General features: G+C 75.4%; 109 protein-coding genes and 1 tRNA gene (1 of these 110 running past the window's edge). 71 read left to right on the top strand and 39 right to left on the bottom strand.

The features are described from left to right. A protein-coding gene (locus tag ACIP60_RS15275) for an MFS transporter (protein ID WP_400683905.1) crosses the window boundary here: on the top strand, positions 1-361 show its 3' end. It extends 1,088 nt beyond the left edge of the window; the window shows 361 of its 1,449 coding nt (coding positions 1,089-1,449); its start codon lies beyond the left edge, outside the window; it ends in the stop codon at positions 359-361. A 61-nt stretch (positions 362-422) separates the two neighbouring features. Here ACIP60_RS15275 and ACIP60_RS15280 read toward each other — a convergent pair whose 3' ends face one another. From ACIP60_RS15280 to ACIP60_RS15290, 3 genes are all read right to left on the bottom strand, one after another. After that, positions 423-1,022 carry a superoxide dismutase gene (locus tag ACIP60_RS15280; protein ID WP_400683907.1) on the bottom strand — a complete coding sequence of 200 codons (600 nt, stop codon included), beginning with the start codon at positions 1,020-1,022 and terminating at the stop codon, positions 423-425. A 191-nt stretch (positions 1,023-1,213) separates the two neighbouring features. After that, on the bottom strand, positions 1,214-2,071 hold the full coding sequence (locus ACIP60_RS15285; RefSeq protein WP_400683910.1) for a siderophore-interacting protein: 858 nt from the start codon (positions 2,069-2,071) through the stop codon (positions 1,214-1,216). A gap of 11 nt (positions 2,072-2,082) precedes the next feature. Continuing rightward, the gene (locus ACIP60_RS15290) at positions 2,083-3,123 is read right to left on the bottom strand and encodes an ABC transporter substrate-binding protein (protein ID WP_400683912.1); all 1,041 of its coding nucleotides are present in this window, start codon (positions 3,121-3,123) and stop codon (positions 2,083-2,085) included. A gap of 178 nt (positions 3,124-3,301) precedes the next feature. Here ACIP60_RS15290 and ACIP60_RS15295 point away from each other — a divergent pair, with 178 nt between their 5' ends. From ACIP60_RS15295 to ACIP60_RS15310, 4 genes are all read left to right on the top strand, one after another. Then, positions 3,302-4,336, top strand: a complete 1,035-nt coding sequence (locus ACIP60_RS15295) for a FecCD family ABC transporter permease (protein ID WP_400683914.1) — start codon at positions 3,302-3,304, stop codon at positions 4,334-4,336. 91 nt (positions 4,337-4,427) lie between these two features. Beyond that, positions 4,428-5,453, top strand: coding sequence for a FecCD family ABC transporter permease (locus ACIP60_RS15300; RefSeq protein ID WP_400683916.1), 1,026 nt, complete (start codon positions 4,428-4,430; stop codon positions 5,451-5,453). An 88-nt stretch (positions 5,454-5,541) separates the two neighbouring features. Then, on the top strand, positions 5,542-6,354 hold the full coding sequence (locus ACIP60_RS15305) for an ABC transporter ATP-binding protein (RefSeq protein ID WP_100837570.1): 813 nt from the start codon (positions 5,542-5,544) through the stop codon (positions 6,352-6,354). Between the two features lie 151 nt (positions 6,355-6,505). After that, the gene (locus ACIP60_RS15310; RefSeq protein ID WP_400683919.1) at positions 6,506-6,733 is read left to right on the top strand and encodes a hypothetical protein; all 228 of its coding nucleotides are present in this window, start codon (positions 6,506-6,508) and stop codon (positions 6,731-6,733) included. A 76-nt stretch (positions 6,734-6,809) separates the two neighbouring features. On the opposite strand, the gene ACIP60_RS15315 is transcribed toward ACIP60_RS15310, so the two are convergent. Continuing rightward, entirely contained in the window at positions 6,810-9,326 is a 2,517-nt protein-coding gene (locus ACIP60_RS15315; RefSeq protein WP_400683922.1) for a YbhN family protein, read from the bottom strand. A gap of 124 nt (positions 9,327-9,450) precedes the next feature. Between ACIP60_RS15315 and ACIP60_RS15320 the strand changes: the two genes are divergently transcribed. Further along, positions 9,451-9,729, top strand: coding sequence for a hypothetical protein (locus tag ACIP60_RS15320; protein WP_400683924.1), 279 nt, complete (start codon positions 9,451-9,453; stop codon positions 9,727-9,729). Positions 9,730-9,802: 73 nt separating this feature from the next. Next, positions 9,803-10,297 carry an NUDIX hydrolase gene (locus tag ACIP60_RS15325; protein ID WP_111553811.1) on the top strand — a complete coding sequence of 165 codons (495 nt, stop codon included), beginning with the start codon at positions 9,803-9,805 and terminating at the stop codon, positions 10,295-10,297. A gap of 38 nt (positions 10,298-10,335) precedes the next feature. Here ACIP60_RS15325 and ACIP60_RS15330 read toward each other — a convergent pair whose 3' ends face one another. From ACIP60_RS15330 to ACIP60_RS15340, 3 genes are all read right to left on the bottom strand, one after another. Continuing rightward, entirely contained in the window at positions 10,336-11,037 is a 702-nt protein-coding gene (locus tag ACIP60_RS15330; RefSeq protein WP_400683927.1) for a class I SAM-dependent DNA methyltransferase, read from the bottom strand. A 69-nt stretch (positions 11,038-11,106) separates the two neighbouring features. Beyond that, positions 11,107-11,808 (bottom strand): tyrosine-protein phosphatase, encoded by a 702-nt coding sequence (locus tag ACIP60_RS15335; RefSeq protein WP_400683929.1) that lies wholly within the window; start codon positions 11,806-11,808, stop codon positions 11,107-11,109. A gap of 81 nt (positions 11,809-11,889) precedes the next feature. Further along, positions 11,890-12,588, bottom strand: coding sequence for a hypothetical protein (locus ACIP60_RS15340; protein WP_400683931.1), 699 nt, complete (start codon positions 12,586-12,588; stop codon positions 11,890-11,892). Between the two features lie 277 nt (positions 12,589-12,865). Between ACIP60_RS15340 and ACIP60_RS15345 the strand changes: the two genes are divergently transcribed. From ACIP60_RS15345 to ACIP60_RS15360, 4 genes are all read left to right on the top strand, one after another. Continuing rightward, a complete protein-coding gene (locus ACIP60_RS15345; protein WP_400684206.1) occupies positions 12,866-13,672 on the top strand; it encodes an RNA polymerase sigma factor in 807 nt (268 codons plus the stop codon). Then, entirely contained in the window at positions 13,669-14,568 is a 900-nt protein-coding gene (locus ACIP60_RS15350; protein WP_400683933.1) for a hypothetical protein, read from the top strand. The genes ACIP60_RS15345 and ACIP60_RS15350 overlap by 4 nt, the downstream gene beginning before the upstream one ends. A 225-nt stretch (positions 14,569-14,793) precedes the next feature. Next, the gene (locus ACIP60_RS15355; RefSeq protein WP_400683936.1) at positions 14,794-14,946 is read left to right on the top strand and encodes a hypothetical protein; all 153 of its coding nucleotides are present in this window, start codon (positions 14,794-14,796) and stop codon (positions 14,944-14,946) included. A 63-nt stretch (positions 14,947-15,009) separates the two neighbouring features. Then, complete coding sequence (locus tag ACIP60_RS15360) at positions 15,010-16,623, top strand: protein kinase (RefSeq protein ID WP_400683939.1); 1,614 nt, start codon at positions 15,010-15,012, stop codon at positions 16,621-16,623. A 6-nt stretch (positions 16,624-16,629) separates the two neighbouring features. Here the strand turns inward: ACIP60_RS15360 and ACIP60_RS15365 are convergent, their stop codons facing one another. The 6 genes from ACIP60_RS15365 to ACIP60_RS15390 form a co-directional block, all read right to left on the bottom strand. Beyond that, a complete protein-coding gene (locus tag ACIP60_RS15365; RefSeq protein ID WP_400683942.1) occupies positions 16,630-17,133 on the bottom strand; it encodes a potassium channel family protein in 504 nt (167 codons plus the stop codon). Further along, complete coding sequence (locus ACIP60_RS15370) at positions 17,130-18,506, bottom strand: hypothetical protein (protein ID WP_400683944.1); 1,377 nt, start codon at positions 18,504-18,506, stop codon at positions 17,130-17,132. The genes ACIP60_RS15365 and ACIP60_RS15370 overlap by 4 nt, the downstream gene beginning before the upstream one ends. Before the next feature lie 163 nt (positions 18,507-18,669). Continuing rightward, the gene (gene tatA / locus ACIP60_RS15375; RefSeq protein ID WP_400683947.1) at positions 18,670-18,945 is read right to left on the bottom strand and encodes a Sec-independent protein translocase subunit TatA; all 276 of its coding nucleotides are present in this window, start codon (positions 18,943-18,945) and stop codon (positions 18,670-18,672) included. Positions 18,946-19,136: 191 nt separating this feature from the next. Next, positions 19,137-19,460, bottom strand: a complete 324-nt coding sequence (locus ACIP60_RS15380) for a DUF202 domain-containing protein (RefSeq protein WP_400683950.1) — start codon at positions 19,458-19,460, stop codon at positions 19,137-19,139. Continuing rightward, entirely contained in the window at positions 19,457-19,822 is a 366-nt protein-coding gene (locus ACIP60_RS15385) for a YidH family protein (RefSeq protein WP_400683953.1), read from the bottom strand. The genes ACIP60_RS15380 and ACIP60_RS15385 overlap by 4 nt, the downstream gene beginning before the upstream one ends. 189 nt (positions 19,823-20,011) lie before the next feature. Then, positions 20,012-21,553, bottom strand: coding sequence for an MFS transporter (locus tag ACIP60_RS15390; protein WP_400683956.1), 1,542 nt, complete (start codon positions 21,551-21,553; stop codon positions 20,012-20,014). Positions 21,554-21,661: 108 nt separating this feature from the next. Here ACIP60_RS15390 and ACIP60_RS15395 point away from each other — a divergent pair, with 108 nt between their 5' ends. Further along, entirely contained in the window at positions 21,662-22,249 is a 588-nt protein-coding gene (locus ACIP60_RS15395) for a TetR/AcrR family transcriptional regulator (RefSeq protein ID WP_400683958.1), read from the top strand. Between the two features lie 89 nt (positions 22,250-22,338). Here ACIP60_RS15395 and ACIP60_RS15400 read toward each other — a convergent pair whose 3' ends face one another. After that, on the bottom strand, positions 22,339-22,674 hold the full coding sequence (locus tag ACIP60_RS15400; protein ID WP_111553824.1) for a cupin: 336 nt from the start codon (positions 22,672-22,674) through the stop codon (positions 22,339-22,341). Between the two features lie 164 nt (positions 22,675-22,838). On the opposite strand from ACIP60_RS15400, the gene ACIP60_RS15405 reads away from it, so the two are divergent. After that, positions 22,839-23,099: a hypothetical protein gene (locus tag ACIP60_RS15405; RefSeq protein ID WP_100837588.1), complete on the top strand. Its 261-nt coding sequence runs from the start codon at positions 22,839-22,841 to the stop codon at positions 23,097-23,099. Positions 23,100-23,181: 82 nt separating this feature from the next. Here the strand turns inward: ACIP60_RS15405 and ACIP60_RS15410 are convergent, their stop codons facing one another. Further along, positions 23,182-24,339, bottom strand: coding sequence for an acyl-CoA dehydrogenase family protein (locus tag ACIP60_RS15410; RefSeq protein ID WP_400683961.1), 1,158 nt, complete (start codon positions 24,337-24,339; stop codon positions 23,182-23,184). A gap of 180 nt (positions 24,340-24,519) precedes the next feature. Beyond that, positions 24,520-24,837 (bottom strand): hypothetical protein, encoded by a 318-nt coding sequence (locus ACIP60_RS15415; RefSeq protein WP_400683963.1) that lies wholly within the window; start codon positions 24,835-24,837, stop codon positions 24,520-24,522. Positions 24,838-25,175: 338 nt separating this feature from the next. On the opposite strand from ACIP60_RS15415, the gene ACIP60_RS15420 reads away from it, so the two are divergent. The 3 genes from ACIP60_RS15420 (at position 25,176) to ACIP60_RS15430 (ending at position 30,152) form a co-directional block, all read left to right on the top strand. Then, positions 25,176-27,146: an ATP-binding protein gene (locus ACIP60_RS15420; protein WP_400683965.1), complete on the top strand. Its 1,971-nt coding sequence runs from the start codon at positions 25,176-25,178 to the stop codon at positions 27,144-27,146. Further along, entirely contained in the window at positions 27,143-29,488 is a 2,346-nt protein-coding gene (locus tag ACIP60_RS15425) for a hypothetical protein (protein WP_400683967.1), read from the top strand. The genes ACIP60_RS15420 and ACIP60_RS15425 overlap by 4 nt, the downstream gene beginning before the upstream one ends. 109 nt (positions 29,489-29,597) lie before the next feature. Continuing rightward, positions 29,598-30,152: a Uma2 family endonuclease gene (locus ACIP60_RS15430; RefSeq protein ID WP_400683969.1), complete on the top strand. Its 555-nt coding sequence runs from the start codon at positions 29,598-29,600 to the stop codon at positions 30,150-30,152. A 3-nt stretch (positions 30,153-30,155) separates the two neighbouring features. Here the strand turns inward: ACIP60_RS15430 and ACIP60_RS15435 are convergent, their stop codons facing one another. Beyond that, positions 30,156-31,127, bottom strand: coding sequence for a cation diffusion facilitator family transporter (locus ACIP60_RS15435; RefSeq protein WP_400683972.1), 972 nt, complete (start codon positions 31,125-31,127; stop codon positions 30,156-30,158). 277 nt (positions 31,128-31,404) lie between these two features. On the opposite strand from ACIP60_RS15435, the gene ACIP60_RS15440 reads away from it, so the two are divergent. The 5 genes from ACIP60_RS15440 (at position 31,405) to ACIP60_RS15460 (ending at position 37,982) form a co-directional block, all read left to right on the top strand. After that, positions 31,405-33,126, top strand: coding sequence for a threonine/serine exporter family protein (locus ACIP60_RS15440; RefSeq protein WP_400683974.1), 1,722 nt, complete (start codon positions 31,405-31,407; stop codon positions 33,124-33,126). Positions 33,127-33,239: 113 nt separating this feature from the next. After that, a complete protein-coding gene (locus tag ACIP60_RS15445; protein ID WP_400683977.1) occupies positions 33,240-34,220 on the top strand; it encodes a hypothetical protein in 981 nt (326 codons plus the stop codon). Between the two features lie 248 nt (positions 34,221-34,468). Next, positions 34,469-35,791: an NlpC/P60 family protein gene (locus tag ACIP60_RS15450; protein WP_400683980.1), complete on the top strand. Its 1,323-nt coding sequence runs from the start codon at positions 34,469-34,471 to the stop codon at positions 35,789-35,791. A 98-nt stretch (positions 35,792-35,889) separates the two neighbouring features. Then, positions 35,890-37,182: a GNAT family N-acetyltransferase gene (locus tag ACIP60_RS15455; RefSeq protein WP_400683982.1), complete on the top strand. Its 1,293-nt coding sequence runs from the start codon at positions 35,890-35,892 to the stop codon at positions 37,180-37,182. Between the two features lie 341 nt (positions 37,183-37,523). Beyond that, the gene (locus tag ACIP60_RS15460; RefSeq protein WP_400683985.1) at positions 37,524-37,982 is read left to right on the top strand and encodes a hypothetical protein; all 459 of its coding nucleotides are present in this window, start codon (positions 37,524-37,526) and stop codon (positions 37,980-37,982) included. A 10-nt stretch (positions 37,983-37,992) separates the two neighbouring features. Here ACIP60_RS15460 and ACIP60_RS15465 read toward each other — a convergent pair whose 3' ends face one another. Continuing rightward, positions 37,993-38,760: a TetR family transcriptional regulator gene (locus ACIP60_RS15465; RefSeq protein ID WP_400683988.1), complete on the bottom strand. Its 768-nt coding sequence runs from the start codon at positions 38,758-38,760 to the stop codon at positions 37,993-37,995. A gap of 432 nt (positions 38,761-39,192) precedes the next feature. Here ACIP60_RS15465 and ACIP60_RS15470 point away from each other — a divergent pair, with 432 nt between their 5' ends. Further along, the gene (locus ACIP60_RS15470) at positions 39,193-39,720 is read left to right on the top strand and encodes a GNAT family N-acetyltransferase (RefSeq protein ID WP_400683990.1); all 528 of its coding nucleotides are present in this window, start codon (positions 39,193-39,195) and stop codon (positions 39,718-39,720) included. A 41-nt stretch (positions 39,721-39,761) separates the two neighbouring features. Here the strand turns inward: ACIP60_RS15470 and ACIP60_RS15475 are convergent, their stop codons facing one another. Next, on the bottom strand, positions 39,762-41,051 hold the full coding sequence (locus ACIP60_RS15475; RefSeq protein ID WP_400683993.1) for an MFS transporter: 1,290 nt from the start codon (positions 41,049-41,051) through the stop codon (positions 39,762-39,764). A gap of 110 nt (positions 41,052-41,161) precedes the next feature. On the opposite strand from ACIP60_RS15475, the gene ACIP60_RS15480 reads away from it, so the two are divergent. After that, complete coding sequence (locus tag ACIP60_RS15480; RefSeq protein WP_400683995.1) at positions 41,162-42,127, top strand: LysR family transcriptional regulator; 966 nt, start codon at positions 41,162-41,164, stop codon at positions 42,125-42,127. A 120-nt stretch (positions 42,128-42,247) separates the two neighbouring features. On the opposite strand, the gene ACIP60_RS15485 is transcribed toward ACIP60_RS15480, so the two are convergent. Then, positions 42,248-42,862, bottom strand: a complete 615-nt coding sequence (locus ACIP60_RS15485; protein WP_400683998.1) for a YceI family protein — start codon at positions 42,860-42,862, stop codon at positions 42,248-42,250. 201 nt (positions 42,863-43,063) lie between these two features. On the opposite strand from ACIP60_RS15485, the gene ACIP60_RS15490 reads away from it, so the two are divergent. The 4 genes from ACIP60_RS15490 to ACIP60_RS15505 all read left to right on the top strand — a co-directional run bounded on the left by ACIP60_RS15490 (position 43,064) and on the right by ACIP60_RS15505 (position 49,474). Beyond that, positions 43,064-44,128 (top strand): AAA family ATPase, encoded by a 1,065-nt coding sequence (locus ACIP60_RS15490; protein ID WP_400684000.1) that lies wholly within the window; start codon positions 43,064-43,066, stop codon positions 44,126-44,128. Continuing rightward, the gene (locus ACIP60_RS15495; protein ID WP_400684002.1) at positions 44,125-45,939 is read left to right on the top strand and encodes a hypothetical protein; all 1,815 of its coding nucleotides are present in this window, start codon (positions 44,125-44,127) and stop codon (positions 45,937-45,939) included. The genes ACIP60_RS15490 and ACIP60_RS15495 overlap by 4 nt, the downstream gene beginning before the upstream one ends. Positions 45,940-46,244: 305 nt before the next feature. After that, positions 46,245-49,304, top strand: coding sequence for an SNF2-related protein (locus tag ACIP60_RS15500; RefSeq protein ID WP_400684004.1), 3,060 nt, complete (start codon positions 46,245-46,247; stop codon positions 49,302-49,304). A 5-nt stretch (positions 49,305-49,309) separates the two neighbouring features. Next, the gene (locus ACIP60_RS15505) at positions 49,310-49,474 is read left to right on the top strand and encodes a hypothetical protein (RefSeq protein WP_400684006.1); all 165 of its coding nucleotides are present in this window, start codon (positions 49,310-49,312) and stop codon (positions 49,472-49,474) included. A gap of 24 nt (positions 49,475-49,498) precedes the next feature. Here the strand turns inward: ACIP60_RS15505 and ACIP60_RS15510 are convergent, their stop codons facing one another. Both ACIP60_RS15510 and ACIP60_RS15515 read right to left on the bottom strand, forming a co-directional pair. Beyond that, positions 49,499-50,329 (bottom strand): alpha/beta fold hydrolase, encoded by an 831-nt coding sequence (locus ACIP60_RS15510; RefSeq protein ID WP_400684008.1) that lies wholly within the window; start codon positions 50,327-50,329, stop codon positions 49,499-49,501. Between the two features lie 55 nt (positions 50,330-50,384). Next, positions 50,385-50,540, bottom strand: coding sequence for an HAD-IA family hydrolase (locus ACIP60_RS15515; protein ID WP_400684010.1), 156 nt, complete (start codon positions 50,538-50,540; stop codon positions 50,385-50,387). 68 nt (positions 50,541-50,608) lie between these two features. Here ACIP60_RS15515 and ACIP60_RS15520 point away from each other — a divergent pair, with 68 nt between their 5' ends. The 3 genes from ACIP60_RS15520 to ACIP60_RS15530 all read left to right on the top strand — a co-directional run bounded on the left by ACIP60_RS15520 (position 50,609) and on the right by ACIP60_RS15530 (position 52,054). Beyond that, positions 50,609-50,989 (top strand): helix-turn-helix domain-containing protein, encoded by a 381-nt coding sequence (locus tag ACIP60_RS15520; protein WP_400684012.1) that lies wholly within the window; start codon positions 50,609-50,611, stop codon positions 50,987-50,989. Between the two features lie 87 nt (positions 50,990-51,076). Continuing rightward, entirely contained in the window at positions 51,077-51,628 is a 552-nt protein-coding gene (locus ACIP60_RS15525; RefSeq protein ID WP_282206114.1) for a hypothetical protein, read from the top strand. 63 nt (positions 51,629-51,691) lie between these two features. After that, a complete protein-coding gene (locus ACIP60_RS15530) occupies positions 51,692-52,054 on the top strand; it encodes a DUF2516 family protein (RefSeq protein WP_100837617.1) in 363 nt (120 codons plus the stop codon). Positions 52,055-52,230: 176 nt separating this feature from the next. On the opposite strand, the gene ACIP60_RS15535 is transcribed toward ACIP60_RS15530, so the two are convergent. Beyond that, positions 52,231-53,856, bottom strand: a complete 1,626-nt coding sequence (locus ACIP60_RS15535) for a PP2C family protein-serine/threonine phosphatase (protein ID WP_400684016.1) — start codon at positions 53,854-53,856, stop codon at positions 52,231-52,233. A gap of 227 nt (positions 53,857-54,083) precedes the next feature. Between ACIP60_RS15535 and ACIP60_RS15540 the strand changes: the two genes are divergently transcribed. Continuing rightward, the gene (locus ACIP60_RS15540) at positions 54,084-54,611 is read left to right on the top strand and encodes an O-acetyl-ADP-ribose deacetylase (RefSeq protein WP_400684017.1); all 528 of its coding nucleotides are present in this window, start codon (positions 54,084-54,086) and stop codon (positions 54,609-54,611) included. A 327-nt stretch (positions 54,612-54,938) separates the two neighbouring features. Beyond that, positions 54,939-56,180, top strand: coding sequence for a Cys-Gln thioester bond-forming surface protein (locus tag ACIP60_RS15545; RefSeq protein ID WP_400684019.1), 1,242 nt, complete (start codon positions 54,939-54,941; stop codon positions 56,178-56,180). A gap of 145 nt (positions 56,181-56,325) precedes the next feature. Here the strand turns inward: ACIP60_RS15545 and ACIP60_RS15550 are convergent, their stop codons facing one another. Then, positions 56,326-57,150 carry a class I SAM-dependent methyltransferase gene (locus tag ACIP60_RS15550; protein ID WP_400684022.1) on the bottom strand — a complete coding sequence of 275 codons (825 nt, stop codon included), beginning with the start codon at positions 57,148-57,150 and terminating at the stop codon, positions 56,326-56,328. 200 nt (positions 57,151-57,350) lie between these two features. On the opposite strand from ACIP60_RS15550, the gene mshA reads away from it, so the two are divergent. From mshA to ACIP60_RS15565, 3 genes are all read left to right on the top strand, one after another. Then, positions 57,351-58,703: a D-inositol-3-phosphate glycosyltransferase gene (gene mshA / locus ACIP60_RS15555; protein WP_100837621.1), complete on the top strand. Its 1,353-nt coding sequence runs from the start codon at positions 57,351-57,353 to the stop codon at positions 58,701-58,703. 102 nt (positions 58,704-58,805) lie between these two features. Further along, positions 58,806-59,321 (top strand): YbjN domain-containing protein, encoded by a 516-nt coding sequence (locus ACIP60_RS15560; RefSeq protein ID WP_400684024.1) that lies wholly within the window; start codon positions 58,806-58,808, stop codon positions 59,319-59,321. A 31-nt stretch (positions 59,322-59,352) separates the two neighbouring features. Next, positions 59,353-59,850: an SLATT domain-containing protein gene (locus tag ACIP60_RS15565; protein WP_400684026.1), complete on the top strand. Its 498-nt coding sequence runs from the start codon at positions 59,353-59,355 to the stop codon at positions 59,848-59,850. Between the two features lie 18 nt (positions 59,851-59,868). Here the strand turns inward: ACIP60_RS15565 and ACIP60_RS15570 are convergent, their stop codons facing one another. Then, a complete protein-coding gene (locus tag ACIP60_RS15570) occupies positions 59,869-60,165 on the bottom strand; it encodes a hypothetical protein (RefSeq protein WP_400684028.1) in 297 nt (98 codons plus the stop codon). A gap of 85 nt (positions 60,166-60,250) precedes the next feature. After that, positions 60,251-60,742 (bottom strand): hypothetical protein, encoded by a 492-nt coding sequence (locus ACIP60_RS15575; protein WP_400684031.1) that lies wholly within the window; start codon positions 60,740-60,742, stop codon positions 60,251-60,253. Between the two features lie 110 nt (positions 60,743-60,852). On the opposite strand from ACIP60_RS15575, the gene ACIP60_RS15580 reads away from it, so the two are divergent. Together ACIP60_RS15580 and ACIP60_RS15585 are read left to right on the top strand one after the other, a co-directional pair. Continuing rightward, the gene (locus ACIP60_RS15580; protein WP_400684033.1) at positions 60,853-61,704 is read left to right on the top strand and encodes a Scr1 family TA system antitoxin-like transcriptional regulator; all 852 of its coding nucleotides are present in this window, start codon (positions 60,853-60,855) and stop codon (positions 61,702-61,704) included. Then, the gene (locus ACIP60_RS15585) at positions 61,685-61,900 is read left to right on the top strand and encodes a DUF397 domain-containing protein (protein WP_400684035.1); all 216 of its coding nucleotides are present in this window, start codon (positions 61,685-61,687) and stop codon (positions 61,898-61,900) included. The genes ACIP60_RS15580 and ACIP60_RS15585 overlap by 20 nt, the downstream gene beginning before the upstream one ends. An 85-nt stretch (positions 61,901-61,985) precedes the next feature. Here ACIP60_RS15585 and ACIP60_RS15590 read toward each other — a convergent pair whose 3' ends face one another. Beyond that, positions 61,986-63,251, bottom strand: a complete 1,266-nt coding sequence (locus ACIP60_RS15590) for an MDR family MFS transporter (RefSeq protein ID WP_400684037.1) — start codon at positions 63,249-63,251, stop codon at positions 61,986-61,988. 180 nt (positions 63,252-63,431) lie between these two features. Between ACIP60_RS15590 and ACIP60_RS15595 the strand changes: the two genes are divergently transcribed. Together ACIP60_RS15595 and ACIP60_RS15600 are read left to right on the top strand one after the other, a co-directional pair. Beyond that, entirely contained in the window at positions 63,432-64,190 is a 759-nt protein-coding gene (locus ACIP60_RS15595) for a phosphoglyceromutase (protein WP_100837632.1), read from the top strand. A gap of 320 nt (positions 64,191-64,510) precedes the next feature. Next, the gene (locus ACIP60_RS15600; RefSeq protein ID WP_400684040.1) at positions 64,511-65,101 is read left to right on the top strand and encodes a lytic polysaccharide monooxygenase; all 591 of its coding nucleotides are present in this window, start codon (positions 64,511-64,513) and stop codon (positions 65,099-65,101) included. 103 nt (positions 65,102-65,204) lie between these two features. On the opposite strand, the gene ACIP60_RS15605 is transcribed toward ACIP60_RS15600, so the two are convergent. After that, on the bottom strand, positions 65,205-65,384 hold the full coding sequence (locus tag ACIP60_RS15605; protein WP_111553857.1) for a hypothetical protein: 180 nt from the start codon (positions 65,382-65,384) through the stop codon (positions 65,205-65,207). Positions 65,385-65,534: 150 nt separating this feature from the next. Then, positions 65,535-66,209, bottom strand: a complete 675-nt coding sequence (phoU, locus tag ACIP60_RS15610) for a phosphate signaling complex protein PhoU (protein WP_100837635.1) — start codon at positions 66,207-66,209, stop codon at positions 65,535-65,537. A 288-nt stretch (positions 66,210-66,497) separates the two neighbouring features. Between phoU and ACIP60_RS15615 the strand changes: the two genes are divergently transcribed. Both ACIP60_RS15615 and ACIP60_RS15620 read left to right on the top strand, forming a co-directional pair. After that, positions 66,498-67,757 carry a sensor histidine kinase gene (locus tag ACIP60_RS15615; protein ID WP_400684044.1) on the top strand — a complete coding sequence of 420 codons (1,260 nt, stop codon included), beginning with the start codon at positions 66,498-66,500 and terminating at the stop codon, positions 67,755-67,757. Then, on the top strand, positions 67,754-68,446 hold the full coding sequence (locus ACIP60_RS15620; protein WP_033250991.1) for a response regulator transcription factor: 693 nt from the start codon (positions 67,754-67,756) through the stop codon (positions 68,444-68,446). The genes ACIP60_RS15615 and ACIP60_RS15620 overlap by 4 nt, the downstream gene beginning before the upstream one ends. 94 nt (positions 68,447-68,540) lie before the next feature. On the opposite strand, the gene ACIP60_RS15625 is transcribed toward ACIP60_RS15620, so the two are convergent. Further along, positions 68,541-69,218 (bottom strand): DUF461 domain-containing protein, encoded by a 678-nt coding sequence (locus ACIP60_RS15625; RefSeq protein WP_400684046.1) that lies wholly within the window; start codon positions 69,216-69,218, stop codon positions 68,541-68,543. A gap of 375 nt (positions 69,219-69,593) precedes the next feature. Here ACIP60_RS15625 and ACIP60_RS15630 point away from each other — a divergent pair, with 375 nt between their 5' ends. From ACIP60_RS15630 to ACIP60_RS15660, 7 genes are all read left to right on the top strand, one after another. Further along, the gene (locus ACIP60_RS15630) at positions 69,594-70,076 is read left to right on the top strand and encodes a CarD family transcriptional regulator (protein WP_014136563.1); all 483 of its coding nucleotides are present in this window, start codon (positions 69,594-69,596) and stop codon (positions 70,074-70,076) included. Between the two features lie 160 nt (positions 70,077-70,236). Beyond that, positions 70,237-70,998, top strand: a complete 762-nt coding sequence (gene ispD, locus ACIP60_RS15635; protein WP_400684208.1) for a 2-C-methyl-D-erythritol 4-phosphate cytidylyltransferase — start codon at positions 70,237-70,239, stop codon at positions 70,996-70,998. Further along, a complete protein-coding gene (gene ispF / locus ACIP60_RS15640; RefSeq protein ID WP_400684049.1) occupies positions 70,988-71,482 on the top strand; it encodes a 2-C-methyl-D-erythritol 2,4-cyclodiphosphate synthase in 495 nt (164 codons plus the stop codon). The genes ispD and ispF overlap by 11 nt, the downstream gene beginning before the upstream one ends. A gap of 44 nt (positions 71,483-71,526) precedes the next feature. Then, positions 71,527-71,922, top strand: coding sequence for a PPOX class F420-dependent oxidoreductase (locus ACIP60_RS15645; protein WP_400684051.1), 396 nt, complete (start codon positions 71,527-71,529; stop codon positions 71,920-71,922). A 66-nt stretch (positions 71,923-71,988) separates the two neighbouring features. Continuing rightward, the gene (gene cysS / locus ACIP60_RS15650) at positions 71,989-73,383 is read left to right on the top strand and encodes a cysteine--tRNA ligase (protein ID WP_282206097.1); all 1,395 of its coding nucleotides are present in this window, start codon (positions 71,989-71,991) and stop codon (positions 73,381-73,383) included. A gap of 121 nt (positions 73,384-73,504) precedes the next feature. Beyond that, positions 73,505-74,497, top strand: a complete 993-nt coding sequence (gene rlmB / locus ACIP60_RS15655) for a 23S rRNA (guanosine(2251)-2'-O)-methyltransferase RlmB (protein ID WP_400684053.1) — start codon at positions 73,505-73,507, stop codon at positions 74,495-74,497. 253 nt (positions 74,498-74,750) lie between these two features. Beyond that, positions 74,751-76,304: a DoxX family protein gene (locus ACIP60_RS15660; protein ID WP_400684055.1), complete on the top strand. Its 1,554-nt coding sequence runs from the start codon at positions 74,751-74,753 to the stop codon at positions 76,302-76,304. Positions 76,305-76,572: 268 nt separating this feature from the next. On the opposite strand, the gene ACIP60_RS15665 is transcribed toward ACIP60_RS15660, so the two are convergent. The 3 genes from ACIP60_RS15665 to ACIP60_RS15675 form a co-directional block, all read right to left on the bottom strand. Next, a complete protein-coding gene (locus ACIP60_RS15665) occupies positions 76,573-77,322 on the bottom strand; it encodes an NDP-sugar synthase (RefSeq protein WP_400684057.1) in 750 nt (249 codons plus the stop codon). A gap of 136 nt (positions 77,323-77,458) precedes the next feature. Next, positions 77,459-77,896: a hypothetical protein gene (locus ACIP60_RS15670; RefSeq protein ID WP_400684059.1), complete on the bottom strand. Its 438-nt coding sequence runs from the start codon at positions 77,894-77,896 to the stop codon at positions 77,459-77,461. A gap of 312 nt (positions 77,897-78,208) precedes the next feature. Beyond that, a complete protein-coding gene (locus ACIP60_RS15675) occupies positions 78,209-79,306 on the bottom strand; it encodes an ABC transporter ATP-binding protein (protein WP_100837645.1) in 1,098 nt (365 codons plus the stop codon). Between the two features lie 300 nt (positions 79,307-79,606). On the opposite strand from ACIP60_RS15675, the gene ACIP60_RS15680 reads away from it, so the two are divergent. After that, a tRNA-Thr gene (locus ACIP60_RS15680) sits at positions 79,607-79,680 on the top strand. A gap of 94 nt (positions 79,681-79,774) precedes the next feature. Here ACIP60_RS15680 and ACIP60_RS15685 read toward each other — a convergent pair. The 6 genes from ACIP60_RS15685 to ACIP60_RS15710 form a co-directional block, all read right to left on the bottom strand. Further along, on the bottom strand, positions 79,775-81,115 hold the full coding sequence (locus ACIP60_RS15685) for an MFS transporter (protein WP_400684062.1): 1,341 nt from the start codon (positions 81,113-81,115) through the stop codon (positions 79,775-79,777). After that, positions 81,112-81,987 carry a PIG-L deacetylase family protein gene (locus ACIP60_RS15690; protein ID WP_400684064.1) on the bottom strand — a complete coding sequence of 292 codons (876 nt, stop codon included), beginning with the start codon at positions 81,985-81,987 and terminating at the stop codon, positions 81,112-81,114. The genes ACIP60_RS15685 and ACIP60_RS15690 overlap by 4 nt, the downstream gene beginning before the upstream one ends. Next, positions 81,984-83,243 carry a hypothetical protein gene (locus ACIP60_RS15695; RefSeq protein ID WP_400684066.1) on the bottom strand — a complete coding sequence of 420 codons (1,260 nt, stop codon included), beginning with the start codon at positions 83,241-83,243 and terminating at the stop codon, positions 81,984-81,986. The genes ACIP60_RS15690 and ACIP60_RS15695 overlap by 4 nt, the downstream gene beginning before the upstream one ends. Positions 83,244-83,306: 63 nt before the next feature. Further along, positions 83,307-83,888, bottom strand: coding sequence for a GNAT family N-acetyltransferase (locus ACIP60_RS15700; protein WP_400684068.1), 582 nt, complete (start codon positions 83,886-83,888; stop codon positions 83,307-83,309). Between the two features lie 107 nt (positions 83,889-83,995). Next, the gene (locus tag ACIP60_RS15705; protein ID WP_400684070.1) at positions 83,996-85,138 is read right to left on the bottom strand and encodes a class I SAM-dependent methyltransferase; all 1,143 of its coding nucleotides are present in this window, start codon (positions 85,136-85,138) and stop codon (positions 83,996-83,998) included. A gap of 203 nt (positions 85,139-85,341) precedes the next feature. Continuing rightward, the gene (locus tag ACIP60_RS15710) at positions 85,342-86,007 is read right to left on the bottom strand and encodes a histidine phosphatase family protein (RefSeq protein ID WP_400684073.1); all 666 of its coding nucleotides are present in this window, start codon (positions 86,005-86,007) and stop codon (positions 85,342-85,344) included. A 361-nt stretch (positions 86,008-86,368) separates the two neighbouring features. On the opposite strand from ACIP60_RS15710, the gene ACIP60_RS15715 reads away from it, so the two are divergent. From ACIP60_RS15715 to ACIP60_RS15820, 22 genes are all read left to right on the top strand, one after another. After that, on the top strand, positions 86,369-86,536 hold the full coding sequence (locus ACIP60_RS15715) for a hypothetical protein (RefSeq protein ID WP_400684075.1): 168 nt from the start codon (positions 86,369-86,371) through the stop codon (positions 86,534-86,536). A 70-nt stretch (positions 86,537-86,606) separates the two neighbouring features. Beyond that, positions 86,607-87,290, top strand: coding sequence for a GTP cyclohydrolase II (gene ribA, locus ACIP60_RS15720; RefSeq protein ID WP_400684210.1), 684 nt, complete (start codon positions 86,607-86,609; stop codon positions 87,288-87,290). 42 nt (positions 87,291-87,332) lie between these two features. Then, the gene (locus tag ACIP60_RS15725; protein ID WP_400684078.1) at positions 87,333-87,851 is read left to right on the top strand and encodes an NADPH-dependent FMN reductase; all 519 of its coding nucleotides are present in this window, start codon (positions 87,333-87,335) and stop codon (positions 87,849-87,851) included. A 3-nt stretch (positions 87,852-87,854) separates the two neighbouring features. Continuing rightward, on the top strand, positions 87,855-88,964 hold the full coding sequence (gene ribD / locus ACIP60_RS15730) for a bifunctional diaminohydroxyphosphoribosylaminopyrimidine deaminase/5-amino-6-(5-phosphoribosylamino)uracil reductase RibD (RefSeq protein ID WP_400684081.1): 1,110 nt from the start codon (positions 87,855-87,857) through the stop codon (positions 88,962-88,964). Beyond that, entirely contained in the window at positions 88,961-89,854 is an 894-nt protein-coding gene (locus ACIP60_RS15735) for an LLM class flavin-dependent oxidoreductase (RefSeq protein ID WP_400684084.1), read from the top strand. The genes ribD and ACIP60_RS15735 overlap by 4 nt, the downstream gene beginning before the upstream one ends. Then, on the top strand, positions 89,851-91,020 hold the full coding sequence (locus tag ACIP60_RS15740) for a hypothetical protein (RefSeq protein ID WP_400684086.1): 1,170 nt from the start codon (positions 89,851-89,853) through the stop codon (positions 91,018-91,020). The genes ACIP60_RS15735 and ACIP60_RS15740 overlap by 4 nt, the downstream gene beginning before the upstream one ends. A 17-nt stretch (positions 91,021-91,037) precedes the next feature. Beyond that, positions 91,038-92,222: a glycosyltransferase family 2 protein gene (locus ACIP60_RS15745; protein ID WP_400684088.1), complete on the top strand. Its 1,185-nt coding sequence runs from the start codon at positions 91,038-91,040 to the stop codon at positions 92,220-92,222. Between the two features lie 157 nt (positions 92,223-92,379). After that, positions 92,380-93,363 carry a helix-turn-helix domain-containing protein gene (locus tag ACIP60_RS15750; RefSeq protein WP_400684091.1) on the top strand — a complete coding sequence of 328 codons (984 nt, stop codon included), beginning with the start codon at positions 92,380-92,382 and terminating at the stop codon, positions 93,361-93,363. Between the two features lie 102 nt (positions 93,364-93,465). Beyond that, a complete protein-coding gene (locus tag ACIP60_RS15755) occupies positions 93,466-94,266 on the top strand; it encodes an NUDIX domain-containing protein (protein WP_400684094.1) in 801 nt (266 codons plus the stop codon). A 141-nt stretch (positions 94,267-94,407) separates the two neighbouring features. Further along, positions 94,408-95,439 carry a LuxR C-terminal-related transcriptional regulator gene (locus ACIP60_RS15760; protein ID WP_400684097.1) on the top strand — a complete coding sequence of 344 codons (1,032 nt, stop codon included), beginning with the start codon at positions 94,408-94,410 and terminating at the stop codon, positions 95,437-95,439. A gap of 680 nt (positions 95,440-96,119) precedes the next feature. Next, on the top strand, positions 96,120-96,290 hold the full coding sequence (locus ACIP60_RS15765; protein ID WP_400684100.1) for a hypothetical protein: 171 nt from the start codon (positions 96,120-96,122) through the stop codon (positions 96,288-96,290). A gap of 65 nt (positions 96,291-96,355) precedes the next feature. Continuing rightward, positions 96,356-97,138, top strand: a complete 783-nt coding sequence (locus tag ACIP60_RS15770; protein WP_400684103.1) for a hypothetical protein — start codon at positions 96,356-96,358, stop codon at positions 97,136-97,138. Positions 97,139-97,322: 184 nt separating this feature from the next. Then, complete coding sequence (locus ACIP60_RS15775; RefSeq protein ID WP_400684106.1) at positions 97,323-98,519, top strand: hypothetical protein; 1,197 nt, start codon at positions 97,323-97,325, stop codon at positions 98,517-98,519. Positions 98,520-98,534: 15 nt separating this feature from the next. Next, complete coding sequence (locus tag ACIP60_RS15780; RefSeq protein ID WP_400684108.1) at positions 98,535-99,545, top strand: pyridoxal phosphate-dependent aminotransferase; 1,011 nt, start codon at positions 98,535-98,537, stop codon at positions 99,543-99,545. Further along, positions 99,542-101,506, top strand: coding sequence for an alpha/beta hydrolase family protein (locus tag ACIP60_RS15785; RefSeq protein ID WP_400684111.1), 1,965 nt, complete (start codon positions 99,542-99,544; stop codon positions 101,504-101,506). The genes ACIP60_RS15780 and ACIP60_RS15785 overlap by 4 nt, the downstream gene beginning before the upstream one ends. Then, positions 101,481-102,740, top strand: coding sequence for a hypothetical protein (locus tag ACIP60_RS15790; RefSeq protein ID WP_400684114.1), 1,260 nt, complete (start codon positions 101,481-101,483; stop codon positions 102,738-102,740). The genes ACIP60_RS15785 and ACIP60_RS15790 overlap by 26 nt, the downstream gene beginning before the upstream one ends. Before the next feature lie 74 nt (positions 102,741-102,814). Beyond that, entirely contained in the window at positions 102,815-103,687 is an 873-nt protein-coding gene (locus ACIP60_RS15795) for a TauD/TfdA family dioxygenase (RefSeq protein ID WP_400684116.1), read from the top strand. Positions 103,688-103,729: 42 nt separating this feature from the next. Then, positions 103,730-103,939, top strand: coding sequence for a hypothetical protein (locus ACIP60_RS15800; protein ID WP_111553886.1), 210 nt, complete (start codon positions 103,730-103,732; stop codon positions 103,937-103,939). Between the two features lie 116 nt (positions 103,940-104,055). Further along, positions 104,056-105,102: an aspartate carbamoyltransferase gene (pyrB, locus tag ACIP60_RS15805; protein ID WP_400684119.1), complete on the top strand. Its 1,047-nt coding sequence runs from the start codon at positions 104,056-104,058 to the stop codon at positions 105,100-105,102. Positions 105,103-105,212: 110 nt separating this feature from the next. After that, positions 105,213-106,475, top strand: coding sequence for an MFS transporter (locus ACIP60_RS15810; protein WP_400684121.1), 1,263 nt, complete (start codon positions 105,213-105,215; stop codon positions 106,473-106,475). Continuing rightward, positions 106,441-108,426: an inositol monophosphatase family protein gene (locus ACIP60_RS15815; protein ID WP_400684123.1), complete on the top strand. Its 1,986-nt coding sequence runs from the start codon at positions 106,441-106,443 to the stop codon at positions 108,424-108,426. Before ACIP60_RS15810 ends, ACIP60_RS15815 begins: the two co-directional genes overlap by 35 nt. 32 nt (positions 108,427-108,458) lie before the next feature. Further along, the coding region (locus ACIP60_RS15820; RefSeq protein ID WP_400684212.1) for an adenylyl-sulfate kinase at positions 108,459-108,540 on the top strand (82 nt) is incomplete at its 3' end.

The raw sequence follows: 108,540 nt of genomic DNA on the forward strand, positions 1-108,540 counted from the left end.
CGGGGCGCTGCTGCTGGGGTCGGCGGGGTTCCTGGGCTGGCTGGCGGTCGGGCCGCACACCCCGTACCCGGTGCTGCTGTTCGCCTTGGCGGCGACCGGTCTGGCGACGCCGCTGACCGTGGTGGCGGCGACCGTCGCGGTGCTGGAGGCGGCTCCGGCGGGGGTGGCGGGGACGGCCTCGGCGGTGTTCAACGTCGCCCGCCAGGCGGGTAGTTCGCTCGGCGTGGCGCTGTTCGGGACCCTGACGGGCACGCTGGGACCGGTGCGCGGACTGCACGCCGCGGCGCTGGTCGCGGCGGCGGCCTTCCTGGGCGCGGCCGCGCTGGCCGGGCGGGCCCCGCGGCGGCCGGGCCGGGCCTGAGGGTGGCCGGGCCTGAGGGTGGCCGGGCGGCGGGGGGAGCCGTCCGCCCGGCCGTCGGGGGTCAGCCCTGGGTGGCGGCGTAGCGGGCGCTGACGTCCTGCCAGTTGACGACGTCCCAGAGGCGGGTGACGTAGTCGGGGCGGACGTTCTTGTACTGGAGGTAGTAGGCGTGCTCCCAGGCGTCGAAGGCGAGCAGCGGGGTGGTGCCCTGGCCGACGTTGCCGTGGTGGTCGTAGACCTGCTCGACGATCAGGCGCCGGCCGAGCGGCTCCCAGGAGAGGATGCCCCAGCCGGAGCCCTGGACGCCGACGGTGGCGGTGGTGAGCTGCTTCCGGAACGCCTCGAAGGAGCCGAAGTGCTCGGTGATGGCGTCGGCCAGCGGACCCTCGGGGCGGTCGCCGCCCTCGGGGGAGAGGTTCTGCCAGAACAGCGAGTGCAGGACGTGGCCGGAGAGGTTGAAGGCCAGCGTCTTCTGGAGGCCGACCAGGCCGCCGAGCTGGTCCTTGTCGCGGGCCTCGGCGAGCTGTTCCAGCGTCGAGTTGGCGCCGTTGACGTACGCCTGGTGGTGCTTGGAGTGGTGCAGTTCCAGGATCTCGGCGGACATCGCGCGCTCGAGGGCGGAGTAGTCGTACGGGAGGTCAGGCAGCGTGTAGGCACCCATGGCTGAGCAGCCCTTCTCGGTCGACGGAGGGTCAGTTGCGAGTGCCACCTTATTGCAACTTGATTGCAAGAACACTGAGGGGGCATTAAGCCGCCGTGGCGGAACGCCGAAGGCCCGCCCGGGGGTGCCGGGCGGGCCTTCGGGGAGCAGCGGGTCGGGGCGGGCCGGACCGGCCCGCGGTGAGGAGCGGGTCAGGACGGCTCGGCGTACGCCTCCTCGCGCAGCCGGTCCTCGGAGGCGCCGCGCCGCCAGTAGCCGGAGAAGGTCACCGCGCGCTTGTCGACGCCGCGTTCGCGCACCAGGTGGCGGCGCAGCTCCTTGACGGTGCCGGACTCGCCGGCGATCCAGGCGTACGGGGCGCCGTCGGGCAGGTCGGCCGCGCGCAGGGCGTCGAGCAGCCCGGAGGGCGCGCCGGGCGGGCGCACCAGCCAGCTGATCTCCACGCCGTCCGGGGCGGGCAGGTCCTGGACGTCGGCGGCGTCCGGGACCTCGATCCAGACCAGGGCGCGGGTGCCGGCCGGCAGCCGGTCCAGGATGCCGCCGGCCGCGGGCAGCGCCGTCTCGTCGGCCAGCAGCAGCACGAAGCCGGTGCCCGCGGGCGGCCGGAAGGCCACCGAGCGGTTGTCGGCGACGGCCGGCCCGAGCAGCACCACCCGCGCGCCCGGCCCCGCCGTCGCGGCCCAGCCGGCGGCCGGCCCGGAGGGCGTCCCGCCCGCGCCGCCCCCGGTGCCGTGCAGGGCGAAGTCGACGTCCACCTCGGGCGGTTCGGTCCGCTGCGCGCGGACGGTGTACGAGCGCATCACGGCCCGCTCGTCCGCCGGGAGCGCCCGCCACGCCTGGAACCAGCCCTCGCCCTCCCGGTACGGGAGGAGGGGTTCGTCCTGGCCGGGCCGCGGCAGGAAGAGCGAGAAGGACTGGTCGCGTCCGCCGCTCGCGAAGCCGCGCAGCGCCCCGCCGCCGAAGGTGACCCGCAGCATGGTCGGGCCGAGCCGCCGGGTGCGCACCACGTGCGCCGGGAAGAAGTCGTACTCCTGGGCCTGGCCGGTCATCCGATGGTCCTTCAGCTCAGCTTGCGGGACTTCTGGACCGCGGCGGTCAGACGCTCGATCAGCGGGGCGAACCCGGCGTACGAGAACCGCGGCACCGCGTCCCACGGGGTGATCTGCCCGGCCTTGACGGCGGGCAGCTGGCCCCAGGAGGGCTTGGCGGTCAGGTCCTTGGGCTGGAGGGCGGTGGAGCGCTGGTCGAGCAGCAGCAGGTCGGCCGGGTACTTGCCGGCGTTCTCCCAGCTCAGGCCCTCGTAGTAGTCACCGCCGTCGGTCTTCTCCGGCTGGATGAACTCCACGCCCAGCTCGGCGAAGTAGATCAGGTCGCAGGAGACCTTCGGGTTGGAGACGTAGAACAGGTCGGCGCTGCCGGAGCAGGCCATCACCTTGACGCCGCCGGCCGCCTTGACCGCCTGCCGCAGCTCCTCGGACGCCTTCTCGAACCGGGCCTTGGCGTCCACGACCTGCTGCGCCCCGAGGTCCGCGCCCAGCGACTCGGCGAGCTTGGCGTAGTGCTCGATCGGCTGGGTGATGGTCACCCGGCCGGTGGAGATCAGCGCCTGCGGGGCGAGCGCCAGGATCTTGTCCTTGGACTCGTCCGGCACGTACCAGTACGCGCCCGGGTCGTACATGTGGGTCACCAGCAGCTCGGGGCGCAGCGCCGCGTACTTCTCGATCGAGAACTCGCCCCAGGCGTTGCCGATGATCTCGACCTTGTCCACGTCCAGGCTGCCGGCCTGCGGGTCGGCCTTGCCGTCGGCGGTCCTGGTCTCGCCGAAGACGCCGACCAGCTGCTTGTCCAGGCCGAAGTCGGCGAGCGCGGCGGCGGCGCCGGTGAAGGCCACCACCCGGCTCGGGACGGTCTTCGCGGTGACGGCCTGCGGGCGGTCGTCGGTGAAGGTCCACGGGCCGCCGGCCGCCGTCGAGCCGGACCCGGCCCCGCCGGACGCCTTCCCGTCGCCGGAGGAGCCGCAGGCGGCGAGCACCGCGCCCAGGGCGGTGGCTCCACCCGCGGCGAGCAGGCCGCGGCGGGTCAGGCGGGGGGAAGACGACATGGCGGTACCTCGGTTCGGGCGGTTCGGAGCAGGGCGGAGCGGCACGTCGGTGGGGGCGCCGAGGTGCGGGCACCCGGCGGCAGCCGCCGGACGTACGCAGGTTAACCTAACCTAAGTACCGGTACGGAGGGTCCCCCGGGGGTCCCGCCGGCCCGTCCCCGACCGATCCGGAGCACCCTTGAGCACCACCGGCTCCCTCCCGATACCCGGCGCCGCCACCCCCGCCCGCCGCGGCTCGCCCCGCGCGCTCGGCCTGGCCGCCGGGCTGCTCGTGCTGCTGGCCGTCCTGGTGCTCAGCCTCGGCCTCGGCGCCCGGCAGCTGAGCCCCGCCGGGGTCTGGCACGGCCTGCTCGACCCGAACGCCCCCGAGTACACCGTCGTCCACCGGATGCGCCTGCCCCGCACCCTGCTCGGGCTGCTCACCGGCACCGCGCTCGGCCTGGCCGGCGGCGTCATGCAGGCCCTCACCCGCAACCCGCTCGCCGACCCCGGCCTGCTCGGCATCAACGCCGGCGCCGCCGCCGCCGTCGCCACCGCCGCCGCCGTGCTCGGCGTCACCTCCTTCACCGGGTACGTCTGGTGGGCGCTGGCCGGGGCCGCCCTGGTCTCCGTCCTGGTGTACGCGGTCGGCGGCGGACGCGGGGCCACCCCCGCCCGGCTCGCGCTGGCCGGAGCCGCGCTCAACGCCACCCTGTACTCGTACGTCAGCGCCGTGATGCTGCTGGACACCGCCTCGCTCGACAAGATGCGCTTCTGGACGGTCGGCTCGCTGGCCAGCGCCCAGACCTCCACCGTGCTCGGCATCCTGCCGTTCGTCGCCCTCGGCGCGCTGCTCGCGCTCGGCCTGGCCCGCCCGCTCAACGCGCTCGCGCTCGGCGACGACGCGGCCCGGGCCCTCGGGGCCAGGCCGGCCGCGATCCGGGCCGCCGCGATCGTCGCCGTCACCCTGCTGTGCGGGGCGGCCACCGCCGCGTGCGGCCCGATCGTCTTCGTCGGCCTGATGGTCCCCCACCTGGTCCGCGCCCTCACCGGCCCCGACCTGCGCTGGCTGCTCCCCTACTGCGCCGTCCTGGCCCCCGTCCTGCTGCTCGGCGCGGACGTCCTCGGCCGCGTCCTGGGCCGCCCCGGCGAGCTCCAGGTCGGCATCGTCACGGCGGTCCTCGGCGGACCGTTCTTCCTGTACTTCGCACGACGGGGGAAGGCCCGCGCATGACACCCACTCGGATTCGGATTCGGACCCGGCGGCCGGCGGTCGGCGGCACCCGGGCGGCGGCTGTGCGTGCGCGGGGCGGGGAGGCCGGGGCGTGAGGACGTTGCGGGTCGGCGGGTGGTCGGTGCGGTACCGGCCGCGGGCGTTGGCGGTCTGCGCGGGGGCCGTGCTGGTGGCGCTGGTGGTGGGGGTGCTGGCGCTCGGGCGCGGGGACTACCCGATCGCGCCCGGCGAGGTGGTGCGGACGCTGTTCGGCGGCGGGAGCGTCGCCGAGGACTTCATCGTCAACCGGCTGCGGCTGCCCCGGGTGGCCACCGCGCTGCTGGTCGGCGCGGCGCTGGCGCTGGCCGGGGCGCTGTTCCAGACGCTGGTGCGCAACCCGCTGGGCAGCCCGGACATCCTCGGGTTCACCCAGGGCGCGGCCACCGGCGCGCTGCTGGTCGTGGTGGCGGGCGGCTCCAGTGCTGCGCTGGCCGGCGGCGCGGTGGCGGGCGGCCTGGTCACCGGCGTGCTGATCTACGCGCTGGCCTGGCGCGGCGGCGTGCAGGGCGCCCGGCTGGTGCTGGTCGGCATCGGGACGGCGGCGATCCTCACCGGCGTCAACGGCTACCTGCTGACCCGCACCCAGCTGATGGACGCTGCCCGCGCGGTGCTCTGGCTGACCGGCAGCCTGGACGGACGGGGCTGGGAGCAGGCCCGGCCGCTGGCGGTCGCGCTGGCCGTGCTCGTCCCGCTGGTGCTGCTGGTCTGCGGCCCCGCGCTGCGCGCCCTGGAGCTCGGCGACGACGCCGCGAGCGGGCTGGGCGTGCGCCCCGAGCGGCTGCGGATCGCGCTGCTGGGCGCCGCCGTGCTGCTCGCCTCGCTGGCCGCCGCGGCGGCCGGGCCGGTCAACTTCCTGGCCCTGACCGCCCCTCAGCTGGCCCGCCGGATCACCCGCTCGCCGGGCCCCAACCTGGCCGCCTCGATGTGCACCGGCGCCGCGCTGCTGGTCACCGCCGACTTCGCCGCGCAGCACCTGTTCGGCGACCGCCAGCTGCCGGTCGGCGTGGTCACCGGCGTGCTCGGCGGCGGCTACCTGGTCTGGCTGCTCGCCACCCAGCGCCGGGCCGGACGCCTGTGACCGACCGCCCGTCCCCGCCGGTCCCGGCCGCCCGAGTACCGTCCACCCCGTCGTCCCCGTCGTCCCGTCGTCCCGAACGGAGCCCTTGATGGCCCAGCCCGAGCCGCGCCTGGCCGGCCGCGACCTGACCCTCGCCTACGACAAGCGCACCATCGCCGAGGGCCTGACCGTCGACATCCCCGACCACTCCTTCACCGTGGTGGTCGGCCCGAACGCCTGCGGCAAGTCCACCCTGCTGCGCGCGCTGTCCCGCACGCTCAAGCCGGTCGCCGGGCAGGTGCTGCTGGACGGGCGGTCGATCGCCACGCTGCCCGCCAAGCAGGTCGCCCGGACCCTGGGCCTGCTGCCGCAGTCGTCCATCGCCCCGGACGGCATCACCGTCGCCGAGCTGGTCTCCCGCGGCCGCTACCCGCACCAGGGCGTGCTGCGCCAGTGGTCGACCGAGGACGAGCGGGTGGTGGCCGAGGCGATGGCCGACACCGGCGTCGCCGAACTCGCCGACCGGCCGGTGGACGAGCTCTCCGGCGGCCAGCGCCAGCGGGTCTGGATCGCGATGGCGCTGGCCCAGCAGACCCCGCTGCTGCTGCTCGACGAGCCCACCACCTACCTGGACATCGCGCACCAGATGGAGGTCCTCGACCTGTGCGCCCGCCTGCACCAGGAGCAGGGCCGCACCCTGGTCGCCGTCCTGCACGACCTCAACCAGGCCGCCCGCTACGCCACCCACCTGGTCGCCCTGCGCGACGGCCGGCTGGTGGCGGCCGGCCCGCCGCAGGAGGTGGTCACCGCCGAGCTGGTCGAGGAGGTCTTCCGGCTGCCCTGCCGGGTCATCCCCGACCCGGAGACCGGCACCCCGCTGGTCGTCCCGTCCGCCAAGCGCCGGGCCCCCGCCCAGTCCTGAGGCCGCTCCGCGCCGGGTCCTGAGCCCGCCCGTACGGGTTCCCGCACGGGCCCCCGGCCGGTCGGCGGCCCGGCGGCGGCCCCGGCGGCGGATTCGGGACCCGCCGCCGGAAAGGCTCGGGTTCCCCGGGGTTCGGCCGGATACTGGCGGTATGCGTGTCAATGCGGAGAACCCGGAGTATCCCGAGGACGAGCAGGACGAGCAGTCCCCGACCGTGCTGGAGGCCGCCGACCAGGAACGGGCGGCGGCCGAGCCGGAGGTGGACGACCTGGAGGTGTTGCGGCAGCGGCGCGAGCGGGGCGCGGAACCCGCGGACGAGGGCGACGCGGTGGAGCAGGTCCGCGAGGTCGCGCTGGAGGACGAGGACTACCGGGAGTAGCGGCCCGCCGCTGCCTTCGGCCCGCCGCTGCCTTCGGCCCGCCGTTCTCCTCGCCCCCGGTGCCGCCGGGCTCGGCTCAGATCGCCCGGCGGTGCTTGAGCCAGGCGAAGGCGGCCCAGCCCGGCAGCACCGGCAGCATGAAGGTGAGCAGCCGGAACAGCACGACGGAGGCCATCGCACCGGCGTGGTCGATGTGCCCGGTGAACGTCAGCATGGTGGGCATCAGGGCCTCGACCCCGCCCACGCCGCCCGGCGTCGGGATCACGTTGCCCGCCGCGTTCCCGGCCAGGAAGCTCACCGCGACGGCGTTGAAGGCCGGGTCCTGGCCGACCGCCCGGGTGCAGCAGTACAGGCACAGCACGAAGCACATCGACACCAGCAGCTGCCCGGCCACCCCGGTGGCCAGCCGTCCGGGCTGCTGGGCCAGGTCGAGCAGGCGCGGCAGCACCTCGGCGCGCAGCGGCCGCAGCAGGGTCTGGGCGCGCCGCCGCAGCGAGGGCACCGCGGCGACCGACACCGCGACCACCGCGCCGGCCGCCCCGGCCAGCCAGAGCACCCAGCCGCCGGCCGACGGGGCGGACTCGGCCCCGGGCGGGGCGCCGTCCACGCCGACCAGGGCGCTGAACACGGCGAGCTGGAGCATGTGCAGCACCAGGCCGAACAGCTGGCTGACGCCGATGCTGGACATCGCCTGCGCGGTGGGGATGCCCGCGCACTGCAGGTAGCGGGTGTTCAGGGCGAGGCCGCCGACGCCGCCGGGCGCGACCACCTTCACGAACGAGCCGGCCGTCTGGGCGGCCAGCGTGGCGCGGAACGACAGCTGCTCGGGGACGAAGCCGCTGAACGCGAAGGTCGCCACGGGGTAGCTGGCCGCCGCCCAGAGCGCCGCGCCGGCCAGCCACAGCGGGTCGGACTGGGCGACCAGGGCGATCGGGTTGCCGTCGCTGCCGAACAGGAACTGCAGCAGCGCGTACCCGACCGCGACGCAGGCGGCGACGGTGAGCAGGGTGCGCGGGCGCAGCCGCTCCAGCCGGACGGGCACGGCGGTGGCCTGCGGCATCCGGCGCTGCACCTCGGCGCGCAGGTCGGCGGTCAGGTTCCGGTGCCGGGCCAGCGCGGCCCGGGTGTCGCGGGCCAGCGCGATCGGTTGCAGCAGCGGCAGCGCGGTGCCGACCGGGCCGGGCCCGAGCACCTCGATCGCGGCCCGCACCGCCCGTTCCGGCCCGGCGTGCACGGCCAGCACGGCGAGCAGCCCGGCGACGTCCAGCCGCAGCAGCAGTTCGCTCGCGGCGATCTCGCCGCGGGCCAGCCCGACCAGGTGGACCCTGCCCTCGGCGTCCAGCAGCACGGTGGTCGGGGAGAGCGAGCGGTGGGCGATCCGGCGCCGCTGGAGCAGCGCCAACTGCTGCCAGGCGTCGCGTAGTTCGGCATCGGTGGGGCCGTCGGGGAGGTCGCCGTACGGGTCGTCGGCGGACGGGCCGCCGTCGGAGGGGCCGCCGTACCGGACACCGTCGGACGGGTCGTCGCCGGGCGCGGTCGGCTCGGCGAAGAGTTCGGCGAACGGCCGGGCGTCGATCCGCCGGTAGGCCACCAGGGCGGCGTCCGGGCCGAGTTCGACCACCGCGACGGGCAGCCGGGTGCGGGCCCCGGCGGCGGACGCGGCGTGGCCGAGCAGGGTCTGGTGCTCCAGCCCGGCGCGCAGCGGGCGCAGGCCGAGCGGGCGGGGCGCGGTGCGCAGCCGCAGCGCCAGCCACAGGTGGCCGAGCAGCCCGCTGGCCTGCGCGTACCGGTCGAGCAGGTGGACGTCCAGGTCGGGGCGGCCGTCGTGCTGGGTGACCAGGTAGCGGCCGGTCCCCAGGGTGAGCACGGTGTCCGGGCGGACGCCGGAGCCGGCCAGGGCGGTGGCGATCTGGCCCTCGGTGGGCGAGGCGACCGGCTCGCCGACGGCGTACCGGGCGGCGTGCGCGGTGGTCCAGCCCAGCAGCAGGGCCAGCGCCAGCGACAGCGGGGTGGCGTACCCGGTGATCAGCCCGGACAGCCCGGACAGGCCGAGCGTGACGCCCAGCGCGGTGCGCCAGCGCCGCCGCCCGGCGGTGCCCAGGGCGGTCATGAAGGCCAGCACCGGCGCGAGGTGCCCGTACACCGGGTCGGTGCGGCCGGGGCCGACGGGCAGCGGGTGGGTGAGGGTGGCGAGGTCGCCGACCAGCAGGTCCAGGCCGAGCGAGAGGCCGTAGGCGAGGACGGCGGCCAGCACGGCGTCGGCGACCCGGCGGCCGTCGGCGCGCAGCACCCGGTCGACGGCGAAGCCGAGCGGGACGGTGAGCAGCGCGGCGCCGCACAGCGCGGCGGTGAGCTTGGCGGGCGGCCAGGGCAGCAGGTCGAGGCCGCGGGCCACGTCGCTGTCCAGGCCGAAGACGGAGGACCGGGCGTAGCCGGCCAGCAGCAGCACCAGCAGGATCCAGCAGACCCCGGCGACCAGCCGGATCAGCGCGGCGGGGTGGCGGACGCGGTCCGCGCGCCCGGCCCGCGCCGGGGGCGGGGGCGGGGTCGTCCGGGACTCCTCGGATTCGTCGGCTTGTATCACCGTGGCCACGCGGCATGGTCCCACACCGCTCCGACCCGATCCGGCCGTTCCGCCAAGGGGACCGGTGCGCCCGGGTGTACACGCGTCGATAACGGGCATGTCGGACTGATGGGGGAATGAAGGGAGATCGACGATGACCGAGCGATCGACCGACCGGACGGCGATGCTCCGCCGGGGCGCCCGGGAACTGCTGGAGCAGCGCGGCATGGCCGCCGATCCGGCGCCCCTCGCCCCGCCGCCGCAGGCCGGTGGCGCCCTCGCCGCCCGCACCGGCCCCCACCACGGCGACGAGCCGTTCGGCCACGGCGGCCACCGGGTGCCCGCCGGGGTCGGCCCGGCCGACGGGCCCGCCCCCCACCCCGACCTGCCGGGCCACCGGCACCGCGGCGCGGAACGGCACTCGGCGCACTGAGACGCCCCGGCGGACACCCCGGCGGGGGTGGGAGAGTGGGGCCGCAGATTCACGCCCCCGCCGAAGGAGCGCCATGGCCGACACCCCCGAGTTCGCCTCCCGCGAGGAGTGGCTCGCCTCCCTGCACCGCGTCTACGCCGCCGCGGGCTGCCTGATCACCGACCCCGACGGCCGGGTCCTGATCGTCAAGCCGGGCTACCGCCCCGGCTGGCAGTTCGTCGGCGGCACCGTCGACCTCGGCGAGGACCCGCGGCAGTGCGCGACCCGCGAACTCCACGAGGAGACCGGGCTGCACCGCGAGGCCGGCGACCTGCTGACCGTCGCCTGGACCAACCCGAGCGGCGAACTCGACCACCCCGCCTGCCACTTCCTCTTCGACCTGGGCGTCTTCCCGGCCGACACCCCGATCACCCTCCCGCCGGGCGAACTCGACGCCTACCGCTGGGCCCCCGTCCCCGAGGCGCTCGCCCTGGTCGGCCCGGCCCGCGCCCTGCGCCTCGAAGCGGCCCTCGCCGCCCGGGCGGACGGCCGCACCCGGGTCGTGACCGCCCCGAACTCCGGCTGGTGACGGGCCGCGCGGCCGGGACGCCCCCGCCCGCGCTCCTGCTAGGGCTGCTCGCTCCGCCAGACGTACGCCGCCGAGACCGGCTGGCCGCGGTGCCGCTCCCACGTGGGCTTGAGGGCCGTCCACCGGTCGCCGACCACCTCCTCGCGCATCTCGGCGAGCCGCCAGCCCGCCGCCAGCCCGGCCGTGAGGTGGTCGCTGACCAGGTGGACGTGGGTGGTGATGGCGATCGGGCCGTCCGGGCCGTCGTAGTGGGTGGGCATGCCCGCGGCCATGATGAAGGCGGGGTGCAGGCCGACCAGCACGAACAGGCCGCCGGGACGGACCAGCCGGTGGGCCTCGCGGTAGAGCGGGCCGAGGTCGGGGAGGTGCTCGTCGACGAGGGAGCAGGCGGCCAGATCGTAGCCGCCGGCGGCCAGGCCGGTCGCGGCGAGGTCGCCCTCGACCAGCCGCCGGTGCGCGCCGCGCTCGCGGGCGCGGGCGAGCATCTCGGGGGTGAGGTCGACCCCGTCCACCGCGCCGACGCCGCGCCCGCGCAGCCAGGCGCCGGTGCGGCCGGTGCCGCAGCCGAGGTCGACGGCGGTGGCGGCGTCGGCCCAGCGCGGGACGGCGAGCGCCGCCAGTACGTCGAGGTCCATCGCGTCCGGCACGGTGCTCTCGTAGCTGTCGACCCACCCGGCGTAGCCGGTGCGGACGTCGACGGTGGGGTAGCCGCGGGTGTCGAACAGCGAGAAGTCCGTCATGCCGGGCAGTATCCTGCGCCGCCCGGCCGCGCCGCGAGCGATTAAGCCGCTGCCCGGCCGGTCCGGGGCTCAGCCCAGCAGCCGGGCCCGGACGGCGGCGACGTCCCCGGCGGGCAGCCACTGCTCGGCGTCGAACTCGGCGAGGACCTCGTGCAGCGCCCGCTCGGGGGTGGTGTCGGCGTCGGCGAGGACGCGGGCGATGCCGGCCTCCTCCTCGGGGCGGTCGAGGAGCGCCCACATCGGCCGCAGGTTGGCGGCGGAGAGCAGGTAGTCCTCGGCGATCGCGGCGGGCGTGGCCCCGGCCAGGGCGAGCAGGACCAGGGCGGCCAGGCCGGTGCGGTCGCGGCCGGCCCCGCAGTGCACCACGACGGCGCCGGGGCGGGCCCGGGCGACGGCGGCGACCAGCTCGGCGACGGCCGGCCGGCAGTGGTCGAGGTAGGGGCGGAACGAGAGCGGGGTGCCGTCCAGCGCGCCGAACCGGGCCCACCAGCCGGGCCCGGCCAGCGCGTCGAGCGGGACGCGGACCAGGTCGACGCCGTCGGGGGCGGGCAGCAGCGGCCGGTACTCGGCGGCGTCGCGCAGGTCGACGACGGTGCGCACGCCGTACTCGAGCAGTGCGTGCTGGCCCTCGGCGGTGAGCCGGTCGAGGTTGTCGGCGCGGACCACCGCGCCGGCGCGGGTGCGCCGCCCGTCCCGGGTGGGCAGCAGGCCGAGGTCGCGGACGTTCAGGCAGCCGTCCCAGTCGAGCCGCCGTTCCTCGTGCGCTGCCACCGTCGTCCCCGTCATGTCCGCCCCCCGCGGTTCGTCCCGTGCGCCGCACCGGTGCTCCGGCGCACCGCCACTGACAGGGACTCAGCTCGCACCGGGATGGTTCCCGTCCTCGGGGCGGCGGAACTCCCAGAGCGTCCGGCCGAGCGTGTCGAGCGCCCGGACGGTGTGGAAGCGGGCGTCCCGGACGGAGAGGAAGCCGCGGGCGGCGCCCGCCAGGACGGCCTGCGCGGCCGGGTCGTGCCGACTCCACGCGCCGTGCAACTCCAGCGCACCGCCGGTCAGTTCGGCGCGCTGGATGCGGGCCAGGTGGGCGGCGGCGAGGGCGCCGTTGACGCCGTCGAGCTCGGCCTGGCCCAGGTACCGCTCGCGGTCGTCGGCGGCCAGCCGGCGGCGCAGTTCGGGCAGCGCGTAGCCGCGGACGGCGGCCACCGAGTCCTCGACGGCGATCAGCCAGCGCGGCCCGGGCGCCACCTCCCACCAGACCTCGCCGCCGACCGGCAGCAGCTCGCCGATGTGCGAGTGCCAACGCTCCAGCCCGGTGGGGGAGTTGGCGTCGGGACGGATGCTGCGCCGATCCCAGGCGGCCTTGTCGGTGACGGACAGGTTGACGGTGTACCGGACCCGCCCGTCGCCGACCACCGCGTGCACGCCGAGCACCGCCCAGCGCTCGCGGTCGGGCAGCGAGAAGGAGTGCCGCCAGCCCTGGAAGCCGAGCCCGCGCAGGGCGGGCGCGAAGTGGTCGCGGATCCCCGTCGTGTACAGCTCCTGGGCGGTGCGCATGCCGGTTCCCGGCCTCCTCGTCCACGGGTGGAATCGGGGTGGATTGCCCCGTATTTGCACGGTATGGCGGGCGGGCGGGGGCGGACCGCGGGCGAAGGACAGCGGCCGGCGGGACGAAGGTCGGTCCGGTTCGGGCCCTGCGGCCCGGGACACGGGGCCGGGCTGACGGCCCGTCGGGCCGGTTCGGCCCCGCGCCGGGCGGGCCGGGTTCCGCCACCGGTCCGTCACCGGCCGGGCCGCGCCCCGGCGGTGGGAGCGTTCCCCCGGATGGCGCATGATGTGGCGGGTGCACAGAGCTGAACACCACGGGGCGGACGACGGGGAGCGGCTCGACCGCCCCTCCGGACCGGACCGTCCGCCCGCCCGGCGGGCCGACCTCGCCGCGGCCGTCCGCGCCGCCCAGGCGGGCGACGAGGAGGCGTTCCGGGTCCTGTTCCGGGCCGTCCAGCCGGGGCTGCTGCGCTACCTGCGGGTGCTGGTCGGCGGGCGGGCCGAGGACGCCGAGGACATCGCGTCCGAGGCGTGGCTGCAGATCGCCCGCGACCTGCCGGGCTTCCGCGGCGACGCGGACGGGTTCCGCGGCTGGGCCGCGACGGTGGCCCGCAACCGGGCGATGGACCACCTGCGCCGGGTGCGCCGCCGACCGGTCGCCGACCTGCCGGTGGAGTACCTGGCCGAACTGGCCGCCGCCGAGGACACCGCGGGCCAGGCGATGGCCACCGTCGCCACCTCCGACGCGCTCGCGCTGATCGCCTCGCTGCCGCCCGACCAGGCCGAGGCGGTGCTGCTGCGGGTGGTGCTCGGACTGGACGCGGAGAGCGCCGCGAAGGTGCTCGGCAAGCGCTCCGGCAGCGTCCGGATGGCCGCCCACCGCGGGCTCAAGCGGCTGGCCCGGGTGCTGGAGCAGAGCGGGGGAGCGGCGGCCGGGGTGCCCCGCCGGGCGGCCGGTGGAGCAGCGGGTGGAGTCGCAGGTGGGACGGCAGGTGGGACGACTGCCGGGACGGCCGGGGGAACGGCCGGGGAAAAAGTTTCCGCGCGGGGTGTGACACCGGCGCAGGTGCCGACGCTGAAGGACATGAGATGAGCACCAACCGATCCCGCCGGATCGATCGCGCCGCCGCCGAGCAACTGCTCGGCGGCGCCACGGTCGACCCGGAGGCCGGTCAGGACCCCTCCGCCGGACGGCGGTCCGCGCCCGGACGGCCGGAGCTCGCCGCCCTGCTCGCCGCCGCCGCGACGGGCGGGGCGGCCGGCGACGGCCCGCTGCCCGGCGAGGAGGAGGCCGTGGCCGCGTTCCGGCAGGCTCGTCACCAGTCGGCCCCGACGCAGTACCGGAGACGGAAGATGGCGGACACCGCGCTCGCACGGGCGCTCAGCGCGAAGGCCGTGGCCGTCGCGCTGGGGGTGACCGCCGTGGGCGGCGTCGCGGTCGCGGCCGGACACGGCCGGCTGCCGGAGGCCCTGGGCGGCCCCGCCCCGTCCCCGTCCCCGACGGCCACCGGCACCGCGCCCGCGCCCGCGCCGTCCACCCCCGCGCCCGCCACCGCGTCCGGGAGCCCCGGTGCCGAGCGCACCGGCCGGCCGCCGACGGGCGCCCCCCGCCCGGGCGGCAGCCCGACCCGGCCCCCCGCGCCGTCCGCCACCGGCCCGGCCGACCTGCCGGACCTGGTGCGGCTGTGCGAGGGCTTCGCCGGGCGGGTCGCGTCCGGCAGCCGGCCCCGGGAGGCGGCCGTCGTCCCGGAGCTGGCCGAGCTGCTGAAGGCGGCCGGCGCCCCGGAGAAGGTGGCCGGCTTCTGCGCGCTGCTCGCCGCGCACGGCTGGGACCAGCCGGGCGGGGAGGGTCGCGGCAGGCCCTCGACCGCCCCGGGCCGGTCGAGCGCCCCGGGCCCGTCCGCCCCGTCCTGGCCGTCGTTCCCGACCGGCCGGTGGGGGCGCACCGGATCCGACCGGCCGTCCGACGGGGGGAGCGGCCAGGACTGACACCGAGACTCCGGACGGACGACGGGCTCCCCCGGGCCCCGTCCGTCCGGGACAGCTCCGACCGGCCGAAGACTCCCCCGGGTCCGCCGCCGGTCGGGGAACCGCTCCGGACGGGCGGCCGGGCTCCCCCGGGTCCACCGTCCGTCCGGAGCCCGGCCCGCCCGTACCGCCCGAACACCCTGGAGCCACGGTGACCCACCGACCGCACCTCCGGGCGAGCTCGCGATGACCTTCCCCCGCACCTCGCCCGCCGCCGAACGCGCCGCCGCCCGCGCCGCCCGCCGCACCCTGGGCAGCGGCCCGCCGCGCGGGGCCCGCGCGCTGCTCGCCGCCGCCCTGGCCGCCCTGACCGCCGCCCTGCTCGTCCAGCGCCCCTGAACCGGCCCCGGCCGGGCCCGCTATGGTTCACGGGTTGCCGGACCGAGGTGGAGGGAACATCCGATGATCGGACGCGCACTGAACGGGCGCTACGAGCTCGGCGAGATCCTCGGCGTCGGGGGCATGGCCACGGTGTACCGCGCCCTGGACCACCAGCTGGGCCGCCCGGTGGCGGTCAAGGTGCTCAACGGCGGCCTGGCCGACGACCCGCGGTTCGCCGAGCGGTTCGCCCGCGAGGCCCGGTCGGCCGCGCTGCTGGCGCACCCGCGGATCGTCACGGTCTTCGACTCCGGCGTCGACCAGGGCTCCCCGTACCTGGTGATGGAGCTGGTGCACGGCGCGACCCTGGGCCGGGTGATCGCCGAGCAGGGCGTCCTGCCGGTGGAGCGCGCCGTGGGCACCGCCGCCGCGGTGCTGGACGCGCTGGCCGCCGCGCACGCCCAGGGCCTGGTGCACCGGGACATCAAGCCCGGCAACATCATGATCACCCGGGACGGCGGGGTGAAGGTCGTCGACTTCGGCATCGCCCGGGCCGGCTCCTCGGCCGGCCAGCAGCTCACCCAGACCGCCTCGGTGCTGGGCACCGCCGCCTACCTCTCCCCGGAACAGGCCACCGCCGGCCAGGTCGACGGCCGCGCCGACCTGTACGCGGTGGGCTGCGTGCTGTACGAGATGCTGGCCGGCGCCCCGCCGTTCACCGCCGACACCCCGGTCGCGGTGACCTTCAAGCACGTCACCGAGTACCCGCTCCCGGTCTCCGCGCACCGCCCCGACGTGCCGCCCGCGCTGGACGCCGCGATCCTCCGGCTGCTGGCCAAGCACCCGGACGAGCGCCCCGCCGACGCGCGGTCCGCCGCCGCCGAACTGCTGGCCGCCGTCCCGGCCGGGCCGGTCGACCGGGCCGCCGAGCTGCTCGGCGGCGCGACCCAGGTGCTGCCGCCCGTCCCCGCGACCGCCTTCCCCGCCGCCCCGCCGCCGTTCCCGGCCCCGCCGCAGCAGCCGTACCCGCCGCAGCCGCAGCCGCAGCAGCCGTGGGCCGAGCCGCAGCGCACCTCGGTGCTGCCGCCGGTGGCGGCCCCGCTGCTCTCCCCGTCCCGCTTCGCGGAGGAGGAGCCCGCGCCCCGGCACGGCCGCAACCCGCTGGTGTACGCGGGCGTCGGCGCGGCGGTGTTCGTCTGCGTGGCGGGCATCGTCGCGTTCTCGCTCAGCGGCGGCGGCGACCCGGCCCCGGCGGCCGCGTCCACCCCCGCGCCGACGGCCGCCGCCGCCACCACCGCGGCCCCGCCCCCGTCGCGGTCCCCGTCGCCGTCGGCCTCCCCGTCCCCGTCGACGTCCGCGTCCGGGAAGCCCAGCACCTCGCCCAAGCCCTCCACGTCGCCCAAGGGCGGCGCCCTGGTCGGCCAGCTCGCCCAGCTGCGGGCCGACGTGGCGCAGGCCGAGTTCAGCAGGGACCGGGACAAGCAGGACGACCTGACCGGGCTGCTGGACGAGGCGACCCGGGCCGTCAACGACCGGCACCCGTCCGACGCCGAGGACTCCCTCAAGGACGCCCAGAAGCTGGTCCGCGACCTCCAGCGCCACAAGGCCGCGGCGGCCCCGCTGCTGGCGGGCTGGCAGGTCCGGCTCGGCGCCCTGGTCGCCGCGGTGCACGCCCAGGCTTCCCAGCAGGACGACTGACCCGCGCTACTCCTCGTGCCGGGCCCGCCGTACCGCCCGGGTCTTCACCTGCCGGGTCAGCGCGGTCACCCCGGTGGTCAGGAAGACGAAGGTGTACAGCAGTTGGAGCATCACCACGATCCGGGCGGCCTGCCCGGACGGGTGGATGTCGCCGTACCCGACGGTCGCCATGGTGATCACCGTGAAGTACAGCGCGTCGACCTTGGTGATCAGCCCGTCCAGTTCGCCGGGTTGCCGGGACATCCCCAGGTAGGCGGCGGCGAACACCACCAGCGCGCCGCACAGCAGGGTCAGGATCCGCGGCGCCGGGTGCCGGGACCGCCCGAGCACCTGCATCCGCGCCTCGCGCAGCAGCCCGACGCCGAGCACGGCCAGCAGCGTGCCGAACACCGCCCAGCTGACCGCCGCGTGGTGCGGCCCGAACCAGCCCAGCGGCACCGTGAAGTAGGCCGTCAGCAGCAGCACCGGGCCGCCCAGCAGGGCGAGGTACGTCCGGGCCGCCTCCCTCACGCCGGTGCGGCCTTCTCGTCGGCGGGCGGACCGGCCGCCGGTCCGGGCGGTCCCGGCGGTCCGGCGGGCGGCCGGGCCGAGCCGTCGGCGGGGGCGTCGGCGGGTGCGTCCAGGAACTCCAGCACGGCCAGGAAGGCCAGCAGCACCAGCGCCATCCACAGCACCACGGCCGCGGTCGGGTAGCTCCAGGTCAGCAGCACGACGGCGGCGGCGACGACCGCGCCCCAGCCCAGCCAGGACTTCCAGCGGTGCGCGAACCGGCCGACCGGGCCCAGCCGCAGGCCGAGCCCCTCGGCGGCCTGCCGCACCGCGCCCAGGCCGGAGCCCCACAGCCGCCGCACCCGGCCGGCCCGCCGCCCGGGCCCGGTCAGCCAGGCGGCCAGCGCGATCACCACGCCCAGCGCCAGCACCATCCGGATGCCCGCCCGCAGGTAGCGCACCAGGGTGTCGTACACCGCCATCGCGGCGGCCTGGTCGACGTCGGCGGGCAGCTTGTCCAGGTAGACCGTCCGGAACACGCTCAGCCCGGCGCCCAGCAGCACCGCCCCGGCGGCCATCCCGAGCGCCGCCCCGACGGTGGCCGGGCGGGGCCGCACCGCGAGCAGGACCCCGCCGACCGCGCACAGCACCGCCAGCACCGGCACCCAGAACCCGGCCAGGTCGAGCACCCGCAGCCCGGTCTGCGCCTTCCGCACCGCGTCCGACTGCACCAGCGTGTAGTCGGTGTGCACCTCCGGGATCTTCGAGGCCAGCCCCAGCCCGTTGGCCACCAGCCGGTCCTTCACCGCGGCGATCACCGGCGCCAGGTCCAGGCTGACGGTGTCGCCCCGCACCTGCACCGCCCCGCCGCCCTGTCCGGTCAGCACCTTGTCGAACGCGGCGTGCGCGTTGCGCAGCACGCCGGTCCAGAGGGTGGCGAAGGCGTCGGACCGCACGAACCGCAGCACCTGGTCGTGGACGAACCCGGTCAGCCCGCTGGTCAGCGCGGGGCCCAGCCGGCCCAGCGCGGCGTCCAGCAGCGGCCGGTCGGCGGGGGCGACGTCGTTCAGCAGGTCGGTGATCGGCAGCTGCTGCATCACCGCGGTGGTCACCCGGTCGGTGAGCGCGTTCTGCACCGACGGGTCGGAGGCCAGCGGCGCCATCGTCGACACGAACCGGCCGGTGTCGGTCACCTGCGACTTGCTCCACGCGGCGACCACCCCGAGCGGGGTGAGCACCGCGGCCAGCACGATCAGCAGCACCGCGAAGAAGGACCGCACCCGGTGGTGCTCCCGCCGGGGCGGCCCCTGCTCCCGGTGCTCCCGGTGCTCCAGGACGGCGATCCGTTCGCGCAGCTCCGCGAGTTCCCGATCGCCCGACGGGTCCGCCGCCATCCGGTGCCTCCCAGGTGATCCGCCGTCAGGTGAATACCAGGAGATACCAGAACAAAACGGTCAGCCACCCGGGTGCGGCGACACGCCGGAGCCCCCGGTCCGTCGGGGCGACGGGCCGGGGGCTCCGGTACGGCGGGCGGGTCGGCCGGGGGCCGACGCGGCGTCAGGCCGTGGTCGACTTCGTGGTCGTCTCGGTCGTCTTGGTGACGACGACCGGCTCGACGGCCGGGCGGACCTGCTCGGCCTGCGAGGCGGCGGTGCCGTTCTGGGCCTCGACGGGGGCGTCGTCCTCGCGCAGGGCCTTGGTCTCGGCCTTCAGGATGCGCATCGACTTGCCGAGACCGCGGGCCATCTCGGGGAGCTTCTTCGAGCCGAACAGCAGGACCAGCACCACCAGGACGATGATGATGTGCCAGGGCTCAAGACCGTTACGGAACATCCCTGACCACCGGTCCTTTCATGGAAGTTCTCGCTGTGACGTCTGGGTCGGACGGAACGCCCGACTCGGCCAGTATGCCTGGCCTTGTCGGCGAACGTATACACCGGTCGGCAAACAGCCGCCGAAAAACAGGTGATCCGAGTCATGTGGTCTGCACCACCCGTCCGGCCCCGGAAACCGCCCCCGGGGCCTCATCTACCCGTGTTCACCAGCACCGACCAGGCGGTCCCGCCCGCCGCCAGCACCACCGTCGCGGTCAGCCCGCGCATCCACCACCGGCCCGCCGAAATGTGCGGATCGTGTTCCACCGCACCGCGCCGCCGCACCCCGTGCGCGTACAGCCCGGCCGCCGCCAGCGCCAACACCCCGCCCAGCGCCGCCAGTCCGGGCGACCCCCGGAGGTAGCCGGTCCGCAGCACCAGCAGCGCGTCCGCGGCCAGCACCAGCGCGGTGCGGCTCCAGGCCAGCAGCGTCCGCTCCGGCTGGAGGCCCGGATCGCGCGGGGCGGCGCTCACCGCGACCAGCCGACGATCAGCACCGAGAACACCGCCGCCGCGAGCGCCACGCACACCGTCAGCACCGGCATGATCCGGGTCGCCGGCAGCGGACCGCCCGCCCGCATCGCCCGTTCCACCCGCACCCACCGCCGGTAGGCCGCCACCCCCAGCCCGGCCCCGCCCACCGCCAGCAGCACCGAGAGCACCACCCGCACCGGCACCGGCGCCAGGTCCGGCGTCAACTGGTCCAGCCCCACCGCCCCCGCGAGCAGCGCCAGCGCCGTCCTGATCCAGGCCAGGAAGGTCCGCTCGTTGGCCAGGGTGAACCGGTAGTCCAGCTCCTCCGGCTGCTCCTCCGGCCCCGCGTCCTCCGCCGCCATACCGCGACCCTAGGCCGAGCGGGAGCGGCACGCACGGACGGACCGGAAGCGCGAGGGGCCGCGCGCGGCGGCGGGTGGACGCCGGTGAGGCCGCGGGAAGGGCAGTGGCCTGCCGTTCCGTCGCGGCCCCGCGGTCCGTTCGGGCCCGCTCGCGCGGTTCCCCGCGCCCGGTCGGGCGCGACCGCGCGCCTACGCGGCGAGCGCCTTCTCCGCCGGCTCCGCGTCCGCCGTGCCGGGCACCGGCAGGTGGCGCATCAGCAGGTGGGCGGCCAGCGCGGCGCCGAGCATCACCAGGACCCCGACCACCGCGGCGACGTGCATGCCGTCGGCGAAGGCGTCGCGGGCGGTGGTCAGCAGCCGGTCGGCGGCGTCGCCGGACAGCCGGGCGGCGCTGGTGACGGCCCCGCCGAGGGTGTCGCGGGCGGCGTCGGGGGCGGCGTCCGCCATCCGGGAGCGGTAGATCGCCGCGCCGACCGCGCCGAGGAGGGCGATGCCGAGCGAGCTGCCGAGCTCCTGGGCGGTCTCGGAGGTGGCGCCGGCCGCGCCGGCCCGGTCGGCGGGGGCGGCGGAGAGCACCATCTCGCCGGTGATGCTGATGGTGCCGACCGAGCCCGCCGCGATCACGCCGGCGGCGACCAGCGGGAGGGCGAGCGAGGAGCCGGGGCCGACCAGGGCCATCGCGACGAACCCGGCGGCGGCGGCCAGGAACCCGGCGACCAGCAGGACGGCCGGCCGCACCCGGCCGGCCAGCGCGCCGAACCCGCCGACGGCCGCGCCGACGCCGACGCTGGGCAGCAGCGCCCAGAGCGAGGCGGCGAGCGGGCTGTAGCCCTTGACCAACTGGAGGTACTGGGAGGTGAAGAGGGTGAAGCCCATCATGGCGAACATCGCGATGGTGTTGACGGTGATCGCGCCGGTGTAGGTGCGGATCCGGAACAGGGTGACGTCGATCAGCGGGTCCGCGGCCGTCCGCAGCCGGACCACCAGGGCGGCGCCGACCAGCAGCCCGAGGGCCAGCACCAGCGCGGGCCGCGGGCTCCAGCCGTCCACCGCGAGCGTCTTGATCCCGTAGACGACGGGCAGCACGGCGGCCATCGAGAGGGCCGCGCCGAGCAGGTCGAAGCGGCCCCGCCGCGGGGCGCGGTACTCGGGGAGCAGCACCGGGGCCAGGACCATCACCAGCAGCATCGCGGGCACCGCGATCAGGAAGGCCGAGCCCCACCAGAAGTGGTCGAGCAGCAGTCCGCCGATCACCGGCCCCAGGGTGGCGCCGGCCATCATCACGCCGCTCCAGGCGCCGATCGCGGCCTGCCGCTGCTTGGGGTCGGGGAACATGTTGCGGATCAGGGCCAGCGTGGAGGGCCCGAAGACCGCCCCCGCGATGCCGAGCAGCGCCCGGGCGGCGATCAGCCGGCCCGCCCCGTCCGACCAGGCGGCGACCAGCGAGGCGGCCGCGAAGGCGGCGGTGCCGCCGATCAGCAGCCTGCGCCGGCCGATCCGGTCGCCCAGCGCGCCCATCGGGATCAGCAGCCCGGCGAGCAGGAACGAGTACATGTCCATGATCCACAGCTGCTGGGTGCCGCTGGGGTGCAGGTCGGTGGCGATGAAGGGGACGGCGAAGAACAGCACGCCCATGTCCATGGCGAGGACCAGGGTCGGGAGCAGCAGGAGGGCCAGGCCCAGCCAGGCGCGGCGGCCGGCGCGGTGGGTGGTGCGGTCGTCGGTGGTCATGACGGCGACTGTACGGACGTCTTGCACGCCTGTCTAGTACAAGCGTCTAATTCAATCGTTTCAGACGTGCGCGCAAGACATCCGTCTTGGACGGGCTAGCATCGGGGCATGGGAAATCGTGAGGACCTGCTGGCCAGCGCCGCCCGCTGCCTGCAAGAGAAGGGCTACGGGCGCACCACCGCCCGGGACATCGCCACCGGCGCGGGCGTCAGCCTGGCCGCGATCGGCTACCACTACGGCTCCAAGGACGCCCTGCTGATCGAGGCGCTGATCGGCGCGATGGAGACGTGGGGCGATTCGATCGGCGCGGCCCTGACCACCGCCGCGGAGGTCGACGACCCGCAGGAGCGCTTCGTCCGGGCCTGGAACGCGGTGCGCGACAGCTTCGCCGAGCACCGCGGGCTGTGGACGGTGCAGTTCGAGCTGCTCGGGCAGCTCGACCACCTGCCGGGGCTGCCCGAGCGGCTGGCCGCGGCGCAGAAGGACGGCCGGCTCGGCCTGGCCGCGCTGTTCCAGGGCCGGAGCGAGGTGGCGGACACCCCGGAGGAGCTGGCCCGGGGCGTCTTCTACCAGTCGCTGCTGCTCGGGCAGGCCGCCCAGTGGATGATCGGCCCCGAACTGGCGCCGAGCGGCGAGGACTACCTGCGCGGCCTCTCCCTGGTCTCCGGCGACGTGCTGGGCCGGGCCGGGGGCTGACGGGGGCCGGAGAGCGGACGGGGCCGGAGGCGGGCGCGGCTCGAAGGCGGACGGGACCGGAGGCGGGCGGGGGCGAGGGGCGCCGGGCGTCAGGCGGTGACGGCGGTGAGCAGCACCACCGCGTCGGTGTGGGCGACCAGGCCGTGCCGCTCCTGCGGGACGGTGTGCAGCTCGCCCGGACCGGCCTCCTGGCGGCGGCCCGCCACCGTCAGCGCGACCCGGCCGCGCAGCACCTGCAGGCTGGCGGCGACCGGGGCGTTGTGCTCGTCCAGGACCGCGCCCGCCCGCAGCGCGATCACGGTCTGCCGCAGCACGCCGTCGTGCAGCAGCAGGTGGGCGCTGCGGCCGTGCGGGCTGGCGGCGGCCTTGGCGGCGTGCTCCTCGGCCAGGGCGTTCAGGTCGATCCGGGTCGGCTGCTCGGTCATCGCGTTCTCCTCCGTCGGGCCCCCGCACCACCGGGCCCGCCGACCGGGCCCCGCGGCCGACCCTAGGCGGGGGCCCGCGCGTGTCGCGCGCTGGATCACGCGCAGGGGTTAAGGGACGGCCCGCTCGGCGTGCGGGGCCGGGGGAGCGGGCCGATGGTGGCCCTATGGCGACCAAACAGAAATTCACCGTCGGCGGTTTCCAGGTGAACCGCGGCATGCTCACCGTCGGCGCGGGCCTCACCGGGATCGGCGCCGTCGTCGCACTGGCCGGGACGGCGCTGGTCTGCGCCGCCCTGGTGAGCGCGGGCCGGGGCTGGGTGCGGACCCTGGAGACCCACCCCGCCGAGATGGCGCAGCGCACCTTCCACCAGGCGAGGGCCGCCTCGGCGGCCGGACGGGAGGCCTGGCGCAGCAGCGTCAACTGACGTCGACCGACCGACCGAGCGGGTGGTGGAACGGCCCGGAGGCGGGCACCCGGCCGGGTGCCCGCCTCCGCCGTGCCCGCGGTTACAGGCCGAGCGACTTGGCGATGATCGTCCGCATGACCTCGCTGGTGCCGCCGTAGATCCGGAACACCCGGTTGTCGGTGTAGAGCCGGGCGATCGGGTACTCCAGGATGTAGCCGTAGCCGCCGTGCAGCTGGAGGCACCTGTCGATCACCTCGGAGGCCGACTCGGTGCAGAACAGCTTGGCCGCGGCGGCGTCCGCCACCGTCAGCTCGCCGTTCTGGTAGAGCTCCAGCGCCTGGTCGACCATCGCCTGCTGGGCGAGCACCTGGGCCTGGCAGTCGGCCAGCGAGAACTTGGTGTTCTGGAACTCGGCGACGGCCTTGCCGAACACCTTGCGCTCCTTGACGTACTTCACCGCGAACTGCACCGCGGCCGCCGCGGAGGCGTACGCGCCGACGGCGATCGCCAGGCGCTCCTGCACCAGGTTGTGGGTCAGGTAGGAGAACGCCCGGCCCTCCTCGCCGAGCAGGTTCTCCACCGGGACCTTGACGTCGGAGAAGGACAGCTCCGCGGTGTCCGAGGTGCGCAGGCCGATCTTCTGCAGCTTGCGGCCGACCGCGTAGCCCTCGGACGCGGTGTCCACGCACAGGATGGACAGGCCGGCGCGGCGGTCCGCCGGGTCGTACGGGGCGGTGCGGCAGACCACCAGCACCAGGTCGGCCAGCACGCCGCCGGTGATGAAGGTCTTCGCGCCGTTGAGGACGTAGTGGGTGCCGTCCGCGGACAGCTTCGCCGTGGTGGCGATGCCCGCCAGGTCGGAGCCCGCGCCCGGCTCGGTCATCGCGATCGCGGTCATGATCTCGCCCGAGACGAAGCCCGGCAGCCAGCGCCGCTTCTGCTCCTCGGAGGCGTACTCCATCAGGTACGGCAGCACCAGGCCGGTGTGCACGCCCGAGGAGCCGAAGGTGACGCCCGCGCGGGCGGTCTCCTCGTAGATCACCGCCTGGTACTTGAAGCCGGTCTCGCCCGCGCCGCCGTACTCCTCCGGGACCTCGATGCCGTACACGCCGAGCTCGCCGAGCTTGCGGTAGAAGTCGCGCGGCGGGTGGCCGGCCTCCTCCCAGCTCTCGTAGACCGGGACGACCTCGTTGGCGATGAAGTCCCGGATGGTCTCCCGGAACGCTTCGTGGTCCTCGTTGTACACGGTGCGGCGCACGGTGCGCTCCCTTCGGCGGCGGCTGGTCGCGCAGCCAAGTTAATCGCCGGTAGCTTCCGGTGTCCATGGCTGCCGGGACCGGGCGCGAGCAGGCCGGGCGGCCGCGCGGCCGCCCCGGGCGCGGTGCCCGGGGCGGCCGTGGGAGCGCTGTCGCGGTCGGCAGGATCCGAAAAGGGGGGCCTAGTAGAGGACGAACGGGTAGTACACGGTGTGCGCCAGGTTGGCGTTGGACTGGAGGGCGCCGACGCCGCCGGCGTTGTCGGTCACGCCGAGGGTGTTGTTCTGGTTGCTCGCGCCGGAGCCGGTCGCGGTCTGCTGGGTGGCGTTGGCGTTGCCGTGGACGGGGCCGACGATGTTGCCGGAACCGATGGTGCTGACCACGCCGCTGTTGGAGGCGTGGTCGGCGCCGGCGCCGTTGTCGGCGGCGGCGGTGCCGACGCCCGCGAGGAGGAACGCCCCGAGGGCGGTGACGACGGCGGCTGCGCGAATACGGGACACGGTGGTCTCCCTGCTAACTGGTGCGAATGTGACGCTGCGGGGTGGCCGCCCCGTTCGCGTCGGTTCCTGGCGTCGCGTCATCAGGATTGCCCACTGGGCCGTTCGGGTTCCAGTGCGGGCACGCGGGTTCGCTCGAAGGTGTCACTCCCGGGGAATAGTCCGGGAACCCGCGGTGACCGGCCGGATGCGTGGAACACCGTCCTGACAAGGGAGTTCACCGTCCGGCGCGGGCTGTCGGCGAGTTCCGCGCGTCAACGGCGAGTTGACCGAGGATCGACAGGAACCGGACATCGGAAAACAGTGGTCGCCCGATTGTCGTACTGGCACACTGTGGCCTCATGTCTGATGGCCTTCCCCCCGCTTCCGGTGCCGACGGAAGTGGCGCCGAATTCCCCGCCGCCGAGAACTCGGCGAATCTCCGCACCACCGAGGTCGACCTCGGCGGCCTGGTCGGCGTGCTCGCCACCCACCTCTACTCCACCCCGCTGGTGGCGCTGCGCGAACTGGTGCAGAACGCCCACGACTCGCACACCCGGCGGAAGCTGGAGGACCCGGAGGGGGAGTACCGCCCGCTGATCCGGGTCAGCGGGGACACCGCGGCGCGGACGGTGGCGATCGAGGACAACGGGGCGGGGCTGACCGAGCCGGAGATCCACGCGTACCTGGCGACCGTCGGCACCGGCTACACCCGGATGCTGCGCGACCTGACCGGCAACCAGGAGCTGATCGGCGCCTTCGGCCTGGGCTTCCTCTCGGCGTTCTCGGTCGCCGAGGAGGTGGCCGTCACCACCGCCTCGCACCGCGAGCCGTCGGCCGCGCACACCTACCGCAGCCGGGGCGGCGAGCAGTACAGCGTGGAGCCGGCCCCGGCGCGGTCCGGGCCGGGGACGGTGGTCCGGCTGCGGCTGAAGGCCGAGCACGCGCACCTCGCGGACGAGCAGGCGCTGCGGGAGGTGCTGGCCCGGTACTGCGTGCTGCTGCCGATCCCGGTCCACGTCGGGACGGACGAGGAGCCGGTCAACGACGTGGTGGTGCCCTGGCGGCAGGACGTGCCGGGCTCGCCGCACCTGCACCGGATGCGGTTCGCCGCCGCGTTCTCCCGCAGCTTCGAGCCGCTGACCGCCTTCCCGGTGGCGCCCGTCGAGGGCCGCACCGACGCGGTCGGGCTGCTCTGGGTGCAGGACGGCGGCACCTACGGGTCCAGCGACAACCGGGACCTCGCGGTCTACCTGCGCGGCATGCTGCTCGCCGACGACGCCCGCGACCTGCTGCCCAGCTGGGCCGGGTTCATCGGCGGCGTGGTCGAGTCGACCCGGCTCACCCCCACCGCCAGCCGCGAGGACCTCCAGCGCGACGAGCACTACCGGGCGCTCCAGCAGGCGCTCGCCGACGCCATCGTGGACGGCCTGTACGAGACCGCCCGGCTGCACCCGGCCGCCTGGCGGCGCATCCTGGCCCGGCACGGCCAGGACCTGCTGGGCGCCGCGCTCTGCGACGACCGGCTGTTCACCCTGCTCGCCGACGACGTCCCGGTCCCGACCTCGCAGGGCGAGCTGACCGCCGGCGCGCTGCGGGCCGCCGGCTCCGGCGCGGTGCACGTGGCGCTGGGCAGCGGCGGCGGCTTCGAGGAGATGCTCTACCGGGCGATGCAGGTGCCGATCGCCCGCGGCGACCGGTACGCGGTGCTGCCGTTCCTGCGCCGCTACGCCCGGCTGCGGGACTGCCGGATCGTCGAGCTGGGCAGCGAGAGCGGCAACCGGGAGCTGTTCCGGGCCCCGGACGTGCCGCTGCCCGCCGAGCAGCAGGCGTGGCTGACCGCCGCGCTGACCGAGGACGGCGAGCAGCTGGTGCCCGCCAGGTTCGACCCGCCCGGCCTGCCGCTGGTGCTGGTGCCGGACCGCGAGGCCGAGCTCAAGGCGCGGATCGAGGACGACCGGGCGGACGCCCGGATCCCGTCCGCCGCCCTCCAGTTGGCGCGGGCGTTCACCGCCCGCACCGATGGCGCGGTCAGGGCCCGGCTCTACCTGAACCTGGCCTCGCCCGCCGTCCGCGACCTGCTGGCCGCCTACCGGGACGGGCACACCGGGGCGGCCACCGCCGCCGCGCTGCTGCGCTCGCTGAAGGTCATCATGGCGGCGGCCTCCGGCTCCGCGGCCGGCGACCTGGGGGCCGCGCTGTCCGGGATCTCCACCGCGGTGGCCGCGCTCACCGCCGCCGTCCCGGCCGCCGGCCTGTCGGCGGTGCCCGACACCATCTCCACCGACATCGCGGACACCGCAGACCTTCCGCAGGGGGACGAGGAACGATGACCACCGACATCTGGTCCTGGGTGCACGACACCCACCGGCAGCTCGCCGAGTCCGGCCAGCACCGGCTGGCCGACGCGATCGCCGAGATCGTCGGGCACGCGGTGGACGGCCGCAACGAGCAGCTGGACGCGGTGTTCCCGGAGGCGCTGGCCTCCGCGCGGGCGCTGGGACTGCCCTGGGTGGAGGTGTTCCTGCGGCACTGGCGGCTGCAGAACCTGCTCAACAAGCGCCACCAGGGCGAGGCCGCGATGTCCGAGGCGGTGTCGCTGCTGGAGTTCGCGCACCGCGAGGAGACCGCGTCCTGCCCGCAGTCGGTCTGCGCCGTCCAGGACTTCACCATCTGCCACGCCAACATCGACGGCCCCGGCTACGTCCCGGAGCGGCTCGCCGTGCTGGAGGAGGCGCTCCAGCGGGTCGAACCGGCCCGGGCCTGCTTCGACTGCCTGTCCCGCGAGTACGCCGACACCCTGGAGGACGACGGCCGCCCCGCGGACGCGCTGACCCACCTCGACCGGGCCGAGACCCGGATCACGGCGGCCGGCGAGCGGATCTCGCTCTCCTTCGTGCACAGCCGCGCCTCCGCGCTGCACCGGCTCGGCCGCCACCAGGACGCGCTGGACGCCTACGACACCGCCGAGCGCGCCCACGTCGCCGCCGGGAACCGGCTGGACGACGACGACCGGCGCAAGCTCGCCTCCGGCCGGGCCCTCCAGCTCGCCGCGCTCGGCCGCACCGGCCCCGCGCGGGAGCTGCTGCCGGACGCCGAGGAGGCCGACCGCTACCCCGACATCCGGCACCGCTGGTCCGCCGCCGTCGAACTGCTGGCCGACGCAGGGGAGTTCGACAACGACGCCGCGCTCGGCGCCCGACTCGCCTCCTGGGCGGGCGAACTGGACGCGGCCGGCTCGCACCGCCCCTGCCTCGACCTGGTGCTGCGGGCCGGCCGGCTGGCCCTCGCCCGGGGCGCCCGCGAGGTCGCCCTGACGCTGGCCGGCACCGGCGCGCGCAAGCTCGGACAGCTCCGCAGCACCGCGGGCGTCGCCGAGCAGGTGGCCGCGCTGCGGGCCGCCGCCGAGGCCCTGCCCCGACCCGAACTACCGGTCCCGGTCGAGGAGTTGCCGCAGTGGCTGGCCGAGCACCGGCCCGACCCGGAGACCGGCGCCGACCTGCTGGCCGCCGCGCTGGCCCGCGGCGAGCGGCCCGACACCGTCCTGGTGGTCAACCTGGCCGGCGCCCTCGGCGCGCTCGGCCACACCCGGGCCGTCACCGAACTCGCCTGGGCCCAACTGGAGCTGGACCCCGGCCACGAGTACCTCACCGGCATGCTCGGCCAGTTGCTGATCGACGCCGAGGACGGCGAGGGCGTCGACCGGCTGGCCACCCGGCTGGCCGCCGCCGGCGAACCGGCCGACGGACACTGGCTGCGGGCCCGCTGGGCCGCCGCCCAGGGCCGCTGGGCCGAGGTCGGCGAACAGTGCGCCGCCGTCCTCGTCCACTCGCCCGAGGCGCTCAACACCCGCCGGCTCGCCGCCACCGCCGCCACCCGGCGCGGCGACCACGCCGAGGCCCAGCGGCTGTACGAGGACCTGCTCGCGCACGCCCTCGACCCGGCCGAGGCCGGCGAGGACCAGGCGCACCGCACCGTCCAGGAACCCGACCTGTGGCACCTGGCCACCGCCGCCACCGCCAACCGCGACTGGGCGGCCGTCCGCGCCGCCGGAGCCCGGATCGGCATCGAGTTCGACACCGACAGCGGCCCCGTCGACGAGGAGTGGCAGCTGATCGAACTGCGCGTCCCCCGCGCCAACGGCACCACCACCGACCTGCCCGCCCTGCGCACCGGCCCGGCCACCGCCCGGGTGCTGCCGGTGCTCGGCGAGGACCTCGACCTCAACCACGGCGACGTCGCGGTCTTCTCCCCGGCCGTCCTCAACGACCGCCCGGAGCCCGGCTCCCCGGACGCCGCGGACTGGCACCCGGTCTTCGAGTTCCTCACCCTGCTCGACCCGGCCGGCTACACCACCTACTGGATCGACGGCGGCCGCCCCGCGGACGAGGACTGGTACGCCCTGCGCGACGCCCTCCGGGCCGCCGGGTACGCGGTCTGGGTCTACAGCGGCGACCAGTACCGGATCGCCGACCCGGCCGGCGACGAGAACGGCCTCCCCGGCATCTACGCCGCCCTCGGCGTCCCGCCCACCGGCACCGCCGCCCGGGCCGACACCCTCCTCACCGAACTCACCGCCCACCTGCCCCACCCCCTGGCCTGGCCCGCCCTCGCCGAAGCGGCGGGCGCCGATCCGGCCCGCCACCGGGAGATCGCCGAGACCTACCAGCTCTGACCCCGGGGCACCCACCCGGTCCGGACGGCGGATGCCGCTGCTCCGGACCGGGTACGGTGGGAGGCGGGGCGTCCGTGGTGGGGACCGCACGCGAGCGAGGGAGCCGGCCATGACTGCGCAGCCGATCGCTTACGGCGACGTGGACCACGAGGCGGCGCTGAAGTACGCCGTGCAGCTCATCGACCACCGGTGGGCCCAGGTCGTCGAAGGGCGGATCGTCCTGGTGTCACCGATGTGGGACCACGAGCGCGTCGTCGCGCGGATCCGGCGGCAACTCGACGCGCGGATCGACGAACTCGGCTGCGTCAGCGGCTCCGGCAACCTCGACCTGCCCGGCTCCCCGAACTGGTACCTGGCCGACATCGCCGTCGTCCCCGACGACCTCGCGCTCGGCGCCGCCGCCCTCACCCCCGACCAGACCCTGCTGGTCGTCGAGGTCACCTCCGAGTCCAGCGGCGACACCGACCGCGTCACCAAGCGCAAGCGCTACGCCCAGTACGGCGCGCCGCTCCACCTGCTCGTCGACCGGCAGGCCCGTGAGTGCACCCTGTTCTCCGAACCGCACGACCTCGGCTACGCCGCGGTGGACGGCCCGCACCCGTTCGGCGCGGAGATCCGGCTCCCGGAGCCGTTCGGCCTCGTCCTGGACACCGCCGCCCTCTGAGCGTCAGCCGCGGGGCGGGGTGGGGTCGAGGTAGACCCGGGTGACGGACGGGACGGCCCGGCGGACGGCGCGTTCGGCGCGGTCGCAGGCGGTCTCGATGTCGGTGGCGGTGGCGAGGTCGGCGAAGTCGACCTTGGCGGCGACCAGGACGTCGTCGGGGCCGTGCACGCTGGTGACCAGGTCGAGGACCCGGACGACCTGGGGCTGGGCGGTCAGGGCCTCGGTGATGGCGCGTTCGTAGCGTTCGGGGAGCGAGCGGCCGATCAGCAGGGAGGCGTTGTCCCGGGCCAGGACGTAGGCCACCCAGGCGAGCAGGGCGCCGATCAGGACGGAGGCCAGGCCGTCCCACAGGGCGTCGCCGGTGAGCTGGGCGCCGAGCAGGCCGCCGAAGGCGAACAGCAGGCCGACCAGGGCGGCGCAGTCCTCCAGGAAGACGGCCTTCACGGCGGTGTCGGAGGTGTGCCGCAGGTAGCGGTAGCCGCCGACGTCGAGCCGCCGGGTCTCGTCGCGCAGCTGACGCACCGTCCGGGAGAGCGAGACGGACTCCAGGACGAAGGCGACGGCCAGGATCAGGTAGGAGAGGGCCGGGCTGCCCAGCTCCTCGCCGTACTGGAAGGTGTGGATGCCGTCGTGGATCGAGAACACCGCGCCGCCGACGAAGGTGGCGAAGGAGGCGAGCAGCGCCCACAGGTAGCGCTCGCGGCCGTAGCCGAGCGGGTGCTTGTCGTCGGCGGGGCGGGTGCTGCGCTTGAGGGAGAGGAAGAGCAGCACCTCGGTGACGGTGTCGGCGAAGGAGTGCGCGGCCTCGGAGAGCATCGCGCTGGAGCCGCTGATCGCGCCCGCCACGGCCTTGGCCAGGGCGATGCCGAGGTTGCACAGGCCCGCGACGACCACCGTGGTGACGCTCTCGCCGCCGCCCTCCCCGGGGTCCTCGGTCGCCGTCGGGCCGTCGGCCGCCGTCCGCTGCTCGCTCATAACCGGTCATTGTGTCCGGTTCGCGGGTTTTCATCCCGGAAGGGGGCGAGGCATGTCCCCGGGCGGTCGCCGACCGGCGCGACGGCGGCGGGGAGGCGGTGCGGCGGGGCCGGGACGGCGGTGCGGCGGCCCGGCCGGGGTGGCGGGGCGGGGCGGCCCGGCCGGGGTGGCGGGTCCCACGCGGCCGGTTGTTCGCACCGTCGCCGCTGATCGGGCAAGGTGGAGGCCAGGAGGCGGCCCCGACCGGGCGGGCGGCCGGGGTGGTGGAGGAAGCGCCGTGTCCGATCGCGAGCCGGAGGGCGTGCCGGCACCGGAAGCGCCGCCCACCGAGGGGCTGCTCGGGCCGGACGCGCCGCCGATCGAACGGACCGTCAGCGTGCCGCACGCGCCGGAGCCGGTGCAGACCGAGGGCCTGCTCGGGCGCCAGTCGGCGCCCGAGGCCGCGGAGCCGGTCCGGGCCCGCCGCAACCCGCTCCTCCAGGACACCCTGACGCCCGAGGAGTGGAACGCGGCCGGCTACACCCCGTCGCACGGCCTCGACCTGGCCGAGCTGCACAAGGGCGCCCCCGGCGACGCCCCCTGGCCGGACCGGATGCGCACCCTGCTGCGGACGCCGATGGCCGAGCGCCCGGCGTTCGAGCGCACCCCCCGCGAACTCCACCCCGCCGCCGGGGCGCAGGCCCAGCGCAACGTGCCGCGGGTGCTCGACCTGTCGCTGCGGATCGGCGAACTGCTGCTCGCCAGCGGCGAGGCGGCCGAGGACGTGGAGGCCGCGATGCTCGGCATCGCGCACGCGTACCGGCTCGACCACTGCGAACCGCAGGTCACCTTCACGCTGATCTCGATCTCCCACCAGCCCTCGCTGATCGACCCGCCGGTCACCGCGGACCGGGTGGTGCGCCGCCGCACCTCCGACTACACCCGGCTGGCCGCCGTGTACGAGCTGGTCGCCGACATCACCGCCGAGCAGGTCACCGTCAACGACGCGTACCGGCGGCTGGCCGGCATCCGCCGCAACCGGCACCCGTACCCGGGGTGGCTGATGGCGGTGGCCACCGGGCTGCTGGCCGGGGCGGCGTCCTTCCTGGTCGGCGGGCAGATCGACTCCACGGCCTGGCTGGTGTTCGTCTCCGCGTTCACCACCGCCGTGGTCGGCGACCGGCTGGCCTCCGCGATCGCCCGCCGCGGGCTGCCGGAGTTCTACCAGTTCGTGATCGCGGCGATGCCCGCCGCGCTCTGCGGCATCCTGCTGTCCTTCAACGAACTGCACCTGCGCGGCTCGGTGGTGATCACCGGCGGGCTGTTCGCGCTGCTGCCCGGCCGGGCCATGGTCGCCGCCGTCCAGGACGGCCTGACCGGCTTCTACATCACCGCCGCCGCCCGGCTGCTGGAGGTGATGTACCTGATCGCGGGCATCGTCATCGGCGTGATGCTGGTGCTGTACGTCGGCGTCAACTACAACGCCCGGCTCAAGCCGGACGAGAGCCTGGGCGGCACCGCCAACCCGCCGGTCCAGCTGGTCGCCGCGGTGGTGCTGGCGCTGGCCTTCGCGATGCTGCTGCAGACCGACCGGCGCGCGCTGCCGATGGTGGTGACGAACGCCGCGATCGGCTGGACCACGTACGGCGTGCTCACCCGCAACGCGGGCGTCTCGGCGATCGTCGCCACCGGCCTGGCGGCGGGCCTGGTCGGCCTGTTCGGCCAGCTGCTGGCCCGCTACCGGTCGGCCTCCGCGCTGCCGTACGTGACCGCCGCGATAGGACCGCTGATGCCCGGTTCGGCGCTCTACCTCGGCATGCTGGCGTTCGCCCAGGGCCACGCCGGGACGGGGCTGGTCTCCGCCTCCCGGGCGGTCGCGCTGGCGCTGGCGCTGGCCATCGGCGTCAACCTCGGCGGCGAGGTGGCCCGGCTGTTCCTGAAGAACCCCGGCGCGAGCGACCGGGACACCCCGCACGTGCTGCTCCCGCGCCGGGCGGCGAAGCGCACCCGCGGCTTCTGACCCCGCGCCCCGCCCGCGCCGCCCCCCCGCGCCCCGCCCCCGCGCCGACCCCCCCGCGCCCCGCTCCCGCGTCGACCCGCGCGCCGACCCCCCGCCGGAAGAGGCACCACCCGATGATCAGTGCACTGCTGGACGGCTACCGCCACCACATCGTGGACGCCCACAAGCAGCCGCTGTTCCTGCTGCTGGTCGGGTTCATCACCTCGTTCGCGTTCATCCGGTTCAGCACCCGGATGATCCGCGCCCAGGTCCGCTGGTGGCCCGGCAACATCACCCCCGGCGGGCTGCACATCCACCACATGGTGTTCGGCCTCGGCTTCCTGCTGCTCGGCGGCACCGGCACCTTCGCCACCGACGGCGGGCACCCCTGGATCGACTGGTTCGGCCTCTCCTTCGGCATCGGCTGCGGGCTGGTGCTGGACGAGTTCGCGCTGATCCTGCACCTGGACGACGTGTACTGGAGCGAGCAGGGCCGCAAGTCGGTGGACGCGGTGATCCTCGGCATCCTGCTCACCGCGCTGCTGCTCACCGGCTACGTGCCGCTCGGCGTCGTCCCCGGGCAGGACACCCGCTGGGGGCTGGTCGCGGTGATCGGGGTCAACGCGCTGGTCTGCCTGGCCGCGCTGCTCAAGGGCAAGGTCTGGACCGGGCTGCTCGGCATCATGGTGCCCGGCCTGTCCTGGATCGGCGCGATCCGGCTGGCCCGCCCCTCCAGCCCCTGGGCGCGCTGGCGGTACGCCGGGCGCCCCCGCCGGATGGCCCGCGCGGTCCGGCGCGAACGGCGGCTGCACGCCCGGACGGACCGGGCCCGCACCTGGCTGTTCGACCTGATCGCCGGGGCGCCCGACAAGGTCCCGGCCGGGCACCCGAAGGCGCAGGCGGTGGCCGAGCGGATGGCCGCCCGGGCGCTCGCCCACCGGCGCCGCCCGGGCCGGGGCGTCCCGGGCGGCGGACACCCGGACGGCGCGGCGGCGCTCGGCGGCGACCCGGCGCGGCGGGCCCGGGCCCAGCGCCGCCGCCGCACCGTCCGGGCCGGGCGGGTGCGGACCACCGCGACCGGGCCGGGGCGGACCTGGGGGCGGGGGAGTCGTTGAAGGGTGTTGAAAACCGGGGTGGTGCGTCGGCGAACCGATAAGGTTCGTGGACATCCCTCCCGGTGCGGCACAGTTGCCCGTTCACACAATCCGACATCTCACCCGCACGGCCGTATGGCGATGGCGCTGAGCCACCGTCAGGTCTGAGAATCTTGCGGTGCGTGACCGGAGTGACCGGATTGTCACGTCATGGGATATCCGGCTGATCGTCGGAATCCCGCCGCCACCCGTCGAGAGGGGACCACGTCGTGCCGCGCAGGTTCCTCCCCGCCCTCCTCCTCGCCGGCGCCGCCCTGCTCGCGCTGCTGCCCGCCGCGAACGCCCCCGCCGCCCCCGCCGCCGCGCCCGCGGCCCTGCCGGAAGCACCGCCGGAAGCCCCGTCCGCGGCCCTGCCGGGCGCCCTGTCGGCCGCCACGCCCGCGGACGACCCGGAGCCCGGCTTCCCCAGCGCGGACGACGTCGCCCGGGCCCGGGCCGAGGCCGACGCCAAGGCCGCCGACGCCACCGCCGTGGAGGCCCGGCTGGCCGCCGCCCGGGGCGAGCTCGACCGGGCCGGGCAGGCCGCCGAACAGGCCGTCGAGGCGTACAACGGCGCACTCGTCCGGCTCGGCCGGGCCCAGGACGCCTCCCGGGCCGCCGCCGAGCGCTCCACCGCCGCCGAGGCCGCCCACACCGAGGCCGTCGACCGGGCCGCCGGGCTGCTCGCCGAGATGTACCGGCAGGGCGCCTCGCCCCAACTCTCGGCCATCAACGCCCTGTTGGGTGCCAGCGGCACGGCCTCGCTGTCCAGCCGGGCCGCCGCCGTCGGCACCGCCGGCGCCCAGACCCGGCAGATCCTCGACGACGCCACCCGCACCGCGAAGGCCGCCGCCCGGGCCGCCGACGAGGCCCGCACCGCCGAGGCCGCCGCCCGCACCGCCGCCGAGACCGTCCGCACCGCCAAGGAGCAGGCCCAGCGGCGGGTCGCCGACCAGCAGCAGCAGGTCGCCGAGATCGGCCGCCGCCGGGAGGCCCTGCTCGCCGAACTCGCCACCGCCCGCGACACCACCGTCGAACTCGAACGGCAGCGCCAGGAGGCCCTCGACGCCCTCGCCGCCCGCGAGGCCGAGGAGGCCGCCCGCCGGGCCCAGGCCGAGGCCGAGGCGGCCGCCGCCGCCCAGGCCGCCCGGCACCACGCCGCCCCGCAGCGCGAGAGCGCCTGGTCGGCGGGCGGCTCCGAGGCCGCGCTCGCCTTCGCCCGGTCCGTCGTCGGCCTGCCCTACATCTGGGGCGGCGAGGGCCCGCAGGGCTACGACTGCTCCGGCCTGACCATGATGGCCTGGCGGCGCGGCGGCAAGCAGCTCACCCACTTCGCCGCCGACCAGTACGCCGAGTCCACCCCCGTCAGCTACGCCCAGCTCCGGCCCGGCGACCTGGTCTTCTGGACCAGGACCGGCCGTGCCGCCGACATCTACCACGTCGCCCTCTACCTCGGCGGCGACCAGATGATCGAGGCCCCCCGGCCCGGCGCCGCGATCAAGCAGGCCAGCCTCTGGATCATGGGCCGCCCGGACTTCTACGCCCGCCCCTGACCCGGGACCGGCCCCGGTCGACCCGCCGGTGCGGCGCGGGGTGCGAGGGCGGGGAAAACCGGGTGCCCGGTCCGGGAGGGGCGTCGTACGGTGGGCCGATGGGCAACGACGCGCAGCAGGGCCCCCACCGGGGCATCGAGATTCGGCCGATCACCCACGAGGAGCTGGCCGACTGGGACCGGGCGGTCTCGCTCGGGTTCATGCGCCCGCACGTCGCCCCGGCGACGGAGTGGCGCGAGCTGCTGTTCGAGCCGGGGCGGATGCTGGCGGCCTTCGACCACGAGGTCCCGGAGGCGGACCGGCCGCGCTGCGTCGCGACCTTCCGCAGCTTCGACACCGGGCTGACGGTGCCCGGCGGGGAGCTGCTGCCGGTCGACGCGATCACCGGCGTCACGGTCAACTCCACCCACCGCCGGCGCGGCCTGCTCAGCGGCATGATGCGGCACGACCTGGCCGCCGCCCGCGAGCGCGGTTCGGCCGCCGCCATCCTGATCGCCGCCGAGCACAACATCTACGGCCGGTTCGGCTTCGGCTCGGCCGTCCCGCTGGCGGGCTGGCGGGTCGATGTGCTGCGCTCCGGCGGCGTCCGGTCCGGTCTGCCGGTGCACGAGGGCCACCGGATCGACTTCGCCACCCTGGAGGAGTTCGGCAAGTTCGGCCCCGACCTGCACGAGCGCTGGCGCCCCACCCAGCCCGGCGCGATCGGCCGCCCCGACGCGTGGTGGCGGCTGCGGACGGGGGAGGTCGACCTGCCCGGCTTCGACTGGAAGCAGGGCTTCACCGCCTTCCACCGCACCGCCGACGGCACCCTCACCGGCATGATCAACTACACCGTCGAGGACAAGTGGGACGGCGCGTACCCCGACTGCCCGCTGACCGTCCGGGACTTCGTCGCGCTGGACCGGAAGACCGCCAACGCGCTCTGGGCGTACGCCTTCTCCGTCGACTGGGTGCGCCAGGTGATCGCCCCCCACCTCGGCCCCGGGGACGTGCTGCCGCTGCTGCTCAACGACCCGCGCGGCGCCAAGCCGCACGAGGAGACCGCCGACTTCACCTGGCTGCGGCTGCTCGACCTGCCCGCCGCGTTCGCCGCCCGCCGCTACGAGGCCCCCGGCCGCCTGGTGCTGGACGTCGCCGACCGCGAGGGCTGGACGGCCGGGCGCTGGGCGCTGGAGACCGCCGCCGACGGCACCGGCCGGATCGCCCGCACCGAGGACCCCGCCGACCTCGCGCTCGACGTCTCCCAGCTCGGCGGCCTCTACCTCGGCGGCGGCAACGCGGCCCGGCTCGCCGACGCCGCGCTGCTCACCGAGCACACCCCGGGCGCGGCCGTCCGGGCCGACACCCTGCTGCGCACCGCCCGCGCCCCGTGGAACCCGGACGGCTTCTGACCCCCGCTCCCGTCCTCGCCCCGTTCCCGTCGCGCGGCGGAACGTCAACCCGGGTACTCCGCAGTTCACCCTCGGAGGTGTCGAAAACCTTTGCGGTGGCGGGGGATCGGCGCGCGACGGGCGCACCCCTGGCGAACGGCGGGTGAGCTGCGGGAAGCCGGTCGGCGGAGATTCCCGCAGGGGTGAACGCGAGTGCGGCCCGGAGGTGCGCGTTCGAATCCGGCGGGTCGACAACTGCCGCCGCCCTTCCTAGCCTTCGGGGCGTTCGGGCCGAACGAGAGGCCCCGGTGGGCGCGTTCGCGCCCCCGGGGCGCGGCCGAAGTCCTCCAGGAGACTCCGACATGTCCCCTTTCAGCGTCTGGGCGGGCGCCCTCGTGGTCCTCGTCGCCCTGCTCCTCGTCCTCGCCTGCGCGTGGCTGCTCTTCGCCGGGTCCGCCCCGGCCGGCGGCCGCCACCGCTCCGGCGGCGCACCGCCCGTCGTCCGGCTGGCCCGTCCGACCGACCCCGTCACCCCCGTGCGGCCGGTGCGGCTGCCGCGCCCCGCCCGGCCGGACCGGCTTGTCCTCTCGGTGCGGCCCGTCCCGGTGCGGCGGCCGAACACCCTCCCGCTCTGCTCCAGGCACCGGGGGCCGGTGTCCGTCCGCACCCTGCACCGGACGATCATGCCGAGGTTCCCGGTCTTCCACGGCCCCGCCGTCCGGATCGCCGTCCGCAAGGCCCCCCGCCCGGTCCCGCCCCCGCGCGTCCTGCCGCTCTGGGCCGCCCGCACCGCCCCGGGCCCGGCCGGCCGGGCCACTTGACAGTCCCGGGCTACTTGACGAGGCCCTTCCCGATGCTGGGCAGCACGAAGTCCTGGATCAGGCCCTTGGCGTCGCGGACCAGGGGGCGGAAGACCCGGTAGCGGGAGAGGTTGATGAGGCGGGCGACCAGGGGGGTGGAGCGGCGGACGAACTCGCGGGTGCGCTCGGTGTCGGGGGTGCGGTCGAAGACCCAGTAGAGGACGACGACCATCAGGTGCAGCCAGAGCACGTCGGGCAGCAGGTCGACGAGTTCGGCGTCCAGCTTGGGGGCGAGTTCGGAGCCCTGGAGCACCTCGCGGAAGAGCTCGACGGCGGTGGCCCGGGCGGGGTGGGACTCGTTGGAGAACGGGCTGAGCGAGCTGGTCGGGTCGGCCGCGGTGCGGAAGAACTGGGCGGCGAACTCGTGGTAGGGCGCGGCGGTGTCGACCCAGGACTCGATGGCGATCTGCAGGCGTTCCGCGAAGTCGCGGGTGTGCGCCGTCCGGACCCGGGTGTCGGCGGCGTGGTCGTGGGTCATCCGGTCGTAGAAGCCCTGGATCAGGAACTCCTTGGCCGAGAAGTAGTAGTAGGCGCTGCCGACCGAGACGCCCGCCTCGGTGGCGATCGCCCGCATGGTGGTCTTCTCGTAGCCGCGTTCCTGGAACAGCCGCATCGCGGTCTCCAGGATCAGCGCGCGGGTGGCCTCGCTCTTGTCGGTCTTCGGCTGGGCCCGCCCGCCCGCCAGCTCACCGGACGGCAGGCCGGCCGCCTGTTCGTCCCTGTCGCTCGCGTCGTCCACGCCGCCCGACCCTACCGGGACCTGCCGGTCCCGTTCCTGGCCGTTTCCTGCCACCTCGCCCCGCCTGATTCGCTTTCGTCGCGGTCTCCTACCGGCCCGAGCCTAGCCCGGACCGGGACAACTCGGGACCGGGAGGGCGAATCGGAAGCCGGACGACGTGCCCGGTGCCCCCCGGCACCGGGTCGGTCGTACGGGCTCGATCGGACGGACGCCTTCGCGTGGACGCCGCCGCGCGGGCCGGTGCCTGGCCGTCCGGCGCGGCGGACACGGCGGACGGCTCCCCTCCGGCAGCCGGGAGCGCGTTTTCGAACGCGTTCAAAATGATGCGTGAGCGACTCTAGGGCATCGGTTCGGGCACGCTCAAGCCCCGGCCGGCGAAATGCCTCCGGCGGCGGCCCGCCGGAGGGAAAGCAGGTGTGCGAAGCTGGCCGGATGCCCGCCGCCGACCGCCCGCCAGCCCCGCCCGTCCTGCGCGAGGGCGGTGCCCCGGACGCCGCCGCCGTCGCCGCGCTGTACGCCGCGAGCCGCCGCAGCGCGTACGCCGGGCTGCTGCCCGCCGGCCTGCTGGACGCCGAGGCCGACACCGCCGAACAGGAACTGCTCTGGACGCTGCGGCTGGAGGCCGACTACGGGACGCCCGCCGACACGCCCGTCCTGCTGCTCGCCGAGGACCGGGACGGCGCCGTGCTCGGCTTCGCCTACCTGGTGCCGGACGGCGGCGTGGTGCGGCTGGAGCAGCTGTACGTCCGCCCCGGCCGGACCGGCGGCGGGATCGGCACCGGCCTGCTGCGCGCCGCGCTGACCCGCTTCCCGGCGGCGCCCGTCCGGCTGGACGTGCTGGCCGCCAACCCGCGGGCGGTCGCGTTCTACGAGCGGCACGGCGCCCGCCGCCTGGGCCGCGGCACCGCGCGCTTCCCGGACGGGACGGAGCTGCCCGAGTACGCGTACGGCTGGCGCTGACGGAGCGTCAGCCGTTCCGGTGCATCAGTCGGACCGGTGCATCAGTCGGACCGGTGCGTCAGCCGGTCCGTTGCGTCAGCCGGTCCGTTGCGACAGCCGTCCCGGCGCGACAGCCGGGTGGCGGCGAGCAGGGCGAGGGCGGCGGCGCCGGCCGGCAGCAGGTAGCCGGTGCCGGGGGTGGTGTGCTGGGCGAGCGCGCCGCCGAGGGTCGCGCCGGTGGAGATGCCGACCAGGATCGCGGAGACCGCCAGCGCCATCCCCTCGGTCAACCGGTGCGCGGGCAGCAGGCGTTGGGCCAGCGTCATGCCGCTGACCATGGTCGGCGCGGTGCCCGATCCGGCCGCCAGCAGGGCCGCGCCCAGTAGCGGCACGCCCGCCCCGGACAGGCCCGCGGCCAGCGGCAGCAGCATCAGGGCGGTCATCGCGCCGGTGCCCAGCGCCAGCCGCCGGGCCGCCGGGCGGCGCGGCCGGAGCGCGCCGAACACCAGCCCCGACACGCAGGACCCGGCCGCCACCAGGGCCAGCAGCCCGCCGCCCGCCGCCTGCCGGCCGAGCGCGTCGGTGTACGCGAGCGTGGTGACCTCCAGCGAGCCGAACAGCACCCCGGCGGCCAGGAACACCGCGAGCAGCGGCGGGAGGCCCGGCGTCCGGACCAGCCCCCCGGCCGGGTGCCGGTGCGGGGCCCGGTCCGGCGGCGGTTCGGTGGCCCGCTGGGCGGCGAACAGCAGGGTGCCGGCGGTGCCCAGCGCCCGGGCGGCGAGCAGCCCGGCCTCGGGGGCGAGGGCGGTGCACAGGGCCATGCCGAGCACCGGCCCGGCCATGAAGCACAGTTCGTCCAGCGACTGCTCCAGCGCGTTGGCCCGGTGCAGCACGGCCGGGTCCGCGCGGTGCAGGTGCGCCCAGCGGGCCCGGGCCATGCCGCCCAGGTCGGGGCTGCCGCCGGACAGCGCCCAGCACAGGAAGAGCGTCCAGGCGGGTGCGCCGGAGCGGACGCACAGCAGCAGCGCCCCCGTCGGCAGCGCGGCGGCCAGCACCGCGGGCACCGCGACCCGGGCCTGTCCGAGGCGGTCGACCAGTCGGCCCAGCAGCGGCAGCAGCACCGCCCCCGCCAGCACCCCGACCGCGGAGACCGCCCCGGCCAGCGCGTACGAGCCGCGCCGGTCGGCGATCAGCACCACGGTGGAGACGCCGTTCATCGCCAGGGCGAGCCGGCCGAGCAGCCCGGACAGCGTGAAGGCCAGGGCGCCGGGGGCGGCGAACACCGGGCGGTAGCGGGCGAGCGCCAGGGACGGCAGTGACGCCAGTGACGGAAGCGACGACGGCAGCGACAAGGGGGAGCTCCGAGGAGTGGGGGGACGGCTCCAGCCTCGGGGCGGGGGAGCGGGGGCGTCCAACACCCGCTCCGCCGGATTCACCGCCTCCTGTTGTTAATCTTCCGCCCGTGCCCCGCGACCTCCACCCCCGCCTGCTGCGCAGCTTCGCCGCCGTCGCCGAGTCCCTGCACTTCGGCCGCGCCGCCGAGCGGCTGCACCTGGCCCAGCAGGCCGTCAGCCGCGACGTCCAGGCGCTGGAGCGGCAGTTGGGCTGCGTGCTGCTGCACCGCTCCACCCGCAGCGTCGAGTTGACCGAGGCGGGCGCGGCGCTGCTGCCGAAGGCGCGCCAACTGCTGGAACTCCAGGCCGAGATCACTGCGCTGGGCGACACCCGGGCGCTGCTGGTGGACGTCAACAGCCCCGGCGGGGAGCGGGAGTTCACCGCCGAACGGGTGCTGGCCGCGGCCCGCCGGCGCTGTCCGGAGGCCGAACTGCTGGCCCGCTACCACGGCGGACTCACCGCCGCCGCGCGGGAGTTGGCCGCGCACCGGCTGGACGCCTCGTTCGGCCGGTACGCCGGGCTGCCCGCCGCCGACCGGGCCCGGCTGGTGCACGCGCCGGTCCGGCTGGTGCCGATGGCGGTCTTCCTGCCGCTCGGGCACCCGTTGGCCGCGCTGCCCGCCGTCCCGCTGGCGGCGCTCGCCGGGCACCCGGTGGACGTGTTCGCCGGGCAGCCCGCCACCGCCGAGTGGACCGACCTCGGCGGGCGGCTGCTCGCCGAGCACGGCCTGGCCGCCGCGCCCGGGCGCACCCCGCCGGTCGGGCCGGCCGAGTTCGCCCGCTACCTGGCCCGGCACGGCAGCCCGGTGCTCACCACCGTCGAGGCGCACGACATCCCCGGCGGGGTGGCCCGTCCGCTGGTCGACCCGGTGCCGCTCAGCCTGCTCGGCCTGGTGCACCGCGCGGGGTCGCGCCACCCCGGGCTGGCCGCGCTGCGCGCCTGCGCGGCCGAACTCGCCGCCGCCGAGGGCTGGTTGCGCCGCCCGCCGGGCAGTTGGCTGCCGGCCGAGGACGCGGCGCTGCTGCCCGGCTGAGCGCTCCGGGAGCGGCGGCGCGGGAGCGGCGTTCCTTCCGCGGGAGACGGCGGCGCCCCCGCCGAGGGGACGGCGGGGGCGGGACCGGGGCGGCCGGACGCGCGGCCGGGGCGGGCGGGTTCAGGAGGCCCGGACGGCGGAGACGTCCAGGGTCAGCTTGACCTTCTCGCCGATCAGCACGCCGCCGGTCTCCAGCGCGGCGTTGTAGGTCAGGCCCCAGGAGGTGCGGTCGACGGTGGTGCCGCCCTCGAAGCCGACCCGCTCGGCGCCGTACACGTCGGTGGCCGCGCCGGTGAACTCCAGGTCGAGGGCGACCGGGCGGGTGGTGCCCTTGATGGTCAGGTCGCCGTGCAGGCGGTAGGTGTCGCCGTCGACCCGCTCGGCGGAGGTCGAGGTGAAGGTGATCTCCGGGTGCGCGGCGGCGTCGAAGAAGTCGCCGGTGCGCAGGTGCTCGTCGCGCTGGGCCTGGCCGGTGCTGATCGAGGCGACCTTGATGACCAGTTCGGCGGTGGACGCGGCCGGGTTCGAGCCGTCCAGGTGCAGCTTGCCCTCGTACTCGGCGAACTCGCCGCGGACGTTGGTGACCATGGCGTGCCGGACCGCGAAGCCGATCTTGGAGTGCGCGGCGTCGATGGCGTAGTCGCCGGTCAGGTGGGCCAGGTCCGGGCCCTGGACGGCCGGGACGGTGGCGGTGGCGGTGGCGGCGGTGTTCTTGCTGCGGTTGAAGATGCCCATGGCTGCTCTCCTCGGGACGGGGATCGAAGCCTTTTGTTGAGGCTTCAACTTGTTCACGCGGTTCACCGTACGCCGATGTGGTTCAAGTTTCAACCATGATGGTGAAAGTTGAACCATCTCGCCGGAAAACCGGGTGCGCCCGCCCGCGCCGCCGTCCAGACTGGCCGCCGGAACCCCGAACCCCCCTCCCTCAGGAGAGCTGTGCAGTCCGCCGTCACCGTCTCGCCGTCCCAGGTCCCCGAGCTGCTGCTCGGACTCGCCACCGTGCGGCCGGTGTTCCTCTGGGGCGCACCGGGCATCGGCAAGTCCTCGCTGGTCAACCGGTTCGCCGAGTCGCTCGGCCTGGAGTGCGTCTCGCTGCTCGGCACCCAGCTCGCCCCCGAGGACCTGATCGGCGTCCCGCAGATCACCCCCGAGGGCCGCTCCCGGTTCTGCCCGCCCGAGTCGATCGCCCGCGAGCAGCCGTACTGCCTGTTCCTGGACGAGCTGAACGCCGCCACCCCCGACGTGCAGAAGGCGTTCTACTCGCTGATCCTCGACCGCCGGATCGGGACCTACGAGCTGCCGCCCGGCTCGATCGTGATCGGCGCGGGCAACCGGGCCACCGACGGCGCGCTCGCCCGCCCGATGCCGTCCGCGCTGCTCAACCGCCTGGTCCACGTCCACCTGCGGGCCAGCTCCGACGACTGGCTCGGCTGGGCCGCCGGGCACGGCATCCACCCGTGGATCACCGACCACCTGACCGACCGGCCCGACCACCTGTGGTCCGCCCCGCCGAAGACCGAGGAGCCGTTCTCCACCCCGCGCGCCTGGCACATGCTCTCCGACGCGCTGCACTCCTTCGGCCCCGGCCTCGACGAGGGCACCCTCAAGGTGCTCGCCCACGGCCTGCTCACCCCCGCCCACGCCGTCGCCTTCTGCGGCTACGCCAAGATCGTCCGCAACGCGTACGGACTGGACGCGATCATGAAGGGCGACGCCTCCTGGCCGCACCGGATCGAGGACCGCGACCTGCTCTACTACCTCGCCGACTCCTTCCGCGGCCGCCTGGTCAAGGAGCTGCCCGCCCGCAAGGAGCACGCCTCGCCGACCGTCCGGCAGCACGCGTACCGCTCCAAGTCGCTGCTGGTGCAGCTCGCCGAGATCTCCGTCGAGGTCGCCCAGACCGTGATCGCCGACGGGCCCGACGGCAACCCCGTGCTGCCGTCCTGGTTCCTGATCGAGGCCGCCCGCGACCTGCCCCGCCTGGTCGAGGCCCGCCGGTGAGCCGCGCCCGCCGCCCCGCCGCCGAGCCCGCGAAGGTCGACCCCGTCGAGGCCGCGTTCCTCGCCGGCCGGGCCAGGGTCGCCGGCAACCCCGCGCTCGCAGCCGTCCCCGCCGCACTCTGCCGGCTGGACGAGCGGGACTGCCCGCTGCACCCCGCCACCGGCTGGGTCACCGCCGACTCGCACGGCAACCTGCACCACAACCGGCGCCGCCGCGCCGAACCCGAGGAGTGGGCCTGGGCCCTCGCCCACGCCCTGCTCCACCTCGGCTTCGGCCACCTCCCCGCCGAACGCGGCCCCCGCGTCCAGCCCGACGCCGCCGGCCTCGCCGCCCGCTGCGCCGTCGTCAACCGCTTCCTCGCCACCTTCCCGATCGGCCGCGCCCCCGACGACCTGCCCGCCGGCTGGCCCGGCGGCGACGAGGAGGAACTCGCCGCCCGCTGGCGCCGCGACGGCGTCCCCGCCGAGTACCGGGCCTGCGGCACCGGCGGCGACCGCCCCGACCAGCACCTGGAACGCTGGGTCGCGCACCAGGACCCGCCGGACTGGACCCTCGCCTTCGCCCACGCCCTCACCCGCACCGTCTCCGCCGCCATGGACGTCGCCGGGGGCCGCCGCGAGACCCACGACGGCGCCCGCCTCCCGCAGCGCCCCTGGGAACGCGCCCTCGGCTGGTTCGTCTCCAGCTACCCGCTGCTCGGCGGCCTCGCCGCCGGACTCACCCTGGTCGCCGACGCCGAACTCGCCCGCGCCCACGGCATCACCATCGCCGCCGTCAACGCCGAAGCCGGCGAGATCTACCTCAACCCGCTGCGCCACCACACCGACGAGGAGTGGCGCTTCGTCCTCGCCCACGAGATGCTGCACGCCGCCCTCCGCCACGGCGACCGGGCCGGCGGCCGCGACCCGTACCTGTTCAACGTCGCCGCCGACTACGTCATCAACGGCTGGCTGCTGGAGATGGACATCGGCGAGATGCCCGAAGGGCTGCTCCACGACCCGGAGTTGAGGGGGCTCTCGGCCGAGGAGGTCTACGACCGGATCGCCCGCGACCAGCGCCGCCTGCGCCGCCTCGCCACCCTGCGCGGCAAGGGCCTCGGCGACATCCTCGGCGAACCCCTGCCCCGCACCGGCGGACGCGGCTACGTCGACCTGGACGACTTCTACCGGCGCGGCCTCCAGCAGGGCTTCGACCTGCACGTCCGCGACCGCGGCCTGCTGCCCGCCGGGCTGGTCGACGAGATCCGCGCCCTGGCCCAGCCGCCGCTGCCATGGGACGCCCGACTCGCCCGCTGGTTCGACGAGTTCGTCCCCCGCCCCGAACCGCTGCGCTCCTACGCCCGCCCCTCCCGCCGGCAGTCCGCCAGCCCCGACATCCCGCGCGCCGGACGCCACCACCCGGACGAGGAGACCCCGCGCTGCACCTTCGGCGTCCTGCTCGACACCTCCGGCTCGATGGACCGCGTCCTGCTCGGCAAGGCGCTCGGCGCGATCGCCTCCTACGCCGCCGCCCGCGACGTCCCCGCGGCCCGGGTCGTCTTCTGCGACGCCGCCCCCCACGACGCGGGCTACCTGCCGGTGGCCGAACTCGCCGGCCGGGTCCGGGTCCGCGGCCGCGGCGGCACCGTCCTGCAACCCGGCGTCGACCTGCTCGCCCGCGCCCCCGACTTCCCCGCCACCGCCCCGCTGCTGATCATCACCGACACCGACTGCGACACCCTGCGCGTCCCGCGCCGCGAACACGCCTACCTCGTCCCGCGCGGCGCGACGCTGCCGTTCACCCCGCGGGGGCCGGTGTTCCACCTGCGCTGAAACGCGAGGGCGACGGGGGGCGAAACCAGGGGCGCGAGGTCACCTGCGCATCAGCGCGCGGACGGGGGGCGGGGAACCGCGCGCAGCGGGAGCCGCACGCCGGCGGGGTCGCGGTGGGGGCGGTCGGTTGCCGTTTCGCCGCGATCTCGCGGTGCGTGCCCGGTCGCTCGCGCAGTTCCCCGGCGCCCAGGTGCCGCGGCCCGGTCGCGCAGCGGTTCTCCCCGCGCCCCCGCCCGTGCGTTCCGGGGCGTGTCGGCGGGTCGACCTAAGCTGGAGGGTCCGCGCCCGATCCCCCGGAGGTCCCGATGTACGTCCTGCACGCCCAGTGGCGGGCCGACGGGCGGCTCGGGGTGTGGGCGGAGGACGCCGCGGCGTTCCGGGGGCGGGCGGTGGAGGGGGCGCGGCACCCGTTCGCGTGTGCGGCGGGGGAGGTCGCGGAGCTGCTCGCGGCGGTCGGGCCGGGCCCGGCCTGGCTGGCGGAGCGCGGGGACGAGCGCTGGCTGACACTGCGGCTGCCGACGCTCGGCTCGCGGCCGACGCCCTCGCCCGACCTTCCGGTGGGTTCCACCGCCAGGGGCCTGGAGCTGCGGCCGTGGCGGGTCCCGGCGCTGCTGTTCGACCGGCCGGAGGCGGCGCAGCTGCTCGGCGAGCTGTTCGACCCGTACTGGCCCGGCAGCACCGTCGAGCTGCCCGGCGGCCGGGCGGCGGAGCTCGCGTACGGGGCGTCGCTGCGCTGGCTGACGGGCGTGCACGACCTGGCCTGGCGGCTGGCCGGGCGGGGGCGGGTGCTGCCCGCGCTGGTGGCGGAGCCCGGCGGGTGGGCGGCCCGCTGGCGGCCCGCGTTCGACCCGGCGGCCCGCCGGGAGGCCCGCGCGCTGGCGGCCGGGTGCCCGCCGGTCGCCCGCGCCGAGGACGGCCACGAGCCCACCGGCGGCGCCCTGTTCGACACCGTGCTGGACGCGCTCACCGACCACGAGACCCGGGTCGCGCTCGGGCCCGACGCACCGGCGCCCCCCGGTGGGCCCGCCTGGGTCGCCGCCCTGCGCGGCCCGGACGCCCGGCTGCCCGCCCCGCCCGACCCGGCGCAGGTCGCCCGCCTCGCCGCCGCCGCGGCCGGCACCGGGCCGGAAGGCCGCCTCCGGCTGGCCTTCCGGCTCGCCGAGCCGCTCGGCACCGCCGCCGACGACCCGGACGCCACCGTGGTGGACGAGACCTGGCGGCTGGACGTGCTGCTCGGCCCGGTCGACCGGCCCTCGCTGCTGCTGCCCGCCGCCGAACTCTGGTCCGACGGGCCGGGCGCGGCGGCGCTGGCCCGGGCGGTGGACGACCCGGTCGAGGCGTACCGCGCCGAACTCGACCGCGCCGCACGGGCGTTCCCCGCGCTGCGGGCCGCCCTGCACCGCACCCGCCCCACCGGCCTCGACCTCGACCGGGCCGGGGCACTGGCCTTCCTGCGCGACACCGCCCCCGCGCTCGCCGCCGCCGGGCACGGCGTGCTGCTGCCCGCCTGGTGGCACCGCCGCCCCCGCCTCGGCCTGGCCGCCACCGCGCAGGCCGCCCCCGTCCCCGGCTCCGTCCGGCGCGCCGCCCAGGCCGACCGGGACGCCGTACTGGACTTCCGCTGGCAGCTCGCCGTCGGGCAACAGCCTCTCACCCGGCAGGAGTTGGACGAGATCGCGGCCGCCCAGGCGGGCCTGGTCCGGTTCCGCGGCCGGTGGATCGAGGTGGACGCCGCCCAGCTCGCCGCCGCCCTGCGCTTCCTCGCCGCCCGCCGCGACGACCCCCGGCTCGACGCCGCCGCCCTGCTCCGCCTCGCCCACGAGGACGGCGCCGTGGTCGACGGCCTCCCGGTCACCGCCGTGCACGCCGAGGGCCCGCTCGGCGACCTGCTGGCCGGCCGCCTCGGCCGCCTCCCCGGCGCGCACCGCACCCCGGCCCCGCCCGGCTTCACCGGCACCCTCCGCCCGTACCAGGAGCGCGGGTTGGCCTGGCTGGACGCCCTCGGGCGGCTCGGCCTCGGCGCCGTGCTCGCCGACGACATGGGCCTCGGCAAGACCGTCCAGACCCTCGCCCTGCTCGCCCTCGAACACGCCCGCGGCGCCCGCGGCCCCGTCCTGCTGGTCTGCCCCACCTCGCTGGTCGGCAACTGGCGGCGCGAGGCCGCCCGGTTCGCCCCCCGGCTGCGGGTCCAGCTCCACCACGGCTCCGACCGGACCCGGCCCGACCCCGCCGCCGACCTGGTGGTCACCAGCTACGGCGTCCTCCAGCGCGACGCCGCCGCGCTGCGCGCCGTGCACTGGCGCCGGGTCGTCGCCGACGAGGCCCAGCACGTCAAGAACCGGGCCGCCCGGCAGTCCCGCGCGCTGCGCGCGCTGCGCTCCGGCCCCCGGATCGCGCTCACCGGCACCCCGGTCGAGAACCGCCTCGCCGAGCTGCACACCGTCCTCGACTTCGCCAACCCCGGCCTGTTCGGCACCCCCGAAGCCTTCCGCGAGCACTACGCCGTCCCCATCGAGCAGTCCGGCAACCGGGACGCCGCGGCCCGGCTCCAGCGGCTCACCGCGCCGTTCCTGCTGCGCCGCCTCAAGAGCGACCCCGAGATCGGCGGCCAGCTCCCCGCCAAGCAGGAGTTCACCGTCCGCTGCACCCTCACCCCCGAGCAGGCCGGCCTCTACCAGGCCGTCGTCGCCGACCTGCTCGACCGCCTCGGCGGCATCCGCGGCGTCGAACGCAAGGGCGCGGTGCTGGCCGCCCTCGGCCGGCTCAAGCAGGTCTGCAACCACCCCGCCCAACTGCTGCGCGACAAGTCGCCGTTGGGCGGCCGCTCCGGCAAGGTCGAACGGCTGGTCGAGCTGCTCCGGGAGGCCCTGGCGGCGGGCGACCGGGCGCTGGTCTTCACCCAGTACGCCGAGTTCGGCGCGCTGCTCCAGCCCCACCTGCGCCGCCGCCTCGGCACCCCCGTCCCCTACCTGCACGGCGGGCTCACCGCGCCGCGCCGCCAGGAACTCGTCGACCGCTTCCAGGACCCGGACGGGCCGGGGGTGTTCCTGCTCTCGCTGAAGGCCGGCGGCACCGGGCTCAACCTCACCGCCGCGAACCAGGTCGTCCACCTCGACCGCTGGTGGAACCCGGCCACCGAGGACCAGGCCACCGACCGCGCCCACCGGATCGGGCAGCGCCGCGACGTCCAGGTCCGCAAGCTGGTGTGCACCGGCACCATCGAGGAGCGAATCGCCGAACTCATCGACAGCAAACGGGAGTTGGCCGAGTCGGTGGTCGGCGCCGGGGAGAGCTGGCTGACCGAGCTCCCCACCGACCGGCTCCGCGAACTGCTCACCCTCCCCACCGACGCCACCGGGGACTGACCGCCATGGACCTCCCGCTCGACCAGTGCCTCGACACCTTCTGGCACGGCGACTTCACCCTCCACGACCCGCCCCCCGCCCCGCCCGACCCGGCCCCCGCCGCCCTCGCCGACCTCGACCCCGACCTGGCGGCGCTCCTCGCCCCGCTCTACCGGCGGCTGATCGGATGAGGGCCGCCCCGCGCTGCCGCGCCTTCACGGCTGGTCGAGGAACTCCCTTACCAGGGCGGTGAATTCGACCGGTGCCTCCACCCAGGGCCGGTGGCCGACCTCGGGGAGGACGGCGAGGCGGGCGCGGGGGTGGAGAGCGGCGGCCAGCCTCGCCGGGGCGGTGCCGATCATCCCGTCCCGGCCACCGGCGACCACCAGGACCGGCACCGGCACCGGTCGGCCCCCGGCCTCGTCCGAGCCCGCGTAGAACGCGTCCCGCATCCAGGGCGCGGCCGGCACCGGCTCCGGGTCGAACGCCGCGGCGCGGGCCGTCCCGTCCCAACGGCCCCAGAAGAACGGCGTGATCCGCCGGACCAGCTCCGCCGGGTCGCCCGCGCCACCGGCCAGCAGGACGTCCGCCTCGGCCGCGTCCGGGTACCAGGGCTCCGCCGAGCGCGCGGCCCGGATGGCGGCGAGTTCCGCCCGGTCCGGCTCCCGGGCCGCCCGGCCGACCGGGGTGACCAGCACCAGCGACCGTACGCGGTGCGGGAATTCGGCGGCGTAGCGCTGCGCGGTGAGCGCCCCCGCCGAGTGCCCGAGCAGGTCGACGCGTTCCGCCCCGAGGTGTTCCCTGAGTGCCTCCACGTCCGCGGCCTGGGCGCCGAACGCGCAGCTCGCCCGGTCGACGGGCGCCGCCGACCGGCCGCAGCCCCGGGGGTCGAGCCGGATCAGCCGCCGGTGGGCGTCCAGCCCGCCGAGGGTGCCGAGGTAGCGGGAGTCCATGCCGGGACCGCCGGGGACCGCCACCAGCGGCGCGCCGTCGCCGAACCGCTCGTAGTGGAGGGCGGTCCCGTCGTACCCGTGGAAGATCGTCATGACCCCGGATGGTGACACGCCCCGCCCGGACGCGGCAGGCGGTTCCACGGTGCGGTCAGCGCAGGCCGTGACCGTCGAGCACCGCGCGCAGGCCGTCCGCACCGCGGTGGTGGTGGACGCGCATGCCGAGGTCGCGGGCGGCGGCGAGGTGGCCGGCGGTGTCGTCGACGAACAGGCAGCGGCGCGGCGGGACACCGGCCCGTTCGGCCACTGAGCGGCGCGCTCGCTGGCGCTAGCAGCCTGCTTGCAATTGCAAGCGGAGCGGTGCACACTGCCCGTATGGCGTCACTGAACGTGGGCTCGCTGGGCGAGTACATCCGGGAGCAACGGCGGAGCGCGCAGTACTCGTTGCGGCAGCTGGCCGAGGTGGCCGGGGTGTCCAACCCGTACCTGAGCCAGATCGAGCGCGGGCTGCGCAAGCCCAGCGCGGAGATCCTCCAGCAGATCGCCAAGGCGTTGCGGATCTCGGCGGAGACGCTGTACGTGCAGGCCGGGATCCTGGAGGAGCGGGACGGGGCGGGGCCGGGGCTGCGGTCCGCGATCCTGGACGATCCGCTGATCAACGAGCGGCAGAAGCAGGCCCTGCTGTCGGTGTACGAGGCGTTCCTGAAGGAGAACCAGGCCGCCCGTCCGCCGGACCCCGCCCCCGCCCCCGCGTGACCAGAGCCGACCGAACGACCAGACCTGCGTGACCGACGCCCCGCGCGACCCGACCGCGCGGCGGCACCCCGACCGGGAGGAACCGACATGCCGATCAGCGACGAGTTCAAGAAGACCCTCACCGACCCGACCCCGCTGTACGCCCTGGCCGGCGCCGGCGACCTCGCGTACGAGAAGCTCCGCGAGGTGCCCGCCCAGCTGGAGGCGCTCGCCGCCGACCGCAAGGGCACCCAGGAGCGGGCCGCCGCCGCCTTCCAGGACGCGGGCGCCGCGCTGGCCGGCGCGCAGGCGAAGGTCACCGAGGCGGTCAACGCGCTGCCCACCGACGTGAAGGAACTCCAGGCCAAGGCGCAGGAGTTCGCGATGCAGCAGGTCGGCCGGGCGCTGGAGTTCGCGGTGAAGGCCAAGGAGGTCTACGACGAGCTGGCCGTCCGCGGCCGCACCGTGGTGGACACCGCCAACGCCCCGAAGGACGGCGAGCCGCAGGCGTCGGCCGAGGCGGACGCGCCGGTCGAGGAGGTCGTGGTGGAGGAGGTCGTGATCGCCGAGGTCGTGGTGGACGAGGAGCCCGCCGCGCCGAAGCCCGCCGCGAAGAAGGCCCCCCGGGCCCGCAAGGGCGCCGCCGCCGACCAGGAGTGACCGGCGCGCGGCGGGAACGCCGCGCCGTCGGGGGCCGTTGACTCGGCCGGTGGCCGTGCCAGGATGGAAGAAAGAGTGAGGAGCCCCTCGGTGCAGATCCTGTACGTCAACCTCCTGAACCCGTTGTGGTGGGTCGCCACGGCGATCATCTGTTTCAAGGTGTTCGCGCTCGGCGACGCGGTGTTCCGCCGGGAGGACGCGTACCGGGCGGCCGACAAGAAGACCAAGGGCTTCTGGGTGGTCCTGCTGAGCGTCGTCCTGCTCTGGGACCTGCTGTTCGGCGCCAACCCGATCACCGGCCTGCTGACGCTGGCCGGCCTGGTCGCCGCGATCGTCTACGTGGTGGACGTCCGCCCCGCGATCAAGCTGATCACCGACGGCCGCGGCGGCGGTCGCGGCAACCAGGGCCCTTACGGCCCCTGGTGACGCGGCGCCGGCGCCCGGACGAGGGCGCGGACGCGGGCCTGCGGAGTACGACGGAGAAGCGTGCCGAGCGCGACGGAGAAGAGGGCGGCCCCGGGTGGGGCCGCCCTCCGGCGTCTCCGGGCGCGGACGGGCCGTTCGGCTCCGCCGCTGGACGGACGGGCGCGGGCGGGCCGCGCTCAGCCCATGATCACCGGCACCGGGTTGCGCTCCAGCAGCAGCACCGCGACGTCGTCGGTGAGCGCCCCGCCGTTCAGCTCCTCGACCTCGGCGATCGCGGAGTCGACCAGTCGGCCGCGCGTCAGACCGGCGGCCTGGTGGTCGGCGATCAGCTCGATCAGGCCCTCCTGGCCCAGGCGCGGCGAACCGGCCCCGACCTTGCCCTCGACCAGGCCGTCGGTGTACATCAGCAGCCGCCAGCCGGGCGGCAGTTCGACCTGGAGGGCGGGCCAGACCGAGTGCGTCGCGTCGCAGGGCAGCAGGCCCAGCGCCGGACCGGCCTGGTCGAGCGGGAGCAGGACGGGCGGGCCGTCGGGGCCGAGCAGCAGCGGCGCGGGGTGCCCGGCCAGGTACAGCTCGGCGGTCTCGGGGCCGCCGTCCGCGGTGGGGGCATCCAGCACGACCATGCAGAGGGTCGCGAAGATCTCGTCGCTGCGGCGCTCGTGCTCCAGCACGTGCTGGAGGGTGGTCAGCAGGGGCTGGCCGGTCAGCCCGGCGAACACCAGCGTCCGCCACGCTATCCGCAGCGCGACGCCGAGCGCGGCCTCGTCGGGGCCGTGACCGCAGACGTCGCCGATCACCACGTGCACCCGGCCGTCCTTGGTGCGGACGGCGTCGTAGAAGTCGCCGCCGAGCAGGGCGCGGCGGCGGCCCGGGCGGTAGCGGCGGGTGAAGGACAGGTTCGCGCCGTCCAGCAGCGGGGTGGGCAGCAGGTGGCGCTGGAGCCGGGCGTTCTCCTGGCCGCGGATCTCGGCCTCGACCAGGCGGCGCTGCGACTCGTCGGCGCGCTTGCGCTCCACCGCGTAGCGCAGCGCGCGGGCCAGCAGCGGGCCGCCGGTGTCCTGCCGGAGCAGGAAGTCCTGGGCGCCCGCGGCGACCGCGGCGGCGCCCAGCTCGGCTCCGGCGGCGTCGGTGAGCACCACCACGGCGGTGTGCGGGGCGCGCAGCAGCAACTCCCGCAGGCCGTCCAGCCGGTCGTCGGCGCCGGCCGCCGGGCCGACGCCCTCGGCGAAGCCGTCGGGGAGGCCGTCCGGGAGGCCGGTGGAGAAGCCGTCGGCGAACCCCGGGGCGAAGTCCTCGGCGAAGCCGCCGCCGGGGGCCGGGGCGCCATCGGGACCGGAAGCGGAAGCGGAACCGGGGCCCGGGTCGGCGGAGGTGCCGGTGGTGGCGGGCTCGCCGAGGTCGAGCAGGACGCACTGGAAGTCGGTGCCGCGCGGCCCGCGGCGACCGCTGCCGGGCAGCGGCGGCAGGGCGGCGAGGGCCTCCCGGATGCCGTCCACCCGGTGCAGTTCGGCGTGCTGCCCCAGCTCGGCGGCCAGCGAGTCGAACAGGGTGTGCTCGGGCCCGTCGGCCTCCACCACCAGGACGCGGAAGTCGGCGGCGGGCCGGGACGGCTCGGCGGCCCCCGGGGTGCTGCGCGGATGCGGTATCGGCGCCGGGCCGGCGTTCCGGGCCGGGGGCTGACCGGCGGTCTGGCCGGTCGGGCCGGTGCGCTGCGCGCTGTGGGCGCGGCGGCCGCGGCTGCGTTCGGCGGTTCCGGCGCTGCTGGTCGCGTCGGGTGCCCGCCCGTCTCCCGTAGCGGGCATCGGTCGGTCCTTCCTTTCCCCGACGGACCAACGGCTGGTGTCCGTCCGCAGTGCCCGGGTGGCACCGGGCATCGGGGGGCTTCCCGCGACCATAACGTGATCTCCGAGGATTTCTTCGACTGAGCGGCGCGGATGTGGTTATTGCCACGCGTGTGGTGGCGGCTTTGCCTAGGGTTTCCGTGGCTTTCCGCCACGGCGGGACCGGAACTGACTGGAGGTGAGCAGCGGTGACACAGATCACGCTGGTGCAGGGTGACATCACGGAACAGCAGGTGGACGTGGTGGTGAACGCCGCCAACAGCTCGCTGTTGGGCGGCGGCGGGGTGGACGGGGCGATCCACCGCCGGGGCGGGCCGGAGATCCTCGCCGAGTGCCGCGAACTGCGGGCCTCGCGCTACGCCGAGGGACTCCCGACCGGTCAGGCCGTGGCCACCACGGCGGGGCGGCTGCCGGCCCGCTGGGTGGTGCACACCGTCGGCCCGGTGTACCGGGCGGAGGACTACCGGCAGCGCGCGGAGCTGCTGGCCTCGTGCTATCGGGAGTCCCTTCGGGTCGCGGTCGGGCTGGGGGCGCGGACGGTGGCCTTCCCGGCGGTCTCGGCCGGGATCTTCGGCTGGCCGCTGGACGATGCCGCTCGGATCGCGCTGACGGCCGTGGCCGAGGAGGGCCCGGACCTGGACGAGGTGCGCTTCGTGCTGTTCGGCGCCGACGCGTACGAGTCGTTCGAACGAGTCCGGCGGGAGCTGGCGGGCTGACGGGCGGGCTGACGGGCGAGCTGGCGCGCCGACCGTCTGACGGTCACTCAGGGGCCGCTGGAACGGCCGCCCGAGCGGTTCCATGGTGGCGTGACGGGGCGTCAACACGCCAGAGAAAATCGATAACTCGTTCGAGTGAACTGTCGAACGGGTGCTCGGATCGCCCCGCGGCGGGGTCCGGCGGGCGGTCGGCCGGTCCCGGGGTGCCGCCGCCGTTCCTGCGCCGACCGGGTGACCGCCCGCCCGCGCCGGGTGAGGCGGTGCCCCCGGCCTCCCCCCGCTGCCTACCGTGAGACGGCCGCTGCCCACCTCCCGGGATGGTGATCCGTGTACGTACGCGCAACCCGTCTTGTCGCTCTCGTCTCCACCGCGCTGCTGGCCCTGTGCCTGCTCCCGGGGACGGCCTCCGCCCGGTGGGAACCGCCGGCCGGGCCGGCCGCCCCGGCCGCGAACCCCCCGGCCGCGATGGTGATCACGGCCGCCACGGGGCCGGGCCAGACCTACGGCGGCTTCGAGGCCCCCGCCTCCTTCGACCCGCTGTCCGGGTACCCCGCACCCGGCTACAGCACGGTCGGGTACACCCCGGTCGACCCGGGCTTCGGCGGGATCATCTACGGCACCGCCACCACCGGCACCCGCCTGGAGCTGTACTGCGTGGACCTCAACACCTCGACCGGGACGGGCATCCCCTACGACCCGGGCACCTGGTCGCTGACCGACGTGCCCAACCTCGGCCTCGTGATGCGCGTCCTCACCCAGTACTACCCGGTGACGGGCGAGCCCGCCGCCGCGAGCGGCGACGCCCAGCGGGCCGCCGCCGTCCAGGCCGCCGTCTGGTTCTTCACCGACCGGTTCGTCCTCGCCACCGGCGACCCCAGGTTCGCGCTGACCTCGGCGATCGTCACCCGGGTGATCGGCCAGGGCCCGCTGTCCGAACCGGCCGCCCCCCTCGCGATCGACGGCCCCGGTACGGCGGTGACCGGCGGGATCACCGGCCCGTACACCGTCCGGGGCGGTGCGGGTGACGCCGTGCTCACCGCCACCGGCGGGGACCTGTTCGCCGACGCCGACGGCACCCGGCCGATCGCCGACGGCGCCACCCTCCCGGCCGGGGACCCGTTCTGGTTCCGCCCGTCCGCGCCGGGCTCCGCCCGGATCCGGGCCGCCGCCACCGCACAGAGCCCGGTCGGCCAGGCGTTCGTCTACGCCCCCGTCGATCCGGCCGATCCCGACCCGGCCGACGCCCAGCGGCTCGTCCTCGCCCGGGCCGCCGCCGTCGCCAACCAGGCCGAACTGACCGTCACCGTCAACGCCCCGTCCCCCAGCCCCTCCCCGTCTCCGAGCCCCAGCCCCAGCCCTTCCCCGAGCCCCAGTCCCAGCCCCAGCCCCTCGCCCTCGTCCAGCACCCCGGCGCCCAGCCCCACCCACTCCCACAGCCACGGCCCGCACCCCGCCCTTCCCGACACCGGTGCGAGCGCCCCGGTCCTGTCGATCGCCTCGGCCGCGCTGGCCCTGTGCGCGCTCGGCGCGACCGTCCTGGTGCTCTCCCGCAGGCGCCGGCGCCACTGAGCCCCCGGCCGGGGCGCCGCTGAGGCCGCCGCCGGACCCGCGCCCCGCCGTGTGACGGGCCGCCGCTCGACCACCGGGCGGCGGCCCGTTCCGCGTGCCCGGCGGGGCGCACGACCCGTGCGGACCGCCCCGGACCAGGCCGGGCTCAGCGCGGGGCCAGCGCGGCCCAGTCCACCGTCAGCTCGCCCTGCCGCCGCCGGGCCGGGGCGTCCCGCAGCGGCCAGTCCGCGGCCAGCGCCGCGCAGGTCGCCGCCCAGCGCTGCCGGGCCCCGAACGCCCCCAGCGGCGCGGCCGCCGCCCAGGCCCGGTCGAAGTCGCGCAGGAAGGAGTGCACCGGGCGCCCCGGCACGTTGTGGTGGATCAGCGCCTTCGGCAGCCGCTCGGCCAGGTCGGACGGCCGCTCCAGGTCGGCCAGCCGGGCCGCGAAGGTCACCGTGCGCGGCCCCTCCGGGCCGAGCGCCACCCAGACGTGCCGCCGCCCGATCTCGTCGCAGGTGCCCTCCACCAGCAGCCCGTCCGGGGCCAGCCGCCCGCACAGCCGGGCCCAGACCTCGGCCACCCGGTCCTCGTCGTACTGCCGCAGCACGTTCGCCGCCCGGATCAGCTGGGCCCGCGCCCCGCCGTCCAGCGGCACCTCGAAGCCGCCCCGGCGGAACTCCAGCAGCGGCGGCTCGGCCATCGGCAGCGCCGCCGCGACCCGGGCCGGGTCGATCTCGATCCCGACCACCCGGACGTCCGCCCGCACCGCCCGCAGCCGCGCGGACAGCTCCACCGCCGTCCACGGCGCCGCGCCGTACCCCAGGTCCACCGCGACCGGCGGGGCCGCCGACGCCCGCAGCGCCCGGCCCGCGGTGTACGCGATCCACCGGTCCATCCGCCGCAGCCGGTTGGTGTTCGTGGTGCCCCGGGTGATCGTCCCCACCGGCCGGCTCGACCGGCCCCGGGACAGCGGCGTGTCGCGTGCGGCCATGGGCACCAAGCGTACGCAGCCGGTCCGCCCGCACCGGCACCCGCACCCGCCCCGGCGCCCGTCCCGCGTCCGCTGGCGGGAATACGACGACGCGTTCCCCGGTTGCCCTGGCTGACGTCCCTCCGCCCGCTGCCGCCGGCCGCGGGCGGCGGCACGAGAAGAGCAGACCAGACGGCCGGCGCACAGGGAGGCTTCCGCAGGTGACCCAGCACCTCGTCCGCACGTCCCGCCGGGAGCCGCGCCGCACCGCACCCGCGGCACCCGCCGCGACCGCGCCCCCCGCCCCGGCCCGCGCCCGCCGGCCGCGCCGGATCGCGATGCTGAGCGTCCACACCTCGCCGCTGCACCAGCCCGGCACGGGGGACGCCGGCGGGATGAACGTGTACATCGTGGAGCTGGCCAAGCGCCTCGCCGAGCTGGACATCGAGGTCGAGGTGTTCACCCGCGCCGTCAGCTCGGACGACCCGCCCGCCGTCGAGCTCGCCCCCGGCGTGCTGGTCCGGCACGTCACGGCCGGGCCGTACGAGGGCCTGTTCAAGGAGGACCTGCCGGCCCAGCTGTGCGCCTTCACGCACGGCGTGCTGCGCACCGAGGCCGGCCACCGCCCCGGCTACTACGACCTGGTGCACTCGCACTACTGGCTCTCCGGCCAGGTCGGCTGGCTGGCCGCCGAGCGCTGGGGCGTCCCGCTGGTGCACACCATGCACACCATGGCCAAGGTGAAGAACGCGGCGCTCGCCGAGGGCGACACCCCGGAGCCCGCCGCCCGGGTGATCGGCGAGACCCAGGTGGTCGGCGCCGCCGACCGGCTGATCGCCAACACCGCGGAGGAGGCCGCCGAGCTGGCCCACCACTACGCCGCCCGCCCCGACCAGCTGGCCGTCGTCCACCCCGGCGTGAACCTGGACGTCTTCCGCCCTGACGGCCCCGACTCCCGGGCCGCCGCCCGGGCCCGGCTCGGCCTGCCGCAGGGCGCGGCGGTGCTGCTGTTCGCGGGCCGGATACAGCCCCTCAAGGCGCCCGACGTCCTGCTCAAGGCCGTCGCCCGGCTGCTGGACCGGCACCCCCGGCTGCGCGAGCGCCTGGTGGTCCCGGTGGTCGGCGGCCCCTCCGGCACCGGCCTGGCCCGCCCCGAGAGCCTGCACAAGCTGGCCGCCCAGCTCGGCATCGGCGACGTGGTCCGCTTCCACCCGCCGGTCGACCAGCCCCGCCTGGCCGACTGGTACCGGGCCGCCACCGCCCTGGTGATGCCCTCCCACAGCGAGTCCTTCGGCCTGGTCGCCCTGGAGGCCCAGGCCTGCGGCACCCCCGTGGTCGCCGCCGCCGTCGGCGGCCTCCCGGTCGCCGTCCGCGACGGCCGCACCGGCACCCTCGTCCCCGGCCACGACCCGGAAGCCTGGGCCCGCGCCCTGCACCCCTACGTCGCCGACCCCTCCCTCACCCCCGTCCGGGGCGCCGCCGCCGCCCGCCACGCCGCCGCCTTCGGCTGGCTCACCGCGGCCGGTGCCACCGCGGAGGTCTACACGGGGGCGATGTCCGCGGCCCGGGTCTGACGCGACGGCCCGGGGCCCGAGCGGCGGCGCGGGTCCGCTGTGACGGCGCGCACGCGGGCCCCGCGGGCGCGGGCCGGGCGGCCGGGGGGCTAGCGTGGGGCCATGGCTGCCAAGGACGACGCACTCACCCTCCTGCGCGCCGCGCTCGACCAGGCCGGGGTGGCCTGGGAGCCGGCCGCCGCCGATCCGTACACCGTGGTCGCCGCGCTGCCGGGGACGCGCAAGCTCTCCACGGCGTGCGCGCTGCGGATCGGGGACCACACGCTGTCGGTGAACGCGTTCGTGATCCGGCGGCCGGACGAGAACCACGAGGCGTTCCACCGCTGGCTGCTGGAGCGCAACACCAGGATGTTCGGCGTCGCGTACGCGGTCGACCCGCTCGGCGACGTCTACCTGGTCGGCCGGCTGCCGCTGGAGGCGCTGACCCCGGACGCGGTGGACCGGCTGCTGGGCAGCGTGCTGGAGAACGCCGACGAGCCGTTCAACACCCTGCTGGAGCTGGGCTTCGCGACCGCGATCCGGCGCGAGTGGGAGTGGCGCACCAAGCGCGGCGAATCCACCCGCAACCTCGCGGAGTTCGCGCACCTGGCGAGCGGGAACCCGCCCGCCGGGGACTGAGCCCGGTATCCTCCCGGCCGGGGAGGAAACCATGGACACCGAATTCGCCGGACCCGCCGAATCCGCCGCCGCACAACGGAAGTTGGCCTGGCTGGAGGCTGAGCTCGACGCCGAGCTGAAGGAGCGCCGCCGCCGCCGCGACTGGGACCGGCGGCGGGCCCTGACCCTGCAACTGGCCACCGTCAGCCTGTCCGCGCTGGTCACCGTGCTGCTCGGCCTGAAGGTCGGCGAGCCCGCCGCCAGCCGGCTCTCCGACATCGCGCTGGTCACCGGCGCGCTGGTCACCGTGCTGGCCGCCTGGGCGGCGTTCTTCGGCTACCGCACGCTCTGGATCCAGCGCGCCGACACCGTGCACCGGCTGAACTCGCTGCGCCGCCGACTCGGCCTGCTGAAGGCCGAGTACGGTGACGCGGTGCCGGAGCCGGTCCGGCTGCTGCCGCTGATCGACGAGTACCAGGCGATCCTGGAGGACGACCACGACTCCTGGGTCCGGCTGCGGCAGAGCGAGGCCGGCGGCGCGACCGGCTGAGGACCTGCCGGGGCCTGTTCAGCCGCTGACCGGTCCGGCCGGGTCCCGGGCGGCCCGTGCGTGGACTTCGCTCCAGACGGTTTCGCGGGCGGTGCCGTTGTTGCGGGCGGGCGGGGAGTACTTGTGCCCCCAGCGGTCGCCGAGGGCGAGTGCCCTGAGGACGGCCTGCTGGTCGTCGGGTCCGTCGGGACGGATGACGGCGAGTTCGATCCGGTAGCCGTCGGCGATCGCGGTCAGCCGGGCCTCCCCGCCGCCGCCGACCCGGGAGAGCTGTTCGGCGATCTCCCAGGCCCGCTGCCGCAGCGCGTCGTTCACGAGGCGGCGTCCGGGGCCGGGCGGGACAGCTCGCCGGGGAGCACCGGTGTCCTCCAACGGCCTTCCGGTGTACAGCACTTCTTCCTCAATTCGGTGCCGATGCGGACGGTTCGGGGCGGACGGGATCGGCCTGGGCCAGGTCCGCGCGGGTGGGGTGGCGCACCGCGCACCGGCCGACCGACCAGGGCTCGCCCCCGTCGGCCGGGACGAGTACCAGGTCGCCCCGCTCGTCCGCGTGGGAGAACTCGCCGAGCCGTCCGGTCGCCGCGTCGATCAGCAACTCGCCGCGCTCCGGCGACCAGAGCATCGAGACGTCCCCGCCGAGCCCCCCGCTCCGTACGGCGCGCACGTAGGGGGCGCCCGTCCAGATCAGGGTCGCCAACTCGCCCGCCACGTCCGGGGTGACGCCACCGAGCTGCACCAGGTACATCCCGGTGGCCGCCCGCTCCACCGCCAGCGAGGGCAACTTGACCCCGGCCGAATCGAGTGCCTCCCGGAGGCCGTCGCACACCTTGCGCCCGAAGGCGCGGTCCTGCCGATCCAACCGGTCGAGCAAGGAGTTGGCCACGGCGGTCACCACCCTTTCCTCATGCCACGAACGTCACGTTCTGTGCTACGAGCGTCGCGGAACGGCACTAGCCTGGGAAGTGGAGAAATCTTGACAAGCACTCTGCACAGAGGTGAGCCATGGTCAGCCCTTCGCCGCTCGACCCGACCCGGTCACCGGCCACGTTCTACGGAGCGGAACTGCGGCGGCTGCGCGAGAAGGCCGGGCTCTCCCAGCAGGAACTCGCGGACCTGGTCTTCATCTCGCCGACGTACGTCAGCCAGTTGGAGAAGGCCACCCGGCGCCCGCAGGAAGACCTGTCGCGCCAACTGGACACGGTGCTTTCGGCCGACGGCCACCTCGAACGGCTGCACTCCCTGGTGCGGACCATGCGCAGCAGGCAGTTCGCCGACTATTTCGTCGAGGCCGCGGAGCACGAACTCCGGGCGAAGACGATCCTGGAGTACGCGCCCCTCGTGGTGCCGGGGCTGCTCCAGACGCGGAGGTACACAGAAGCGATGATCCTGGCTGCTAATCCGCTGCTCGATGAGGAGAAGTTGGAGGAGCGCCTCACGGGTCGACTGGAACGGCAGGTGATCATCGGTGACCCGACAAGGCTCTTGTTCTGGGCGGTCCTTGATGAGGCGGTGCTCAGGCGGGTGGTCGGCAGCAGGGAGATCATGGCCGAGCAGCTCCGGCACATTGCCGAGTTGATTGCCGAGCGGCAGATCATCGTTCAGGTCGTGGAGTTCGGCGCGGGAGCACATGCACTACTTGGAGGCATGGTCAGCCTGATGGCCTTCGATGACGCACCGCCCCTGGCGTACATGGAGAGCGTGCACGTCGGCCACTTGGTTGACGAAACCGCCTTGGTCGAAAAATGCCGCCTAGCCTACGATTTGGTGCGGACTGCTGCGTTGTCGCAGGAGGATTCCCTGGTCCGGATCATGAAGGCTGCGGAGGAACACGAGCATGCAAGCCACCCTCAATGAGTCCGTCTCGCCGCGACAGTGGCGGAAGAGCAGTTACTCCGATGGCAACGGTGGCTCGTGCGTCGAGGTGGACGACGCCAACTTCGGTCACGTCCGGGACTCCAAGGACCCGCACGGCCCGCACCTGGAGTTCGCCCCCACCGTCTGGGCGGCCTTCGTGACCGCCGCCGCGACCGGCGAGTTCGGCGAGGTCTGACCGTCCGCCATCCACCCGTCCACAGAGGCCCCTCCTGTCCGGGAGGGGCCTCTGCACAATCTGTCTGTGCCGCCGCCGGCGGGCGTCAGGCCGCCGTCTTCACCGGGGTCGGCAGAGCCGCCCCGTCGACCACCGGCGGGCGGGGGCGGCGGCGGCCGATCGCCACGAAGGCGACGGCGGCCAGGGTGCCGGCCGCCGCGCAGCCGCCCCACAGGGCCCAGCTGCCCGCGTACTGGAGCAGCAGGCCGCCGCCGAGCGGGCCGGCGAACGAGGCCAGTGACCAGGAGAGCGAGTAGACGCCCTGGTAGCGGCCGCGGGCCCGGGCGGGGGAGTGTTCGGCGACCAGCGCCATCATGGTGGGTGCGGTGACGATCTCGCCGATCGTCCAGATCGCCACCGTCAGCGCGTACAGCGCGGCGGAGGACCCGGCCAGCGCGGTCAGGCCGAAGCCCCAGCCGGTCAGCAGGGCGCCCGCCACCAGCAGGGCGGTGCGGTCGCGGCCCTCCATCAGCCGGGTCAGCGGCAGTTGGAGCAGCACGATCAGCACCCCGTTCAGGCTGATCACCAGGCCGAACCGGGCCGCCGAGAGGCCGTGCGCGCCCATGTCCACCGGCAGCGTGGTGGAGCCCTGCTGGACGACCAGGGCCAGCAGCAGGTTCACCGCGACCACGGCCATGAACGGCCCGTCCCGGAAGACCGTGCCCAGCCCGACCTGCGGGGCCTGCGCGGCGGCACCGGCCGGGGCGGCGGCCTCCGGCCGGGTCTCCGGGACCTTCACGAAGACCACCACCGCGCACAGCAGGGTGGTCGCCGCGTCCAGCAGGAACAGCGTCAGGTAGCCGTGCACGGCGATCAGCCCGGCCACCGCGGCGGACGCGCCGAAGCCGATGTTGATCGCCCAGTAGTTCAGCGCGTACGCCCGCACCCGGTCCGCGGCCGGCACCAGGTCGGCGATCATCGCGCTCACCGCCGGGCGGGACGCGTTGCTCGCCAGGCCGACCAGGAAGGCCACCGCGGCGATCGCCACCGGCCCGTCGGTGAACCCGAGCACCGCCGTGAACAGCGCCGTCGCCACCTGCGCGGCCAGCAGCGTCGGCCGCCGCCCCAGCCGGTCGGTCAGCACCCCCGCGCCGATCGCGGCCACCGCTGAGCCGAGCCCGAACAGCGAGGCCACCAGGCCCGCGTACGCCGCCGAGTAGCCGCGCTCGTGCGTCAGGTACATCGCCAGGAAGGTGACCACGAAGCCGCCGAGGCGGTTCACCAGGGTGGACGTCCACAGCCACCAGAACCGGCGGGGGAGCCCGCCGCCCGCTCTGCGTGCTTCGGAGGCCAGACGGGCGAGGAGGGGCATGGGGGGAGCTCCCGGGCGGTACAGGCCCCGGCGGCCGCGGGCAGGGTGGTGCGGCCGCCCGCGGGCGGGGTGGAACGGTGGGGACGGCCCGATCGGTAAGAGTCGAAACCGCTGGGCGAACGTTACCCCCGATTCGGACGGCCGAGCGATCGGATTTCGCCCTCCACTAGGCTTGGCCCCATGGCTGACACGACCTATCGCTTGATCCTGCTCCGCCACGGCGAGAGCCAGTGGAACCAGAAGAACCTGTTCACCGGTTGGGTCGACGTCGACCTCAACGAGAAGGGCGAGAAGGAGGCCGCCCGCGGCGGCGAGCTCCTGCTGGCCGAGGGCCTGCTGCCGGACGTGCTGCACACCTCGCTGCTGCGCCGCGCGATCCGCACCTCGCAGATCGCCCTCGACAAGGCCGACCGCCACTGGATCCCGGTCCGCCGCAGCTGGCGCCTGAACGAGCGCCACTACGGCGCCCTCCAGGGCAAGGACAAGGCCCAGACGCTCGCCGAGTTCGGCGAGGAGCAGTTCCAGCTCTGGCGCCGCTCCTACGACACCCCGCCGCCGGCCCTCGCCGACGACGCCGAGTACTCGCAGGCCGGCGACGCCCGCTACGCCGAGATCCCGTCCGAGCTGCGCCCGAACACCGAGTGCCTCAAGGACGTCGTCGAGCGGATGCTCCCCTACTGGTACGACGCCATCGTGCCGGACCTGGCCGCGGGCAACACCGTCCTGGTCACCGCGCACGGCAACAGCCTGCGCGCCCTGGTCAAGCACCTCGACGGCATCTCCGACGAGGCCATCGCGGGCCTCAACATCCCCACCGGCATCCCGCTCCTCTACGAGTTGGACGCCGACTTCAAGCCGGTCGCCGCCGGTGGCCGCTACCTCGACCCCGAGGCCGCCGCGGCCGCGATCGAGGCCGTGAAGAACCAGGGCAAGAAGTAAGTACTCCTTCCCGCCCTCACCCACCTCTCAGCCCCCTGTCCGGCGCAACGACGCCCCGGCCCAGGGGGCTGTTCCGTGTCCGCCGCAGGGGGCGGGGCGGCCCGGCCGGTCCGGCGGGGAAAGAGCTGACTGATCGTCAACAAGCCTGCGGTAAAGCCTGGTTAAGGTTCTCGAATGGTTCAGACCATTGACGGGGGGAAGGCGCGATCCTAGCGTGGAACCACTGTCGGCGCGGGCATGACAATCTTGGTCGCCCCCCACGCGGCCCTGCTTCGCGTGCCCGCGGTCGTGCACTCCATCCACCCCCACGGAGGAGCACCATGCGCAAGCGCAACATCCTGGCGGTCGGCTTCGCCGCCGCCGCAGCGGTCCTGGCCACCGCCCTCCCGGCCAGCTCGCACGGGTACATCACGACGCCGCCCAGCCGGGCGGGGCTGTGCGGTGCCGGTGTGGTGAAGAAGTGCGGCGACATCCAGTGGGAGCCGCAGAGCGTCGAGGGACCCAAGGGCTTCCCGGCCACCGGGCCCGCCGACGGCAAGCTGTGCGCGGGCGCGGACGCGCGCTGGGCGCAGCTGGACGACCCGCGGGGCGGCGGCTGGCCGACCACCAAGGTGACCGCCGGGCAGCAGCTGACGCTGACCTGGAGCATCGAGGCGCGGCACGCCACCACCTCGTTCCGGTACTTCCTCACCAAGCCGGGCTACGACGCCACCACCAAGCTGACCAGGTCGAACCTGAACCTGACCCCGTTCCTGACCGTGCCGATGGGCGGCAAGCAGCCCCCGGCCACGCTCACCCACACCGCGACCCTGCCCGCCGGGCTGACCGGCCACCAGGTGATCCTGGCGGTCTGGGACATCGCGGACACCGGCAACGCCTTCTACCAGTGCATGGACGTCAACTTCTCCTGACGCCCGGAAGGCCCCTCCCGGCACCCGGGAGGGGCTCGTGAGAACGGCAGGGCGGCCGGGCACCCCCTCGGGAGGGGCGCCCGGCCGTCCGTCGCGCGCGGGCTCAGTGGCCGCCGCAGCAGCCGCCGGTCACGCCGCCGCACTGGCAGGGCGAGCCGGACTGGCAGCCGCAGCCGCAACCCGGGCCGCAGCCGCAGCCGGCGGCCAGCACCGGCAGCAGCCGCGCGGCGGCCGGGGCCACCGGGTGCGGCGGGGGAGTGGTCGGGGTGCCGGTGGTCTTCATCGGGCTGCCTCCTCGTCCGGGCGGAGCCGGGCGAGCCGAAGCAGCCGCCCGTCCCTTCGAGTGAAACCCCACGGTTGACGACACGTCAACGGGCGCGCGGAGGCTGGTGGTTCGGCCGCCGTGCGCCCCCTCGCCGGACCCGGCGGACGGTTACTCGGCGGACTCCGCGGTGGCCACGAAGTCGTCCACGTGCTCGCCGGTGACCAGGTACACCACGCGCTTGGCGACCGAGACGGCGTGGTCCGCGAAGCGCTCGTAGTAGCGGCCGACCAGGGTGACGTCCACCGCGGTCTCGATGCCGTGGTGCCAGCGGTCGTCCAGCAGGTGCGAGAACAGCTCGCGGTGCAGGGCGTCGATCGCGTCGTCGTCCGCCTCCAGCTCCAGCGCCTTGTCGACGTCCTTGGTGGCGATCACCAGGCCGGCCTTGGCGACCAGCCGCTGGGCGAGCTGCCCCATCTCCAGCACGATCGGGTGCAGGTCGATCGGGACGGCGGTCTCCGGGTAGCGCAGCCGCGCGACCTTGGCGACGTGCCGGGCCAGGTCGCCGCAGCGCTCCAGGTCGGCGCTCATCCGCAGCGAGGTGACCACGATCCGCAGGTCGGTGGCGACCGGCTGCTGGCGGGCCAGCAGGTCGATCGCGCGGTTCTCCAGACCGTGGTGCAGCTGGTTGATCTTCTCGTCGGCGGCGATCACGCCCTCCGCCAGGGCGAGGTCCGCGTCCAGCAGGGCCGTGGTGGCCCGTCCCATCGCCGAGCCGACCAGGCGGGCCATCTCGACCAGGCTGTCGCTGATCGAGTCGAGTTCCTCGTGGTACGCGTCGCGCATGCGCTCTTCTCCTCCAGTACCGGTGTCGGTGGCGGTGCCGACCGGACGCCCCGGACCGACCCGCCGGAGGGGCGGGTCGGTCCGGGGCGTCCGCTGCTGGTGGCGCGAATGGTAGCCGCGTCACCGCCCACACGGGCTTGCCCGGCCCAGACTGAGCCGTTCGGGCGACCTGCCACGGCCGCTGCGGTGAATCGGCGGCAGCGTGAAGGTGAATTCTCGGCAACGTCAGGCCGATGCCTTGATCGCACCCTTACGGAGCCCGCCCGAGCACCATTTACGCTGACAGGCATGGACGTGAACGTGGCCGCCGCCGCTGCCTGCGCCATAGCCGGGCTCGGCGTCGGCCTCACCGCCTCCGTCGCCTTCCGTTGGAGCGAGCGCGACCAGGGCAGGGGCAAGGGCGGCAGGACCAGCAGGAACACAACGCCGGAACCGCACCAGGAACCGGCCCTCCCCCCGGGAGTGGACACCGTGCTCTCGGTGCTCCGCTCCTGCGCGATCGTGCTCGGCGAGGGCGACGAGGTGGTCAAGGCCTCCTCCGCCGCCTACTCGATGGGCCTGGTCCGCGGCGGCCGGGTGGCCGTCGACCGGATGCTGTCGCTGGCCCGCTCCACCCGGCGGGACGGCGAGATCCGGCAGATCGAGCTGGAACTGACCCGCCCCGGCGCGGCGGCCCGCACCGCCGAGCCGCTCGCGGTCTCGGTCCGGGTCGCCCCGCTGGGCTCCCGACTGGTGCTGGTGCTGGTCGAGGACCGCACCGAGCGCCGCCGGATCGAGGCGATCCGCCGCGACTTCGTGGCGAACGTCTCGCACGAGCTGAAGACCCCGGTCGGCGCGCTCTCGCTGCTGTCCGAGGCCGTCGCGGACGCCTCCGACGACCCGGAGGCGGTGCAGCGCTTCGCCGGCCGGATGCAGGTGGAGGCCACCCGGCTGGCCAGCCTGGTGCAGGAGATCATCGACCTGTCCCGGGTCCAGGACGACCAGCTCAAGGTCGACCCGGAGCCGGTCGCGGTGGACGAGCTGATCGCCGAGGCGATCGACCGCTGCCGGCAGACCGCCGCCGCCAAGCAGATCGTCATCGCGGCGGGCGGCACCACCGGCCTCTACCTGGTCGGCAACCGCGGCCAACTGGCCGCCGCCCTCGGCAACCTGGTGGAGAACGCGGTCAACTACAGCCCGCCGCGCACCAGGGTCGCCCTCGCCACCCGCCGGATCTCCAGCGCCGCGGCACTGGGCGAGGCGGACGGCGAACTGATCGAGATCTCGGTGACCGACCAGGGCATCGGCATCTCGGAGAAGGACCGCGAGCGGATCTTCGAACGCTTCTACCGGGTGGACCCCGCCCGCTCCCGCCTCACCGGTGGCACCGGCCTCGGCCTGTCCATCGTCAAGCACGTCGCCGCCTCGCACCGCGGCACCGTGTCGGTCTGGAGCGTCGAGGGCCAGGGTTCCACCTTCACTCTGCGGCTCCCCGCCGGGCAGGCCCCGGTCGAGGACCCCGAAAACCACGCAGCAACCACACTTCCTGCCCCGGAGGCCCGATCGTGACCCGAGTACTGGTGGTCGAGGACGAGGAGTCGTTCAGCGACGCCCTGTCGTACATGCTCCGCAAGGAGGGCTTCGAGGTGGCGGTCGCCGCCACCGGCCCCGACGCGCTGGAGCAGTTCGAGCGCAACGGAGCCGACCTCGTCCTGCTCGACCTGATGCTGCCCGGCCTGCCCGGCACCGAGGTCTGCCGCCAGCTGCGGGTCCGCTCCAACGTCCCGGTGATCATGGTCACCGCGAAGGACAGCGAGATCGACAAGGTGGTCGGCCTGGAGATAGGAGCCGACGACTACGTCACCAAGCCGTACTCCACCCGCGAGCTGGTCGCCCGCATCCGCGCGGTGCTCCGCCGCCGCGGCGAGGACGGCGGCGGCGACGGCGCGGCCGCCCCGGGCGCGCTGGAGGCCGGGCCGGTCCGGATGGACGTCGACCGGCACGTGGTGACGGTGGACGGCGCCAAGGTCGACCTGCCGCTCAAGGAGTTCGACCTGCTGGAGATGCTGCTGCGCAACGCGGGCCGGGTGCTGACCCGGATGCAGCTGATCGACCGGGTCTGGGGCGCGGACTACGTCGGCGACACCAAGACCCTCGACGTCCACGTCAAGCGCCTGCGGGCGAAGATCGAGCCGGACCCGGGCGCCCCGCGCTACCTGGTCACGGTCCGCGGCCTGGGCTACAAGTTCGAGCCGTAAACCGCGACGCACCGGCGCAGCACGCAGGAGGGGCCCCGCCGCGCGGCGGGGCCCCTCCTGCGTGCTGCGCCGGTGCCGTCCGTGCGCCGCCGGGTCAGCCGGCCGTGGCCGAGCCGGACGGGGCGGCCGGGGCGCTCGCCGAACCGGTGGCCCCGGCGGAGGGCGAGGTCGAGGCGCCCGCGGAGGGCGAGGTGGAGGCGCCCGCGGAGACGGAGGCGGAGGCACCCGTGGACGGGGAGGCCGGGGCGGAGGGGGACGCCTTCGCCGGGCCGTAGCCCTCGTACAGGCCGTCGGCCGGCTGCACGTTGGCGTTGGCGGAGACCTCGCCGGCGTTCTTGAAGGTGAAGGTCGTCCTGACGTAGCCGCCGACCGACACGTCCGCGTTCGGCACCGCGGCGAGCGGGCCGCCCTCGGCCCCGAGCAGCACCGACTCGCCGGGCGCGAGCGCGATGCTGTCGACCGCGGCGCCGCTCTTGTCGGTCAGCTTGGCGGCGGTGTCGCCGACCTTCAGGGAGGTCAGCACCTCCGGGCTGTCACCGGTGTTGGCGACGTTGACCGTGACGTTCGCCGGGCCGGTGTACTCGCCGGCCGTCCCCCCGGGGGTGACCACGACGATGTTGTTGAGCTTGACGTCGCTCCCGATGGCCGTCGCCGCGTTGTCCGGCTTGATCTGCAGCGTGCTCGCGTCGTTGCCCGCGGCGCAGGCCGCCAGCGGGACGATCGCGGCGAGGACGATGGCGGCGACAGCGCCGCGTCGAAGGCTCCGGCTCACGGCGGCGACTTCTCCTTGATGGGGGGACGATCCAGCGGAAAACGGATCACGGTCGGTGGTCGAGGGTCAGACTACCGACCACACATATCCGCCTCTCACGGGGTGGCCCCGTGTCGCGGTCCGATCACGATCCGGGGCGCCCGGCGCGTCGGGGGCAAAAACTCAAGATCCAACCATGGTTTCGGAGTCGTGACCAGAGGTTTCGCCGCGCGGTCAGACCGCCTCCGACCTGCGGGAAGCCCTGATCGAACACCGGTCGCAGCATGCGACCGGGGTGGTTGTCAAGCCCTGGGACCGGCCCTGACCTGCGAAAACGCCCTTCGAGTCAGCAGAAAAGCGTGTTATTCTGGAAAGCCACGGAAGGGGTCCTGTCACATGACGTTCAAGGTTGGCGACACGGTGGTCTACCCCCATCACGGGGCTGCGCTGATCGAGGCCATCGAAACTCGCCAGATCAAAGGTGTGGACAAGACCTACCTGGTGCTGAAGGTGCAGCAGGGAGATCTGACGCTTCGCGTGCCCGCGGAGAACGCCGAGTTCGTCGGCGTCCGCGACGTGGTGGGCCAAGAGGGCCTGGACCGCGTCTTCGAGGTGCTCCGGGCACCGTACACCGAAGAACCCACCAACTGGTCGCGCCGGTACAAGGCGAACCTCGAGAAGCTCGCGTCCGGCGATGTGATCAAGGTCGCAGAGGTCGTCCGCGACCTGTGGCGCCGGGAGCGCGAGCGCGGCCTGTCCGCCGGTGAGAAGCGGATGCTGGCCAAGGCCCGGCAGATCCTGGTGAGCGAGCTGGCGCTCGCCGAGAACACCAACGAGGACAAGGCCGAGACGCTGCTCGACGAGGTCCTCGCCTCCTGAGCAGTGCGACGCAGCGCCCGGTGGTGCCCGAACGGCACCTCGGGCGCTTCGCCATGCCCGGAAGGGGTCGGTGGCATGGCGGGGCCACGGGCGCGGTTCCACTAACGTGCAGTCAGGAAGGGGGCCTGCCCGCTCGCGGTATCCGCGCTCGGCACGGGCCATACCCATCACACCCGAGGAGCCAAACCTGAACGCCTCAGCACAGCTCGCGGCAGCGGTCGTCCCGGCCGCCGGGCGCGGCGAGCGACTCGGCCCCGGCGCCCCCAAGGCGCTGCGCGAACTCGGCGGCGTGCCGCTGCTGGTGCACGCCGTCCGGGCGCTGGCCCGCAGCCGGGCGGTCGGCCTGGTGGTGGTGTGCGCCCCGCCGGACGGGGTGGCCGAGGTCGTCTCGCTGCTGGACAGCCACGGCCTGGACGGCAAGGACGTCCGGGTGGTGCCCGGCGGCGCCAGCCGGCAGGAGTCGGTGCGGCTCGGCCTGGCCGCCGTCCCGGCCGGGACCCGGGTGGTGCTGGTGCACGACGCGGCCCGCCCGCTGGTGCCGGTCGAGGTGGTGGACGCGGTGGCCGCCGCCGTCCGCGCCGGGGCCGGGGCGGTGGTGCCCGCGGTGCCGCTGGCCGACACCGTCAAGCGGGTCGAGCCGCAGCCGTCCGGCCCCGAGCCGGTGCTGGACACGCCCGACCGCTCCACCCTGCGCGCGGTGCAGACCCCGCAGGGCTTCGACCTGCCCGGGCTGGTCGCCGCGCACGAGCGGGCGCTCGCCGAGGGCGCCGAGGTGACCGACGACGCCGGGCTGATCGAGCGCTTCGGCGGCCGGGTGGTCGTGGTGCCCGGCCACGAGGAGGCGTTCAAGGTCACCCGCCCGCTGGACCTCGTGCTCGCCGAGGCCGTGCTCGCCCGCCGGAGGGCCACCGATGGCTACTGACCCGATCCTCCCCCGCGTCGGCATCGGCACCGACGTGCACGCCTTCGAGGAGGGCCGCCCGCTGCGGGTGGCCGGCCTGGACTGGCCCGGCGAGACCGGCCTGGCCGGGCACTCGGACGCCGACGTGGCCGCGCACGCCGCCTGCGACGCGCTGTTCTCCGCCGCCGGCATCGGCGACCTGGGCGCGCACTTCGGCACCTCCCGCCCCGAGTGGGCGGGCGCGGCCGGGGTCGCGCTGCTGGCCGAGGCGGCCCGCCTCGTCCGGGCGGCGGGCTTCGAGATCGGCAACGTCTCCGTCCAGGTGATCGGCGTCCGCCCCAAGGTCGGCAGGCGCCGGGCCGAGGCCCAGGCCGCGCTGTCCGCCGCGGTCGGCGCCCCGGTCTCGGTCTCCGGCACCACCACCGACGGCCTCGGCCTGACCGGCCGCGCGGAGGGACTCGCCGCGATCGCCACGGCACTGGTCTACGAACGGCCCGCCGCATAGCCTGAGTTCCGACAAGCCGTCAAGAACCAGGCACAGGAGGAGACATGGGCGTCGAACTCGGCGACAAGGTCAGGGCGCTGCTGGACGCGAAGAGCTACGCGGTGGTCTCCACCGTGCAGCCCGACGGCAGCCCGCAGTCCTCCGTGGTCTGGGTGAAGCGGGACGGCGACGACATCCTGTTCTCCACCGTGCAGGGCCGCCGCAAGCACCTCAACCTGGTGCGCGACCCGCGGGTCAGCCTGCTGGTCAACCCGGCGGACGACCCGTACACCTACTTCGAGGCGCGCGGCGAGGTCACCCTGACCACCGAGGGCGGCCGGGAGCTGATCGACGAGCTGTCGCACAAGTACCGGGGCGAGGACTACGGCTTCGACGGACCGGACGACGTCCGGGTGGTGATCCGGCTCAGCCCGCGCAAGATCGTCGGCAACCTCGGCTGAACGAGGGCACGCCAAAGGGGCCGGAAGGTGGCGGGGCACCCCCCGCCGCCCACTACCCTGGTCGCTGTGAGCCTTCGCCTGTACGACACCATGACCCGCCAGGTACGCGACTTCGTCCCGCTGGTGCCGGGCTGTGTCTCGATCTACCTGTGCGGCGCCACGGTCCAGGCACCGCCGCACATCGGGCACATCCGGTCCGGCCTCAACTTCGACGTGATGCAGCGGTGGTTCCGCTACCGCGGCTACGACGTCACCTTCGTCCGCAACGTCACCGACATCGACGACAAGGTGATCGCCAAGGGGCGCGAGCAGTCCACCGACTGGTGGAAGATCGCGTACGCCAACGAGCGCGCCTTCAACGAGGGTTACACCGTCCTCGGGTGCCTGCCGCCGAGCGCCGAACCGCGCGCCACCGGGCACGTCCCGGAGATGATCGAGATGATGCGCGGCCTGATCGAGCGGGGCCACGCGTACGCCGCCGACGGCAACGTGTACTTCGCGGTGACCACCTTCCCGGAGTACCTGGCACTCTCCAACCAGGAGTTGGAGAACCTGCGGCAGCCCTCCGGCGACAACGAGACCGGCAAGCGCGACCCGCGCGACTTCGCGATGTGGAAGGCCGCCAAGCCCGGCGAGCCGAGCTGGGAGACGCCCTGGGGCCGAGGCCGCCCGGGCTGGCACCTGGAGTGCTCGGCGATGGCGCACAAGTACCTGGGCCGCGCCTTCGACATCCACGGCGGCGGGCTCGACCTGATCTTCCCGCACCACGAGAACGAGATCGCCCAGTCCCGGGCCTTCGGCGACGAGTTCGCCAACTTCTGGGTGCACAACGCCTGGGTGACGCTGGCCGGCGAGAAGATGTCCAAGTCGCTGGGCAACTCGGTGCTGGTCTCCGAGATGGTCCGGCGCTGGCGGCCGATCGTGCTGCGCTACTACCTGGCCGGCCCGCACTACCGCTCGATGATCGAGTACAGCGAGGAGTCGCTGCGCGAGGCCGAGACCGGGTTCGCCCGGATCGAGGGCTTCATCGAGCGGGCCGTGGAGCGCTGCGGCCCGGTCGACGCCGCCCCCGAGGTGCCGCTCTCCTTCGCCGAGGCGATGGACGACGACCTGGGCGTCCCGCAGGCGCTCGCCGCCGTGCACATGGCCGTCCGGCAGGGCAACAGCGCGCTCGGCGCGGACGACAAGGAGTCCACCGCGGCCCGGCTGGCGGAGGTCCGGGCGATGCTCGGCGTGCTCGGCCTCGACCCGCTCGACGAGCAGTGGGCCGGCGGCGCCGAGCAGGGCGAGGAGCTCGGCGGCGTGGTCGACGCCCTGGTCCGGCTGGTCCTCGACCAGCGCCAGGCCGCCCGCGCCCGCAAGGACTTCGCCACCGCGGACACCATCCGCGACCAGCTCGGCGCCGCCGGGCTGGCGATCGAGGACACCCCGTCCGGCCCGCGCTGGACGATCGGGCAGTGACACCGGGCCGGACCACCGGCCGCCGGTAGTACCAGTAGCCCTCCGGGGCGCGCCGGGGCCGTACCTTTGTAGGGGTGCGGCCCCGACGCACGAAGCAGACGCAGAGACAGGAAGTACAACCATGGCCGGCAACAGCCAGCGCAGGAACCGCCGCAACCCCGGATCGAAGAAGGGTGCCAGCGTCGGTACCGGCGGCCACAGCCGGAAGGGACTGCAGGGCAAGGGCCCGACCCCGCCCGGCGAGGCCCGCAAGGGCCACCCCAAGCAGCGCGCCGCCAACGCGGCGCTCAAGCGCGAGCGCGACGCCAAGTCCCGCGCGGGCATGCGCCGCGCCGGCGGCGGCTCCCGCAGCGGCCGCGGCGGCGCGGGCGCGGCCGAGCTGGTGGTGGGCCGCAACTCGGTGGTCGAGGCGCTCCAGGGCGGCGTCCCGGCGACCGCGCTCTACGTGCAGCAGTTCCTCGACACCGACGACCGGGTCCGGGACGCCTTCCAGGCCGCCAACGAGCGCGGCGTCCCGCTGATGGAGGCCCCGCGGGCCCAGCTGGACCAGATGACCGGCGGCCTCAACCACCAGGGCCTGGTGCTGCAGGTCCCGCCGTACGAGTACGCGCACCCCGACGACCTGCTGGAGGGCGCCGCCGACAGCGGGCAGGACGCGCTGATCGTCGCGCTGGACGGCGTCACCGACTCCCGCAACCTCGGGGCCGTGGTCCGCTCCGCCGCCGCGTTCGGCGCGCACGGCGTGGTGATCCCGGAGCGCCGGGCGGCCGGCATGACCGCGGGCGCCTGGAAGACCTCCTCCGGCGCGGCGGCGCGGCTGCCCGTGGCGCGCGCCACCAACCTGACCCGGGCGCTGGAGGCGTACCAGAAGGCCGGCGTGATGGTGGTCGGCCTGGCCGCCGACGGCGAGGCCGAGATCGGCGACCTGGACGTGCTGACCGGCCCCGTGGTGATCGTGGCCGGCTCCGAGGGCAAGGGCCTGTCCCGGCTGGTCTCGGAGACCTGCGACCTGCTGGTGCGCATTCCGATGCCGGGCCGGACCGAGTCGCTGAACGCCGGTGTGGCGGCGGGCATCGTGCTGTACGAGGCCGCCCGGCTGCGCGCCAAGCGCTGACACGGTGGCGCTGCGGTGCGCGGTGGCGCTGCGGCGTCGCGGTACCGCGTCGTTTTCGTGGGGGAACCGGTCGGGTCCGGTCGGGCCCGATCGGTTTTCTCATGATCACTTCAAATCCTCGCCCGGAATCCACCCGGGAGAGTGTCCTCGGGGCCCGTCACCCGGTTAGAGGGGTGTGGACACCAGAACACCTCTGCGCCTCGGGCAGCGCCCCGCGGGGATAGACGACGGTCCGGGCCTCAACACGGTCCGGGTGCCGTCCGACCCGTCGAGGCTCAGCAGCACCCAGGCCAGTTTCCGGGTCAGGCTCTCCGCCCCGGTGGCCCCGATGATCGACGCCCCGGCCGGTGCCGCCTTCGGTGACCCGTACGGCCTGCGCAGCGGCGTCACCCCGCAGATCGTGGTGCCCGCGGCGTCGGTGCCCGCGCTGGCCGGGATCACCGCCGCCTCGGTCACCGGCGGGGCCCCCCGCCGCAAGGCCCGGGTGGTCACCGCCTGGAGCGGCCGGACCGGGCCCGGCGACACCGCCGCCACCCAGCTGCTGGAAGCCGTCCGGCTGACCACCGTGCCCGCCCCCGCCAAGGGCTTCGAGGACGACACCCAGCAGCTCCAGGGCGTCCCGCGCCAGTACGGCCCCGACGGCACCCCGGGCGAGACCCCGCACGTCGGCGTCCCCGAACTGCTGGACGAGTCGGTCCGGATCGGCGCCGGGCGCAGCTGGCAGCCCGAGGGCGAGCTGCCGGAGGTGCCGTCGCTCAGCGAGGGCTCCAAGCACGCCTGGTACCCCGGCCGCCGGGTCGACCTGGGCCTGGTGCTGCTGCCGCTGCGGGTGCTGCTCGGCTCGCTGTCGGTGTACGCCGGGTTCAGCAAGCTGTGCGACCCGGTGTACTTCGACGGCGGCGAGCGCGGCTCCATGATGCGCTGGCTGTCCTCGCTGCACCCGTGGAAGGTCGCCCAGCCGCTGCTGGACTTCGCGATGGCCCACCCGGTGGGCGCCGGGCTCGCGGTCTCCTTCCTGGAGATCGTGGTCGGCGTGCTGTCCATCCTGGGCCTGTGGCAGCGGCTCGCGGCCGGCACCGCGATGGCGCTGTCCGCGGCGCTGCTGTTCACCGTGAGCTGGAAGGCGGTGCCGGTCTACGACACCCCCGACCTGATCTTCCTCGCGGCCTGGAGCCCGCTGCTGATCGCCGGGGCCCCGTTCGCCTCGCTGGACGGCCGGATCGCCCTGGAGGCGTTCCGCCGGCACGGGCCCGGCGAACCCGGCGCGGTCCGGCGGCGGATGCTGCGCCGGCGCGGCGTGGTCACCGCCGTGGTGGTCGGCCTCACCCTGCTCTCCGGCTCGCTGCTCGGCGCGGCGGTCCGCACCGGCGGCAGCACGGCGCCGGTCGAGCCGCCCACCGACTTCGGCTCCCCGGTCTGGCCGAGCAACAGCCCCTCGCCGACCCCCACCCCGTCGCCCACCCCCACCCCCACGCCGAGCCCCACCCAGGGCCAGGGCAAGGCCCCGGCCGCGCCCTCGCCCTCGTCCAGCCGCAGCGGCGGCAAGGCCAAGCCGTCCGGCGGCACCCCCTCCGGGGGCTCCACGCCGACCGCCCGCAACGGCGCTGGCTCGGGTACCTCCGGCACCGGTGGCGGCGGCAGCACCGGCAACGGCGGCTCGGCCGGCGGCACCGGCACGGGCGGCGCCCCCGCCGGGACGCCGCGCACCGCGCAGCCCTCGCACGGCGTGATCGGCGGCCTGCTGGGCAGCGGACCACCGCTGCTCGAACTCGGCATGAGCCCGCAGCGCCCCGCGCCCGCCGCCTGACGGCCGACCCCGCGCGGAACGACACACCGTAGGGCCCCTCCCGGACGTCCGGGAGGGGCCCTACGGTTCTGCTCCGGTGTCTCCGGTCTGCTTCGGTGTCTTCTCGGTGCCTTCGGTGTCTCTGTGCGGCCTCTGGCGCCGTCGGCGGTCGTGCCGGGCCCCCGGGCAGCGGGACGCCCCGGAGCGCGTTCCGCGGCCTCCGGGGCGTCGTGGCGGGCCCGTGCGGGGCGCGCGGGGCGCGCGGGGGGGCCTCGGGGACTTCGGGGGACTATCGCCGGGACGCGGAGAGCTCCTTGGCGGCCTCGGTGAGGTCCTTGGCGGTGTCGATGGCGCGCCAGTAGCAGCCCTGCGGGAGCTGGTAGCCGGCCAGCCGGCGGTCGCGGGCCAGCTGCGGGAAGGTGGTGCGCTCGTGGTCGCCGACCTCGGGGAGCAGCTCGCGGAAGCCCGGGGCGAAGACGTACAGGCCCGCGTTGATCAGGAACGGGGACGGCGGGGCCTCGATGAAGTCCAGCACGTTGCCGAAGCGGTCGGTCTCCACCGCGCCCCACGGGATGCGCGGGCGGGCCAGCGCGAGGGTGGCGGTGGCGGCGCGCTCGTGGTGGAAGGCGGCCATCTCGCGCAGGCTGAACCTGGTCCAGATGTCGCCGTTGGTGGCGTACCAGGGCTCGGCGGGGCGCGGCAGGGAGGCGGCGGCGTAGCGCAACCCGCCGCCGCGGCCCAGGGGTTCGGCCTCCACCACGGTCCGGGTGCGCAGCGGCAGGTCGGCCCGTTCCAGCCACTCCTGGAGCACCTCGGCGAGGTGGCCGCAGGAGATCACCACGTCGGTGACGCCCTCGGCGGCCAGCCACTCCAGCTGGTGCCCGATGATCGGCTTCCCGGTGCCGGGGATCTCCACCAGCGGCTTGGGCCGGTCGTCGGTGTACGGCCGCAGCCGGGAGCCCTGCCCGCCCGCCAGGATCACCGCCTGGGTGACGGCGGGGGCGGTGGCACCCGGGGCGGTGCCGGTGTCTGCTGTCATGCGCGCCACGATAGCGGGCCCGCCCCGGCCGGCCCGGGCCGCGTCGGGGGAGGGCACCTCCGGTGCGCGGTCGGCCGGTTGAGCCCGGACCCGGGCCGGTGCCGCCGTCGGGGCCGCTCCTCCCGTGCGCGGTCGGTCAGTTGACCACGCCGGCGGCGAACGAGCCGTCGCAGACCGGGCGGGCGAAGGAGCGGGCGCGCTTCGCGTCGCCCTGGTACTTCTTCACCGCGGCGCGGCCGAGCTCGCCGGCCAGCGCGGTGCAGTACGGGGTCAGCGACGGGTTCTCGCGCATGGTGCGCTCGAGCAGGTCGAGGGCGGTGCCCGGGTTGTGGTTCCTCAGCTCCTCCATCAGGTCCACCCGGAGGGCGTCCTGCGGGGCGAGGCCCTGGGTGTTGGGGGCCGTGGCGGTGCGGCCGATGGTGCCGTCGCCGCTGGAGGCCGCCACCACCTGCTGGTCCAGGCCCGTCGGTGGGGCCCACGGGACGCGGGTGACGGCGAGCGTGCCGGTGGTCACCAGGACCACCGGCAGGGTGAGGGCAACGGTCTGGGCGATGCGGCGCACGAGCTGTTTCACGCACAGGAGAGTAGCGTTGCGTGGCGGGGCGGGCGCGCCGCGTTACACCATCGGGTGACCACTGTCCCGTTTTGTTCCGCCATCGGGTTGACGCCGCGTCCGCGGGAGTGACGGAAGCGTCCGGGGAGCGTCACTATCGCGGCCGGAAGTGTCCGGGGAGCGCCGGACCGTCGGGAGCACCGGGAACGCCGGAACCCCCTGCCGACCGCCGTGGGCAGGGGGTTCCGTGGAAGAAGCGGAGAGCGGGGGGCGGGCGCCGCCGTCAGGTACGGCGCCCCTCCTCCCGTGCTCTCGTCTGCGTCTGCTTCAGCTTCAGCGGCTGAGGCGCTTGCCGCCCTCGGCCTCGGTGGTGAACACGTGCGGCTCGTTGCCGACCGGCACGATGTGGATGGTCTCGCCGCGCTGCGGGATCTCGCGGCTGTGCACGCGGACCACGATGTCCTTGTCCTCGCCGGACACCTGGGTGGTGCCGTACACGTAGCCGTCGGCGCCGAGCTCCTCGACCACGTTGACGGTGACCGCGACGCCCTCGAGGCCGCCGGCCGGGACGACCTGGAAGTGCTCGGGGCGGATGCCGACCACGACGCTCTTCGCGTCGCCGGCCTTGGCCAGGTCCTCGCGGGCGATGTTGATGATCGAGCCGCCGAACTTCACGCCGCCGTCGACCAGCGGGACCTCGATGAGGTTCATCGCGGGGGAGCCGATGAAGCCGGCCACGAACAGGTTGCCCGGGCGGTCGTACATGGCGCGCGGGGCGTCGACCTGCTGCAGCAGACCGTCCTTGAGGACCGCGACGCGGTCACCCATGGTCATGGCCTCGGTCTGGTCGTGGGTGACGTAGACCGTGGTGATGCCCAGGCGGCGCTGGAGCGAGGCGATCTGGGTACGGGTGGACACGCGGAGCTTGGCGTCCAGGTTCGACAGCGGCTCGTCCATCAGGAAGACCTGCGGCTGGCGGACGATCGCGCGGCCCATCGCGACACGCTGGCGCTGACCGCCGGAGAGCGCCTTCGGCTTGCGGTCCAGGTACTGGGTCAGGTCGAGGATCTTGGCGGCCTCTTCGACCTTGGTGCGGATCTCGGCCTTGTTCACGCCGGCGATCTTCAGGGCGAAGCCCATGTTCTCGGCGACGGTCATGTGCGGGTACAGCGCGTAGTTCTGGAACACCATGGCGATGTCCCGGTCCTTCGGCGGCAGGTGGGTCACGTCGCGGTCGCCGATGCGGATGGCGCCCTCGTTCACGTCCTCCAGGCCGGCCAGCATGCGCAGCGAGGTCGACTTGCCGCAGCCGGAGGGACCGACCAAGACGAGGAACTCGCCGTCCGCGATCTCCAGGTCGAGCTGGTCGACGGAGGGCTTGTCGGCACCCGGGTACACACGGGTGGCCTTGTCGTACGTCACAGAAGCCATGGTGCTTCGCTCCTTCACCGGCAGGAACGTGCCGGACGATCCGAGTAAAGGTGGATGTTCTCGCCGCCGCCCCGGCAACTCCCCACTGGTCTGAACCACTGGTGCCGGGCCCGGCTCCCCGCGACGCTACCTGGCAGTTCATCCTTTTGTCAGCCCTCTGCCGCCCCCGAGTTGGCATCGATCCGGTCACACCCCCTCCCACCCGCCCCCGCACGCCCCGCACAACCACCCCACCCCCCGCGCCCCCGCCCGGTACACTGCCCACTGGTGCCGCCGTGGATCTCCGCGGACGGCCACCGCGCCTCCTTAGCTCAGCTGGCCAGAGCACCGCTCTTGTAAAGCGGGGGTCGTCGGTTCGAACCCGACAGGGGGCTCCGCGAGCAAAGCCGCAAGACGTGCGACAAGGGCCAGGTCACCGGGGTTGTCCCGGGGCCTGGCCCTTGATCGTGGTGTGGATCGGGCGGGTGGTCAGGGAGTGGGGGGTGACCAGTGGGCGGCCAGGCGGTAGCCGAGACCGCCGGTGGTGACGAGGGTGGCGAGGAGGGTCCAGAAGACGGCGGGGTGGTGCTCGATCAGGGTGCCCACCAGGAGGGGGCCGGTGATGGCGGAGAGGGCCCAGGTGAGGTTGAAGAGGGAGAGGTAGCGGCCGCGGGCTTCGGGTGGGGCGGCAGTGGCCGAGATGGCGGTGGTGGCCGGGCCGGCCAGGATCTGGCCGGCGGTGAAGAGTAGGACCGCGGTGTAGACCACCGCCACGGTGGCTGGGCCGCGACCGGCGGCGCCGAAGGCCAGGAGGGCGATCGAGCCGAGCATCAGGACGGCGGCCCAGGAGATCACTCTGGCCCGGGGGTACGCCACCACCCTGGCCGTCACCAGGGACTGGGCCAGCACGATCACGACGGCGTTCACCGTCAGGGCGGTCGACGGCAGCCAGGCGGGTAGCCGGTCCACCTCGACCAGGTAGACGGGCAGGACCACGGTCGGGATCAGCCAGCCGAACGCGAAGGCGGTCTGCGCCGCCATCAGGGCCAGCAGCACCCGGTCCCGGAAGAGGGTCCGCCAGCTGTCCCACCATCCCGTCCGGTCCGGTGGGAGTGGGCTGTCGGAGGCCGTCGCCGCGGCCGGCGGTCGTGCGGTCGGAGCCGCCGTCGTTCTCGTGCCGCGCGGGGCCAGCAGCAGGAACGCCGCGATCACGCTGGTCGCGGCGTTCACGGCGACGATGAACACGGCCGCACCGGACCAGCCGCTGCCCAGCAGCAGCCCTCCGGCCGCGCCGCCAATGCCCACGCTGGCGTTGGTGCCCGCGGTGGTGAAGGCGTACCAGCGGTCGAGTTCCGCGCCCTCGGCCAGGTCCGCGACGAAGGCGGGCCAGGAGGCGAAGTACAGGCGTTCGGCGCAGAGCACCACCAGCATGCTGCCAACCAGGGAGGGCAGCGAGTCCACCAGCAGATAGCAGAGGTAACCGGCCGCGGCCAGGAGGTTGTTGGCGATCAGCGAGGTGCGGGGGCCCCAGCGGTCGACGATCGTGCCGGCCACCGGGGCGGCGGGCAGGGAGAGCACGGTGGCGATGCTGGTGCCCAGGCCGACCTGGGCGATCGTCAGGTCGGTGGTCAGGATGAAGAACAGGAAGGACAGCGGGACGAACATCCCGACGCCGAACGCGTCGAGCACGGTGGCGGCGACGATCCGCCCCTGGCCGGCGAGCGTGGGAAGGCCGAGGCGCCGCCGCAGCCGGGCGGCCCGGGTGTCCGGCGCGTCACCGACCGCCCCGGGGTGCTGCGGGTCGGTCACGTCGGCGGGGGACAGGCTCACCGGCCGCCGCCGTTCCGTGCTCCGGCCGACGAGGCGCCCGCTGGCGCTGGTGCGGGTGCGGACGCGGCCAGGTCCGACAGCGCCGCCCGGGCTCCGTGCAGCGGCCACCAGTACTCCAGCTCCAGGTTCGAGGGGTTCAGCAGTTGGCCGCGCACTTGGCGGTCCATCACGTCGACCTGGGTGGCGTGGGTGCGGATCGCCGCCGCCTTGGCGACGGCGGTGCTCTCCGGGAGCCGGGTCTCCCCGGCCCGGTGCCGCCCCGCGGTGGCCCGGGGGAACTGCTCGGCGGCCCAGGCGGCGAGCGGTTCCGGGCGGTCGTTGGTCCAGGCGAACCCGTCCCGGGTGCCGGCCGCCCGCAGGTGGTTGCTGATCTGGAACAGCTGGTACGGGTACTCGGCGTACAGCACCACCCGGGGCGACGGCCCCTCGTCCGCGAGTTCCGCGCACGCCGCCAGGCCGGCGTCCCGGACCAGTACGTGGTCGGGGTGGCCGAGCAGCCCGGCGGGCAGCCAGACCTCCCGGGCCGGGTCCGCGTCCGCTCCGACCGGTGACCCGGCCCGGACGCGGGCCGCCAGGTCGGCCGACAGCTGCCGGGGGGTCTCGCCCGGCCGGTACTGCCCGTCCAGGTAGGGCCACTGTTCCGGGACGAGGCCGAGCGGGGCGAAGGACCGGAGGTCCTCCGCACGGCGTTCCAGGGCCAGTTCGCGCGAGCCGGCGGCACCGAGCGCGCGGTCCCAGTCGGTGAGCAGCCCCGGGTCCTCGGGCACCCCGGCGAACACGGTCACCACCGCGCTCCCCGGACCGAGGGCGCCGTAGCAGGACAGCACGGCGTCATCGGCGTGCGGGGAGAACACCAGGCGTCGGATCGTCACGTGAGGTCCTCCGCGTCGGGCCTGCGGAGCCAGATCCGTTCGGCCGGTGCCGGGATCGGGCCGGACGGGTCGAGGGCGGCCGGCGGGCCGTGCCGGCGCCTGCGGGTGCGGCCGGCCTCGACGCCGTCCGCGACCAGGTCGGTCAGCCGGTCGGCGTGGCGGACCGCCCAGCGGTGCACCGGCCCGAGGCTGTTGGTGCCGCCGAGGGCCAGGGTGCGCAGGCCGGCCCGGACGAGCGGGTCGTCCGCGGTCGGGCCGTCCGGGGGCGCGGACACCCCCAACAGGTAGCCCGCGTACCAGAGTTCGGTGCGCAGGCTGGGGTACTCGACGGGCTGTCCGGGGAGTCGTCCGGCCTGTTCGCGGCGGCCCGCGGCGTCGTGCGCCAGCCCCGTGCCGCGCAGGTACTCCCGCACCGGCAGGTGGCGCGGCCCGTCGGGGTGGGGGAGCACCGCGTGCGCCTCGCCGCGGTGCAGGTGCACCAGCAGGGCGGCGGGGTACGGCGAGGACTCCCACGGCTGCCACGCCGGGGGCCGGGCCGAGGCAGGGGGCGAGGCCGCCGTTCCGGCTCCCGCGGGTTCGGCGTGGTCCGCGAAGCAGGCCGAGTGGCGGGGGCCGTGGGTGTCGTTGCCGACCAGGCTCCGGTCGCCGAGGTGCTCCACCAGGTGGGGCACCGAGATCAGCACCCGACGGCCCCGGGAGGCGAGTTCGCGCTGCAGTACGACATCGTCCGGGGCGGTCTCGGCACTGTCGGCAGGAACCGCCGCGAGCAGGGCGAGCACGTCGGCGCGCGGCAGCAGCAGGGCCAGCGAGGGGGTCCACTCACCCGGGACGGCCGGTGCCCAGCCGGCTCCGGCCAGGGCGGCGGCCCGGGTCGCCGCACCGTTCCAGGCGTTCCAGTTGGCGTAGAGGGCGAGCGGGCGGTCCGGGTGGGCGGCCACGGCGGCGTCGAGGCGGGCGGCGAAGTCGCGGCAGAGGGCGACGTCGTCCTGGAGGACCAGGTGGTGGGTGGCGTCGGCGGGCATCGCCGCCCAGGCCGCGCGGGCGGCGCGCAACGTGGTGGGCGGCCCGTCGGGGTGCGGGTCGACGGCGACCGCGGCGGGCCATCGCGGGAGCGCGGCGGCGAGGGCGCGGGCGTGTCCGAGGCGTTCCGGGTGGGTCATCACGGCGACGCTGATGACGACCGGACGACGGCCGGCGGCCGGTGCGATCGGTGACCCGAGGGTCGAGCCGGTCGGCGGGGCGGTGGTCGGTGTCATCGTCCGGCCGCCCCGGTGGGGCGGCCGGACGGTCGGTGGCGGTGCGTCATGGGGTTCCCCGCTTCAGAGTTCGATGCCGTCGCGTTCGATTCGGGTGCCCGCCGGCCAGGCGGTGAGGGCGGCGGTGACCGGGAGGACCATCGGCCGGGCGGTGGTGACCAGGGCGGTGAGTTCGTCGTCCGGCTCGTAGTGCCGGGTGTCGGTGCCGTCGAGTGCCGTCCAGCCCACCGAGAGGTAGTAACCGAGCACGCTGGTGTGGCAGTTGAGGTAGCCGAACGGAATCCGGAGGGCGGCCAGGGCGGCCTGGGTGCGGTCGGCCATCTCCCGGCCGACGCCGGTGCCCTGGAGTGCGGGGTGGACGGCCACCAGGCCGACCTCGCCGACCAGTTGGTCCGTTCCGCCGACGCGCAGGAAGCGGCGCAGCAGGCCGGTGTGGGCGACCGGGCGGCCGTCGATCCGGCCGATCAGCCGGCGCTCCGGCCGGGCACCCGCCCAACTGCGGCCGTCGCGGAACTGCTCGGTGGTGTACGGGAAGGACTCCCGCAGCAGGGCGTTCATCTGGTGGTGCAGCTCCGGGGGGACGTCGTTCTCGGGGGTCAGTTCCCAGGTGACGGTGCGGAGTCCGGCGGGTGCGGTGGTGGTCATGAGGGGCTCCGGAAGGCGGTGGGAGCGGGACGGGGCCGGTCGGGGACCGGGACGATCGACGGGCGGCGGACAGCAGCGGCGGACGGGAGGCAGGCAGCGGCCGCCGGTCAGCGGGCGGCCCGGGCGCGGCGGCGGCACACCAGGCCGACGCTGCCGCGCTTGCGCTGGTACATCAGGCCGTCGACCAGGAAGTCCAGACGGGCGCCGAGCAGTTCGTGCTCGGACTCGATCCGCCAGCAGGCCGCGCCGGGGCCCTCGAAGTAGGGGCGCAGTTTGGTTTCGAGGAGTTCGCGCGGTGCGGTGACCAGCAGCAGGTCGGTGGCCAGCGACTCGGTCACGGCGGGGTCGTCGAGGTAGTAGAGAACTTCGGCGAGCAGGTAGGCGTCGGCGGGTGTCCGGGTGGTCCGGGCGAGGTCCTCGACGGTGTCGGCGGTCACCGTGGCTCGTCCGGCGAGCCGGTGGGCGGCCCGTTCGCGGAAGTCGTCGGCGGGTTCGGTGGCGGTGACGTTCAGGCCGGCCTCGCAGAGCAGTTCGCTCAGCGCACCCTCGCACGCGCCGGCCTCCACCACGCTGGCCCCGGGGTGCGGCAGCGCGGCGCGCACCCAGTCGCGGGTGGCGGTCATCCGCTCCCGCTCGTAGGGGGAGCGGGCGAAGTCCCAGGGGTCGCGGGGCACCTCGACCAGCGGATCGGAGCTGTAGACGAGGTAGTAGAGGTGCTCGGCGCGCTCGCGGTCGAGATGCAGGAAGCTCTCGCAGGACGGCGCGGATTGGGTGAGGTGGTCGCGTCCGGCAGTGGCGGACGGCAGCGCTCCGGATTTGAGGTCCGCCAACAGGGCTAGTTTTGACCGCAGTTGGCGCTCGGTCAGCGGGTGCGCCTCGTCGATCAGGAACTGCGAGTGCCCGGCGTGGCCGAGGCTGTGGCGGACCGGTCCGGCAGCGGCCGCGGCCGCGGCCTGGGCGGCGGCGAGTCCCGAACGGGCCTGCTCCGCGCGCCAGTCGGCGGGGTTGTGGGCCCAGTGGGTGTCGTCGGACGAGACCTGTCCGGGCGACCAGGTCGCGGCCGGTCCGGGCCGGGTGCAGGCCCGGGCGAGGTGGCGGACGCGGGTGGCCGCGTCGGCGGCGGGCAGTTCGACGTACCGCCACCCGTCCCCGGTGAGGACGACCGCTGCCGGTTCGTCGGCCCGGTCCAGTACGGAGAGGAACTCCGCTGCCGCGTCGGGCACCTGGTGGGCGAAGACGATGTTGGCCATGGCTTCCTCTCCGTCGCTGGGGCGGTGGGCGGTGGGCGGTGGGTGTGCGGGCCCGTCCGGGCGGCGGCGCGGACGGGCCGGTTCGCCGACCGCCTCACTCTCGCCGGTCCGTCCCCCGGGCCGCCACGGTCCGGGCTGGCCGGACCCGGCCGTGCCTGATCCGGCCAGCGGCCCGGGGTCGGTTCGACCGCGGACGGTTGCGATCACCGCAGGTGGGAGGTGTCGTTGTAGAGGTGCATGGCGGTGCGCGGACCGGTGTGCACCAGGGCGGAGAAGGACGCCGGGGACAGGTACATCGCGTGCACCGCCCCGGCGGGGGCGCCCAGCGCCCCCGCCATCAGGGTCTTGATCGGTGTGACGTGGCTGACCAGCAGCAGGCGGCGGCCCGGGTGGCGGGCCAGCAGGGCGTCGCGGGTCGCGGCGGTCCGCTCGGCGACCTGGGCGAGCGACTCGACGGCACCGGTGGGTGCCGCCCCCGACTCCTGCCAGGCCCGCAGGTCCGCGGGGTGGCGGGCCCGGACCTCGTCCAGGGTGAGGCCCTCCCAGTCCCCGAAGTCGGCCTCCCGCAGCCCGTCCTCGATCCGCACGCCCAGCCCGAGCCGTTCGGCCGCGGCCTGCGCGGTCTGCCGGCAGCGCCGCAGCGGGGAGCTGATCACGGCGTGCACGGGGGCCTCGGTGAGCAGGGCGGAGGCGCCCGCCCGCGCGGCCTGGTCGAGGCCGGCGGCGGAGAGCGCGGGGTCGGTACCGCCGCTGCCGGAGAACCTCCGGTCCGGGGTCAGTGCGGTCTCGCCGTGGCGCAGCAGGAGCAGGGTGGTCGGCGGGTCGGACAGGGCGGGAGCGGCTACTCGGCCGTTCGGTGCGCTGGTCATTTCCTCACCCTAGCCGGGCCCATTGAGCGCAATGCGCGGCCGGAAAGTCCCGGCCGTCGGAAAATCGTGCGGAAACGGCGGACCGTGCGGCCTATCCGGCCATCCTGTCCGGTTCCGGCACGAGCTGCGCGGACCGCGACAACTCCGGCGGACCGGGTTTCCCGGGGCATGTCGAGGCCCGCCCGGCCTGCTCCTGTCCGGATCAGGCATGGCAGGGTCCGGCCACCGGCTTCGGTGGCGGAAGCCTTTCCGTCCGAGGGACAGTTAGCCGTCGAGCGAATCCGGAACTTCCCCGGAGCGTGGAACCGCCGGAATTTCCGGACATCCTTTCCGAACGCTCAAGAATTCCTTGGAGAATTTCATGACGAAGACCAGAACGCCCTCCTGGACCGCCGGGATTCTCGCCGTGGCCGCGGCCGCGGTCCTCTTCCTCGGCGGCCCCGTGCAGGCGGCCGACGACCTGCCGAACAGCGCGGCGGCCTGCCCGGCGAGCCTGATGTGGGACGCCGTCACCTCCACCTGCCGTTGACCGAAACCCTGCCGGAGCATCCGCCGCTGGCCGGCGGGAGAGAGGACGAGCGATGTCCGTAGTCGAGACGATGCCCGAAACCGGGACGGGAGCCGCGGCCGGGGCAGGCACCGGGACGGTGTCCGCGCGGATCCGGGCGACCGTGCCCGTGCCGATCCACCTGAACGGCGGCGACACGGTCGCCGCCCGGCTGCACACCTTCCACGGCCTGAGCGACCCCGGTGAGCACCTCGCGATCACCCTCGGCGAGGACCGCCCCGACCCGGATCCCGTGCCGCTGGTGCGGCTGCACTCCGAGTGCCTGACCGGCGACGTGCTGGGCTCGGCGCGCTGCGACTGCGGCCCGCAGTTGCACGAGGCGGTGCGCCGGATCGGCGCGGTCGGCGGCTGCGTGCTGTATCTGCGGCAGGAGGGCCGCGGCATCGGCCTGTACAACAAGCTGGACGCCTACCTGCTGCAGGACGCCGGGTTCGACACCTACGCGGCCAACGAGGAACTGCAGCTCGCCCCGGACTCCCGGGACTACCGGGCCGCCGCCGAGATGCTCCGGCTGCTCGGCCTGACGCGGATGCGGCTGCTGACCAACAACCCGGAGAAGGCCGCCCAACTCGCCCGCTACGGGATCGAGGTGGCCGCGGTGGTGCCGACCGGGGTGTTCGTCACCGAGGACAACCGCTCCTACCTGGAGACCAAGGTCAGGGTGACCCGCCACACGCTGGCGCTCGGCGGCCCGACAGGCCGGTCCGCGAGCTGACCCGCACCCGAGCAGGACGACCAGGACGACCAGGAGGACGGCATGGGAACACTGATACTGATGGGCAGCGAGCGTGTGGACTCCTACACGGCGGCGCTCTCCCGGGCGATCGCCGACGCGCTGGAGTCGGCCGGGGCGGACACCGAGACGGTGCCCGCCGGGGACCCCGCAGCGGCCGACCAGGCGGGGCTGCGCGAGCGCATCGCCCGGGCGGAGGCGGTGGTGCTGGTCTCTCCGGTCTACCACGGCGGCTACTCGGCACTGCTCAAGGCGGTGCTGGACCGGCTGCCGGGCGACGCGTTCGCCGACAAGCCGGTCGCAGTCGCCGCGCACGGCAGCGGGCCGCGCACCGGCAACGTGGTGTGCGACCAACTGCGCACGGTGGCACGGGCGATGGGCGCCTGGGTGGTGCCCACCCAGGTCGCCGGCTGTCCCGACGACTTCCACTCGGTCGGCGGTGCGCCGACCGGACCGGATGCCGAACTGGCCGACCGGTGCATCCTGGTCGCAGGTGAACTGTTGCGGCTGGGCGCGGCGTTCCGCGCCCCGGCGGGGGTGTAGGCCGTGCGCGAGCGGGCCGAGCAGAGCGCCATGCGGCGGGCCGTGGAGCTCGCCGCCGAGCGGCTGGGACGGACCGGCACCAATCCCACGGTGGGCTGCGTCGTCCTGGACGAGCGGCTGAGGGTGGCCGGCGAGGGGTCGCACCTGCGCGACGGCGAGCCCCACGCCGAGGTGGTGGCCCTGGCCGCGGCCGGCCCCCGGGCCCGCGGCGGCACCGCCGTGGTGACCCTCGAACCGTGCGCCCACACCGGCCGCACGGGCCCGTGCGCCGAGGCGCTGCGGGCTGCCGGGGTGGCCAGGGTGGTGTATGCGGTGGCCGACCCGACGCCGTCGGCCGCGGGCGGAGCGGCGGCGCTGGCCGCCGCCGGGGTCGCCGTCGAGGGCGGGCTGCTGGCCGCTGAGGCGGCGTGGGCGAACCGCTACTGGCTGACCGGCGCCACCCGGCTCCGGCCTTGGGTGACCTGGAAGTTCGGGGCGACCCTGGACGGCCGGATCGCCGCCGCGGACGGCAGCTCGCGCTGGATCACCTCCGGGGCGGCTCGCTCCGAGGCCCACCTGCTGCGGGCCCGGCACGACGCGGTGCTGGTCGGGGCGGGCACGGTCCGCGCCGATGACCCGCACCTGGGGGTGCGGCACGGGGTGGCCGGCCCCGCCCCGGTGCGGGTGGTGGTGGCCTCCGACCCGGCCCGGCTGCCCGCGACGGCGCGGGTGTTCGACGGGTCGGCGCGGACCGTGCTGGCCGTGCCGGAGCGGTTCGCGACCGCCGCCGCACCGCCCGGTGCGGACCTGCTGCCCGTCGGGTCCTCCGCCGGGCAGGTCGACCCGCGGGCACTGCTGTCCGCCCTGCTCGGCCTGGGCGTCCGCTCGGTACTGGTCGAGGGCGGTCCGCGCACCGCGGCCCGGTTCCTGGCCGCCGGGTGCGTGGACGAGGCGGTGGGCCACTTGGCGCCCGCGCTGCTCGGCGCCGGGCCCGCTCCGCTCGGCGACCTCGGTATCGGGAGCATCGCCGGGGCGCTGCGCTGGGAGTTCCGGTCCGCCGAGCGGGTCGGACCCGACCTGCGGGTGTCCGCGGTACCCACCGGGTCGGTCGGGTCGGGCGGGTGGTCGCGGTGAGGACCGGCATCCTGCTCCCGCTGTACGACGACCCCTGGCAGCACGGTCGGCGCCACCTGTACGAGGCGGCGGAGCTCGGCTTCACCGGGGTGTGGACCCGCGACGTCACGCTGACCGAGAACGACGGCGCGGACCGCGCGGTGGCCGGCGACCCGGTCGCCGACCTGGCCCACGCGATGGGCACCGGACTGCCCTTCGAGGAGTTCGGCACCGCGATCCTGTGCGCCGGCTACCGGCACCCGCTGAGCATGGCCCGCTCGGTGGTGATGCTCCAGCAGCTTTCCGGCAACCGGCTGGTCCTGGGGATCGGCGCGGGCTCCCGGGCCAACGTCAACGCGCTGTACGGACTGGACCCGCAGACCCGGCGGCAGAACCTGCTGGAGACCGTGCGCACCCTGGACGACGTGCTGCGCCGGGACGGCCGCGGCCTGCCCGACACCGTGCGGTTCGAGAAGCCCCCCGGCTTCCAGGCCCCGCCGCTGCTGCTGGCCAGCGGCGACCCGGGCGTGCTGTCCGCGCTCGGGCCGTACCTGGACGGCCTGATGGTGCCCGGCCTGGCGCCGGAGCGGCTGTCCGACGCGGGCGGCCCGCCCTCCGCCGGGGCCGCCGCACTGCCCCGCACCATGCAGCTCAGCCTCGCGGTCAGCACCGCGGACCGGGACCGGCCGGTCGGGGTGCGCGACCTGGGCCGGATCACGGTGGTCGAGGTCGGCGCCCGGCTGCTCGGCCCGCTGCTGGAGCGGTACGTCCGGGACGGTCTCGAACGGCTGGTCCTCCACCTGCCGTTCGACGACCTGAGCGGGCGGCAGTTGGCCGTGCTGGCCGAACGGACCCGGGAACTGGCCGACCCCGTCCCGGTCGGTGCGACCCCGGCCCGCACCGCGCCGTGACGCCCGTCGTCAGCGTGGCGGTGGCGGGCGGGACGGCCCGCCCGGAGGCGGTGGCAGCGCTGACCGCCCGGCTGCGCGGACTCGGTCCGGTCCGGGTGGTCCGCGGCGACCCGGCGAGCGTCCCCGTCCGGGCCTGGCGGGCCGCGGCCACGACCGGTTCGACGCACCACCTGGTGGTCCGGGACACCGCCGAGCTGGCACCCGCGTTCACCGCCGAACTCGCCCGGGCGGTGGCCGGACACCCGCGCTCCGCCCTCGCGCTGCACGTGGAGCCCGACTCGTGGAACGCGGGTGCGGCCCGGCTGGCGGCGCTGCGCGGCTGCGGCTGGGCCGCCGCAGTGCCGCAGGACTGCCTGCCGCCGACCGCCGTCCTGCTGCCGTCCGACCTGGCGCTCGCGTTCTCCGGCTTCGCGGACGCGGCGCTGGCCGCGGGCGGCTCCCCCGACGGCCTGCTGCCGGAGTTCGCCCGGCGGCACCGGCTGGACACGCTGGTCCACGCCGGCGGCCTGGCCACCCTCCGGGCCGCGCCCGGCGCCCCGCCCCGGCCCTCGGCCGAGGTGTGCGCCGGGCCGTCCGAGCGGCCGTTCGGCGGCCCGCTCGCCGACCGGGTCAGCCCGCTGCCCGAGGTGCTGCCGCGCCTGCACGCCGGACGGGCCCGGATCTCGCTGTGGGACCCTGCCGCCAGCACCTGGCGGCGGGCGTCCTGGAGCCGGTACATGGCCCGGTCCGGCCGGAACTGGCCGGGTGCGGCCCCGGCCGCGGCGTTCGTGGCGATCACCGACCGGCCGCCGCCCGCCGAGCGCGAGCGGGTCCTGCCGCTCACCGAGGTGGTCCGCTACGGGCTGGCGCTGGGCACCGTCCTGGGCCGCGCGCCCGCCGAGACCTCGGCGCTGGAGCTGCGCCCCTGCCTGTGCGGTGCCGTCCTGGACGCGGCCGGCCCGGTGCCGGCCCGGGACTGGCCGGACGCCTGGACCGACGAGCTCACCGACGTGCTCTGGCGGGCGGTCGGCGTCGGGGCCCGGCTGCGCGCACACCACGGGGTGGAGCGCTGGCCGCCCGAGGAACTGCGCGACCTGCCCGCGGAGGAGCCGCCGTGCGGCGGACCGGGGACCGCCGGGCCGTCCCACCGGGGCGGCCGGCCCGTACCACCGACCCATTGCCCGTGAGGAATTCGGAGACCACCATGTCCTGGCTTCGCGCCACCGACCCGCCGGTCGCGGCCCGCCTCGTCGCGGACGCGCTGGTGATCCATGCGGACCCGCACGCGCGGGCCGCCAACCCGTACCACTGGTACCGCACGCAACCGCTGACCGAGGAACTGGCCCGGCTCGCGGGTGACGAGGACGCCGCGCCGTTCGTCCCGGCCGCCCGGCGGCTGCTGGCCGAACCGGAGCGGCCCGAGCACCACCGCGCCCTGGTGGCCGCGCTGGTCCCGATGATCGAGAAGTTCCCCGAGCGGATGCGGCCGCTGACCGAGTTGGCCTGGCGGACGGCGCAGCGCGGCCGGATCGGCCACCACCTGGGCGCGGCCGTCGGCCCGGACCTCCGGCCCGCCCCGGCCGACCGGCCCGGCACCGGGGCTGCGGCCCGGACCACCGCCCCGGGCCGGGCCGCGCAGGTGGTGGTGCCGTTCCGGGACCGCGGCGTGGACGGGCACCGGCTGCGCAACCTGCTGGCCTGCCTGGCCGCGCTGCGCGACCAGGACCCGGTGCCGGGCGGGTACACGGTGACGGTGGTCGAGGCGGACGAGGTGCCGCGCCGCCGGGCGGAGATCGAGGGGGCGGCCGACGAGTACCTGTTCGCGCCGCACCCCGGCGCCTTCAACAAGGCCTGGGTGGTGAACGCCGGCGTGGCCAACTCCGCGGTGGAGGCCGAGACCGTCTGCGTCTTCGACGCCGACCTGCTGCCCGACCGCGGCTTCGTCGCCCGGAGCCTGGAGCGGTTCCGCGCCCCGGGCACGGGCGCCTTCCTGCCGTACCGCGACATGCTGTACCTGGACGAGGAGTCCAGCCGGCGGGCGGTGCACGCCCGGGGCCCGGGCGGGGCGCCGGCGCTCGATCCGGCCGGGCTGCGCGGGTTCTGGATGCGCCGACCGGTGGGCGGCTGCGTGTGGCTGACCCGGGAGGTGTTCGACCGGATCGGCGGGATGGACGAGCGGTACGAGAGCTGGGGCGGCGAGGACGTGGACCTGGTGCTGCGGCTGCAGGCGGCGACCGCGCTGTACAGCTACGACGATTTCATGGTGCACCTGCACCATCCGGTCAAGGCGCTCCAACCGGACGAAGCCCGGCGGAACGACGAAATCCCCTACATGACCTGGAAACCGGTGAATCCGATCGGCCGGCTGGACCGCTATCTCGCGGGCTGAGCAATCCGCTGGGAACTTCGGCGAAAACCTTTGACACCACGCGCACCAGTGGTCTAGACCTACACCGCAAGCGATCATGTTGGTCGGAAGGTGGGGGATACCGTGCGCATGATGAACGGCTTCGATCGAATACGTCGCACACCGGACGCGTCCTGACATGCAGGCCGAGCTGAAGTCGTTCGGCCTGAGCGAGGCGGCGAGCCGGGTCTACCAGGCGCTGCTGCGCAACCCCGAGGCACCTGCGGCCGACCTCTCCGCCGAACTCGACCTGTCCAGGGGCGAGGTCCGCTCCGCCTATCAGGAGCTCACCCGGCTCTCGCTGCTCCGCTCCTCCTGGGACGACCCGCTCACCATGCGCCCGGTGATCCCGGAACTCGGCCTCAAGGCCCTGCTCGCCCACCGGGAGGCGGAACTCCTCGCCCACCGGCAGGAGGTGGAACGGGCCCAGGCCGCCTTCGAGGTGGTCCGCGCCGAGTCGGCCTCCGGCCGGCGCTTCACCCAGACCGAGGACCTGGTCGGCGTGGACGCCATCCGCGACCGGCTGGCCGAACTCGGCGCGCGCACCCGCTCCCAGGTGCTGGCGTTCATCCCCGGCGGCGGGCAGAGCGAGTCCGCCCGCCGGTCCAGCCGCCCGCTCGACGAGGAACTGCTGCTGCGCGGCGTCGAACTGCGCACCATCTTCCTGGACTCGGTTCGCAACCACCAGCCCACCACCGACTACGCCCGCTGGCTGGGCGAGCGGGGCGGCCAGGTGCGGACCGTGCCCTCGCTGCCGATGCGGATGATCGTCGTGGACCGCGAGGCCGCCATCGTCCCGCTCGATCCCGAGCGCAGCGACACCGCGACCGTGCTGTACGGCAAGGGCGCGATCGCCGCCATGTGCGCCCTGTTCGACCTGGTCTGGTCGGGCGCCACCCCGCTCGGCGACACCAGGAGCCGGGACCGGAACGGCCTGTCGGGCCAGCACTACGCCCTGCTGCGGATCCTCCACCAGGGCGACACCGACGTGGTCGCGGCCCGCAAGCTCGGCATCTCCGAACGCACCGTCAGGCGGCTGATCTCCGAGGTGATGGACCTCCTGGAGGCCCGCAGCCGGTTCCAGGCCGGTGCCCGCGCCGCCGAACTCTCCTGGCTGCACTGACCGCGCCGAACCATGCTGACCGCGCCGAACCGCGCCGAACCGTGCCGACCGCGCGGCGGGCTCGTCGGGGGAGCGCCCCCGGGCACCCGTTACCCTCCCCGCATGCAGCTGTCACGGATCGTGGTACCGGCCCGCAACCCCCGCGAACTGGCCGGGTTCTGGGCCGACCTGCTCGGCGGGGCGGTGGTCGAGGAGGAGGCGGGGCGGGTGCGGGTCGTGCTGCCGGGGGCGCCGGGGCTGCCGGGGCTGTGCTTCCGGCCGGTCGGGCCGGGCGGGGGCGGCGGCCGGGTCCGGCTCGACCTGGTGGTGCCGGACGTCGCGGTGCTGCGGGTGCGGGCGGTGGACGGCGCGGGTGGGCCGCGGGTGTCCGTGACCGATCCCGAGGGCAACGAGCTGTGCTTCCACCCGGAGGAGCCGAGCCGGGTCGAGCTGCCCGCGGCGGTCGCCAAGGTCCGGGTGGTGTTCACCGACGCGGACGGCCGGGTGCTGCTGGTGCGGCTGAGGTCCGCGGCGGGCGGCCCGCACTGGGGGCTGCCCGGCGGCACCGTGGAGGCGGGCGCGGAGACGCCCCGGGCGGCGGCCGTCCGGGAGGTGGCGGAGGAGCTCGGCCTGGACCGCGCCCCGGGCCGGCTGCTGGCCGTGGACTGGGTGCACCGCCCCGGCGACCGGCCCCGGGCGGTGCAGGTCTTCGACGGCGGCCCGCTGACGGAGCCCGAGCTGGCCCGGATCCGGCTCGACCCGGGGGAGTTGGCCGAGTGGCGGCTGTGCGGGGCCGACGAGGCGGCGGCGCTGCTGCCGCCCGCCGGGTGGGGGCAGCTGTCCCGCGCGCTCGCCGCGCGGGCCCCGGGACGGCCGCCGGCCGAGCTGGTGGACGGTGCCCCGGCCGCGGGAGAGGGCCTCTGACCTGGTGTTGTCCGGCTCTCCGGACACCCTCCCCTGGTGTGGACATGCCCCCCGCCGACTACCATCGCTGCGGGCGGCGGACGCGGGGAGATCCCTCGACATGCGGCGGCCCGCGACGTGTACGTGGAGAGGGTGCGAGAGATGCGTGCATTGGGCGACGGCAGGGGAGAACCCGGAGCGGAGCAGGGGCGGCTCTCCACCCTGCTGGGGCTGAACGACCGCCTGCTGGAGGTCTACCGCACGGTGGTCGCCCGCCCCGGCTGGGGGGTCCCCGAGATCGCCCACCAGCTCACGATGGCCGAGACCGAGGTGCGCACCTGCCTGGACGGCCTGGCCGAACTCTCCATGCTGTACGCGCCGGAGGACTCCGCCGGCCCCGTCGCGCTCAACCCCGAGATCGGGCTGGCCGCGCTGCTGAACCGGCGCGAGAGCGAGATCCGGGCCCAGCAGGCCCAGCTCGCCGACGCCCGCAGCGAGGCCGCCGAGCTGGCCGCCGTCTACTCGGCCCACTGGGGCCAGCGCGGCAACCTCAGCCTGGAGCGGCTGGACGAGGTGGCCTCGGTCCGGGCCCGGCTGGCCGAACTGGCCGGGCAGGCGCGGCAGGAGCTGATGTCCTTCATGCCGGGCGGCGCGCAGAGCCGGGAGGCGCTGGACGCCAGCCGCCCGCTGGACGAGCGGACCCTGGCCGCCGGTGTCCGGATCCGCACCCTCTACCTGGACAGCGTCCGCAACGACCGGGCCACCACCGAGTACGCCCACTGGCTGGCCGGCCTCGGCGGCGAGATCCGCACCATCCCGTCGCTGCCGATCCGGATGCTGATCGTGGACCGGGAGACGGCGCTGCTCCCGGCCGACCCGAAGAACACCAAGGTCGGCGCCGTCATGGTGCGCGCGCCCGGGGTGCTGGCCGCGCTGGTGCACCTCTTCGAGGTGTCCTGGCAGCAGGGCCAGCCGCTGGAGGGGGTGCGGCCCGGCAAGCAGGACGGGCCGACGGCGCAGGAGCTGGAGCTGCTGCGGCTGCTGGAGGCGGGCAGCACCGACCAGGTGGCGGCCCGTCAGCTCGGCGTCTCGCTGCGCACGGTGCGGCGGATGATGGCGGACCTCACCGGCCGGCTCGGCGCCCGCAGCCGCTTCGAGGCCGGGGTGCTGGCGGGCCGGGCCGGCTGGATCTGACCGGCCGGTGGCCGTGTGCTGCCATGGCAGTTAGCGGCCTTTCGCGGGTCCGTTTCCCGGGCGGCGCCGTGCCACCATGGACAGCCGTGTATGCGATACATATCCGGTTCGGCGTTCCGAGCCCCGATGCCGGTCCGGACCGCGTTCCGGACTCCGTTCCGGGCCGCGCGGCCGACCGCGCGGTCGGCCCCGCAGCCGGAGCCGCGGCCGATCCCGTCGCGGGTTCCTGGGACATCAATGACGTCGCGCGGGAAATGTCCGCCCACCCCTCGGACTGTCTCGTGCAACATGTCTACGCGCCTAGAACGAGTGGTTCCGGACATTTGGGAGTCATCTACCTCACCGGGCCGAGCGCGCGCATAGCGGGCGAGCGGGTTCTCGCGGTGGTCCGGCAGCTGCTCCGGGGCGGTGCCGTACGTTCCGATTTGGTCGTTTCCGGCGGTATGGGACTTGCCGGTCTGTGCGACGGAACGGTGCGCCTGGCGTGGTGAATGGCACCTTGTTGCCTGGGCAGCATGAGGCCACCGGGCAGACCTGGAGCGACGCCCGGAAGATGTGTCACCTTTGATTCGTGGCGGTCAGGTGAATTCTTGGAATCAGGGGGCGGCGGGAATGCCGCAATTCTCCTCCGGGAAGGCCGGTCCCCAGTGAATTCGACGTCCCCGCGAAAAGGATCCCCCATGTCTGTGCGCTTCCTGACCTCGCTCGTCCTCGCCGCGGCGGCCGCCGCCGTGCTGGGGGTCGCGACGGCGGAGCTCCCGACCGCCGCCGGGACCGGGACGGCCGCCGCCGAGGCCGCGGCGCCCGCCGGGACGGCGACGGTCGCCGCCGGCAGCTGGGGCTGGGACTGACCGGACCGGACGCCCGCCGCCCCACCGCCGGCCCGCCACCGGGCCCCGCGCCCAGAGGAGCACCCATGAACCGAGCCGTGGACGACACCCCGGCGGGCGGCGGCACCAGCCCGTCGCCCCGGCTCCGCGACCGGATCGCGGCGGCCCTGGTGGAGCTGGAGCGGCTGCACCGCGAACTGGAGTCGCTGCGCCAGCCGGCCGCGATGCCGCTGCGCGAACGGGTCAGCGGTGGTCGCCGGGGCGGCGGCCCGGGCTTCGACGAGGAGGCCAGCGCCGCCCGCACCGGCATCACCGGGACGCTGGCCTGCTGGGCCGGGGCGGTCGCCGACCGGCTGCCCGCCGCCCCGGCGCCCGCCCGGGAGGCCGGCCCGCTGGCCGCGTTCCTGCTGCGCCACCTCGACGCGCTGCTCGCCCTGCCGGCCGCCGACGAGGCCGCCGACGAGTTCGGCGCGGCCGCGGCGGCGGCGCGCGGGGTGCTGCGCCGGCGCGGCGCGGACGCGGTCCTGCTGGGCCGCTGCCCGCGGCCCGGCTGCGGGAGCCCGGTGGAGGCGTCGACGGCCGGGCCCCGGCCCGGCGGCGCGGTCCGCTGCGCGGCCGGGCACGACTGGCAGGTCGGCGAGTGGCTGGCCCTGCGCCGCACCCTGACCGCCCCCGGCGCCCACGGCGGCCCCGGCGCCCCGGCCGCGGCCCGCCCGCGCACCCTGCCGACCCGGCTGGCGGCCCAGGCCGCCGGGGTCTCCGAGGCGACCGTCCGCAAATGGGCCAGCCGCGGAAAGCTGACCCGCTACGGCGACTTCTCGCGGGCCGAGTACGACGTCGACGAGCTGGCGGCGCTGGCCGCCCGCTGAGGACCGATAAAAAATTCCATACCGGAAGGGCCTTGGCGAGCACACCCCCGGTGCTCTCCGGGGCCATTTCGGCGTTCCCCGGGAATGCTTTTCCGATGGTTGACACCGCGAGATGCAAAGTGTCACACTCCTGCCGACGGAAGAAGTGTCTGAATTTCCGGACGAAGCAGGTTTCATGGCAAGCGTGCATTCCGAATTCCTCGCGTACGCCCGCCGGTGCGTCCCCTTCTACCGAGAACTCGGCGCGGACGCCGACTTCCCCCTGGTGGGCCGGGCCGAGCACCAGGCGGAGGGCGGGCGGTTCCGCCCGGAGGGGGCCGGCGAACCGGAGCACCGGATATCCTCCAGCGGCACCACCGGGCAGCCGCTGGAAGTGGCCCTGGACGAATCCGCCTGGTACGCGGTGAACCACCGCTTCTTCGCCCAGATCCGGGAAATCGCCGGACTGCCCGGGGAGCTCTTCTCTCGCGGCGCGCCCGCGGTCCTGTTCGTCAGCAACAAACCCGGACGGCCCACTTTCGTCCGCCCGCTCCCGGCCCTGAACGACGGGCTCTACCTGCGCCTGCAACTGCCCGACGCGGGGGCGTCCGTCCCGGCCGTCCTGGCCCGGTTCCCGGCCCCGGTCCTGTACGGCAAGCCGACCTACCTGCTGGACCTGCGCACCGAACTGCTCCGGCAGGGCATGGCGCGGGCGCCCTGGCGGCCCCGGCTGCTGCTGACCAGCGGGGAGCCGCTGCACCCCGACGACCGGGCCCGGCTCACCGGCTACTTCGGCGCGCCCCTGGTGGACGCGCTGGCCTCCACCGAGGGCGGCCTGATCGCCGCCACCGCGCCCGACGAGCGGGTCTACCGGGTGCTGGGCGAGAACGTCCGGCTGGAGGTCCTCGACGCGGCGGGCCGGCTCGCGCCCTCCGGGGCCGGCGAGCTGGTGCTCACCAACCTGGTCAACCGCAGCACCGTCTTCGTCCGCTACCGCACCGGCGACTTCGCCGAACTGGAGACCGCCGCCGACGGCACGCAGCGCCTGCTGCGGCTGCGCGGCCGGGAGCCGGGGACGGTGCCCTTCCGCACCGGCGAGCTGCCCGCCGACGAGGTGACCCGCGCGGTCGGCTCCGTCCCCGGGCTGGCCGACTTCCGCTTCGAGCTCGGCGGCGGGCGGCGGACGCTGCTGCGCTGGACCGCCGAGCCGACCGGGCCCGCCGGGGCGGGGGAGCCCGCCGACCCGGCGGTGGTGGCCGGCCTGCTGCGCGAGGCGCTGGCCCGCCTGCTGCCCGGCGAGGACCCCGAGCTGGAGCAGTGCGAGCGGATCACCCCGCCGGGCGGGAAGAAGCGCCGCTTCCAGCTCCGGCCCGAACCGACCGGCGCCACCCAACACACCTAGGCGGGGAACCCCCTGATGACCCTGAACCTGACCTGGACCGGCAACCAGTTCCTCGACCCGCGGGAGCAGTCCGAGCTGCTGCGGCTGGCCGCCGACCCGATCGACCTCACCAACAAGGGCGACGTCTGGAGCGAGAACGTCGCCGCCGCCGTCGCCGCCCGGTTCGGCGTCCCCGCCCCGTTCGTCCGGGTCGGCGCCGGGGCCACCCAGCTCATCGACACGCTGCTGCGCAGCGCCTACCGCGGCCTGGTGGTCGACGTCACCCCGAACTTCCACCTCACCGCGACCGTCTCGCGCCAGCAGGGCTGGAACTACCGCGCGGTGCCGGTGCGCGAGCCCGCCGAGCTGCTGCCCGCCCTCGAACCGTTCCTGGACCGGCCCGAGGCGGTGATCGTGCTCTGCTCGCCGCGCAACCCGCTGGGCTACCAGTTCGACCCGGCGGACGTCCGGGCCCTGCTGGAGCGCGCCCGCGGCCTGGTGGTGCTGGACGAGGTCTACGCGGACTTCGCCCCCGCCACCGCGCTCGGCCTGGTGGCGGAGTTCCCCCACCTGGTGGTGGTGCGGACCTTCTCCAAGGCCTGGGGGATGGCCAACCTGCGGATCGGCTTCGCGGTCTCGCAGGGCTTCGCCCGCCCGGACTTCCCGTTCTGGCTGATGCCCAACAGCGTCTCCGGCGTCGCCCAGCAGACCGTGCTGCGGCTGCTGGCCGAGCCCGCGGCGGTGGAGGAGAGCATCCGCCGGGCGCGGGCCGCCCGGGAGACCCTGGCGGCCGCGCTGGCCGCGGTCGAGGGCGTGCGGGTGTGGCCCTCGGACGCCAACTACGTCTGCCTGGAGACCCCCCGCGCCGAGTCGGTCGTCGCGGAGCTCAAGGCGGCGGGCTACCTCACCCGGCTGCTGCACGACCTCCAGGGCTACCCCGCCGACTGGCCGGCCGGGGTGCGGATCAGCGTGCCCCGGGAGACCGAGATCGCGGCGGTGGCGGCCTGCGTCGAGCGGGCCCACGCGGCGGCCCGGACCGCCCCGTGAGCGAGCCGGGCGGCGAGCTCAACGGCGTCCCCTCGATCAGCGCGGACGGCCGGTTCGCCGCCTGGCTGTCCAGCGGCAGCGCGGCGGTCCGGCTGGTGCTGCACGACCTGGCGCGGGGCCGGGAGGTGCACCGCGGCCGGGTCGGCGCGGCCCGCTGCCGGGCCTTCACCTGGACGCACCTGCCGGGCGTCGGCCTGGCCGAGGCCGAGGCGGACGCGGCCGGCGCCGAGAACTGGGCGCTGCACCTGGTCCGGGTCGAGTCCGGGCAGTGGCAGCGGCTGGGCGACGGCGCCGCCCGGATGCGGATCGCCGGGCTCTCCGAGCGGCACCCCGACCAGGTGGTGGTCGCGGTCGACGCCGCCGCGCCCGGCCACCGCGACTACCTGCGGATCTGCCTGCGCACCGGGGCGGGCACCCCGGTGCTGACCGGCTCCGCGCACGCCGCCGTCTACTTCGACCGGGAGCTGCGGCCCCGGCTCGCCGAGACCGTGCTCCCGGACGGCGCGCGCGAACTGCGCCACCTCGGCACCGGGGACGGCGGCCGGCCGGTCCCCGGGGCCCGCTACCTGCACGTGCCGCACGAGGACGCGCTGACCGCCCGGGTGCTCGGGTTCGCCGCCGACCCGGCCCGGCTGCACCTGGTGCTGCCGGACGGCCCGGACGGCGTCCGGCTGGCCGAACTCGACTGCCGCCCCGGCGCGCCCGCGGGCGCGCCGCGCACCCTGCACCGGGTCGCCGGCGGCGACTACGCCGGGGTGCTGACCGGCCCGGACGGCCGGCCGGAGCTGGTCCACGTCGAGCGCGAGCGGCTCGCCTGCGTCCCGCTGGACGGCCGGTGGGCGGACGCGGTGCAGCGGCTGCGGACCGCGCTGGGCACCGAGCCGGAGGTGCTGGAACGCCGCCCGGGCGCCTGGCTGGTCGCCTCGCACCGCCCGGAGCGGGACGTCCACTACCTGGTGCACGACCCGGACGGCGGCGGCACCCGGCCGCTGTGCGAGGCCCGGCCGGGGCGGGCGCCGCTGCCGGTGGAGTGCCGCCCGGTCGAGGTGCCGCTGCGCGACGGCCGGCGCGCCGTCGGCTACGTCACCCGCCCCACCGGGCCGCGCCCGCCGGACGGCCCGGGCCCGGCGGTGCTGCTGGTGCACGGCGGCCCGTGGCGGCGCAGCCGCTGGCGCTACACCGAGCGGCGGGCCTGGCTGGCCGCCCGCGGCTGCACCGTCATCGAGCCGAACTTCCGCGGCTCCACCGGCTTCGGCTCCGGCTGGGTCGCCGCCGCCGACGGGCAGTGGGGCGCCGCGATGCAGGACGACCTGGAGGACACCCTGGACTGGGCCGTCGCCGAGGGGCTGGCCGACCCGGACCGGATCGCCCTGGTCGGCGGCAGCTACGGCGGCTACGCGGTGCTGCAACTGGCCGCCACCACCGACCGTCCGCTGCGCTGCGCGGTGGCCAGCTCGCCGCTGACCGACCTGGTGGGCTTCGTCGCCGAGCCGCCGGCGTTCTGGCGCAGCGCCGCCCCGATGCTGCGGCGCCGGATCGGCGACCCGTCCCGGCCGGAGCAGCGGGCCGCCCTGGCCGAGCGCTCGCCGGTGAACCGGGCCGCCGGGGTGCGCTGCCCGGTGCTGCTGGTGCACGGCGCCAACGACAGCCGGGTGCCGGCCGAAATGGCGACCCGGATGTTCATGGCACTGGCCCGGGCCGACCGGGACGCGACCCTGGCGCTCTTCCCCGACGAGGGCCACGAGGTGGTGACCGCCGCCAACCGGGCCGCCCTGGACGGGCTGACCGCCGGGTTCCTGGACCGCTGGCTGCGGCCCGCCCCCGCCCCCGGCGCCCCGGAGCCGGGCCCGGCCCCGGGCAGCACGGTGAAGTTGTTCGACTCCCCCCGGGCCGCGCGCCGGAAGGCGGCCGACCCGCAGAACGAGGAAGCAGACCATGGCCATTCACCTCCTCGGCAGTAACGCGCTGTTGCTGCTGACGCCCAAGACGGGCAGCACCTGGATCCGCCGCAAGATCCGGGAACTCGGCCTCGCCTTCGAGGACGTCGGCGACCCGGGCATGCGCGAGCACGACCTGCTGGCCGACTTCGACCGCTCCGCGTACTCCTTCGTCGGCGCCTTCGTGCGCGACCCGCTGGAGTGGTACCGCTCCTACTGGTCCTACCGGATGGAGAAGGGCTGGCGCCCGCAGTACCCGCTGGACGAGCACTGCGAGAGCGACGACTTCGAGACCTTCGTGCGCCGCGCGGTGACCACCCTGCCGGGCGCCCTGGGCAACATCTACGCCTCCTACGTGGGCGAGCCGGGCGCCGAGGTCGACTTCGTCGGCCGGCAGGAGAACCTCCAGGAGGACTTCGCCCGCTTCCTCGACCTGGCCGGCGAGCGCTTCGACCGCTCGGTGCTGGCGGGCGGCAGCCGGATCAACGCGACGACGATCCGCCCCGACTACCCGGAGGAGCTCAAGGAGCTGATCACCCTCTCCGAGTGGGAGACCATGCGCCGCTTCGGCTACCTCGCCGACCGGCCGGACCCGATCGGGCTGGCCGAGGCGCAGCGGCGCTACCCGCAGGAGGCCAACGACCTGCGGCTGCTGGCGCTGTGGACCGAGAAGATCCACTGGGCGCCGGACGACAAGAAGCGCGAGGCCGGCCGGCCCGTCCCCGCCGACACCCGGTACGCCCGGGTGAACAGCAACTTCGCGCTGTTCGCCGAGCACAAGAAGCAGGACCCCGACTACGCGGGCGAACGCTACCGGGCCGCCCTGCGGCTGGACCCGGACCACCCCCGCACGCTGTGCAACTACGCCCTGCACCTGGTCCAGCACCGGGACGACGTCGCCGAGGGCCGCCGGCTGATGCTGCGGGCGCTCGCCCTGCGCCCCCACCACCCGCACACCCTGGGCAAGCTGGCCCGGCTGACCGCCGACCGGCTCGGCGACCCGGAGCTGGCCGAGGTGCTCTACCGGCAGAGCCTGGCGGCCAACGCCGCGCAGGCCGAGCTCCGGGCCGAGTTCGCCGGCTTCCTGGCCGGCCGGGGCCGCACCGGGGAGGCGCTGGCCCTGCTGGCCCCGGCGGCCGACCGCCCGGAGGCCGACCGGCTGACCCTGCTCACCCACGCCACCCTGCTGGCCCGCTCCGGCCGGCTCGCCGAGGCCCGGGACTTCCAGCGCCGCGCCGCGGTCGCCACCGCCGCCTAGGAGCCGTCCGGCCGTCCCGCCGCGGGCCCCGGGCCCGCGCGACCCCACCACCCACGTCAAGGAAGGCAAGGACGATGCACCCGCAGAGCCCACTGGCCCGGCAGATCCAGGACGAGCGCGTCGAGGGCGCCGGGAAGTCCGTCGAGCAGGTCGCGGCCGAGGCCCGCGAGACGATGGAGAAGAACCGGATCTGCCTGGTCCGCGGCTTCCCGCTGGACCCGGACCGCTACCTGGACTTCCTCGGCCGCTTCGGCGAGCCGCTGATGAACTACTCGTCGCTGAGCGCGCTGGAGAAGACCGACCCGCACCCGCAGATCAACCGGGTCAAGTACAAGAAGAAGGTCACCGGCGCCCAGTCGGTGCACTACGTGGCGGGCGGCCTGCGGCCGCACTCGGCCCGGTCCTGGCGCTCGCCGCGGCCCTCGCACTTCGCGATGCTGATGGTCGAGCCGGGCTGGCGGGAGGCTCCGGCGGGGGAGCGCGGCGAGTCCGTGGTGCTGTGCTGGAACGAGTTGTTCACCCGGCTCGCCGAACGGGACGGCGAGGTCTTCGAGCGGCACTTCGCCCGGCTCTCGGGCACCCCGCTCACCTTCGAGGCGAACAACGTCCGCGAGGAGCTCAGCGACCTGCCGCTGCTCTACCCGCTGCCGGACGCCCGCGGCCCGTACGACGTGGGCGTGCGGCTCAAGCAGGACCTGCTCGCCAAGGTCGAGGCGACGGGCGGGCGGATCCCGGAGTTCGAGGAGTACCGCGAGTCGCTGGCGTACCTGATGGAGGCGAGCGCGGACGAGGCGTTCTTCGCCTGCTTCCCGCTGGAGCGCGGTGACCTGCTGCTGCTCGACAACCACCGCTTCGCGCACGGCCGGCTCCGGATCGTCGGCGAGTACGAGGCCGACGGCGAGGTCCGGTCGAACAACCGCGAGCTGTGGAGCGTCACCGTTCACTGAGGTCTCCGCCCGGAGCCCTCCCGTCCCGAAGGAAGCGAGCACATGAGCAATCCCGACGACACCCCCCGCACCGAGGAGCAGGCCGACCTGGACGCGGTCTGCGCCGAGCTCCAGGGCGAGCTGGACGCGCTGATGGGCGGGGCCGGCACCGACGCGGCGGCCCGGTCGCTGGACACCGCGGTGGCCTCGCTCAAGGAGGTCGAGCAGCGCAACGTCTCGTCCGTCCAGCTGGTCGCCCTGCACGCGGGCTGACCGCGCCCGGACGACCGCCCGCGCCGCCCGGCGCCCGGGCGGTCGTCCGGTGTCCGGACACCGCCGGCCCTACACTGTCGGCGCAGCAGATCACCACCAGGAAGTCGGTTTCCGTCATGTCTCTCATCGGCAGGCACGTCCTCTCCAGCGACCTCTTCGACCGGGACGAACTGGAGCGCCTCTTCGCCCTGGCGGACCTGCTGGCCCCGGTGGCCCGGGGCCGCCAGGTGGTGCGGGTGCTGGAGGGCGCGGTGATGGCGAGCCTGTTCTTCGAGGCCAGCACCCGGACCAGGCTCAGCTGCGAGTCCGCGTTCTCCCGGCTGGGCGGCTCGGTGATCTCCAGCACCGGCGCGGAGATCATGTCGATCTCCAAGGGCGAGTCGCTGGCCGACACCAGCCGGGTGGTCAGCGGCTACAGCGACCTGATCGTGATGCGCCACCCCGAGGAGAGCGCCGTCCACGAGTTCGCGGCGGCCACCAACGTCCCGGTGGTCAACGGCGGCAACGGGGCGGGCGAGCACCCGACCCAGGCCCTGCTGGACATGTACACCCTGCACCGGGAGTTCTCCCGCACCGGCCGCTCCATGGACGGCCGCCGGATCGCCCTGGTCGGCGACCTGCGGCACGGCCGCACGGTGCACTCGCTGATCAAGCTGGTCTCGCTGTACCGGGACCTGACCATCGTCTGCGTGGCCCCCGGCCCGCTCGGCATGCCCGCCGAACTGCTGGAGCTCGCCGAGGGCCGCGGCCACCGGATCGAGCTGAGCGACCGCCCGGAGAGCGGCCTCAAGGACGCCGACCTGGTCTACGCCACCCGCCTGCAGACCGAGCGCTTCGCCGACCAGCCGCTGCCGTACAGCGACGAGTTCCGGATCGACAGGGCGCTGGTCGCCCGGGCCTGCCGGGAGGACGCGGTGATCATGCACCCGCTGCCCCGGGACAGCCGCCCCGGCTCCAACGACCTGGCCACCGACCTGAACCGGGACCACCGGCTGGCGATCTTCCGGCAGACCGACGCGGGCATCCCGATGCGGATGGCGCTGTTCGCCTCCGTCCTGGGCGTCGCCGACCAGGTGCCCGGCGCGCTCCGCCCGGCGACCTGGTTCCAGCCCGAGTACACCGGGCCGGACGACGCCCCGTTCTACCGGAACCCCGCCTCCTGACGGCCCGGTAGCCGCGACAACAGCACACGCAAGCCCTCCTGGAACGCCGGGGCGGGCCGGTCACCGACCGGCCCGCCCCGGCGTTCTCCGGTTCCGCGACGAGGAAAGCCATGAACGTTCCTGTGAGAGGCGGCGGCGGAGACTTCGCCGTGTACCGGACCCCGCTGGTCTCGGTCACGATGGCCAGCACGTTCGTCCTGAAGCTGGTCTCCTTCCTGTGCATCCCGTTCATGACGATCTACCTGAGCCGCACCGTCGACGCCCCGCCGTACGTGATCGGCGCGATCGTCGGGCTCAGCCAGATCGGCTCGCTCGGCGCGGGCTTCGTCAGCGGCGTGCTCGCCGACCGGGTCGGCAAGCGGCGGGTGCTGCTGGTGGGGCTGTTCGGCAGCTCCGCGGTCTTCCTGCTGTTCTTCCTGACCGCGACCTTCCTGCGCGCGACGGTGGCCTTCCCGGTGCTGTTCGCGCTGCTGAACACCGGCTACGGGATGATGTCGGCGTTCTTCTGGCCGGTCACCCAGGTGATGATGGCCGACAGCCTGCCCGCCGAGCGCCGGCCGACGGTGTTCCGGCACCGCTACGTGCTGACCAACTGCGCGGTGGCGATCGGCCCGCCGGTCGGCGCCTTCCTCGGGATCGCCTCCGCCCGGGCCGCGTTCGTCGTCTCCGGCAGCTGCTACCTGGCCTTCTCGCTGGCCTTCTGGTGGCTGACCCGGGGCACCGAGCTCGGGGCGGCCACCGCGCCGTCCGAGCGCCGCAGCCTGGGCGGCGCGCTCCGGGTGCTCGGCGCGGACCGGACGTTCCGCGGGCTGACCCTGTCGATGGTGCTGTTCGCGCTGGCCTACTGCCAGATCGAGTCGAACCTGTCCGCGGTGGTCAGCCGGGGCTTCGCCGACGGCGTGCGGTTCTTCTCGGTGCTGCTGACGGTGAACGCGGTCGCGGTGATCGCCCTCCAGCCGCCCGCCACCGCGATCGCCAAGCGGCTCAGCCCCCGGCGGACCATCCAGCTGGGCAACGGGCTGTTCGCCGCGGTCTGCCTGGCCTTCTGCTTCGTCGAGTTCAGCAAGGCCGGCCTGGTCGCCCTGGTGGTCCTGGTCAGCATGGCCGAGGTGCTGGTGGTGCCGACGGTCAGCGTGGTGGTCGACGAGCTGGCGCCGCCCGGCCTGCGCGGCACCTACTTCGGGGCGTCCACCCTGCGCAACCTCGGCCTCGGCGTCGGCCCGGCGGCGGGCGGCCTGGTGCTGGCCTGGGCCGACCGGTCGCTGCTGTTCGCGGCCATGGGCCTGTGCGCCCTGGCGGCCTGGGCCGTCATCCACCTCACACTCAAGGAGAACCCCGGTGCGGATCCTGGTCCTTCACCAGAACCTGTTTGACCGGCTCGGCTACGAGCGGGCCATCGACCACGAGGCGCACGACGTCACCTACGCGGGCGCGCCCGCGTACCTCGACAACATCCCGGACCGCATCCGCTGCGAGAAGTTCCCCTGGGACCCGGCCCGGGACGTCGCCGAACAGCTCCGCCCGCTGCTCGCCGCCACCCCGCACCAGCGCGTCCTGGCCCGGCACGAGAAGCTGATCACCCCGGCGGCCGAGCTGCGCGCCGAGTTCGGCATCCCGGGCCAACTCCCGTACACCGCACGGAACTTCCGCGACAAGCTGGCGATGAAGAGCGCCGTCGCCGCAGCCGGCCTGCGGGTGCCCCGCCACCTGCCCGCCGACGCCCTCCCCGACACCGCCCCCTGGCCGGGCCGCACCGTGCTCAAGCCCCGGGACGGTTCCGGCAGCCAGGGCGTCCGGGTCTTCGACTCCTACGCCGACGCCGCCGCCCACCTCCGCGCCCAGGACGACCCGCGGGCCGCCGCCCGGCTCGAACTGGAGGAGTACGTCGACGGCCCGATCTGGCACGTCGACGGCTTCCTCTTCCGGGGCGAACCCGTGATCGTCCAGCCCTCCCGCTACATCGGCACGCCGCTCGGCTTCGAGCGCGGCGAACCGGTCGGCACCGTCCAGCGCGACGACCCCGCCCTCGCCGACTGGGCGGTGCGCTGCGTCCGTGCCCTGGGCGGCGAGACGCTCACCTTCCACCTGGAGGCGATCGAGACCGCCGACGGCCCGGTCTTCCTGGAGGCCGCGGCCCGCTGCGGCGGCGGCTACATCGTCCGCGCCACCGAACTGCGCACCGGCGCCTACCTGCACACCCTCGACATGGCCTCGGACGTCGACGGCGCCCTCGCCGAACGCTTCATCGGCCCGGCCCGCGCCGACCTCCACCACGGCTTCTTCCTCTACCCCGGCCACGTCCACGGCTCCGCCCCCGTCACCGTGCGGGTCGCCGACGGCCTGCTGGACGACCCGGTGCTGACCGGCCACCGCCTGGCGCCCCCCGGCACCCGCTGCCCCAGCGCCCCCTCCTACCGCCCCGAGAACCTCCCGCTGTCCGGCACGGTCGCCCACCCCGACCCCGACGCGGCGGAGGCGTGGATCCGACGGCTGTTCGCCCGCACCACCGTGCACGTCCACCACCCCGCCGCCGAGGCGTACGACGGGACGGCCGCCGGCCCCGAGGACCACGCACTCGCCCACCGGCTCGCCGAACAGGCCGGCGAACTGCTGCTGGGCCTGCGCACCGAGACCGCCCTGGCCGACCCCGGCAGCCTCAAGGACCTCGGCGACGCCCGCTCGCACGCCTTCCTGACCGCCGAACTCGCCCGGCACCGCCCGCAGGACGCCGTCCTCTCCGAGGAGGGCGTCGCCGACCCGGCCCGGCTCGACGCCCACCGGGTGTGGATCGTCGACCCGCTGGACGGCACCCGCGAGTACGCCGAGGCCGGCCGCGCCGACTGGGCGGTGCACGTCGCGCTCTGGGTCGACGGCCGGCTGGCCGCCGGAGCGGTCGCCCTGCCCGCCCGCGGCACCACCCTCTCCACCGCCCGCCCGCACCCGGCGGCCGACCCCACCGCCCGCGACCTGCTCGGCAGCCGCACCCGGCCCCCGGCCTTCCTCGCCCGGGTCGCCGCCCGGGTCGGCTCCGACCTGGTCGGCATGGGCTCGGCCGGCGCCAAGAGCGCCGCCGTCCTGCTCGGCGAGGCCCGCGCCTACGTCCACGCCGGCGGCCAGTACGAGTGGGACTCCGCCGCCCCGGCCGCCGTCGCGCTGGCCGCCGGGTACCACGTCTCCCGCCTGGACGGCTCCCCGATGCGCTACAACCAGGCCGACCCCTACCTGCCCGACCTGCTGGTCTGCCGCACCGAGGACGCCCCGGCCCTGCTCGCGGCGATCGCCGCCGAGACCGCCGCCGAGACCGCCGCCGAGGACCGCCCGTGACCGCGCCGGCGCCCGCCCGGCGCGGCGCCACCGTGTGGCTGACCGGCCTGCCCAGTGCGGGCAAGACCACCCTCGCGTGCGCGCTGGCCGAGCGGCTGCGGGCCGAGGGGCACC

This window comes from Kitasatospora sp. NPDC088783 (assembly GCF_044750705.1).
Classification (GTDB): Bacteria; Actinomycetota; Actinomycetes; order Streptomycetales; family Streptomycetaceae; genus Kitasatospora; species Kitasatospora fiedleri.

Coding starts and splice junctions, on each gene's coding strand:
- ACIP60_RS15280 (WP_400683907.1), bottom strand. CDS start 1,022: ATGGGTGCCTACACGCTGCCTGACCTCCCGTACGACTACTCCGCCCTC.
- ACIP60_RS15285 (WP_400683910.1), bottom strand. CDS start 2,071: ATGACCGGCCAGGCCCAGGAGTACGACTTCTTCCCGGCGCACGTGGTG.
- ACIP60_RS15290 (WP_400683912.1), bottom strand. CDS start 3,123: ATGTCGTCTTCCCCCCGCCTGACCCGCCGCGGCCTGCTCGCCGCGGGT.
- ACIP60_RS15305 (WP_100837570.1), top strand. CDS start 5,542: ATGGCCCAGCCCGAGCCGCGCCTGGCCGGCCGCGACCTGACCCTCGCC.
- ACIP60_RS15310 (WP_400683919.1), top strand. CDS start 6,506: ATGCGTGTCAATGCGGAGAACCCGGAGTATCCCGAGGACGAGCAGGAC.
- ACIP60_RS15320 (WP_400683924.1), top strand. CDS start 9,451: ATGACCGAGCGATCGACCGACCGGACGGCGATGCTCCGCCGGGGCGCC.
- ACIP60_RS15325 (WP_111553811.1), top strand. CDS start 9,803: ATGGCCGACACCCCCGAGTTCGCCTCCCGCGAGGAGTGGCTCGCCTCC.
- ACIP60_RS15330 (WP_400683927.1), bottom strand. CDS start 11,037: ATGACGGACTTCTCGCTGTTCGACACCCGCGGCTACCCCACCGTCGAC.
- ACIP60_RS15340 (WP_400683931.1), bottom strand. CDS start 12,588: ATGCGCACCGCCCAGGAGCTGTACACGACGGGGATCCGCGACCACTTC.
- ACIP60_RS15345 (WP_400684206.1), top strand. CDS start 12,866: ATGTGGCGGGTGCACAGAGCTGAACACCACGGGGCGGACGACGGGGAG.
- ACIP60_RS15350 (WP_400683933.1), top strand. CDS start 13,669: ATGAGCACCAACCGATCCCGCCGGATCGATCGCGCCGCCGCCGAGCAA.
- ACIP60_RS15355 (WP_400683936.1), top strand. CDS start 14,794: ATGACCTTCCCCCGCACCTCGCCCGCCGCCGAACGCGCCGCCGCCCGC.
- ACIP60_RS15360 (WP_400683939.1), top strand. CDS start 15,010: ATGATCGGACGCGCACTGAACGGGCGCTACGAGCTCGGCGAGATCCTC.
- ACIP60_RS15370 (WP_400683944.1), bottom strand. CDS start 18,506: ATGGCGGCGGACCCGTCGGGCGATCGGGAACTCGCGGAGCTGCGCGAA.
- tatA (WP_400683947.1), bottom strand. CDS start 18,945: ATGTTCCGTAACGGTCTTGAGCCCTGGCACATCATCATCGTCCTGGTG.
- ACIP60_RS15385 (WP_400683953.1), bottom strand. CDS start 19,822: ATGGCGGCGGAGGACGCGGGGCCGGAGGAGCAGCCGGAGGAGCTGGAC.
- ACIP60_RS15390 (WP_400683956.1), bottom strand. CDS start 21,553: ATGACCACCGACGACCGCACCACCCACCGCGCCGGCCGCCGCGCCTGG.
- ACIP60_RS15395 (WP_400683958.1), top strand. CDS start 21,662: ATGGGAAATCGTGAGGACCTGCTGGCCAGCGCCGCCCGCTGCCTGCAA.
- ACIP60_RS15400 (WP_111553824.1), bottom strand. CDS start 22,674: ATGACCGAGCAGCCGACCCGGATCGACCTGAACGCCCTGGCCGAGGAG.
- ACIP60_RS15405 (WP_100837588.1), top strand. CDS start 22,839: ATGGCGACCAAACAGAAATTCACCGTCGGCGGTTTCCAGGTGAACCGC.
- ACIP60_RS15420 (WP_400683965.1), top strand. CDS start 25,176: ATGTCTGATGGCCTTCCCCCCGCTTCCGGTGCCGACGGAAGTGGCGCC.
- ACIP60_RS15425 (WP_400683967.1), top strand. CDS start 27,143: ATGACCACCGACATCTGGTCCTGGGTGCACGACACCCACCGGCAGCTC.
- ACIP60_RS15430 (WP_400683969.1), top strand. CDS start 29,598: ATGACTGCGCAGCCGATCGCTTACGGCGACGTGGACCACGAGGCGGCG.
- ACIP60_RS15435 (WP_400683972.1), bottom strand. CDS start 31,127: ATGAGCGAGCAGCGGACGGCGGCCGACGGCCCGACGGCGACCGAGGAC.
- ACIP60_RS15445 (WP_400683977.1), top strand. CDS start 33,240: ATGATCAGTGCACTGCTGGACGGCTACCGCCACCACATCGTGGACGCC.
- ACIP60_RS15455 (WP_400683982.1), top strand. CDS start 35,890: ATGGGCAACGACGCGCAGCAGGGCCCCCACCGGGGCATCGAGATTCGG.
- ACIP60_RS15460 (WP_400683985.1), top strand. CDS start 37,524: ATGTCCCCTTTCAGCGTCTGGGCGGGCGCCCTCGTGGTCCTCGTCGCC.
- ACIP60_RS15470 (WP_400683990.1), top strand. CDS start 39,193: ATGCCCGCCGCCGACCGCCCGCCAGCCCCGCCCGTCCTGCGCGAGGGC.
- ACIP60_RS15485 (WP_400683998.1), bottom strand. CDS start 42,862: ATGGGCATCTTCAACCGCAGCAAGAACACCGCCGCCACCGCCACCGCC.
- ACIP60_RS15500 (WP_400684004.1), top strand. CDS start 46,245: ATGTACGTCCTGCACGCCCAGTGGCGGGCCGACGGGCGGCTCGGGGTG.
- ACIP60_RS15505 (WP_400684006.1), top strand. CDS start 49,310: ATGGACCTCCCGCTCGACCAGTGCCTCGACACCTTCTGGCACGGCGAC.
- ACIP60_RS15510 (WP_400684008.1), bottom strand. CDS start 50,329: ATGACGATCTTCCACGGGTACGACGGGACCGCCCTCCACTACGAGCGG.
- ACIP60_RS15520 (WP_400684012.1), top strand. CDS start 50,609: ATGGCGTCACTGAACGTGGGCTCGCTGGGCGAGTACATCCGGGAGCAA.
- ACIP60_RS15525 (WP_282206114.1), top strand. CDS start 51,077: ATGCCGATCAGCGACGAGTTCAAGAAGACCCTCACCGACCCGACCCCG.
- ACIP60_RS15530 (WP_100837617.1), top strand. CDS start 51,692: ATGGAAGAAAGAGTGAGGAGCCCCTCGGTGCAGATCCTGTACGTCAAC.
- ACIP60_RS15535 (WP_400684016.1), bottom strand. CDS start 53,856: ATGCCCGCTACGGGAGACGGGCGGGCACCCGACGCGACCAGCAGCGCC.
- ACIP60_RS15550 (WP_400684022.1), bottom strand. CDS start 57,150: ATGGCCGCACGCGACACGCCGCTGTCCCGGGGCCGGTCGAGCCGGCCG.
- ACIP60_RS15560 (WP_400684024.1), top strand. CDS start 58,806: ATGGCTGCCAAGGACGACGCACTCACCCTCCTGCGCGCCGCGCTCGAC.
- ACIP60_RS15565 (WP_400684026.1), top strand. CDS start 59,353: ATGGACACCGAATTCGCCGGACCCGCCGAATCCGCCGCCGCACAACGG.
- ACIP60_RS15580 (WP_400684033.1), top strand. CDS start 60,853: ATGGTCAGCCCTTCGCCGCTCGACCCGACCCGGTCACCGGCCACGTTC.
- ACIP60_RS15585 (WP_400684035.1), top strand. CDS start 61,685: ATGCAAGCCACCCTCAATGAGTCCGTCTCGCCGCGACAGTGGCGGAAG.
- ACIP60_RS15590 (WP_400684037.1), bottom strand. CDS start 63,251: ATGCCCCTCCTCGCCCGTCTGGCCTCCGAAGCACGCAGAGCGGGCGGC.
- ACIP60_RS15595 (WP_100837632.1), top strand. CDS start 63,432: ATGGCTGACACGACCTATCGCTTGATCCTGCTCCGCCACGGCGAGAGC.
- ACIP60_RS15600 (WP_400684040.1), top strand. CDS start 64,511: ATGCGCAAGCGCAACATCCTGGCGGTCGGCTTCGCCGCCGCCGCAGCG.
- ACIP60_RS15605 (WP_111553857.1), bottom strand. CDS start 65,384: ATGAAGACCACCGGCACCCCGACCACTCCCCCGCCGCACCCGGTGGCC.
- phoU (WP_100837635.1), bottom strand. CDS start 66,209: ATGCGCGACGCGTACCACGAGGAACTCGACTCGATCAGCGACAGCCTG.
- ACIP60_RS15615 (WP_400684044.1), top strand. CDS start 66,498: ATGGACGTGAACGTGGCCGCCGCCGCTGCCTGCGCCATAGCCGGGCTC.
- ACIP60_RS15630 (WP_014136563.1), top strand. CDS start 69,594: ATGACGTTCAAGGTTGGCGACACGGTGGTCTACCCCCATCACGGGGCT.
- ispF (WP_400684049.1), top strand. CDS start 70,988: ATGGCTACTGACCCGATCCTCCCCCGCGTCGGCATCGGCACCGACGTG.
- ACIP60_RS15645 (WP_400684051.1), top strand. CDS start 71,527: ATGGGCGTCGAACTCGGCGACAAGGTCAGGGCGCTGCTGGACGCGAAG.
- rlmB (WP_400684053.1), top strand. CDS start 73,505: ATGGCCGGCAACAGCCAGCGCAGGAACCGCCGCAACCCCGGATCGAAG.
- ACIP60_RS15665 (WP_400684057.1), bottom strand. CDS start 77,322: ATGACAGCAGACACCGGCACCGCCCCGGGTGCCACCGCCCCCGCCGTC.
- ACIP60_RS15675 (WP_100837645.1), bottom strand. CDS start 79,306: ATGGCTTCTGTGACGTACGACAAGGCCACCCGTGTGTACCCGGGTGCC.
- ACIP60_RS15695 (WP_400684066.1), bottom strand. CDS start 83,243: ATGACACCGACCACCGCCCCGCCGACCGGCTCGACCCTCGGGTCACCG.
- ACIP60_RS15700 (WP_400684068.1), bottom strand. CDS start 83,888: ATGACCACCACCGCACCCGCCGGACTCCGCACCGTCACCTGGGAACTG.
- ACIP60_RS15705 (WP_400684070.1), bottom strand. CDS start 85,138: ATGGCCAACATCGTCTTCGCCCACCAGGTGCCCGACGCGGCAGCGGAG.
- ACIP60_RS15710 (WP_400684073.1), bottom strand. CDS start 86,007: ATGACCAGCGCACCGAACGGCCGAGTAGCCGCTCCCGCCCTGTCCGAC.
- ACIP60_RS15715 (WP_400684075.1), top strand. CDS start 86,369: ATGACGAAGACCAGAACGCCCTCCTGGACCGCCGGGATTCTCGCCGTG.
- ribA (WP_400684210.1), top strand. CDS start 86,607: ATGCCCGAAACCGGGACGGGAGCCGCGGCCGGGGCAGGCACCGGGACG.
- ACIP60_RS15725 (WP_400684078.1), top strand. CDS start 87,333: ATGGGAACACTGATACTGATGGGCAGCGAGCGTGTGGACTCCTACACG.
- ACIP60_RS15745 (WP_400684088.1), top strand. CDS start 91,038: ATGTCCTGGCTTCGCGCCACCGACCCGCCGGTCGCGGCCCGCCTCGTC.
- ACIP60_RS15750 (WP_400684091.1), top strand. CDS start 92,380: ATGCAGGCCGAGCTGAAGTCGTTCGGCCTGAGCGAGGCGGCGAGCCGG.
- ACIP60_RS15755 (WP_400684094.1), top strand. CDS start 93,466: ATGCAGCTGTCACGGATCGTGGTACCGGCCCGCAACCCCCGCGAACTG.
- ACIP60_RS15760 (WP_400684097.1), top strand. CDS start 94,408: ATGCGTGCATTGGGCGACGGCAGGGGAGAACCCGGAGCGGAGCAGGGG.
- ACIP60_RS15765 (WP_400684100.1), top strand. CDS start 96,120: ATGTCTGTGCGCTTCCTGACCTCGCTCGTCCTCGCCGCGGCGGCCGCC.
- ACIP60_RS15770 (WP_400684103.1), top strand. CDS start 96,356: ATGAACCGAGCCGTGGACGACACCCCGGCGGGCGGCGGCACCAGCCCG.
- ACIP60_RS15780 (WP_400684108.1), top strand. CDS start 98,535: ATGACCCTGAACCTGACCTGGACCGGCAACCAGTTCCTCGACCCGCGG.
- ACIP60_RS15790 (WP_400684114.1), top strand. CDS start 101,481: ATGGCCATTCACCTCCTCGGCAGTAACGCGCTGTTGCTGCTGACGCCC.
- ACIP60_RS15795 (WP_400684116.1), top strand. CDS start 102,815: ATGCACCCGCAGAGCCCACTGGCCCGGCAGATCCAGGACGAGCGCGTC.
- ACIP60_RS15800 (WP_111553886.1), top strand. CDS start 103,730: ATGAGCAATCCCGACGACACCCCCCGCACCGAGGAGCAGGCCGACCTG.
- pyrB (WP_400684119.1), top strand. CDS start 104,056: ATGTCTCTCATCGGCAGGCACGTCCTCTCCAGCGACCTCTTCGACCGG.
- ACIP60_RS15810 (WP_400684121.1), top strand. CDS start 105,213: ATGAACGTTCCTGTGAGAGGCGGCGGCGGAGACTTCGCCGTGTACCGG.